Origin of the sequence: Sphingobium sp. YR768, from assembly GCF_900111125.1 — a bacterium.
Classification (GTDB): Bacteria; Pseudomonadota; Alphaproteobacteria; order Sphingomonadales; family Sphingomonadaceae; genus Sphingobium.
Genome location: NZ_FOGE01000011.1, coordinates 1 through 115343, shown reverse-complemented (window position 1 = coordinate 115343; position 115343 = coordinate 1). Strand labels below are relative to the sequence as shown.

Below are 115343 nucleotides of genomic sequence, written 5' to 3'. Positions count from 1 at the left end.
CCCGCATCGCTCTTGTGCGGCAATTCAGCCGATTGCGCCTTCAACACCACCGGATAGCCAAGGCGATCGGCGGCGGCGACGGCCTCGGCCGCGCTCTGCGCCAGTTCGAACGCAGGAAAGGCGATGCCCTGTGCGCCCATGATCGCTTTCGATCGATGTTCGGGGATAGTGCTGCCAACCTGCGACAGGCCATCGACCGCCTGGGCGTGGAGCGTGGCGACCGTTGCGTCGCGCTGACGATGCGCGGCGATGCGGGCGAGCGCGCGCAGTGTCCGTTCGGCCGTCGGAAGATAGGTCACGCTCGCCTGCCGCAGGGCGGTCAGGTCTTCGGCGAAAACACCGCCGCCTTCATCCACGCCACCGACGATGATCGGCTTGGCGGCGCCAATCTGCTTCAGTGCATCCAGCACGGCGCCGAACTTGATATGCGATGTGCCGGTGTCGGTCTGGATCAGCGTCAGCAATATGGTGCCGATCCGGTCGTCCTGCGCCAGCGCCGCGAGCGTGCGCCCATAGAGGCCCGGATCGACCAGTCCCTGCGCAGTGATGTCCATAGGATTCGTGACGGGCACGAAGTCGGGCAGCGCCGCGCGCAGGGCCGGACTGTCCGCATCGGTGAGTTTCGGCAGGTTGAGGTCGACCGTTTCGGCCAGGTCGAGCATCATCGCCTTGAACGCACCGGATTCGGCGATGACGCCGGTGCCGCCGATCCCGGCTTGTGGCGAACGAGTGAGGATTTCAACGACATCGCCCAGTTCCTCCAGCGAGTCGACCAGGATCACGCCGGCGCGCTGGACATGGACGGCCATGACCGCATGATCGCCCGCCATGGCGCCGGTATGGGTGGCCGCGCTGGCCGCGCCTGCCGCGCTGCGGCCGGGGTGCAGCAGCACCACCGACTTGCCGGCGGCACGGGCCGCACGAGCGGCCCCGAGGAAACGGGCAGGATCGCGAATATGTTCGGCGATCAGCGCAATGACGGCGGTGTCCTGCTGATCGACCAGATAGGCGAGATAATCCTCGATCCCGCTCGCCGCCTCATTGCCGGTGGAAATGTAGCAACTGAGCGGGACTTCGCGATGGATCATCGTGGTCGCCAGCACGGCGGCCATGGCGCCCGATTGCGAGACGATGCCGACGCGCTGATCGCCCTGTGCCTTCGCCTCCGGCATTTCGATGAAGGTCAGCGAGACATTGTCGCGGAAATTGACGAGGCCAAGGCAGTTCGGCCCTTCCACCACCATGCCGCTTTCACGGGCGATGCGGGCGATTTCCTGCTGATCGGCCAGACCCTGCGGCCCGTCCTCGGCAAAGCCGGCGGAGAAGATGACGGCGGCGCCGACGCCCTTGCGCGCGAGGCCCCGGATGCTGTCCAGAACGCCCATGCGCGGGATTGCGAGAACAGCGACGTCGACAGCTTCGGGCAAATCATCGACCGATGCAACACAGGGGCGACCGCCAATGTCGGCGCGCTTCGGATTGACCAGATGGATCGGCCCGTCAAAACCCTGCCGCAGCAGATTGGCCAAGACCGACGCTCCGAGCGAGCCGGGCTTGTCGGACGCGCCGACGATCGCGACCGACCGGGGCCGGAGCAGGCGATCGAGCGATGGCGCCGCTATGGTCCGCTGATCCAGGCAAAGCTCTTCCGTCACGCGCATCCCCTTCCAGTCCGTCGAATCAGTCTCCGGTTACGGTCCAGATTGTGCGCCTATGATACAATTCACGCAAGCGCTATTCGACGGCATCCCCCTCGTCAGGCGGGCCGAGCCGGCTCAGCAGATCGCGCAACAGATGCACTTCATCGGCGCTGAGACGCGCCGTCGTCCGGGCATCGGATGCCTTGACGGCTTCCAGCATCGCTTCCACCTGAACCGCGCCATGCGGCAGCAGCGCCAGAGCGTTAGTGCGCAGGTCGCGGCCGGGCCGCCGTTCCACCAACCCCTTGTCGACCAATATGTTGATCAGCTTCATCGCGCTGGACCGGTTTATGCTGAGCGCCCGGCCGAGCGCCGTCTGATCGCAGCCCGGATTGTCGCGGATCAGGATCAGCGCGGTCATCTTGGCCGGCGACAAATCATGCTCCGCCAGCGCGGCGCGCGCATCTTCATCCATGCGCAGATTGGCGCGCCGGACCTGATAGCCGACGAGCGACTGAAGGTCGGTCCCCTGTTTCATCCCCACTTTATTCCCTTGCCAATATTGTATCCCTGGCGCACAAATATATGGTACAGCCAGCAACGCGGAATTGCGATAGGCAATGACGCGCACGGCATAAATGGAGAGCGACAGATGGATCGTGATTATCGGATGCTGATCGACGGCGAGTTGGTGCCCGGCGTCAGCCAGTTCGACGTGGTGAACCCGGCGACAGCGGAACCCTTCGCATCCTGTCCCAAGGCGGATGAGGCGCTGGCCGAGCGCGCGATCGCGGCGGCGAAGAAGGCGCAGCCCGGCTGGGCCGCGACCCCGGTCGAGGAACGCGCCGCACTGACCAACAAGCTGGCCGATGCGCTGGAAGCCCGGATCGGCGAGTTCGCGAGCCTGCTGACCGCCGAGCAGGGCAAGCCGCTGGATCAGGCCGCCTATGAAATCATGGGCAGCGTCTTCACCCTGCGCGCCTTCGCCGCGATGCGGGTGGAGCCCAAGATACTGAAGGACGAAGGCGGCAACAAGGTGGTCGAACATCGCACGCCGCTGGGCGTCGTGGCGTCCATAACGCCGTGGAATTTCCCGCTGATCCTGTTGATGAACAAGCTGGGGCCGGCATTAGTGACCGGCAATACGATGGTGTCGAAGCCCGCCCCCACCACGCCGCTGACCACTTTGCTGTTCGGCGAACTGGCGAAGGACATTTTGCCGGCCGGTGTGCTGAACATCATTTGCGACCAGAATGAACTGGGGCCGCTGCTGACCGGGCACAAGGATATCGCCAAGGTCGCCTTCACCGGATCGACCGCGACCGGCAAGAAGGTGATGGCCTCCTCCGCCGGCACGGTGAAGCGGGTGACGCTGGAACTGGGCGGCAATGACGCGGCGATCGTGCTGGACGATGTCGATGCGCGGCAGGTGGCCAAGAAGGTCTATCAGGGCGCAATGACCAATGCCGGTCAGATTTGTGTGGCGGTGAAGCGTGCCTATGTACCCAGCCCCCTCTATGACGATTTCTGCGACGAGTTGGCGAAGCTGGCGAACGAAGCGATCGTCGACGATGGCGCCAAGCAAGGTACGACCATCGGCCCGGTGCAGAACAAGATGCAGTTCGACAAGGTGAGCGCACTGATCGCCGACGCCAAGACGCGCGGCACCGTGCTGGCTGGTGGCGAGCCGATGGACCGGCCCGGCTATTTCATCGCGCCGACCATCGTGCGCGACCTGCCCGAGGATGCGCCACTGGTGCAGGAAGAACAGTTCGGCCCGGTGCTGCCGGTGCTGAAATATGACGATATCGACGATGTCATCGCCCGCGCCAACGACAGCGACTATGGGCTGGCCGGCACGGTATGGGGCAAGGATGTCGAGCGCGCGACGCAGATCGCCATGAAGATCGACACCGGCACCGTCTGGGTGAACCAGCATCTGGCGATCGACGCGAACATCCCGTTCCGCGGCGTGAAGCAATCCGGGCTGGGCGGCGAACTGGGCGAAGCGGGCCTGCTGGAATATACGCAGGCGCATATCGTCAATATCGTGGCGCTCGAAGACGCCTGACGCACGACGCCTTCGGGATGCAAAAGGGCCGGTGCGGTATCATGCCGCATCGGCCCTTTTTCGTCAGCCGATATGGGTCCGGCTCTTCATCAGGGGCTGGATATGGGTGCCGAAGGCATCGACCCCTTCCAGAAAATCGTCGAAGGTCAGCAGGACGCCGCCGGTATTGGGCACCTCCGCCATCTCGTCCAGCATGCGGGCGATGCTGGCATAGCTGCCGACCAGCGTGCCCATATTGATGTTCACCGCCCCTTCGGGCGCGGCAAGCTGACGGACATTGGTGTCGCTGTTGACCTGATCCTTGGCGCCCTGTTCCGCCAGCCAGGCGATGGCATCGATATCCACGCCGTCATTATAGCTTTTCCATTTGGCCATCGCTTCCTCATCCGTTTCGGCGGCGATCACCATGACGAGGACGAACACCTGCACGTCGCGCCCCGTCTTCGCCGTGGCGGCGGCCAGCCGGTCGTTGTTGAAGGCGAAAGCGGTCGGCGTGTTGACGCCCTTGCCAAGGCAGAAGGCATAGTCCGCCCATTTGGCGGAGAAGGCGAGGCCTGCGTCAGATGACCCCGCGCAGATGATCTTCATGTCGCCGGTCGGCTGCGGCCAGACGCGGCAATCGTCCATCTTATAATATTGGCCCTTGAAGTCCGACGTGCCGCTTTCCCACAATTCGCGCAGGATCTGGGCATATTCGTCCAGCATCGTGTAGCGGTTGCGGAAATGCTCCTCGCCCGGCCACAGGCCCATCTGCGTATATTCGGGCGGCTGCCAGCCGGTGATGAGGTTGAGGCCGAAACGGCCATGGCTGATGCTGTCGATGGTGTTGCACATGCGCGCGGCGAAGGCCGGCGGGATGATCAGCGTGGGGCAGGTCGCGAAGATCTTGATCTTCTCGGTAACGGCGGCGAGGCCGGCCATCAGGGTGAAGCTTTCGAGGCCATATTCCCAGAATTCCGTTTTCCCGCCAAAGCCGCGCAGCTTGATCATCGACAGCAGAAAATCGAACCCATGTTTCTCCGCCCGCAGCGCGATCTTCTTGTTGAGGTCGAAACTGGGTTTATACTGGGGCGCATTCTCCGAAATCAGCCAGCCATTATTGTTGATGGGGATGAAGACGCCGACCTGCATGGTTTTCAGCTCCTGAGAAAATCGAGGACGATGCGGTTGAAGGTTTCGGGATCGGTGACGTTGCAGGCATGACCGCCCCAGCGCATCTCCCGAAGTTGCGCGCCGGGAATATGGGCTGCGAGGTGACGCCCGCATTTGGGCGGGACGAGCATATCGTCCGCTGCGGTTATCACCAGCGTCGGCACGGATATGTCGCCCAGCCTGTCGTCAACATCGAAAGCCGCCAATGCGGCGATCCGTTTTTCATAGACATCCGCACCGGCGAAATGGGTTAGATGCACCTCATCCTCTATCGCCAGACGTTCGGCATGATCCGAACTCCAGTCAGGCGGATAGAGAAAGAGAGGCTGGGCGCGCAGATAAGCGCGCGGCCCGCTGTCTCGCAAAAGGGCGAGGCGCGCATCAAAACACCGCAGAAAATGCGGATCTGCGCGTGACCAGCCATTGACCAATATGAGCGTCTGCACCCTGTCGGGATGACGGATGGCGAGCGACAGCGCAGCCGCCGCCCCTGCCGCATGGCCCACCAGATTCGCCTTGGCAACATCCGTAGCATCCATCACCGCCAGCATGTCGTCTGCCATATCCATGACGCTGACTTGCGGCGGTAAAGCTCGGTTACTGCGTCCGGTGCCGCGATGATCGTAGAGGAGGACGCGATGCGCCTCCGTGAAATCGAGCGACTGGTCGGTCTGATCGATATTGGCGCGCCAATAACTGCCCGATCCGCCCAGACCGGCAGAAAAGATCAAGGGCGCGCCAGTCGGCGACCCCAACTCTTCATAATAGAGGCCGTCAGCGACAGGCAAAGTCACCTCTCCCTTCATCGTCATGCTGAACTTGTTTCAGCATCCATTCCTCCCCTCGGACCTTCGCTCGATCCGGCATGATGGATCCTGAAACAAGTTCAGGATGACGGAAGAGGCGAAGCGGGATGCCGGCATCAGATATGCGCCACCGAGGCGATTTCGACCAGGCAGTCAGGCTTCACCAGATCGGCGCGGATGCAGTAGCGGGCGGGTTTGGCGCCGGGGAAATACTCCGCATAGACGCTGTTGAACGCGGCATAGTCGGCCAGATCCTTGAGGAAGATATGGTTCATCGCCACATCCTCCAGGCTGGCGCCGGCCGCTTCCAGCGTCACCTTGATCACATCGAGCACATGGCGGGTCTGGGCGGCGGCGTCCCCCACATGCAGCACCGCGCCGCCCTCCCCCAGCGCCAGCACGCCGGAGACATAGACGGTGTTGCCTGCCTTCGCCCCGGCCGAATAGGGCGCGATCGGCGTCGGAAATTGCGGCGGGTTGATCGGTTCGAACGGCATCAGGCGGCTCCTTGCGGCAACTGGCCTACGCTGCCGCAGAAATCCGCGACATTGCTGACCCAGCCAAAGAATTTCTCGACATTGTAGAGCGTTGCCTGATGGACGAAATCCGGCCCCAGATGATGGGTGGCGTCGTCCAGCATGACGCTGAAATATTCGAGGTGGAAGGCATCGCGCAGCGTGGATTCGACGCAGACATTGCTGGCGATGCCGACGAAGATCAGGGTGCGCACGCCACGCGCGCGCAGGACGCTGTCAAGCTGGCTGTTGAAGAAGGCGCTGTAGCGGGTCTTGTGAACGCGAATGTCGCCGGGCCGGGGGCTAAGTGCATCGACCAGTTCATAGTCCCAGCCGCCGCGCGCCAGAAGCTGCCCCTGCAAATCCGGCCGGGCGCGCATGGTCTTGAGCGCGTTCGACTTGTGCCAGTTGGGCGATCCGGGGCCGCCCGCCTCCACATAATCACTGTCCCAGCCATTTTGCAGATAGACTATGGGCATTCCCGCACCACGCGCCACGTCCAGCACCTGCGCGATCCGGCCGATCACGCCAGCCGCGCCGCTGATATCGAAGCCCGCCAGATCGACATAACCGCCCGGCGAGGCATAGGCATTCTGCATGTCGATGACGATGACCGCGCTGCTGGCCGGATCGACCCGGATCGGTTCCGGCCGCGCGGGCAATATCACGCTGGTCGAGCCGGTCGATGGCGGGGTGATGGCGACGGACATGGAGCGATCTCCCTGGACAGGAAGGCAACTTTCCCCAATGGCAGGGCAGATGCAAGCGCAACCATGGTGAATGGCTGGCTCATCCTCTTGCGGGCAGAAGGATCAGTCGCCCGATGCCAGGGCGATGGCGTCGATTTCGACGAGGCAGCCATGATGGAGTTCGGCAACCGGCACCACGGTCCGCGCCGGCCGCGCATCGGGCAGCATGGCGGCATAGACGGCGTTGAAGGCCGGCCAGTTTTCGACGCCGACGATATAGGCGGTCACGCGCGCGAGATGGCCGGGATCGCTGCCGGCGGCGGACAGGATGGCCAGCATGTTGCCGATCGCCAGCCTTGCCTGATCGTCGAAGCTCAGGTCCGCCCTTACCCCAACGGCAGGATCGACCGGCAACTGGCCGGATATGAAGACGAAGCCGTTGGCCTTGGTCGCCTGCGCATAATGGCCGGCGGGCTGCGGTGCATCGGGTGTCGAGATAGTTTCGACTTGCATCACCATCCTCCAAATCTTGGCCAGACGGCCTCTATCGATTGAGTCCCCCCCGACAGGACATGATAGCGATCATGCTGCGCGCCCGTCGCGCAGGCGTGATTGGGAAGGATGCGAACCCTGTCCCCAATCGCAAGATCGGGCAGCGTTCCGCTGGAGCCCGGCCGCAACGCCAATATACCATGTTCCTGATTGGCATCCGCCACGATCAGATCGCCGAAGGGGCGACCATGTTGATCGCAGACCAGACCATAGCCCTGATCCACCGCCTGCCGGGCCGTACCCCGATCGCGGGACAGCGCCATCCAGCCGGCATCGACCAATATCCAGCCCTTTTCGCGCTGATGACCGATAACGGTGGACAGAAGCGACAGGGCAATATCATCGATCGTGCACACGCCGATGCCCGCCATCACCAGGTCGAAAAAGACGAAGACCCCGGCGCGGACTTCCGTCACGCCGTCGAAGCTGGTGCCGAAATGCGCGGTCGGCGTCGATCCCACGCTGACGACCGGGCAGGGAAAGCCATTGGCCCGCAGCCAGTCCGCCGTGGACACGACCGCCAGCCTTTCTTCCTCCGCGCAGGCGCGCAAGGCTTCATCGCCGCGCGCGCCATAGCTGCCGCCGGCATGGGTCAGCACGCCGCGCAATTCCGCGCCGTCCGCCAGCGCCGACGCGATGGCAAGCTGTGCGGCGTGATCATTCGGCCGGACGCCCGATCGATGGCCGTCGCAATCCACCTCTATCAGGGCGGGGATAGCGACGCCTGCATCCCGCGATGCACGGGCCACCGCCTGCGCCTGCTCCACGGAATCCAGCACGACGGCAATGTCGATGCCTTCGGCTTTCAGCGCCAATATGGCGGGCAGCTTGTCGGGGCTGATCCCGACCGCGTAGATGATGTCGCATACTCCCGCCTGCGCGAACAACTGCGCTTCACGCAGCGTCGACACGGTGGCCGGTCCGTGCGGCGTGGTCATCAGACGATGCGCGACGTCGACCGACTTGGCGGTTTTGAGGTGCGGACGCAGGTTTACGCCCAGTCCATCCAGACGATCCCGCAGACGCGCGATATTGCGGTCCATCCGGTCGGCGTCGAGGATCAGGGCGGGGGTGGAAAGCGTAGAGAGAGTCTGTTCAGGCAAGGTCATGCTGCTCCGGCTGGAGGTCGCATAATGCGTGCCGGCAGGAAATTATCAAATCCAATCTGCCAGATAGCGCAAAGGGCGGCGCGTCCTGCGACACGCCGCCCTTTCCTTTTTCATTCGACAGTCAGGATCAGAAGCGAACCTTCGCCCCGACAGTCATGTAACGGCCGATCGTGTCATAGTGGATCGCGCCATAGGTGGTCAGCGGCGGATCGCGATCGAACAGGTTGTTGACGTTGGCGAACAGGGTGAACTTGTCGATGTTCACCTGACCACCCAGGTCGACATAGACGCGGGCCGCGATGTCGTTGTTGGCGATGTCCAGCGCATGGTTGAACTTGCCGCCGCCGACATAGCGGACGCGGGCGTCGATCGACACATCCTGATTGGTGTAGTTGATCGATCCGGTGGCGCGCCAGTGCGGCGTGCCGAAGCTGACATTGTCGCCCACGTCGCCAGCACGGTCCACGACGGTCGTGCCATCGTTGATCAGCACCTTGTCGACATAGGTGGCCAAGCCACGGAAGCGCATCGTGCCGCCCATACCGCTGCTGACCTTGCTGAGCGGCAGGGTGTAGGTCGCTTCAACGTCCACACCGCTGGTCTTGTACTCGGCCAGATTGATATAGGTGGTGTAGATGGTGGTCGGTTCACCAGCGGCGTTACGTTCGATCTGGCTGCACAGGTCGGTATTGCCGTTGGCGCAACCGCTGACCACGTCCTGCGCACCGAGCGAGGTGATCGCGTCCTTCAGCTTGATGTTATAATAGTCGACCGACAGGTTGAAGCCCGGCAGGAAGGTCGGCGTGAACACCGCGCCCAGCGTCAGCGTGCTGCCGATTTCCGGCTTCAGGTTCGCGTTGCCGCCACCATAGCGGGTGACGGAATAGGTGTGGCTCTTGCCCTCATCATCCGTTTCGGCAACCGTGGTGAAGCTGGTCGTGCTGGTAGTGAACAGTTCAGCCAGGCTGCCCGAGCGAATGTCACGCGAACGCGACGCACGGATCAGCAGGTTGTCGAAGATGCGGTCGGTCAGACCCAGCTTCCACGACCAGATGCCACCGCTGGTGCTGTAGCGGCTGTACCGGGCCGCGCCATTGACGTCGAGCTTGCTGAACGGCTGGTCGAGCAGCGGGATCGCCACTTCGCCAAAGGCTTCCTGCACGTTGAAGCCGCCGTCAAGCGGGGAGAAGTTGAAGCGGCTGAAGCCCTTGGCAGCCGAAACGGCGTCGAGGCTGTTGGTGACCTGTTCTTCCCAGCGCGCTTCGGCACCGAAGGCGACCGAAACCGGGCCGGCCCAGGTGGAGAAGGGATCACCGCGCAGGCTGGCGCCGGTGGTGTCGAGCTTGGTCGTGTAGATGACCTTGGCGACATCGCCGAACACATAGTCGATCGCGGCCTGGCTGGCGGTGCCGGTGCCCAGGATGTTGAGCGGCGAACAGCCGGAATTTGCGTTGGTCAGGGTGACACGGCAGACGATGTTGCCGCTCGAATCCGTCACCGCGTCGAGCGCGTTGCTCAGCTTCGTGCCGTTGATCTGGTTGTCATAGCTCTGCATGTTGCGGTTTTCGCCATGGCTATAATAAGCCGAATAGCGCCACTTGCCGTCCGCGAAGCTGCCGTCGACGCCGATCGCGCCTTCGATATTCTGGCGATAATAGCCGAAGGTGCGGTAGCCATAATCCTCGAACACGCGGCCGATCTTGACGGTGGTTTCTTTGGCGGCGGCCAGCTGGCTCTGGATGTCCGACGACAGATAGGGGTTGGTCGCCGACAGGGTGTAGGTGCCGCTTTCCGCATAGAAGGGATATTTCGCCCAGATGCGGCTGTAGCTGCCATCCGCCCAGAAGGTGGCGTCGCCGACTTCAAAGCTGGCGCGGGCATAGCTGTTGACGCGCTGATAGGGGTTGGTCAGCGCATATTCGTCATTGGTGGCCACGCCTTCGCCGCCGACCATGGTCGTGCCGCTGATCTGGCTGCCATAGACGAAGTCGCGCAGCGTGCCGTCCGCGTTGAACGTCTGGCCCTTGAGCGAACCCGCGTTGATGAGGCCGCCCAGGCTGGTGTTCGAAGCGTTGACGTCGCGCACCAGGATATAGTCATGGTCGCCGCTGGTCGGCGAGAAGAGGTTGGCGCTGCCGACATTCTTGCGCGAATTGCGGTCGAGAATGCCGTCATCCTTCTGATATTCGCCGCCGATCATGAAGTGACCGCGACCATCAGCGAACTTCGTGCCAAAGGTGGCGTCGAGGCTGTAACGATAGCCGTCGCCGCGCGAGGACAGGCCGTTCTGCGCGCCCAGCGTCAGGCCTTCCAGATCATCGTCGAGGATGATGTTGACCACGCCGCCAATCGCGCCCGAACCCCAGGCTGCCGATGCGCCGCCGGTGACGACTTCGACGCGCTTCACCAGACCCTGCGGCACGGTGTTGAGGTCGCTCGCGCCAGTGAAGCGACGGTTGTTGAGCAGGGTCAGCGTGCGCGTGACGCCCAGACCGCGAAGGTCCATCGCCGAGGAGGAGGAGTTGGTGTTGGCGACCGTGCTGGCCGGCGACTGGGTCGCGCGGAACTGCGGCAGGTCGTTCAGAACCTGCGCGATGCTGGGACGCGCGCCCTGACGCAGTTCGGTGTCGCCGATAACGGTGGTCGGCGTCGGCGCTTCGAAACCCTTGCGGTCGATGCGCGATCCGGTGACGACGATCGCCGGGGCCGCTTCTTCGGCGGCTTCATCGGCAGCGGCAGGCGCGGCGTCCTGTGCCATGGCGACAGACGGGGTGGCGAGCGACAGCACCAGAGCGGCGCCGGCAGTCCCCGCCATCAGCAGGCGGCGTAGTCCTTCTTCATTGTAACGCATCTTGATAGTCCCCTTATGCTCTTGCTTTGATTATGGCCGCGACCCGAGCGGCTCTTGTGTAATGTCCTGAAAGATCAGTCGGCGACGCGGCGGAAGGCGACGTCGTAGGCGCGGCCTTCGCCAAAGCGCAGGCCCGTGACGGCCCCATTCGCATCGCGTTCGAACTTGACCGTGATGCGCGAGGATTGCGGCATCGCTTCGCCAGTGAAGACGTCGGCATAGGCCGGCGTCAGCGACTGGTTGTACCAGCGCGGACCGCTGTAGATCAGCGTGTCGCCATCCTGCCGGAAGCTGAGGCAGGCGAAGGTGTCGACACCGCAGAAGCGGCCGACATAGGGCTTGGGATCGAAAGCGGTGACGGCATCGACCTTTCGATAGGCGACCTTCTCGCCCTCCCGATGTTCGAGCGTCAGGCCGGTCTTGCCGAAAGCGAAGATATCCTCGCGCTGCGCCCAGCGGCCCGGACCGACCGGCTTCAGCACTTTGCCATCGGCGCGCAGATTGCCCTTGTCGTCGCTGTCGAAGCGGACAGGGAAGCCGGTCATGCCATCGGCATAGACACCCGAAGGCAGCGCGCCCTTGGGCGTGTAGGGCTTGGCAGTGTAAGCGGGCAGGAAGATGTCGGCGACATCGCGACCCAGCGTCGGCGTATCGGCATTGCCTGTATTGCAGAGCAGCGACACGGCCAGCTTCTGCTGCGGATAGCGCGCCATCCATGCGCGATAGCCGCCGGTCGACCCCGAATGGCTGACTTCCTGCACGCCATGATGATCGAGGTTCACCAACGCCAGCGCATAAGCGATCGGCGTGCCATCATTCAGCTTGGTGGGGGTCTGCATCGTTTCGGTGAAACCGGGGCCGAATGTGTCGGCATCCAGCGCCGCCTGCCACTTCACCAGATCGCCTACCGTGGTCAGCAGGCCGCCATTGCCATAGGCATCCTCGATCACCTGATCGTTGCGATAGACGCCATCTTCAAATTCATAGGCGCCGGTGCGGCCAGCGACGACATCGGCATGATCGTCGCGCCAGCGGGTATGGGTCATGCCCAGCGGCTTGAAGATATGATCCTGGGTGAAGTCGGCGAGCGACTGGCCGCTGACGCGGGCGACGATGATCGCCAGCAGATTGAAATTGGTGTTGCTGTACAGATAATGGCTGCCGGGCGCGAAGTTCAGTTCCTTCTGGCGCGCGACGATGTTCAGCATATCCTGATTGTCGGCAGTGCGGCTGTTGCGCGGCCAACCTTCGATCGCGGCGACCGAGCCCCAGTCGCGCAGACCGCTGGTGTGGTGCAGCAGGTGGCGGATGGTGACCGGCGTGCCGTAATCGGGCATTTCCAGCACGAACTTGCGAATATCATCGTCCAGCGACAACTTACCCGCGCGCGCCAGCATAAGCGTGGCGGCAGCGGTGAACTGCTTGGAATCGGAACCGGCTTCGAAGATGGAATCGGTGCTGATCGGCACGCCCAGTTCCAGGCTGGCCATGCCATAGGCCCGGGTCGCGATCGCCTGTCCCTCGCGCGAAACGGCGACGGCGCAGCCGGGCGCATCGGGCTTGGCCCAGCGCGCGAACAGGGCATCCAGCCGGGCGAGGCTGGCCGGGTCGGCCGGAGCGGGCGCGGCGGCGCTGGCCGTACCGGCAACACAGAAGGACAGGAACGCCCCCGCAAGCGAAGGCAGCTTGATCGTCATGTCTGATTCCCCTTGCGCGCGCCTTCCGTGGGCGCGCGCTGATCTTGTCGGTCCGCTGCCTGTGGCGCGGTTGTGCTATGCCTTAACCGGAGTCGCTGTCATGAACCTGACACAAGCGGGAAAGACAGCGACTACACGCAATCAATGGCAAGCAAGCGAGTCCCGGCCTTCCCTTTTGGGTCGGAATGGGTCATGCACGGCGCAATTTCCTGCTGCCTTCGAGAGGATGCCGCGTCACGGAGTGTGTTATGCGGTTGTTGCTGGTGGAAGATGATGAGCGGCTGGCGCGCGGCATGGTCGCATCGCTGGAAGCAGCTGGTTTTGCCGTCGACATATTGACCAGCGGCGAAGAGGCATTGCGACTGGCGAGCCAGGAACCCTATTGCGCGATCGTGCTGGATCTGGGCCTGCCGGACATGGACGGGCTGGACGTGCTGAGCCAGTTGCGCGCGCGCGGCGCGGCAACGCCGATCCTGATCCTGACGGCACGCGACATGATCGACGACCGGATCAACGGGCTGGACCGGGGCGCCGTCGATTATATGGCCAAGCCCTTCGACCCGCGCGAACTGGAATCGCGTATTCGGGCGCTGGTCCGCCGCAGTCAGGGATCGCCCGATCCGGTGATGCGCATCGGCGCGCTGACCTTTGACCGGTCAAGCCGGACGGTCTATCTGGACGATGTGATACTGGACCTGCGCCGCCGCGAACTAGCCGTGCTGGAGACGTTGATGGGACGGCCCGGCAAGGTCGTGGCCAAGGAGCGCCTGTCGGCCGAAATCTTCAATTTCGACGATGCGGTGACGCCCAATGCGCTGGAAGTCTATGTCGGCCGCCTGCGCAAGAAGTTGCAGCCGTCCGGCCCGGCGATCCGCACGATCCGGGGCCTTGGCTACATGATCGAAGCGGCCTGACGATCCTTTAATGCGGCAATCCCCCCATTCCCTCCGGCTTCGCCTGACCGGCGCGGTATTGATGCCGCTGGCGGCGCTGGTGCTGCTGTTCTGCGTCATCACGGCGCTGGTCACGCATGACACCGAAGCCAATACAGTCGACCGGGTGCTGATCGGATCGGTGCGGACGCTCAGTCTGGCTTACAACAGCCCGGCGGCCGACCGGGAACGACTGGTGCCGCTGGTGATCCACCTGTTGCGACGGCGTGCGCGGCCCGTGGTCCTCTACAGCGTCTATCGCGGACAGACCCTGATCGCGGGCGACCCGGCTTTGCTGCCGCCCGGCGATTATCGCGCGACATGGGATGGCGTGCTCGACCGGCACAAGCCAACCACGTTCGTCAACGCCTATCGCGAAAACCGCATGGTGCGGGGCTATCTTGACCCTGCTGACGCCCGTCAGGTCACGCAGGCGGCCTATCTGCGCAGTGGCACGCTGCACGGGAAGCCTGCGCGGATCGCGACGGAGGTGCGCCGGGCGCAGGGCAACACGGAGCTGATCGCGATTCAGGTCGCCGACTATATGGACGATCGCGCCGCCTATGAACGCACCTTCCTGCAACAGGTGGTGCTGGCGGGGCTGGCCGCCCTGATCCTGACCGGCATGCTGTTCTGGTGGGCGATCGAATGGGGGTTGCGCCCGCTGGTGGATCTCACCCAGCAGGTCGATATGGCACGACGCGATGCGCCAGCGACGTTCCGGCTGGAAACACCAGAAACTGGGCCGGTCGAGATGCAGCCTTTCGTTGCGGCCTTCAACGGGCTGATGGCGCGGCTGGAAAGGGCGACCGACTCGCTGCGGCAGTTTACGTCCAATGCATCGCACCAGATGCGCACGCCGCTGGCCGTCGCGCGGGTGCAACTGGACGTGCTCGATCGCTATGGCCCGACGTCGCCGCAGGGCAAGGCGGCCTTGCAGGACATTCCCCATGCCATCGATTCGCTGGAGCAATTGCTGCGCCAGCTGATTGCCCTCGCCCGCAGCGAGGATCAGGTCGGCACGCAATTGCGCCCCTTCGACTTGGCGGAGGTGGCCGCCACCGTGACTGGAGAGCGGGCGGCGCAGGCGCCGGCCGACATCGACATCGGCTATGACAAGAGCGTGGAAGGCCCGGTCATGGCGGTGGGCCAGCCAACACTGGCGGCCGAGCTGATCGGCAATCTGCTCGACAATGCCATCCGCTACAATCGTCCGGGTGGCAGCGTTTCGGTGCATGTCGATCGCGATGAAGAGGGCGCCATCGTCGCGATCGACGATGATGGACCCGGCATTTCGGCGGCCGAACGGGAAAAGGTGTGGGAGCGTTTCTATCGCATCCCCAATCGCAAGGCGCCCGCCGGAACCGGACTGGGCCTGCCGATCGCCCGCGCCATCGCCGAACGGATGGGCGCGACGATCAGCCTTGAGGACGGGCGATCGGGCAAGGGCTTGTGCGCCATCGTCCGTTTCCGGTCCGACATCGCCTGACGCGCCGCCGGGCGGGCAGCTGCCTGTGTGACAGGTTCATGTCAGCCGCTGCGGCTATCCCCATGGCAAAGCCGATCCCGGCCGGAGCCAAGGGGAAATTCCATGCCGTTGCCCATTTCATTCCGCCGCAAGGCGCTGCGCAGCCTGTCTCTGGCGGGCGCTGCCCTGATGATGACCGTCGCCCTCCCGTCCCATGCGGAGGAAGAGGAAAGCGGCGGCAAGCTGACGACGGCAACCGTGCCGAGCACGCCGATCGCCGGTACCTTCCGCTTCGCGGCGGTCGGCGACCTTATCTATCTGCGCCCGATGCTGGCGACGATCGAGAAGCAATCGCCCGACATGCTGGCCATCCTGCGTGGCGCGGACGTGACCTTCGGCAATTTCGAAACGACGGCACTCGACCTCAAGACCTTCAAGGGATCGCCACAGGCGGAATCGGGCGGCACCTGGATGCTGGCCGATCCCGCCGTGCCGGGCGACGTCGCAAAGATGGGCATCGATATCGTCGGCCATGCCAACAACCACGCCACCGACTGGGGCGTCGAGGGTCTGTATGACACGCTCGACCTGCTGGACGGCGCGCATCTGGTCCATGCCGGCACCGGCCGCAGCATGACGGCGGCGCGGGCCCCCGCCTATTTTGACGGGCCGCATGGCCGTGTCGGGCTGATTTCCGCCACCACCAGCTTCACGCCGATGTCGCCAGCCTCCGACCCGCTGGGTCAGGTGCCGGGACGCGGCGGCGCGAATGCGATCCGCAGCACGGAGATCGGGCTGGTATCCGACGCCGATCTGGCGACTATCGCCCGTCTCGCCGGGACCAAGGCAGGCGCACCGGTCAAGATGAAGGGCCGCGAATATCGTGCGACGGCCAATCCGGCGACGCCGATGACGATCGAATATGATCTGAATGCCAAGGATGTGAACGCCAATCTGCTCGCCGTCCGTCAGGCGCATCAGAACGGCAATTTCACCATTTTCTCGCTGCACAATCATGAACCGGGCAATGCCTTTCAGACGCCCGCCAATTTCGCGCCGACGCTGGCGCATCAGGCGATCGATGCCGGGGCGGACGTCTATGTCGGCCATGGCCCGCATCAGCTGCGCGGCATCGAAATCTACAAGGGCAAGCCGATCTTCTATTCGCTCGGCAACTTTGCGATGATGAACAACAGCCTCGATGACCTGCCGGCCGACATGTACGACCAGTTCGGCATCACGCCGGGCAGCGTGACCGCACCCGAGCTGCTTCAGGCGCGCGGGGCGAAGGAATTTGGCGATCCCAACCTGTATGAAACGGTGATCGCGGTCAGCCAGTATAAGGATGGCAAGCTCAGCGAAATCCGCCTCTATCCCGTGGATCTGGGCGTCAACGCGACGGGCGCGGGACGCGGCGTGCCGCATCTGGCGGACGCGACGGTTGGCGCGCGTATCCTCGCCCGGTTGCAGCGCCTGTCGCAACCCTTTGGAACGCATATCGACATCGCGCGCGGGATCGGCATTATCCGCGTCAGCGGATCGAACTGATCCCCCTATCGTCATCAGCCGCGCTGCGGCCGAGGAGTATCCTGACCATGTTGCCCTCTTTCAAATCCCTGTCGTTCCTGGCGGTTGCCGGGCTGCTTTCCACGTCGGCCATGGCGATCGCCGCGGGATCGGCCCCGACCTTCGACGTCGCGCGGATCAGCAACGACATCAAGACGCTGTCGAGCGACGAATTTGAAGGTCGCGGGCCGGCCACTCGCGCCGAAACCAAGACCATCGACTATGTCGCCGGGCAGATGAAGGCGGCGGGCCTGAAGCCTGCGGGGCAGAAGGGCACATGGTTTCAGGACGTGCCGCTGCGCATGTCGAACATCAGCGGCGCGCCGACCCTGTCGATGACGATTGGCGGCACGGCCCAGCCCCTGACGCAGGGCGGTGAGGTTGCGATCCGTGCCGCCGAAACGGGCCAGTCTTCGGTCAAGTTCGCCGATCTGCCGCTGGTCTTCGTCGGCTATGGCGTGAAGGCGCCCGAGCGCGGCTGGGACGATTTCAAGGGCGTGGACCTGAAGGGCAAGATCATGGTCGTGCTGGTCAACGACCCGGACTTCGAAGGCGGCGAAGGCGATTTCGGCGGCAAGCTGATGACCTATTATGGCCGTTGGACCTATAAATATGAGGAAGCCGCGCGGCAGGGCGCGGCCGGCGTGCTGGTGGTGCATGAAAGCGAACCGGCCTCCTATGGCTGGGCGACGGTCAAGAACAGCAACACCAACACCATGTTCGACATTGTCCGCGCCGATCCGAAGTCCGCGCACACGCAGATGGAAGGTTGGGTGCAGAAGGATCTGGCCGCCAGGCTGTTCGCGGCATCGGGCATCGATTTCGACGCGGCCAAGGCGGCGGCCCGCAGGAAGGATTTCCAGCCGATCCCGCTGAAGGCGACGATGAGCGCCGACTATGCGGTAAAGTCGGAAATCATCACCTCGCACAATGTCGCCGGGCTGGTGCAGGGCAGCAAATATCCGGACGAAACCGTCATCTATTCGGCGCATTGGGACCATCTGGGCATAGGCGCGCCGGACGCGAAGGGCGACACCATCTATAATGGCGCGCGCGACAATGCTTCGGGCACCGCCGCGCTGCTGGAGCTGGCGCGCGCCTATGCCAAGGGGCCGAAACCCGAACGCAGCGTGCTGTTCCTGGCGGTGACGGCGGAAGAAAAGGGCCTGTTGGGGTCCGAATATTATGCTGACAGCCCATTGCGGCCGCTGGCGACGACGGCCGGCGTCATCAATATGGATGGGCCGCTGGGTATCGAAAAGACCACCAATTTCAGCATCTCGGGTTCGGCCAAGCTGGGCATGCTGGACCTGCTGACCGAAGAAGGCGAGAAGCTGGGCCGCCACTATACGCCTGACGCGCGGCCGGAAGCAGGCAGCTTCTACCGTTCGGACCATTTCTCCATGGCCAAGCGCGGCGTGCCCGCCATTTCCTTCAATCCGGGGCGAGAACTGGTGAATGGCGGCGCGGCGCGCGGCAAGGAACTGAGCGATATCTACACCCGCGATCGCTACCACCAGCCGGCCGACGAATATGACGCCAACTGGGACACCAGCAGCTGGCAAGGCGACATGACCCTGCTCTACAATGTCGGTCGCCGCGTCGCCGATAGCCATGTCTGGCCCAACTGGTCGGCGGACAGCGAATTCCGCGCTACCCGCGACGCGAGTGAGGCGCAGCGGAAGTAATCGTTACATCCTGATTATCCGGCGGGCGGCGTGGATATCCATGCCGCCTGCCCCCTCCTCATCCCTGTTCAGCCGCCTCTCCGGGCTGAAAGGTTGATGACAGCTTCCCTCTCTAACCGGCCCGTCATCCATGTGGCCGATGCCGCAGGGACCGCGACGCCCGTGCGCCACAGGCCGTTCGATGCGTCGGCAGCGTCCAGACCCGCCCTGCGAACGGCGAGAGGATTTATGAACGACATCTGGACCCATATCGTGGCCGATTTTTCCAATCTCGGCTCTCCATCCGCGCTGGCCGCTTTCGGTCAGGTCGTGCTGATCGACATCATGCTGGCGGCGGACAATGCCATCGTCGTCGGCGCATTGGCCGCCGGTCTGCCAGCCGCGTCGCGGCGCAAGGTGATCGCGATCGGCGTGATCGCTGCGCTGGTCCTACGGATCGCCTTTGCCCTGGTCGTCACGGAACTGATGCAGCTGGTCGGACTGGTCTTCGCCGGTGGCCTGCTGCTGGTCTGGGTCGCATGGAAGATGTGGCGGGAGCTGCGTTCGGGTGGCGAAGCCGAAGATGGTGAGGATATCGCCGGAAAGGCTGCGCCCAAGGGCTTTGCGCAAGCGGCTTGGGCCGTCGCGATTGCCGACGTGTCGATGAGCCTGGACAATGTGCTGGCGGTAGCCGGCGCAGCGCGGGAACATCCCGGCATCCTGATCGTGGGCCTGATCCTGTCGGTCGCCCTGATGGGTATTGCCGCGAATTTGCTGGCCCGCGTGATCGAACGTTATCGGGCGATCGCCTATTTCGGCCTGCTGGTGATCCTCTATGTCGCGGGCAAGATGATCTATGAAGGCGCGATCGATCCGGTGACGGGTCTGATCACGCTCTTCTGATCAGGATATAAAGAGGGCGGCTGATCCGGTTCGATCGGATCAGCCGCCCTTTTTTTGTGTCAGTCGATAGGCTGACGGGCCAGCGTCCTGAAACCCAGCGGCGCCGCGATCAGGACCAGCACCACGCGGGTCAGGTGATGGATGATGACCACGCCCGGCTCCAGCGCCAGACTGAGCGCCACCATGCTCATTTCGGCAAGGCCGCCGGGCGAATAGGCCAGCGTCAGCAGCACCGGATCAAGGCCGGTCAAGGCGCCGATACCCGCCGCCCAGGCGAAGGTGACGGCCAGCAGGATCAGCGTCGATCCCGCCGCCAGCGCCAGGGTGTGCAGCAAAGCCTTCATTGTGAGGCCGACGAAGCGGCAACCAATGGTCGCGCCAAGGCCGACTTGTGCGGCGGCCAGCGCCCAACCGGGGATGCGAAAATCGGCAAGGCCGCTCATATGTACGGCCGCGCTGACGGCCAGCGGACCGACGAGATGCCAGGCAGGCAGGCGCAGAAGCTTGCCCAGAAACAGGCCCAGCGCCACGCACCCCCCGACCCATAGCAGGAGCGACCAGTCCGCCACCACCTCGCCGGTGACGGCCGCCGTTGGCGCGATGGCGACCGGGCCATGGTCCAGCCGAATGAGGAAGGGCAGGATGAAGACAACGAAGAAGATGCGCGCGCCGTGGATAAGGCCGATGGTGCGTTCGTCCGCGCCCCGCTCTGCACCCATCACCACCATTTCGGCGATGCCGCCGGGCATGCCGGCGAAATAGGCGGTGGCGGGGTCGAACTTTGCGACCCTGCGGAAATAGGTGACGCATAGCAGCGCCGCGCTGGCCAGGAAGAAGGGCAAGGCGAGGAGCGGAATGATCCAGTCGCGCGCCTGCGGCAAGAGGTGCGGACCAAAGCTGCTGCCCAGCACAACGCCGATCACCGCCGCCATCGGGCGACGGGTGGCGGAGGATGCCTGTATCGGCAGGCCCACGACACTGGCGATGGCGCAGGCGGCCATGGAACCCAGCACCCATGGCAGGGGTGCGCCGATCTCCAGGAACAAAGCGCCCCCCGCTGCCCCGACAGCGATGGCTGCCAGGAAGCGGAGGGCGCTCTGCGTTGCCCGGTGTTTGACCGGTTGCGACCCGTCAGGCAACGAAGGGGAAGGCCAGTGCGATCATGCCGACCAGCGTCATGACGACGCAGACCGCCGCCGCCGGCAACAGCGTGAAACGCTGATGATCGGCCAAGTCGATACCGGCCAGGCTGACCAGCAGATAGGTGGACGGCACCAGCGGGCTGAGCAGATGGACCGGCTGACCCATCAGCGACGCGCGGGCAATCGCCATCGGATCGACGCCATAATGCGATCCGGCCTCCGCCAATATGGGCAGCATACCGAAATAGAAAGCGTCATTGGAGATGAAGAAGGTGAAGGGCATGGAGAGCAAGGCGGTGATCGGCGCCATATAAGGCCCGAGCGCGGGCGGGATGACGCCGACGACTTCCTTGCTCATGGCCTCCACCATGCCAGTGCCGCCGAGGATGCCAGTGAAGATGCCCGCCGCAAAGATCAGCGACACGACCGACAAGACGTTACCGGCATGGGCAGCGATCCGTTCCTTCTGTTGGGCGACGCCGGGATAGTTGACGATCATGGCGATGGCGAAGGCGATCATCATCAGCACCGAGAGGGGGAGAATACCCCAGACCAGCAGGCCGAGCAGCGCGACTACCAGCGCGGCGTTGAACAGGCGCAAATGCGGGCGGCGGGCTTCGGGATATTGCGACACGCCCAGATCGGCGATGTCGACCGCTTCACGCTGCGGCAGATGGACATGACCCAGACGACGGCGTTCCTTGATACCGAACCAGAAGGCGAGGCCGAGCAGGAAGGCAAGGCCCGCGATCATGCCGGGGATCAGCGGCAGGAACAGGGTGGCGGGGTCCAGCTTCAGCGCGCTCGCCGCGCGGGCGGTCGGGCCGCCCCAGGGGGTCAGGTTCATGATCCCGCTCGTCACCATCAAAAGGCAGACGAGGTAGATGCGCTTCATGTCGAACCGCTTGTACAGCGGCAGCAAGGCGGCACAGGTGATGATGTAGGTCGTCGACCCGTCGCCATCGAGGCTGACGATCGCGCACAGCACGACCGACCCCAGCAGGATCAGCAGCGGGTCGCCATGGACCAGCTTCACCAGTCGGCCGACGAGCGGATCGAACAGGCCCGTATCCGTCATGGTCGAGAAAAAGAGGATGGCGAACAGCAGCATGACGCCGGTCGGCGCCAGATTCTTGATGCCGTCGATCATCATGTCGCCAAGGCCCGCCGCCTGCCCGGCGATGACGCCGAACAACGAGGGAATGATGATCAGCGCGACCAGCGGCGTCATCTTTTTGGTCATGATCAGCGTCATGAAGGTGGCGACCATCAGGAAGCCGAGCAGGGCAAGGTTCATCGCTGCGTCCTTGAAGAGGCGGGAGGAAGAAGGATCAGAAGGTCACGCCGACACGCGCGCTGACGGTCTGGCCGTCGTCGCTGCCGGTATAGGTTCCGGCGCGGTTGTTGGTGCGCCAGTGGATGCCGTTCACCTGAATGCGGGTGAAGCTGTTGAGATACCAGTTCACGCCCAGCGTCGCGGCCCAGCCGTCGCCACCCAGGACGAGGTCGGTATAATCCAGATTTTCATAGCGGGCGGTCAGTTCGATCGCCCCCGATCCGCCGTTCAGGACGGGGTCGAGGACATTGGGCTGGCCGAAGCTGCCGAGACGCGGGTTATAGGGCGGCAGTTCGCCGGTCAGGAAATAGCCGGTGGACACGCTCCACGCCTTGCTTTCGAAATCGGGGCGGCCACCGGTCAGGCGCGCCACGCGACGGCCGGCCTCACCCATGACCCAGAGGCCGCCGGTATAGCCGCCCAGTTCGACGCCATAGCCGGTGGTCGACTTGCCGCCGAGCAGTTCGCCGGTCGACACGCGCACCGCGCCGTTGAAGCGGCCGCCGATGACAGTGCTGCGCGTCAGCGTGGTGGCGGCCGACGACAGGGCTTCGTCAAAGCCCCATGCGCCGACATGCAGGAGAGACTTGTCCGTCTTGATCGGATTCCAGTGCGCGCGGAAAGCGGCGGTGCGGCTGTCATTGGTCGTTTGTTCGCCATCCACCCGATCACCGGTCACGCTGACCGATGCGTGCCAGTTGGAACCGAACATGCGGCCCATCACGCCGATGCCGTAAAAGCCGCGCTGCGGAATGATCGCGGTGGAAACGACGCCGCGCTCCAGGAAGGGCGTGGAGTCCGACCCGGTGCTGCCTTCGAAGGCGCGATCGTTGAACAGGTGGCCGACGCGGACGTCATAGTCGACCTTGCTGCTGAGCCGATTGCGCCAGCCCATGAAAGCGGTGACGATGTCGACTTCATTTTCGGAAAAGTCGGTTTCGAACTGGTAGAAGAAATGCGGGCCGACGCCCCCTTCCAGACCCAGACGCAGCGCGCGCATGCCGGTGGTGGTCGTGTTGCGACCCGCATAGTCGGACCCCATGGTGGAACTGACGTCCACCAATATGCGACCGCGCGGCTTGTAGGTGAAGACGCCGTCGGCAGAGCGGAAGACGGGCAGCCCCGCGCCCCATTCGGTGGTCACGCCGGACGGATTGGCGGCCACGGCGCGCGCCTGTGCCACGTCAATATCGGCCGGGCCGGGCGGGACGATCTGTGGCGCGAAGGGGGTGACGACCAGAGGCTGGCTCGCCTGTTGCTGCGCCACCTGTTGTGCAGACTGCTGTGCAGCAACAGGCGCAGCATTTTGCGCGACAGCCTGCCCCTCGATCTTGTCGAGGCGCGCCTTGAGCGCAGCAATTTCGGCTGCCTGTGCCTTGACGAGGGCGGCCAGTTCGTCCGCGCTGGGCGTCTGGGCAAGAGCAGGCGTGGCGGCGATCAGCGCCATCGCGGCGCAACCGCCACGCAGAAGGAAGGCGTTCATTTCTGTTGGGCTCCGGAAGCAAGGGCCGCGTTCCAGTCGCGCAGGAAGCGCTGCTGTTTCAGGCGGTCGAGATTGACGAGAAGCTGGGGGCCGACGCGGATCGGTCGCGCCTGTGTGGCGGGCAGGCGGCGACCACGGGCGTCGGTGCGCACCGGCCAGAGGCTGTGCTGGGCGAGCAGGGATTGGCCCTGACGCGACAGCAGGAAATCGAGGAAAAGTTTGGCGGCGGCGGGATGCCGCGCCTCCCGCGCGATGAAGGCGATGCGCGACATGATGATGGTGTAATCCTGCGGAAAGATCACGCCGATGCGCGGGTCGCGCCGCGCCCGTTCCACCGCATAAGACCCGATGACATTATAGGCGATGCTGAGCTTTCCCTCGGCAACGCCGCGCAGCATCGGTTCGGTCGTGATCGACAATGTCGGGCGCGTCGCCGCGATTGCCTCCACCAGCGACCCCGTGTCGCCGGTGATGGCAAAGTCCTGCGTCAGATAGAGATAGCCGGTGTTCGATCGGGCCGGATCGAAAGTCGCAACCTTGCCGGTCAGCGCCCGGCGATCCTTGCGCAGCATCGCCTCCAGCGCGGCATGGCTCTGGGGCGGCCGGGGAATCGCCTTCTTGTTATAGACATAGGCGATCGGTTCGGCGGTGATGCCGAAGCCCATATTCTTCCAGACGGCCGATGCGGGCAGAGCCGGCTTTTCCGGGCTGGCATAGGCCTGAGCGAAACCGTCATTGATCAGCTTCACCTGCTGATCCATGGCCGATGACCAAACGAGATCTGCCGAAGGCTTGCGCGCCCGTGATTCCGCCACAAAGCGCCGATACATTTCGTTGGAACCAAGGTCGGCATAGCGGACGGTGACGCCCGGATAGCGACGCTGGAAGGCGAGAATGAGCGGCGCCATTTCCGACGTATCGGCATTGGCATAGACGACGACCTGCCGTTCGGTCTGTGCAGCCGCAATCAACTGATCGTAGGAGCGCGGATAGCCGGTCGGCCGTTCCGCTACGGCTGTAGCGGCCGGTATGGCCAGACTTGCCAACGCTGCCAGTATCTGAATAACCCTTCGCATCACCCTGTCCTTTGCTTTCCGTTTCTGTCGTCGGATAAGATGTGATGGTCAGTTACGAAGCCAAGCTGTCATCAACCTTTCAGCACCAGGTGCCCCATTCGGATTTTGATGATCGAAGATGACGCTGCGCTGGCGCGCAGCATTTCCGCCCTGCTTCGCGCGGGCGGCCACGCCGTGGACCATGTCGCGACGGGGGAAGATGCGCTGTCGGTCGTGGGCAGCGAACCCTATGCGCTGGTGATTCTTGACGTGGGCTTGCCTGATATCGATGGATTCGCCGTGCTGGCGGAACTGCGACGGCGCGGCGAGAAGGTGCCGGTGCTGATGCTGACCGCACGCGATGCGCTGGACGATCGGGTGCGCGGACTGGACCTGGGCGCCGACGATTATCTGCGCAAACCCTTCGATCCCGAGGAACTGGAAGCACGGGTGCGGGCGCTGGGTCGGCGGCGCGGTGGCGATCCGACACCGGAAATCAGCGTGGGATCGCTCACCATCAACCGCTCAACCGGCGCTGCCGACGTGGCCGGGCGGCCGCTCGACCTGCGCCGACGCGAACTGGCGGTGCTCGAGTCGCTGGCGACACGCGCCGGGCAAGTGGTGCCGCGCGAATTGCTGATCGGCGAAGTATTCGGGTTCGACGAGCCGGTCGGCGGCAACGCCATCGAAGTGCATGTCACACGATTGCGCGGCAAGCTGGCGCCCGATGGCCCCGGCATCCGCACGGTGCGCGGCGTGGGCTATATGCTTGATGCCGGGTAAGGCACGCGCCATTGCGCTGCGCACCCGCCTGCTGGCGGCGATGCTGGGGCCATTACTGGGCGCGGCGGCCATCATCGGCGTGGGCGGCGCAACGCTGATTTCCGACGTGGTGCGCCGGACCAACGACCGTGTTCTGGGCGGCGCGCTGGGCGCGATCGCGGAGACGGTGCAGGTGGAGCGCGGCGAAGTGACGCTGGACCTGCCGCCCGCCGCCTTTGGCATGCTGGAAAATAATGAGCGCGACAATGTCTATTACCGGATCGCCGTAGGCCGTGCATTGCTGACCGGCTATGCCGACCTGCCCGCGCCTGATCCCGACACGATGCTGGTGGATCAGCCGCGCTTCCGCTTTTCGACCTATCGCGATCAGGGCATCCGTATTGCCGAGGTGAAACGGATGCTGCCCCGGATCGAACAGCCGGTCATCGTGCAAGTGGCCGAGACGCTGGACAATCGCAAGACACTGGCGGGGCAGTTGATCGTCGCCCTGCTGCTGGGCGAAGTCGCGCTGGTCGGCGTTGCCGTGATGCTGCTGCGCCCGGCGCTGGGATGGAGCCTGCGTCCTCTGGCCCGATTACGCCGGTCGGTGGAAGCGCGCGACGCCGGCGTGCGGCCCGACTTCTCGCCCCTCGACGCCGGGCCGCTGCCCAATGAGCTGGAGCCGCTGGCAACGGCGTTCGACCATCTTCTGGCGCAACTCGATCGCGCCACCAGCGGCGTGCGTCGCTTCACGGCCGATGCTTCGCACCAGATGCGCACGCCGCTTTCGGTATTGCGCGTGCAGATCGAACTGGCGCGACGTGGATCGGTCGCCGCGCTCGATGAAATTGCAGACGCCGTGCAGCGGCTGGAACGGCTGGTGACGCAGTTGCTGGCATTGGCGCGTGCCGAGGAAGCAGGTGCCGCTCCGCCGCTGGAATCGGTCGATCTGAAGGAGGTCAGCACCGCCGTCATCGCCCGGCTGATCAATCAGGCGATCCATGCCGAAGTCGAACTCAATCTCGATTCGGAAGATGGCCATGCCTATCGGGTCCGAGCACATCGGACCTTGGTGTTTGAGATCATCGCCAATCTGATCGACAATGGCATTCGCTATAATCGTCGCGGCGGCATGGTGACCGTCACCCTGTCGCACCAGAGCGGCGCAATCCTGCTGACGGTCGGCGATGACGGCCCCGGCATCGCACGCGAACATCATGAGAAAGTGTTCGAACGCTTCTTCCGCGCGAACGCCCAGACCGGGCCGGACGGCACCGGACTGGGGCTGGCGATCGTGCAATCGGCCGCGTCCCGCATGGGCGCCAGCGTGGAGATCGCGCCGGAGGGACCGGGCACGCATATCTCCGTTCGCTTCGCGGCCGAGCAGGGTTAGAGTGCGGCGATCACCGACCGGGTGAAGGCGTCCGTGCCCTGTTGCCCGCCCACATCGGCGGTGCGTAGCGCCGGATCATCCAGCACCTTATCCACCGCCCGTTCGATTGCAGCGGCGGCTTCGATCAGCGCGACATTGTCATCCCGATGGCCACGCCAGTCGAGGAGCATGGCGGCCGACAAGATGAGCGATGTCGGATTGGCGACATTGCGGCCTGCGATATCAGGCGCTGAGCCATGCTGGGCCTGCGCGACGCAGATATCTTCACCCGCATTGATCGACCCGCCCAGCCCCAGACTGCCGCATAGTTCGGACGCCTCATCCGACAGGATATCGCCGAACATGTTGGTGGTGACGATGACATCGAACCGATCGGGCGTGCGGATGAGCAGCGCGGCGGTCGCGTCCACGATCAACTCTTCCAGTTCTACATCGGGATAATGGGTGGCGACTGCGCGCACTTCGCGCAGGAACAGGCCGTCGGACATTTTGAGGACATTGGCCTTGTGAACCGCCGCCACTTTCCGGCGGCGACCCTGTGCCAGACGGAAAGCCGCATGGGCGACGCGGCGACAGGCCTGCGCGCTGATCTTGCGCACTGACAGGGCGGTGTCGGGATCGGGCATGAATTCGGGAATGCCCGCATGCATGTTGCGGTCGGAATAAAAGCCCTCAGTGCATTCGCGCACGATGATCAGGTCCATCGGCTTGCGCAGGATGCTGAGGTCCGGGCGCGACCGGCAAGGCCGGATGTTCGCGCCCAGATTGAAGCGCACGCGCAATTCGCCCGAAGGATTGATCCCGCCCTGATCGCGCGGGGGATAGTCATAATGCGACACCGGCCCCAGGATTACGCCGTCCACTTGCGGAATTCGCGTCAGTACGCCGTCGGGACAGGTGGTCCCCTGCTCCGCCAGAGACGCGAAGCCGATCGCCATTTCCTCAAAGCTCAGGTTGAGCGAGAAGGCCTTGTCCGCCGCCTCCAGCACCTGCCTTGTCGCTGCGCTGATTTCGGGACCGATGCCGTCTCCCGGCAAAATGAGGATATGCATCCCTGCTCCTGCGATGGCTGATGGAGCCGTCGCCGTTCGCATGATGGTCGGCCGCAGGCAAGGGTCAACCGCCCGTGCTGCGCCGGATCACCAGTCGCGCCTGAAGGATATCGGGCGGCGGCGCTCGATCTTCGATCCGCGCGACCAGTGTGTCGACCAGCAAGGCTCCTGCGCCCTTGATATCCTGCATGACGGTGGTGAGCGGCGGATTGGTCAGGCTGGCGGCGGGAATATCGTCAAAGCCGACGATCGCAACGTCGCCCGGCACGGACAGGCCGGCCTCCGCCAGCGCGCGCATCGCCCCGATCGCGATCAGATCGCTGGCAGCGAAGATGGCGTCGAACGGCACGCCCCGCGCGATCAGCGTTCGGGCGGCGGCCTGTCCGGCGTCCTCGGCGGTCAGGGCATCGACCTGAAGCGCGGGATCGGGCGCCACGCCCCGCGCCATCATCGCCTGACACAGGCCGGCATAGCGATCGGCAAATTCGGGATAATGGCGATCGGCATGCCCCAGAAAGGCGATGTAATGGCGGCCAAGCCCCAGCAGATGGTCGCCTGCCAGCCGTCCCGCGCCAATGTTGTCCGACCCCACCGTCGGACCGATCGTGTCTTCACCTACCGATCCCCAGCGCACAAAATGGGTGCCATGGCCGACCAGATCGGTCAGACGCCGCTCGTACAGCGTATAATCGCCATAGCCGAGCAGGATCAGGCCGTCGGCCCGATGGCTGTCCTGATAGCGGACATGCCAGTCATCCTCCATCTTCTGGAAAGAGATCAGCAGGTCCAGCCCGCGTGCGCCGCATTGCCGCGTGATTGATCCCAGCATCGCCAGAAAGAAAGGGTTGATATTGGATTCGTCGGGCGTCGGATCTTCGAAGAACAGCAAGGCGATCGTGTTGGATCGCTGTGAGCGCAGCGAGGATGCATTTTTGTCGACCGAATAGTTAAGATCGCGGGCAATCGCCTCGATCCGCTGGCGGGTGGCCAGACTGACCGATCGCGATCCGCGCAGGGCGCGGCTGACCGTGGGCTGCGACACGCCGGCTAAATAGGCGATGTCGAAGCTGGTCGGCTTGCTGCTGGGCTGGCGTCCCATCTCTCTCCTTCTGCGCGGTGCCCGCGCCACAGCCATGGTAGGACGGCACGGAAAACAAGGCAATTACGTCCTTTCGCCCCGAACGATCCGTTGCACCGCCGCCACAGTCGGGAGGGGCCATAATTATGCGTATACGTATGCCTTATGGCCGGACCGATCGCTACAGGCGTAGAACAGCGCCATAGCGAGGACAGTGGTGCCACAGGGCCACGCCCGCACAGACAGGGTCCAGCATCGGTGAAGGGGTTCGCCGATGCCATAGGGGAGAGGATATAGTGGCCAATCAGTTCAATCGTGCCCATTTGCTGGGCGCTTCCATCTTTGCCATCGTCATGGCGGGCAGCGCCGCCCCGGCGTGCGCGCAGGATGTGCCGCAGGCCGACGCATCACCGCAAGGCGGGGCGAACGACACCATCATCGTCACCGGCTTCCGCGCCGCGCTGCAAAGCGCCGTCAACGTCAAGAAGAACGCGCAGACGATCGTGGAGTCGGTATCGGCCGAAGATATCGGCAAGCTGCCCGACGCCTCCATCGGCGAATCCATCGCTCGCCTGCCCGGCCTGACATCACAGCGCCTGTTCGGCCGCGCCAATTCGATCGCCATTCGCGGCGCCAGCGCCGACCTGTCCTCGACCACGCTCAACGGCCGGCCGCAGACATCGACCGGCGAACAGCGCAATGTCGAATTCGACCAATATCCCGCCGAAGTCGTCAGCCGCGTCGACGTCTACAAGACGCCGCAGGCCAACCTCATCCATCAGGGTCTGGTCGGCACCGTGGACATCCGCACCATCCGCCCGCTCGACTATGGCAAGCAGATGATCGCCGTGGGCGCGCGCGGCGTCTATGCGGACCTTGGCAAGGTCAATGCCGACAGCAAGGACAAAGGCTATCGCCTGACCGGCACCTATGTCGACCAGTTCGCCGGGGACCGGATCGGTGTCGCCCTGTCGGTCGCCTATAGCGATGAACCCTATCAGTCGAAGGAGTTCGAAGCCTGGGGCTATGCCGACACCAGCGACGGCCGCAAGGTGATCGGCGGGGTGAAGCCCTTCGGCGTGTCGACTCAACTCAAGCGTCTCGGCATTCAGGGCAGCGTCCAGATGCAGGCGACCGATACGTTGCTGCTGACCTTCGACGGTTTCTATGGCGACTTCAAGGACAAGCAGATCAAGCGCGGGGTCGAGGTTCCGCTGTTCTGGAGCAGCGCCACCCCCGTTGCGGGCAGCGAAACGACCGACGGCAATTTCATCAACAGCGGCACCTTCACCAATGTCGAGGCGGTGGTGAACAACCATGGCTATGAGCGTAAATCGACCATCTTCTCCGGCGGCTTCAACGCCAAATATACCGGTGACGATGGCTGGTCGGCCAGCTTCGACTTCGGCTATTCGCGCACCGACCGCAGCGAACTCTCGCTGGAATCCAATGCCGGTACCGGGCCGGGCGCGGGCAATGGCGCTACCGACACGCTGGACTTCGTCAGCGACGGCAAGGGCACGCATTTCACCAGCCATTTGCTGGACTATAGCGACCCCAATCTGATGGTGCTGACCGATCCGCTCGGCTGGGGCGGCGGCGCGCCGCTCGGCCATCAGGAAGGCTATTATAACAACCGCATCATCGACGATGAGATCAAGAGCTACCAGATCGAGTTCGGCAAGGAGATCGAGGGCAGCTTCCTGTCGAAGATCACCGTCGGCCTTGGCTATACCGACCGCACCAAGGCGAAGACGCCGGAAGAATATGTGCTGAATCTCGCCAATGGCGCGACGTCGCTGGTGCTGCCGCAGCAATATCGGCTGGCCGCCACGGACCTGAGCTTCCTAGGCCTTGGCCCGGTGCTGAGTTACGATCCGTTCAAGCTGCTGGAGGATGGCGTTTATCAGAAGATATTGAACCCCAGCAAGGATGTGCCAGCCAAAGCCTATTCTGTGACCGAACGGGTCATGTCCGCCTATCTGATGGCCAATATCAACCAGCCGGTCGGATCGTCCGAACTGACGGGCAATATCGGCGTCCTTGCCCAGAATACCGAGCAGAAGTCGCGCGGCTTCGTCAATCTGGCGGCGGCCGATCTGGTGCCCACCACGCGCGGCGCCACCTATTGGGACGTGCTGCCCAGCATGAACCTGTCGCTGCGCATGCCGAGTGATTTCGTGATCCGCCTGTCGGCCGCACGCGAAATCCAGCGCCCCCGGTTCGAGGATATGAAAGTCAGCCTCGACTATGGCTACAACACCGCCAGCGGCGTCATCACCGGCACCGGCGGCAATCCCACGCTGCGCCCCTATCGCGCCTGGGCAGCGGACCTCAATTTCGAGAAATATTTCGGCACCAAGGGCTATCTGGGCGTCCAGCTCTTCGCCAAGAAGCTGCAAAGCTATGTCTATCGCGAGACGGCGGCGTTCGATTATACGGGCCTGCCCATCCTCCTGCCGCCGGGCGTCACCGATCCGCAAGGCACGCTGACCCGCCCGGTCAATGGCAAGGGCGGCAAGCTCTATGGCTTTGAACTGGCCGGAACCGTGCCGTTCGAAGTGGTGACGCCGGCGCTGGACGGCTTCGGCCTGACCGGTGGCCTCGGCTATACCAAGACCAGCATCAAGCCGGGCGTGGGCGCATCGTCCGAAGACCTGCCCGATTATTCGCGCTGGGTCGCCAACGGCACGCTGTTCTTCGAGAAGTGGGGCTTCTCTGCGCGCGGTTCGGTCCGCTACCGCTCCTCTTTCGTCGGCCAGTTTGTGGGCTTTGGCGGCGAGCGGGAGCTGCGCCGCGCGCTCAGCGAAACCATCGTCGACGGACAAATCGGCTATGATTTCCAGAAGGGCAGCGCGCTGGAGGGGCTGTCGCTCTTCCTGCAGGGGCAGAATCTGACCGACGAACCCTTTGTTTCGGTGGATACCGGCGCGTCGATCCAGATCCGCAATTACCAGACTTATGGCCGCCGCTTCATGGCGGGCTTCAACTACCGCTTCTGATGTGTAGACTGGCCCGGCGGCCGCTGCGTCGCCGGGCCTTTTCAAAGGCTCAAGCAAAGGGGTGCCCTCCATGGGTCGAACGGCCACGACTTTTCTCGTGACGGCCGCCGGGATGGCTGCGGCCCTGACCGGCGCGGTCAGTGCGCAGGCGGATACGCTGAGTGACCTGCGCGCCCGCACGCCGGAGCAGGAAATCGTCTATTTCGTCCTGCCCGACCGCTTCGCCAATGGCGACCCGAAGAACGACCGGGGTGGTCTGAAGGACAGTCCGCTCCAGACCGGCTATGATCCGACCTCCCGCGCTTTCTATCACGGCGGCGACCTCAAGGGCCTGACAGCGAAGCTGGCCTATATTCAGGGCCTTGGCGCAACCGCCATCTGGCTGGCGCCGATCTTCAGGAACAAACCGGTACAGGGCGCCAAGGGGCAGGAAAGCGCCGGCTATCATGGCTATTGGGTGACGGACTTCACTCGCGTCGATCCGCATTTCGGCACGGACACGGATTTCAAGGCGCTGGTCGATGCGGCGCACCAACGCGGCATGAAGGTCTATATGGACATCATCGCCAACCATACGGCCGATGTGATCCAATATCGGGAAAGCCCCACCAGCGCGGCGCCCTATCGCAGCAAGGCCGACTATCCCTGGTCGCGACAAGGCGGTGCGGCTGGCAAGCCGATCAACGACGGTTTCGCCGGCGACCGGGATGGCAGTACCGCCAACTGGGCGAAACTGACCGATCCATCCTTCGCCTATACGCCCGTCATTCCGAAAGGCGAGGAGAAGGCCAAGACCCCCGCCTGGCTCAACGACCCGATCTATTATCACAATCGCGGCGACACCGACTGGAAGGGCGAGAGTGCGCAATATGGCGATTTCGTCGGGCTGGACGATCTGGCCACCGAAGACCCGCGCGTGGTTGCTGGCTTCATCGAAATCTACAAAGGCTGGATCGACCGTTTCGGCATCGATGGCTATCGCATCGACACCGCCCGCCATGTGAATGCGGAATTCTGGCGCGCCTTCATTCCCGCCATCCGCGCCCATGCGGCAGCGAAGGGCATTCCCCATTTCCACATCTTCGGCGAAGTCGCGACCGACGCCTATGATCCGGCGCTGCTGGCAAGCTGGACCCGAAACGCCGCCTTCCCTGCCGTGCTCGATTTCGCCTTCATGCGCGCCGCCGTCGACGCGGCCAGCGGCAAGACCGGGACCGAGATGCTCGCACGCCTTGGCGAGGATGATGCCCTCTACGAAGGCGGCAAGGCGGCGGCGCTGCAACTGCCGACCTTCCTCGGCAATCATGATGCCGGCCGCTTCGCTTATTTCCTGCGGCAAGCGAAGCCCGGCATGCGCGCGGACGAGGAACTGGCGCGCGCCATATTGGGTCATGCGATGCTGCTGACGCTGCGCGGCGTGCCCACGCTCTATTATGGCGACGAGCAGGGCTTTGCCGGGACCGGCAACGACCAGCAGGCGCGGCAGGACATGTTCGCGTCGAAGGTGGCCGAATATAATGCGGGCCCACTGGTCGGTACGAACGCAACTACCGCGACCGACAGTTTCAACCCCGACCACCCGCTCTATCGCGCGATCGCGACGCTGGCGAAGGTCCGCCGCGACACGCCCGCTTTGTCGCGCGGCGCCACCATATTGCGCGCCAGTTCGGACAAGCCCGGCCTCTTCGCCGTCTCCCGCATCGATCCCGATACGGGCCGCGAGGTGCTGGTCGCTTTCAATACATCGGCCGCTCCGCTGTCGGGCCATATCGCGGTCGATCCAGCCAGCGGCGGCTTCACGTCGCTGGCCGGCACCTGCCCGGCCGCGCCAGTCGCGCCGGGCAGTCTTGCCCTCTCCCTCCCCGCTTTCGGCTATGCCGTCTGCGCCGCTCACCCCTAACCGCCGGAACGCCCCTTATGACGCTTGCGACGACATCGACCGATCAACCCTGGTGGAAGGGTGCGGTGATCTATCAAATCTATCCGCGCAGCTTTCAGGACAGCAATGGCGACGGTATCGGCGATCTGAGCGGCATTACCCAGCGGCTGGATCATGTCGCAAGGCTGGGCGCAGACGCCATCTGGATTTCACCCTTCTTCACCTCCCCGATGCGCGATTTCGGTTATGACATTGCCGATTATTGCGATGTCGATCCGATCTTCGGCACGCTTGCCGATTTCGACGCGCTGGTCGCCCGCGCCCATGATCTCGGCCTGAAAGTCACGATCGATCAGGTTTACGCTCATAGTTCCGACCTGCACGACTGGTTCACCCAAAGCCGCGCCAGCCGCACCGGCGACAAGGCCGACTGGTTCGTCTGGGTCGATCCACGGGAAGACGGCACCCCGCCCAACAATTGGCAATCGGTCTTCGGCGGCCCGGCCTGGACCTGGGACGGGCGACGCGGCCAATATTATATGCACCAGTTTCTGAGCAGCCAGCCGCAGCTCAACGTGCATAATCCGGCGGTGCAGGATGCGCTGCTGGGCGCCATGCGTTTCTGGCTCGACCGGGGCGTCGATGGCTTCCGCCTCGACGCGCTCAACCATTCGATGCACGACCCGCTGCTGCGCGACAATCCGCCCGCGCCCGACACCGGCAAGCCGCGCACCCGCTCCTTTGACTATCAGATCAAGAAATATAGCCAGTCGCATCCTGGCGTGGTCGACTTCATCAAGCGCATCCGTTCGCTATGCGACGAATATGGGGCGATCTTCACCGTGGCCGAAGTCGGCGGCGATCTCTCCGAGACGGAGATGAAGGCTTACACGGCAGGCGAGACGCATCTCAACAGCGCCTATGGCTTCAACTTCCTCTATGCCGGCGCTCTGACGCCCGCGCTGGTTGCCGAAACGATTGATCGCTGGCCCGACGAGCCGGGCCTTGGCTGGCCGAGCTGGGCGTTCGAAAATCATGATGCGCCGCGTGCCTTGTCACGCTGGTGTGTGCCCGCCGATCGCCCCGCTTTTGGGCGGCTGAAGGCCATGCTGCTGGTCGCGCTACGCGGCAACGCCATCCTCTATCAGGGCGAGGAGCTGGGCATCACCCAGGTCGATATCCCATTCGAGAAGCTGCAAGACCCCGAAGCCATCGCCAACTGGCCGCTGACCCTGTCGCGCGATGGCGCACGCACCCCCCTGCCCTGGGCCGCAGACGCGGCGCAGGCGGGCTTCAGCACCGCCGAACCCTGGCTGCCGGTCGGCGACGAGAATGTCGCCCGCGCCGTCGACGCGCAGGAGGCAGACGCCGCCTCGCTCCTCAACCATACCCGCGCCATGCTGGCCCTGCGCAAGGCGCATCCGGCGCTCCGCCATGGCAGTCTGGAGATACTGGTCGCCGACGACCAGCGCCTGCTCTTCCGCCGTCAAGCCGATGGCCAGTCGCTGCTCTGCCTGTTCAACCTGTCGGGCGAACCGGCCGCATGGCCCGAAGAGATCGCCCCGACCAATAATCTACTCGTCGCCGTCAATGGCGCCGCGCCGGGCATCTTGCCGTCCTTCGGCGCGCTGATGATCGAGGAATAGAGGCGGACGATAAAGCGACAAAAGAACCGCAAAATGCGCGGAAAATTGTCGCCTTATGTCGCTTTTACCATTGCCGCACGACCCGCTGTGCCGCACATCTTTCACCGACAATCGACGGAGCCGGTCGCAGCTTGGGCAAACCCGATCTGGTAGGACAGATCCTTACTGCATCGCGGGGCAGTCCCCTGCCCCGCGAGCATGTCCACATGGCCTAATTTTTGTAAATCCTGATTGCCTGCCCGCCGCCGGGCGCCAGATCGATTTGCAGAATATCACCCTTCCTGACCGACTTCTTCTCCATGACAATCGAATGTCGCGTATCGGCTCGATAATCGGCGTCGCTTCCATCGCGATATATTTCGGCCGTGTAGGTCGCCCCCTGATCCAGGAACGACAGATTGATCTTGTGAGATCGAGGCTGTTCATCGCCAATCGCCCCGACATACCAGTCCCCCTTGTCTTTCGATTTGCGGGCGATGGTTACATAATCGCCGACCTCACCGTTCAGGACCAGGCTGTCCGCCCAATCCGTGGGCACATCCTTGATGAACTTGAATGGACCGGGATACCTAGCGTAATTTTCCGGCGTATCGGCGGCCATGACGAAGGGAGAATAGAGCACCACATAGAGAGCCAGTTGCTTCGCAATGGTCGACTGGATTGCGCTCCCTTCTGATCCGGTCAGGCTCAGGACACCGGGCGTGAAGTCCATCGGGCCGCCAAGCATCTGCGTGAATACGAGATTCGCCTCATGCTCCGGCGGATTCTTGCCGCCAATCCAGGCATTATATTCCATCCCACGGCCGCCTTCCCGCGCAACCCAATTAGGATATGTCCGCCGCAAACCGGTGTCCTTCACCGGCTCATGGCTGTCGATGCTGATCTTATATCGGGATGCAGCCTGCACGACGCGCAGATAGTGGTTCACCATCCACTGCCCCTCATGCCATTCGCGATGCCGGGAACCATCGGGATCGACCCGCTCGATCTGGCCGGCATCCGTGACATAGCCGGTCTTGACGACCTGCTCGCCATGATCGGATGCCCATTTGAAGGCGCTGTCCAGTTGCCCGTCATAATGGCTGGCGGAGCCGCCCGTTTCATGGTGCCCGATCAGCCGCACGCCCTTTGCCCTAGCATAGGCCGCCAGCGCATCGGCATCAAAGTCATCGGTGGGCTGCGAGAAATTCATCGCATTGCCATTGCCGAACCAGTTGCCATCCCACCCGACATTCCAGCCTTCGACCAGCACGCCGGAAAAGCCATTGGCAGACGCAAAATCGATATAGCGCCGAACATGGCTGGTGGTCGCACCATGTTTTGGCCCGCGTGCCCATGTCCAGTCGCCCTTGATCATGTTCCACCACACACCGACGAACTTGCCCGGCTTGATCCAGCCCGACACGTCGCCCAGCTTGTTGGGTTCGTTGAGGTTCAGGATCATGTGGTTCATGTAGAGTCCTGCCGCATCGTCCGCGATGGCGATGGTGCGCCAGGGCGTCGAGAAGCCGGCGTCGCGGGAGACTTTGGGCGCGCCCGAACCGGGGGTCAGCGCCGCGCGGAAGATATTCCCCTCTGCACGGGCAAGGTTCATACCGGCATAGTCGACCAGCGCCGCTTCATGCAGCGCGACATGGGTGCCGTCGGCCAGCCTGACCGTCATCACCGTCTGCGCGGTGCCGACCGCGTCAAGCGGCGTCCTGTTATAAAGATATTCCTCCCGGTTCCATTCAAAGGCGGGTTTCCACCAGGCAGTGCCCCCCTCTGCAAAGGCGAACTGGGTCAATTCCTCGGCGATATTGGCATGGTGGAGATTGGCCTGATCGGGCAGCGTGTAACGGAAGGCGACGCCATCGTCGAACAGGCGAAAGGTCACGTCCATCTGACGCTGAAGATCGCCCTTTTCCCGGAAGGTGACGCGCATTTCATTGTGATGGTCGCGGATAGTGGACCATTCGCCCCAGGGCTGGGTCCATGTAGTGTCATGCTGAGCGGCTTGCGTGCCTGCGACTGTCAGGTTGCGCTCGATCTTGGGCGCGTCGGTAAACATGAAACCAAGGCGGCTGTCCGTGATCAGCGGCTTGCCGTCGCGCTGCACCGCATAGCTGGGGCGCCCTTCATTATCGAGGCTCAGAGACAGGGTGATGCGGCCATTTGGAGACGAGGCCTTCGCCACCATTTCCGCATAGGCAGGACCGGAGCCGAAAATATAGGAACAGAGAAATACAGATGATATGGCAAATCGCGAAATAGCATATTTATTCTTGAAGATGGATTTCAGATTGCGCCCATCATCCTGAATGCGATGCATGTAAAATCTCCTCACCGGCATATTTTTTCGGAACTGATCATGGGAAATGATCGCCCATAATCAGCTATCAAGATGATCCGGCCTAAAAGCTTGGGGATCCGATTTCCAGCCCTGGGCCGCCATCAGACCATGATGCATTCGTATTCAGTGCGCAGCCGAGACGCTGAAGCCCCCGCCCAAAGACTCTCGCCAAATTGTATCCTTAGCGAACATTTTTCTGGATGCAGCCCATCATCGCATGTACAAGGCAATGGTCGGCCCGAGCCGATAAGAAAAAACAGGGGAGAGATGATGCCAACGTTGCGCAAACGTGTAAACATTTCCGCGTCCGTCATGGCTTTAGCGATCACGCAACAGGCCTATGCCCAGGAACATAATAGCACCGACAATGGTTTTAATGAGATCATCGTAACCGCGCAGAAGCGCGAACAGTCGCTTCAGGATGTCAGCGTTGCGGTGTCTGCCATTGGTGGCGAAACACTGGCCAATGCCGGGATCAACAATCTTCAGGACATGCAGCAGCTGGTGCCGGCCGTCACGTTCGGCAATGATTTCAACCAGGCCAAAATCTTCATTCGTGGCGTCGGCGCCAACACGTCGACCACCGGCAGCAGCACCGGCGTCGCCTTGCATGTCGATGGCGCCTATGTCGCGCGTGCGGAAGCGCAACTGACGTCGCTGTTCGACATCGAACGGGTCGAAGTGCTGCGCGGACCGCAGGGCAGCCTCTATGGCCGCAATGCCGTTGGCGGCTCCATCAACATCATCACCGCCAAGCCCACCGACACGCTGAGCGGCTATGTCCGGGCCAGCTATGGCAATTATGATGCACTGACGACTGAAGCGGCCGTGTCGGGCCCCGTGGCGAACTGGCTGCGCCTGCGCGTCGCGGCCAAGAGCGAACTGCGCGACGGCTATGGCCGCGATCCGTTCAATGGCTGGGATGTGGATAACCTCAACCGCAAGATGGTGCGCGGTCAGGCGCACATTCTCTTTTCCGAAAAAGCCGATCTACTATTGTCGGCGGAATATTTCCGTCAGAGGGATAATAGCGGCGCGGTTCATTATTATGGCGACGCCTTTCCCGGCGTTGCACGGCTGGCACCACTAGGCCCGGCCGGGATCGCCACCAATCCGCGCGATCTGGGCAGCGATGAACCGCCCTCCGTCAACAGCAAGAGCCAAAGCTATACCGCGACCTTCAACTGGGAATTGAATGATTCCTTTTCTATCAGCAACATCGCCAATTATCGCCATTTCCAGACTCAGTTGATTCAGGATCTGGATATTTCGGCCGTGGTGAACCAGTTGCCCACCGCAACGACGGTGCAGACCCGAACCATCAACGCCAAACAATGGAGCAACGAATTCCAGGTCAAATATGACAGCGACATCGTCAACGGCGTTGTCGGTCTCTATTATTTCGGAGAGCATCAGCGCCCCCGCGATCAGGTCGGCCTGACCTCTTCCTATGGCATGGCGAGCAATATCGGATTTCTGGCCACGCGCCCGACCATCATCGACGGCAGGTCGGTTGCGCCGGGATCGATCGATCTGGCCTATGCCGATTATCTGTGCGGCTTTGCCGAAGGCGTCGCGCCCAACCGCGTCTGCCTGCGTTCGCGCCTGAATACGGAAGCATGGGCTGCCTTCGGCCAGCTCAATTTCGACCTGGATAAGGCGATCGGCCTTCGCAATCTGACGCTCAAACTGGGTGGCCGCTTCAGCCATGAAAAGGTGTCGACCGCCAACATGTCGGTGGTCATGACCGCCAATGCCAATCCGGCCGCCGGTGTGGTTCTGGCTTATACCGATGCGCCCTATACGCAGGGCGGCACCTATCGGGGAAAGACGTTCAAGGACTTCACGCCGGAAATCGGCCTGAACTGGCAACCCAATGGCAACACCCTGCTCTATTATACCTATTCCGAAGGGTTCAAGGCAGGGTCCGGTGAAAATGCAGCGGGCAGTTCAACCATTGTGAAGCCCGAAAAGATGAAGAACCATGAAATCGGCGCCAAGCTGGAACTGTTCGACCGCGTGCTGACCTTCAACGTGGCGGGCTATTGGTACAAGCTGAAGGATTTGCAGATCAACAAGACGATCGGCGGCGGTCCAACCGGCTATACGACCATATTCGAAAATGCCGCCCGCACCGAAGCCAAGGGTGTGGAAATCGAATGGATGTTGCGGCCGCTGCACGCTGTTCGCCTGTCGGGCGGCCTGTCCTATACCGACAGCAAATATAACGACTTCCTCACACTCGATCCGCTCGATCCGCGCAATGTCGCTCAACCGGGGCAACCCGCTTATAATCCCGTCACCAATCCCGACCCGACGGCCTATGGCGCACCCTGCGTCGACGGCAGCGCCAATGTCGGCGGATGTCAAATCCAACTGGCGGGCAACCGCACGCGCAACTCGCCCAAATGGTCCTATAATCTCCATGGTGAAGTGGATGTGATGGAGGATAACGGTTCGGGCACGCTCACCCTGTCGGGGGACATGTCGGGCAAGAGCACGATATATTTTACCGAGTTCAACCGGCTGAGCGAGGGCGCGAAAGCCTTTACCCTGTTCGATGCAGCGCTGCGCTGGACGTCATCGAAGGACAATGTCACCGCATCCTTCTGGATCAAGAATATCGCCGACACGCTGCGCGCCAGTTCGACCTTCGCGATTTCGACGGGTCGGGTCATCGGCGCTACCTGGCTGCCGCCACGCACCTACGGCGTGTCGCTGGGTTATCGCTATTGAATGAAATATCGGGACGCTTCCAAGCAGGAGCGTCCCGATATTAGGTGCTTCACCGGTACATGCCGGGCCAGGAAGATATCTTCTATTAGCGCGGCGCCATGCGGATCGCGCCGTCGAGGCGGATGACTTCGCCATTCAGCATCGGATTGCGGACGATGCTTTCCACCAGTTGCGCATATTCGGCGGGTTTACCCAGCCGGCTGGGATGCGGCACCTGCGCGCCCAGCGCGTCCTGCACATGTTGAGGGAAACCCTCCAGCATGGGCGTCAGGAAGATACCCGGCGCGATCGTCATTACGCGAATCTTGTGCTGGGCCAGGTCGCGGGCGATCGGCAGGGTCATGCCGACGACGCCACCTTTGGACGCGCTATAGGCGGCCTGCCCGATCTGCCCGTCATAGGCCGCGACCGAGGCGGTGTTGACGATGACGCCGCGTTCGCCATCCACCTCATTCGCCGCAGCCAGTCGGGCCGAGAATTTGGAAATGACATTGAAGGTGCCGATCAGGTTGACGGTCACCGTCTTCGCAAAAGTATCGAGCGGATGCGGTGCATTTTCCTTGCCGACCGTCTTCACCGCCGGCGCGATGCCCGCACAATTGACGAGAATACGGGCGACGCCATGCGCCGCCTCTGCCGCGTCCAGCCCCGCCGCGACGCTGACATCGTCCGCAACGTTGACAGCGACATAGACACCTCCCAGCGCTTGCGCCGTTGCCTGCCCCGCCTCCTCATTCAGGTCGAAGATCGCGACCTTCGCGCCTTGCTGCGCCAGCATCGTCGCCGTCGCCTTGCCAAGGCCCGATGCGCCGCCGGTGACGATCGCGGCTGCTCCCTTAATGTCCACTTCGCTGTCTCCTTCAGACCAGTTCGATCGCCATGGCGGTCGCTTCACCGCCACCGATGCAGAGGCTCGCGACGCCGCGCTTCAGGCCGCGTGTCTCCAGCGCCGCGATCAAGGTCGCCACTATGCGTGCGCCCGATGCGCCGATCGGATGGCCCAGCGCAGTCGCGCCGCCATTGACGTTGATCTTGTCATCCGGGATGCCCAGTTCCTTCGCGGCGATCATGGCGACCACGGCAAAGGCTTCATTGACTTCGAACAGGTCGACATCGGCGACCGACCAGCCGGCCTTGTCCAACGCCTTGCGCATGGCGGGCACAGGTGCGGTGGTGAATTTAGACGGCTCATGCGCATGGCCGGCGGTCGCGACGACCTGCGCCACCATCTTGAGCCCCAGTTTCTCCGCCACGCTGGCGCGGGTCATGACCAATGCCGCCGCGCCATCCGAAATGGACGAGGCATTGGCGGCAGTGATCGTGCCATCCTTGACAAAGGCGGGTTTGAGGGAGGGTATCTTGTCCGGCTTGGCCTTGCCCGGCTGCTCGTCGGTGTCGACGACCGTGTCGCCGCCCCGGCCCTTGACCGTCACCGGCGTGATTTCGCGGGCGAAAGCGCCGCTGCCAATCGCCGCGTTGGCGCGTTCCAGCGATCGGATGGCATAGGCGTCCTGATCCTCGCGCGTGAACTGATAGTCGCGCACCGCCTCCTCAGCGAAGACGCCCATCGCCTTGCCGGGTTCATAGGCGTCTTCAAGGCCATCCATCATCATCGTGTCGATGATACGGTCATGGCCGATCCGCGCGCCGCCGCGATGCTTGGGCAGGGCATAGGGCGCGTTGGTCATGCTTTCCATGCCGCCGGCGATGACGATGTCGGCCGCGCCGGACGCCAGCGCCTCATGCGCCATGATCGCGGCCTGCATGCCGGAGCCGCACATCTTGTTGACGGTGGTCGCTTCGGTGTTGAGGCCAAGGCCGGCGCCCAAGGCCGCCTGCCGCGCGGGCGCTTGACCGAGGCCAGCGGGCAGGACGCAACCCATATAGATGCGGTCGATGGCATCGCTCGGCGCGCCGGCGCGCTCGACGGCGGCCTTTACGGCTGCGGCGCCCAGTTCGGTGGCCTTCAACGGCGACAATATGCCCTGAAACCCGCCCATCGGCGTGCGGGCATAGCTGGCGATGACGACGGGATCGTCCTGCATAGTCTCTCTCCTGAAATAGCGTCGTTAAAGGCTGCGCGCGATCACCATGCGCTGAATGTCCGACGTGCCTTCGTAAATCTGGCAGACGCGCACGTCGCGATAGATTTTGGCGACGCCATATTCCTCCAGATAGCCATAGCCACCCAGCGTCTGCATGGCGCCGGACACGATCGCTTCGGCCGCTTCGGAGGCGAACAGCTTGGCCATCGATGCTTCGGCGAGGCAGGGTAGCCCCGCATCCTTGGTCCGGGCCGCATGCAGGACGAGTTGCCGCGCCGCCTCCAGACGAGTGGCAAGGTCGGCGAGGCGGAAACCCACCGCCTGATGATCGATGATCGCCTTGCCGAAGCTCTTGCGATCCTTGGCATAGGCGACCGCGATCTCCAGCGCGGCCTGCGCCATGCCGACGCACTGGGCGGCGATGCCGATACGACCGGTTTCGAGGTTCGCGAGCGCGATCCGATAGCCCTGGCCCGGCTGGCCGATCAGCAGGTCATCCTCCACGAACATGTCATCGAATCGCAGCGCGCAGGTGTCGGACGCGCCCTGCCCCATCTTATGCTCGACCTTGTCGACGCCATAGCCTGGCCGGTCGGTTGGCACGATGAAGGCGGACAGGCCCTTCTTGCCCGCGTCCGGATCGGTCATAGCGATGATCATCACCAGCCCGGCGATCCTGCCCGAGGTTATAAATTGCTTTGCGCCGCTGATCCGCCAGCCGCCATCGACCTTGACCGCGCGGGTGCGCACGGCCGAGGCGTCGGAACCCGCATCGGCTTCGGTCAGGGCGAAGGCGCCGATGGTGCGGCCGCCGATCAGATCGACGAGGAAACGGCTTTTCTGCGCCTCACTGCCGTCCTTGAGCAGGCCGGAGACAAGGATCGAGTTCTGGATCGAAACGATGGTGGAGAGCGCGCCGTCGGCAGCGGCGATCTCCATCAGCGCCAGCGCATAGGACACGGCGTCTGCTTCCGCGCCACCATAAGCCTCCGGCGCGGTCATGCCCCACAGGCCAAGCCCTGCCATCTCTTCGAACAGCACGGGTGGATAGCCGCCCTCCGCCTCGAAGTCGGCGCTGTGCGGGCGAATCCTCTCCTGCGCGAAATCCCGCACCGTATCGCGGATAGCCACCTGAATTTCGGTCAGCATAAACCCTCAAGTCTCTCCTCTACTCACGAGTATATTGATTATCGTTCGGTTTCTGTCAATGCTGGCCGCGAAGGAGTTCCGATTGACCAAGTTAGTGGCAGCATCCCCCTTTCGAACGCGGGAGGAACGGGAAAGGGAGCGGGAGGAAAAGCGCGAGGCGGTGCTGCTGGCGGCGGTGCGCATGTTCAATGCGCGCGGCTATCATGCGACCTCGCTGGACGATGTCGCCGCCAGCCTGGGCATCAGCAAGCCGACCATCTATCATTATCTGGGCAATAAAGAGCAGGTGCTGGTCGAATGCGTCAATCGCGGACTGGCCATGCTGCGGACAGCTGCCGACGAGGCGGCGGATGCATCAGGCACTGGCTTCGACCGACTGCGGGCCTTTCTGTGCCGTTATGCGCAGATCAATATGGACGATTTCGGCCGTTGCGTCATCCTGACCAATGACGAAGTGCTGTCGATGGACAGCGCCACCCGCTTTCGCGCGCGCAAGCGGGAGATTGACGCCGTGGTGCGGGCGCTGATTGCGGAAGGCATTGCCGACGGATCGATCGCGCCGGTCGATGTGCGCTTCGCCTCCTTCGCGCTGGCTGGCGCGCTCAACTGGCCAGCCCGCTGGCATGATCCCGACGGCACCCTGACGCCGGAGCAGGTGGCCGAAAAGCTGGTCGATGTGGTGATGAACGGGATGGCGCCGCGCTAACATCCCGTAGCCAAGCGGCAGGACAGGCTGAGGAACATGTCTTTCTGAACCGGTCAGCCAGCACTTATTTCCAACAAAACCCCTTGTAGTTCGGCGCTGCTGTTACCGGCGAACAGGGTGAAACGGCCCGGTTCCACACGCCATTGCATCGCCCGGTCCCAAAAGGCGAAGGCGTCCGCGTCGAGCGGGAAGCGAAGCGTACGCCGCTCGCCCGGCGCCAGCGTGACCCGTTCGAACGCCTTGAGTTCCAGCAGAGGGCGCGGGGCGGAACTGACTTCATCCCGCAGATATATCTGCACCACTTCGTCCCCTGTCCGCTCACCGACATTGGCCACGTCCACTTCGACCGTCAGCCCCTGACCCGGCGCGATACGGGGCTGTGACAGGCGAGGCGGGGATAGCTCGAAGCGGGTGTAGCTGAGGCCGAAGCCGAAGGGGAAGAGTGGGGCACGTTCTGCTTCTATGGCGCGATGGATGGTGGCGCTTTGATGACGGTCATAGGGAGCGGGCGCGGAATCCGGAGTCCGAGGCAAACCGATGGCGAGCTTGCCGCCCGGATTGGCAAGGCCGAACAGGATATCGGCCAGCCCATGGCCCCCTTCCTGTCCCAGATACCAGCCCTCGATCAGGGCATTGGCGCCATCGGCCAATCGCGCCACGGCAAGGGGACGACCGTTAAGCAGCACGCCGACCACGGGCTTGCCGGCCGCCAGCACCGCATCGACCAGTGCATCCTGATCGCCGAACAGGCCAAGCCGGATCCGATCGCCAGACCCGTCCACAAAGATCGCTTCGCGCGTGACCTGCGGCACATCACCGATGGCCAGAATGACCAGATCGGCACTTTTGGCGAGCGCTGCCGCCTCTGCTATCAGGCGGCGATTATCCTGTGCGTCGGCAGGGCGGATCGGCGCCATATTTTCGCGCTCTCCGGGCTTCAGCGGCGCGACGATCCGGACGCCGGGGGCATATTCGACCCGGACATTCGGCCCGACCGCCGCCCGAATGCCAGCCAGCAACCCGACGGCGCGATCATTCTCCCCGGCATAGCCGCCGAACAAGGCTGGCTCGGCCACCGGACCGATCACCGCGATGGTCCGCCGGGTTCGAGGATCAAGCGGCAGTAGGCCGTCATTTTTGAGCAGCACCGCCGCCTTGCGCGCGGCAAGCCGGGCCAGCGCGACATCGTCCGGCCGGTTGATGCCCCGCCGTGCCGCGCATAGATCGCTATAGGGCCGCTCGAACAGCTCAGCCTCGAACTTGAGCGTCAGGACGCGGGCCACCGCCGCATCGACGAGCGCTTCGGCAACGCGCCCATCGCGGACCAGCTGCGGCAGCCGGGCATAGGCCTGACCGTCGGGCAGTTCGGCATCAATGCCCGCTTCGATAGCCTGCACCGCCGCATCGTCATTGTCGGCGGCGACATGATGATGGTCGACCAGATTGGTGATGCCATTATAGTCACTGAAATAGGCGCCTTTGAAGCCCATCCGTTTGCGCCCTTCCCCCTGAAGCAGAGGTATGTTGACATGGGCGGGGATACCCAGAACCTCATTATAGGATGGCATGACGATGGCCGGATCGCAGTGCCGAATGACTGTTTCGAACGGGCGCAGGAAGCTCTCGCGCAGCCCCCGTTCATGGATGTCGGCGGGCGACAGGTTGATCCCGGCCTGGGGCGAGGCGTGCAGGAAATGTTTGAGCGTGGCGAAAACCCGATCACGGCCCAGCGGGCGGGATCGCCCCTGCTGCCCGCGCACCGCCGCCAGCCCCATCTGCCCGACATGGAAGGGATCTTCGCCGAACATCTCCTCGACGCGGCCATAGCGGGGGTCACGGGCCAGATCGATCACCGGGGCCAGTGCAACGGTGGCGCCACGCAAGCGCGCTTCGCGACCGGCGACGGTGAATATCTGTTCAACCAGCGCAGGATCCCAGCTACTGCCAAGGGCGGGCGGCGACGGGAAGACGGTGGCGCCCGGCACGGCCAGCCCATGGGCTGTTTCTTCATGGAACAGGGCGGGAATGCCGAGCCGTGTTCGTTCGACAAGGAAGGTCTGGACCGCATTGATGAAGGCGATGCTGTCATCGAGCGTCCGGAAATGTTCGGTCTTGAACCGGGGCGTGCCCGCCGTATCGGATGGTCGGGCGATCTGACCGATTCCGTTCGCCAGACTGTGTGTCGCCTTGTCCGGGGAGAACGCCCCTGCCGCGTCCGTAAAGCCTGCCTTGCCGAACCAGATGCAACGCATCTGCGCGGCCTTTTCCTCCAGCGTCATCCGCGACAACAGGTCACGAACCCGATCGGCAACCGGCAGGCTGGCATCGCGATAGGGCAAGATGGCTGGCCGGGCCAGTGCAGGCACTGCCATAACCATCGATCCCGCCATCAAACTGCGCCTCGTGATGCGAAACGGCATTCTGCCTCTCCCCTATGTCTTCGCCCTGCTTCGGCAATGTGCGCGCTACCATTGCCCACGGATCGCCCCCGGCCCAAGAGGCGCGGCGCGTTATTTATCGCTGGCGGTGCGATTATGTTGGCCAGAGGGCTGCGGAGGCCGATAAGCAGATAAGCAGATAAGCAGATAAGCAGATAAGCAGATAAGCAGATAAGCAGATAAGCAGATAAGCAGATAAGCAGATAGGCAAATCGGAAAGGATCGCGACATGACCGAACGTCCCGAGACGGGCAGCCACTATCCACGCGCAGTGCTCGACCTGTTCGATGCCTATGTCCATGGCGCGATCGACCGGCGCGGTTTCCTTCAGCAATGCGCATTATATGTCGGTGGCACGGCGGCGGCGACCGCCACACTGACGGCGCTCAGCCCGGATTTCGCGCGCGGGCAGGTGATCCGCCCGGACGACGAGCGGCTGGTCCTATCCCGGATCGATATCCCCTCCCCCGCTGGCAATGGCACGGTTCGCGCTTATGTCGCCCGACCCGCCGCGAAAGCCGATGCCCGGTTGCCCGTGGTCATCGTCGCGCACGAAAATCGCGGCCTCAATCCCCATATCGAGGATATTGCGCGGCGGCTGGCGCTCGACGGTTTCATGGCCGTCGCCCCCGACGCCCTGACCACATTGGGCGGCTATCCCGGTGACGAGGACAAGGCGCGCGCCGCCTTCGCAACGCTCGACCGGGGCAAGATCGGCGAGGATTTCGTCGCCGCCACAAACCATGCCCGCGACATGGCCGGCAGCAACGGCAAGCTCGGCGCGGTCGGCTTCTGCTTCGGCGGCGGCATCGCCAACCTGCTGGCGACCCGGATAGCCGATTTGCGGGCCGCCGTGCCCTTCTATGGCAGCCCCGCCCCCCTGGCCGACGTGCCGAAGATCAAGGCAGAGCTGCTGATTCATTATGGCGGGAACGACACCCGCACCAATGCCGCCTGGCCCGATTATGAAGCTGCGCTGAAACAGGCCGACGCGCGCTATCATGCCTATATCTATGACGGCGCGGAACATGGCTTCAACAACGACACCACGCCGCGCTTCGACAAGGCGGCGGCCGATCTGGCCTGGGCGCGGACGATGGACCTGTTCCACCGTAGCCTGGCCTGATTGCGATAAATTCTGCCCCGTGCGCCATTCATAGTCGGCCATGCCGACCCAATCGCGCTGCGCGAGGATCGACCTGCGCCATTGTCGCTGATAGCGGCAGCGGCGACGATGGGTTGACGGGAGCAAGATAAGATGGCGGTCGATTCCATCGACGGCGTGGAAGCGCAGGCGGTTTCGACCCGGCACCCGTTCGCCTATCGCGATTTTCGCTATTTCTGGACGGCGCGGATTTGCGCCATGCTGGCCCATAGCGGACTGGTCGTCGCCCTGGGCTGGGCGGTCTATGACGAGGCGCGGCTGTCGATGGGCGTGCGGGAGGCCGCATTGCGGCTTGGCTTGATCGGGCTGGTGCAGTTTCTGCCGATGCTGATGCTCAGCCCCTTTACCGGGCTGGCGGCGGATCGGTACGATCGGCGCAATGTGGTGCGGCTGGCGCTGGTGGGGCAGTTGAGTTGCGCCACAATCCTGTCCCTGCTGGCCTTTGGCCCGGGCGCGGGCCTTTATACGCTCTATGCCACAGCAGCGTTGTTCGCGGCATCGCGGGCATTCTACATGCCCGCCATGAACGCCTTGCCACCTGCGCTGGTGCCACGCGCCACCCTGCCGCAGGCGATCGCGATCAGCGCGGTGGCGGGGCGTATCGGCGGCATATTGGGGCCGGTGCTGGGCGGCTTCGCCTATGCATGGGGGGCGAAATGGGCATTTGGCCTGTGCGCCACCCTGTTGCTTGCGGCATTGCTGCTGCACCTCGCCATCCGGCCGCTCCGGCAGCAGGCGCCGATGGCAGCCGCCCGACCGCTTCAGCAGATGCTGGAAGGGTTGCGCTATGTGCTGAGCAATCGGTTGCTGTTGGGCGCCATCAGCCTGGACCTGTTCGCCGTGTTGCTGGGCGGGGTTACGGCGCTGCTGCCGATCTTCGCGCGCGATGTCCTACATGTCGGGCCGGATGGACTGGGGCAGTTGCGCGCGGCGTCGTCGGTCGGGGCGCTGGCGACGGCGGTCTGGCTGTCCTGGCGCCCGCTCCGCCATGAAGTCGGGGTGAAGATGCTGGCATGCGTCGCCCTGTTCGGCGCCATGACCGTCTCCTTCGGCCTGTCACGCAGCATGTCCCTGTCGCTCGCTTGCCTGGCGCTGATGGGGGCCGTCGACATGGTTTCGGTCTATATCCGGCAATCCTTGCTCCAGATTGCGACGCCCGACGACAAGCGTGGGCGCGTCGGTGCGATTTCCAGCCTGTTCGTTGCCGGCTCCAACGAACTCGGCGAAATGGAATCGGGGCTGGTCGCATCGCTGATCGGGCCTGTAGGCGCCGTCATTACCGGCGGAATAGCGGCGGTTCTGGTCGCGGGCCTATGGGCCGGGCTATTTCCCGAACTGCGCCGGGCTCGCCGTTTCGATCAGGTGCAGCCGGGCTGAACGGGCGATAGGAGGCCCCATCCAAGGGCTTGTGAAATATCCGTGAAATAACAACGCAAAGTGGATGACCCAAAGAGGGGTGGACAGGGGCGAAGCGCATCGGAACCGGGATCGGTTTCGCAACGAACGCGCCCTCTCACATCTTCGACCAGAAAGGTTATCCATGTCCCGCACCCCATTGCTGAGCCTTGCAACCCTCGCCGCTCTGTGCGCCGCCGCCTCTGTGCAGGCGCAGGCCCCCTCGACCCACGGGGCGCACAGTGCGCAGGCCAAAACGACTGCCAAAACCGCGACCAAGACGGCACAGAAGACCCAGGCAAAGACGACTGGGGTGAAGAAGACCGGCTACAGCGCGCACCAGAAGAGCTGCCTGAGCCGCTACAAGAGCTACAATGCCAGTTCCGACACCTATCTGCTCAAGGGCAAGCGGGTTCGCTGCAAGCTGTAAGGCCATGACGACCGGCTTAGGCCAGTCTTGATCTTCCTCCATGACGGATGTCCAGATGCGCAAGATTCTCTTCGGCGCGGCCCTTATCCTCTGTTCCGCGCCGTTGCTGGCCCAGGGTGGCCCGCCTGGCGGTGGCGGTGGCATGGGCGGGCCACCCGGTGGCGAAGGTGGTCCTCCCGGTGGCGATCGCCCGTCCAAGCCGCGGGAAATGAAGCCGATCAAGCGCGCGCCGCTGGACAAGGCCGTCACGGCCATGTTCCGTGAGGCCGACGCCAATGGCGACGACATGGTGACGATCCAGGAACTGCGCGCCGTCATCCAGGCGCGACGGGACGATATCATCCGCAAGCGCTTTGCTGCCATCGACAAGGACCGCAACGGCGCGATCAGCCCGGACGAGTTTCTGGCCTGGCAGAACCAGATGGGGTCGGTCGCATCGACCGACGCTGGTGCGCGAGGCGACCGGGACGGACCGATCGCCGAAGTCATTCGGCCCCATGTCGGCGACGATCCGGAAGACGGCATTCTGGAACACCTGATCCAGCCGATCGACGTCGCCCTGATCGCCCAGACCAACAGCAATTATGATGTTGGCCTGTCGCTGGACGAATTGCTGGTCCATGAGCGCGCCCGCTTCGATGCGGCAGATCTCGACAAGGATGGCGAATTGTCGCCAGAAGAGATGCGCCGCTTGATGCCGCGCGGCAATCGCCCCGGTGGCGGCCCGCCACCCATGGGCGGCGACGGTCAACCACCGCGCTAAAGAAACCGGTACCATCATGATCCTGCCGTGCCTTGCCGGCTCGCGCCGCCGCGCGGGTCTCCTCCTGATGCTGTCCGGATGTAGTCCGTTCGCGCTGTCTCCGGCGCTGGCAGCGACGAGTGCTGCTACGACGCCGACTGCGGACGATATCGTCGTCACTGGTCAAGCGCCGCCGGGCGCGGTCATTGGCGATATCCCGGCGGAAAATCAGCTCAACCGCGCCGATATTGACGCCTATGGCGTCGGCACGATCAGCGAATTACTGGACGAGATCGCCTCCCAGACCCAGAGCAATCAGGGGCGCAGCGATGACGGCCCGGTCGTGCTGGTCAACGGCAAGCGCATTTCGGGCGTCAACGAAGTCAACGACCTGCCGACCGAAGCCATATTGCGGCTCGACATCCTGCCCGAGGAGGTCGCGCTGAAATATGGCTATGACGCCCAGCGCAAGGTGGTGAACATCATCCTGCACCGTCGCTTCCGGTCGCAGGTCGCCAACCTGTTCGGCGGCTTCGATACGGCAGGACAGGGTGAGAATGCCGCGGGCGACTTTGGCTACACCCGCATCCGGGACAATGACCGGGTCAACATCACCGCGCGGGCCAAAACGACCGCATCTCTGCTGGAAAGCGAACGCGACGTGGTGTCGACCGACACGTCCAGCGACCCGACCGGACAGGTGGACGATGTCGGCCGCTATCGCACCCTGTCGCCGTCCACGCGCACCTACATGCTCAACGCCAATGTCGCGCATCAACTGGCCGACAAGGTGAACATGTCGTGGAACGGGCGGGTCAATTATTCGACCAGCGCGGCGCTCAATGGCCTGCCGACGGGCAGCCTGACGACGACGACCGACGGTAGCAGCGAGACGATCGATCGCATCCTGTCTACCGATCCGTTGCGGCAGGACAGCCATACCCTGTCGCTGAGTAGCGGCGTCAGCCTGAACGCTGAATTGTCGAAGACATGGCGCCTTTCCCTGATCGGCAGCTACAGCCATTCGGATGTCCAGACCGACAGCGATACCGGCTATGATCTGACGGCGCTTCAGGCCGCGCTGGATGCGGGCGAGGATGTCGATGCCAATGGCGTCCTGCCTTCCAGCCTGCTCGGCCGGATGCAGACCCGGCGGTCCAGCGCCCTGTCCGACAGCGGCAGCGCCAGTCTGCTGATCAACGGCAAATTGCTGAGACTGCCCGCCGGTAATATGGGGGTCAGCCTGCGTTTCAGCGGCGACACCAGTTCGCTGCGCTCGACCAGCGAAGAAGACAGCATCACCACGACACGGAACGCCCGCCGCACGACCGGCGGCGCGCAGATCAGCATCGACCTGCCGATCGCCAGTCGGCGCAATGGCTTCCTGTCGCCGCTGGGGACATTGACGGCGAATGCCAATGCCTCCGTCACTCACTATTCCGATTATGGCGCGCTGGCGACGCTGGGCTATGGGCTGAACTGGACACCGGGTACCGGCATCACCTTCATTGCGGCGATCAATAATGACCGGTCGGCGCCCACATTGTCAGATCGCAATGATCCCACGATCACCACCAGCAATGTGCGCATCTATGACTATGTCACCGGGGATACCGCCACAGTGACGCAGGTCAGCGGCGGCAATCCTGACCTGAAGGCGGACAATCGCCATCAGCTCAAGCTGGGTGCGACCGTCAAACCCTGGTCGAAGCTGAATCTGAGCCTGTCGGCCAATTATGTCAGCAGCCGGACACGCAATGCGATCGTCAGCCTGTCGGGCACATCGGCCGCATTGGAAGAGGCCTTTCCCGATCGCTACGAACGGGATGATGAGGGTAATCTGGTCCGCATAAACACCCAGCCGGTCAATGTCGCGCGCGAGGATGTGGACCAGTTCCGTTGGGGTATTAATTTCACCACCGTCCTGCGCGCGCCCAAGCGGTCCGCGCCGTCGGCAGGCTTCGTCCCGCCGAATTGGGCGAAGCGGGCACAGCCAGCAGCAACCACACAGGATGAACCCGCACCAGAAGGCGGCGAACAGGAGCATGGTCCGCGGGACGAGGCGGATATTCTGGTCACCGGCCAGCGCGGCGACGACGCGACGCCGATGGGCCCGCCGGGTGGCTTTGGCGGGCCGGACGGATTTGGCGGACCACCACCGGGGCCTCCGCCAGACGGGATGGGGCCACCACCGGGTGGTGGCCCTCCCGGTGACATGGGCGGTGGCCCGGGTGGCATGGGTCCACCGCCGGGCGGCCCCGGCGGACCGAGCGGTGGCGGCAGCGACAATGGCGCGCGGCTGCAATTCTCACTCTACCATAGCGTGATCCTGCGCGACGCGATTCTGTTGCGGGAAGAAACATCGTGGATCGACCTGCTGGATGGCGGCACGTTGGGCGGTACGGCCCAATCGCGCCATAGCGTTCAGTTCAGCAGCGGCGTCATCGACAATGGCGTCGGCCTGCGGCTCGACAGCAACTGGAAGAGCAGCGCCGTCGTTACGGCCGATCAGAACGGCGCAGGCAGCGACCTGCATTTCGGATCGCTGCTGACATTCGACCTTCGGCTTTTCGCCAACCTGTCCAACCGGATCCACAATCAGAATTGGACGCGGGGCATGCGGGTCAGCCTGTCGGTCAAGAATATCCTCAATACCCGGCAGAAGGTGGCCGATGGGACCAGGGCAACGCCGACGGCCTATCAGGGCGCCTATCTGGACCCGGACGGGCGGACGGTGATGCTGTCGATCCGGAAATTGCTGTAGCTGGCCGGGCGGCGACTGTCGCCCGGTGCGCCCCTAATTCAGCCTGCTATGCCAGTTCCAGCGCTGCGGGCTCCATTCGGGTCGGGATCGTCGCAGCGACATGATCGCGGATCATCTGGACGAAACGGGCATGCAGCCTGGTCGGCAACCAGTTGGCGCGTGTCGTCACGGCAATGACGGGCACCGGACTGATCGGGCCAAAATCGATGGCCGCCATGCCCTGCCCTTCATGCTGCAATTCATAGGAGGTCATCAGCGTCAGCCGATCGCTGCCAAGGAGCAACGGCCGGATCACCGCCAGCGCAGAAGTGGAAATGGGCGAACGAACACCCGGATCACCATCGAACAGCCGATCGAAACAGGCCCGGCGGCTGGACCCCGGCGCACCGACCAGCCAGTCGAAACGGGCGAGATCGTCGCGGGTGACGGTGGACTGCCGCAGCAACGGATGCCCTTCCCGCGCCACGATCGAATAGGGCGTGCGCGCGAGCGGCAGCGTGTCCAGATCGTCGGCATTTTCCTGCGGCAACAGGCCGACGACGAAGTCGACATCGCCCGCCCGCAAGCTCTTGACCATTTCCACCGCGCTTTCATTGCGCACGACGACCTGGGCCTGCGGCGCGGCGCGAATGAAATCTTCGAGCATCGATGCCAGCAGGACGCTACCCCCCAGCGGCATGGCGCCGACGATCAGGGGTGCGGTCGTGCCGCCATGGGCTTCCGCCAGTTCCTGAACGCCCCAGTCGATTTCCTGTATGCATAGCTTGAGCCGCCGCCCAAGCTGGATGCCATCGGGCGTCGGAATGGTGCCGGCGGCCGTGCGGTAAAAGAGCGGCTTGCGCACATTGCTTTCCAAATCGCGGGCAGCGCGCTGGAGCGTGGCGGGCGAAAGACCCAGTGCCTGCGCCGCAAGCGGGAAGGAACCCTGTTCGACGATGGCGATCAGCGCCCGGACCTGCGACCGCAGCAACCGCGCAGCGACCGTCTTCGCGCCGACCATTCCCCCTTCCACCCCGAACAGCGCCAGAGCTTGTTCGAACTGGGTGATGAAGCGCGATACGCGCCGGTAGAAAAGCTCGCCATTATCGTTGAGATAGGAGCCGCTTGCCCGTCGTTCCACCAGACGTGCATCGACCAATTGCTCCAGCTTGCTGAGCGATTGCGTGACGGCCGGCTGCGATAAGTTACAGTCTTCGGACGCACGCCTGACGCTCTTGAGTCGTCCCACCGATTCGAACAGCCTGAGCTGACGGAAACTGATCGCTTCTATATCCTGCGACACGCTTTTCTCCGTATTTTTATCCTCGTCCCGGCATCATCGATAGCATGATATTTATAGCTATTGAAAGTCCGAAGCATGGAATAGGCCCGCCATCGACTGATTGAAAACAGGTCGCGGCTCTTTGGTAACCCGTCGCAGTGCGTTGACTAATATACCGGCCAGGCGCTTCACCATGGGCGTCAAAAATGAGCGGGAGAGTCCCTGTGTCAAAGGTTCATCTGAAGATCGCCGTTGCGGAGCATCCGCATACTTCTGCCATCCGGGACGGGTCGATCCCGATCGAAGGCGTCGATGCGGAGATCGTCACCGTCAAGCCGCAGATCGGCGCGTTTCGCCGGATGGTGCGCGATCTGGAATTCGACGTCTGCGAGATTGCGCCGACGACCTACATAATCGCCCGCGCCTATGGAAAGAAGTTTAAGGCGCTGCCAATCTTCGTCGTCCGCCGCTTCCACCATTCGGGCCTGCTGGTTCGTCCCGATGCGAGCATCGTCACGCCCAAGGATCTGGAAGGCAAGAAGGCCGGCGTGCGCGCCTATTCGGTGACGACGGGGGTATGGACCCGACAGGTGCTGATCGACGAATATGGCGTCGACAACAGCAAGATAAACTGGTTCGTCGATGACGAAGAGCATGTGCAGGAATTGCAGCTTCCCGCCAATGTCAGCCATGTCACGGCGGGTGACAGCCTGGCCGACATGATGGCGCGCGGCGACATCGTCGCGGGCTTCGACGCGGCGGCGGGCATCGGCCGCACCGGCGCGCCGACCGGCGGCTGGCAGGAGGTCGAGGCCAATTATCCCGACCTGTTCCCCAATGCCGAGGCACTGGAAGCGGATTATTATGCCCGCACCGGCGTCTATCCGATGCATGGCACGATCGTCGTCAAGGACAGCGTGCTGGAAGAACACCCATGGGTCGCCCGCTCCATCTACGACGCCTTTACCAAGGCCAAGGACGAGTGGGTCGCCAGGCTCAACAGCGGCGAAGCCACCGGCGCAGGCGCGGACAAATATCGCAAGCTCCAGACGATCGTCGGCCCCGATCCGCTGCCCTATGGGATCGAGGCGAACCGCGCGACCATCGAGGCGCTGGAAAAGACCGCCTTCGACCAGGGGCTGACCCCGCGCCGCATGAGCATGGACGAATTGTTCGTCGATCCCGAACAGGTGCCCGCGCTGACAGCCTGATCCAGTTACCGGGCGGACGCAGAGATGCCGTTCGCCCGGACCAACTCTTATCCCGACATGCCCGGATTCAATGCCGCTACTACCCGGTCCGGGCCTAGACCAGACACGACAAAAGCCGCCCAGCGGACGGAGAGATCATGATTATCGATTGCCACGGCCATTTTACCACCGTGCCCCAGTCCTTCCGCGACTGGCGCGCCAGACAGGTGGATTCCGCCAACGACCCGGTCAACGCCCCCAAAGTTTCGGATTGCATCGTCACTGACGACGATATTCGCGAAGGCGTGGGCAATGGGCAGTTGAAGCTCCAGCAGGAGCGCGGCAGCGACCTCACCCTCTTCTCGCCGATCGCCGGCCTGATGAGCCATCATCTGGGCAATGAGCGCACCAGCCTGGAATGGGCGACGATCAGCAATGACCTGGTCCGCCGGGTGTGCGACATTTATCCCGACAATTTCGTGCCGGTGGGCATGCTGCCGCAATCGCCGCTGGCGCCGCCCAAAAATTCGATCCCCGAACTTCGCCGCATGGTCAACGAACTGGGCTTCGTCGGCGTCAATGTGAACCCCGATCCGACCGGTGGCTACTGGACCGGCAAACCCTTCACCGACAAGTCATGGTATCCGCTGTTCGAGGCGATCTGCGAACTGGATGTGCCGGCGATGGTGCATGTCGCGGCCAGTTGTAACCCGAATTTCCATGGCACCGGCGCGCATTACATCAACGCCGATACGTCCGTCTTCATGCAAATTCTCCAGTCGGACCTGTTCACCGATTTCCCGACGCTGCGCCTGATCATCCCGCATGGCGGCGGCGCGGTGCCCTATCATTGGGGTCGCTATCGCGGCATGAGCCTGGAGATCGCCAAGCGTCCGCTCGAAGGGCTGCTCGACAATATCTTCTTCGACACCTGCGTCTATCATCACCCCGGCGTCGAACTGCTGACCAAGGTGGTGCCGACCAGCAATGTCCTGTTCGGGTCGGAAATGATCGGCGCAGTGCGCGGTAAAGACCCGAACACCGGCCATTATTTCGACGATACCAAGCGCTATGTCGACCAGTGCGACGCGCTGAGCGACGCCGATCGTCAGGCTATTTTCGAAGGCAATGCCCGCCGCGTCTATCCGCGCCTCGACGCGCATCTCAAGGCGAAGGGTCTCTGAGCATGCGCGTCATCGACATTCACCCGCACATCATTTCCGACGATGCGACCCGCTATCCGCCCGCGCCGCTGTTCGGCAAGCGATCCGACTGGTCGCAGGAGCGCCCCTGCACCGTCGATTCCCTGATCGACGCGATGGACGAAGCCGGGGTCGACAAGGCGGCGGTGGTTCATTCCTCCACCACCTATGGCTTCGACAACAGCTATGTAGTGGATGGCTGCAACCAGTTTCCCGACCGGTTGATCGCGGTCGGATCGGTCGACGTCGCCGCCCACGATGCAGTGCCGGTGATCCGGGGCTGGGTGGATAAAGGGCTCAAGGGCCTGCGCATCTTCACCGGGGGTTCGACCAAGGATTTCGATCCGACCGAACTGGAAAACCCGGCCGCCTATCCGGCCTGGGAGATGTTGGGCGAATTGGGCGTGCCAATGTGCATCCAGACCGGCCCGATCGGCCTGCCGCAGGTGACGGACCTTGCCAGACGCTTTCCCAAGGTCAACATCATCCTTGATCATCTGGGTCGCCCCGATGTGCTGGATGGTCCGCCCTATGCCCATGCCGACAGCCTGTTCGCGCTGGCCGACATTCCCAACATCTACCTCAAGCTGACGCCGCGCATCTTTGGCGACGTGAAGAAGGAGAAGGCGTCGGCCGACACCTTCTTCCCCAAGGTCGCTGCTGCTTTTGGCGCAAATCGCATGGCCTGGGGTTCGAACTTCCCGACATCGCCCGGCACGCTCGCCGATATCCTCGCGACCGCAAAGGCCGGTCTCGCTTCGCTGAGCGAGGCAGACGAGCAATGGATCTTCGGCAAGACAGCCCAGACACTCTATCCCGCACTGGCGGACTGACGGCGCTTTGCCGTCCTGAAAACTAGCGAATGCCCATAAGGAGAGGGTCCATGGCATCATCCCCATTATCGAAGGAAACCGCCGTACCGGCGGCGCGCGTGCCGGAACTCTCTCCCGCCGGGCGCTGGCTGATATTGTTCCTGTTGGCGACCGGCGTTCTGATCGCCTTCGTCGACAGGACCAGCATCTCATCCGCGCTGGCGGACCCACCCTTCATCCGGCATTTCGGCCTGTCCGATCTGGACCGTGGCTGGCTGAACTCCGCCTTTTTCTGGTCCTATGGGCTGGTACAGATTCCGATGGGCTGGCTGGTTGATCGCTACGGCGTGAAGGTGCCATACACGATCTGTTTCGTGCTCTGGTGCCTGGCGACGGCGGCCATCGGTCTGGTCGATGCTTTCGCGACCCTGCTGACCATGCGCCTACTGATCGGCGCGGCTGAGGCAATCGTCATGCCAGCCAGCTATCGCTGGATCAAAAACAACTTCAGCGAACGGCAGAATGGAACGGCGGTCGGCATCTTCGCCATGGGCAACAAGTTCGGCCCGGCAATCGGCGCGCCGGTCGCGGCCTGGCTGATCGTCAATTATGACTGGCGGATGATGTTCATCCTGACCGGCGTGGCGGGCTTCATCTGGCTGATCCCCTGGATTCTGACGGTGCGGAACGACTGGCCTACGGTCGAGGAACGGGAAAGCGCGAAGAAGAAGGCATCGGCCGTGACCATGGGCGCGATCCTGAGAAGTCCGCTGGTCTGGGGCGCGATGATCGTCAATTTCTGCTACGGCTATTTCACCTTCTACTGCATGACCTGGATGCCCGCCTATCTGGTCGAGGAACGCGACCTGTCGCTGAAGGAATCCGGCCTCTACACCTTTTTCAGCTTTGCCGGCATCGCCATCGTTGCGGTGATCGCAGGCTGGGGCGCCGACAAGTTGATCGAGCGCGGCGGCGATCCCGTTTTCGTCCGCAAGGCTTTCGTTATCGCCGGCTTCATCGGCGCCTGCACCGTGCTGTTGGGCGCCTATGCCCCCAGCCTGTCGATGGCGCTGTTCTGGAACGTCTTCTCGCTCTCCTTCCTGGGCCTGGCGACCGCGAACAATCTGGCGCTTTGCCGTCTGACCCTGATCCCCAAGCCGGCGATCGGACTGGTGACGGGCGTGCAGCAGGTGGCGACGTCGCTTGCGGGGGGCGTTGCGGCCAGCCTGTCGGGATGGCTGCTGCACGTCAGCGGCGGATATGACCTGCCGATGCTGGTGATCTTTGTCTTCCTGATCATCGGGGCAGCCGCGACCTGGATTTTGCTCCGCCCGCAATGGGCACCGAAAATATCGGAATAAGCTATCGCGCCGGACCTGCTTTGGATTGGTCCGGCTTCCGCGCAGCACATAGTCTGCGCGCCCATAGACAGAGGATTTTTATGGCAAAGATCATATTTGGGATGGCGGTGCCGCACAGCGGGATGCTGGGGCAGAAGCCGGAGGACTGGCTCAATAACGGCGACCGGGATCGGAAGAATCCGGAACTCTGGTTCCAGAACCGCACCTGGACCTATCCGGAACTGGAGGCCCATCGCGGCGCGGCGTTCGAGCCCTATCTGACCATCGAAGAACGTACCGAGCGCGCCACCAAATGCCGCGCGGCGCTGGATGAGATGGCGCAGGCGTACAAGGCGGCGAATGTCGATGTCGCCATCATCCTGGGCAAGGACCAGAAGGAAATCTGGCCCGACCAGTCGCCGTCCATCACCATCTATACCGGGCAGGACGTGCATAACGGCCCGCCCCAGCGTGCGGTCTATGCCCCCGACCATCATGTCGTGCATCAGGCCTATCCCGACCTTGCCACCTATCTCATCAAGACCTTCCAGAAGGAAGGCTTCGACCTCAACGACCTTCAGGCCTGGCCCGAAAATGTCTGGATGGAGAAGAATCAGGGGCGCAAGGCCGACTATCCGGTCGTGCCGCACGCCTATAGCTTCGTCTATCACCAGATCATGGGCGATGACGTGCCACCCCATGTGCCGGTGCTGTTCAACCTCTTCTACCCGCCGACCCAGCCGTCCATGGCCCGCTGCATCGAGTTCGGTCGCGTGCTGCGCGACGCGATCGAGGCATGGCCGGAAGATGTCCGTGTCGCGGTGATCGCGAGTGGCGGCCTGTCGCATTTCGTCAATGACGAGGCATTCGACCGCGACGTCATGGGGAAGCTGGCCGCCTATGATTATGAGGGCCTCGCCGCGATCCCGGACGGCTATTATCAGTCCGGCACATCGGAAGTGAAGATCTACTCGATCGTCATGATGGCGCTCCAGCATACTGGCGCGGAGATGACTCTGGTCGACTATGTGCCCTGCTGGCGCACGGCCGCCGGCACCGGCGAGGGCATGGGCTTCATGTACTGGAACGCGCCCGAATAAGCGGCACGCTTCCTTCTTTCCCTATTCAGACAAGAACGGACGATCCTCATGACCGACATGCGCCTCAACGGCGTCATCCGCGCTTTCGAAGCCGGAAAGCCCGCCTTCACCTGCTTTGCCAAGGTGGACAAGCTCACCGCGCAGGAAATGACCGACGCCCCCTATGACGGCGTGGTCTTCGAAATGGAGCATAATCCCTATGATGTTTCGGCGCTGGGCGACGCGCTGCAATATATGCTCAACCGCAAGAAGATTGCCGAAACGGGTTCTGTCGCCCCGTCGGTGACGCCGCTGGCCCGCATCCCGGCCAATGGCGGTGAGATGAACCAGTTTCAGGCCAAGCAGGTTCTGGATCGCGGCGTCTATGGCGTCATCACGCCCCATGTCTCGACGGTCGAACATGCGTGGAACGCGGTGGCTTCCTGCCGCTATGCCAAGCCGACCGGCGCAGCCTATTATGAGCCCAAGGGCATTCGCGGCGATGGTCCGGCCACCGCCGCGCGTTATTGGGGCCTGAGCCAGCCGGACTATTATGCCAAGGCGGACGTCTGGCCGCTGGTGCCGCATGGCGAAATCCTGGTCGGCATGATGTGCGAAAGCCCCGAGGCGATCGAAAATCTGGACGATATCCTGTCCAATGTGCCGGGTATCGGGCTGGTGCTGATTGGCGAGGGCGATCTCAGTCAGGCGCTGGGTTATCCGCGCCAATATGAACATCCCGAGGTCGTCAGCGCGATGAACCGGATCGTCGAGGTCTGCAAGAAGCATGATGTCGTCGTCGGCAATCCGCACACCAACGCCAAAAATGTCGAGCGCCTGATCAGCGAAGGCTATCGTTTCCTGATGTCCGCCCCATCGCGCAGCTATGGCGTGGTCGGTCAGGGCCGCGAACTGGCTGGCTACTGACATGAATGGCGCCGAAAGCCTCGTCAACACGCTGGTCGATCAGGGCGTCGACATTTGCTTCGCCAATCCCGGCACGTCGGAAATGCATTTTCTGGCGGCGCTGGAAAATCCCCGGATGAAGAGCGTGCTGTGCCTGTTCGAAGGCATCGCCACCGGCGCGGCCGACGGATGGTATCGAATGAAGGATAGCCCCGCCTCCACCCTGCTCCATCTGGGGCCGGGGCTGGCGAACGGGCTTGCCAATATCCACAATGCCAAGCGCGCCTCGTCCGGCATGGTCAACATCATCGGCGAGCATTCGGTGTCGCACCTGCGCTACGACCCGCCGCTCCAGTCGGACATCGAGGGACTCGCGCGGCCGCTCAGCCATTGGGTGCGCCGGGCCGACAGTGCATCGACCATCGCCTGGGACGCGGCGCAGGCCGTGGCAACAGCGTCCGAACATCCCGGCAAGATCGCGACCCTGATCCTGCCGGGCGATACGAGCTGGCAGCAGGCGCAGGGCGCTGTAACGCTGCCCCGGATCGTGAATACGCGCCCGGCGCCTGCCGCCGCCCGGATCGACCATATCGCGCAGGTCCTCAAGTCTGGCGAACCCACGCTGATCATTCTGGGTAACAAGGCGACGCGCGGGAAGGCGCTGGAGCTGGCGGGCAAGGTGGCTGCTGCCACTGGCGCTCGCCTCGGCTCGCAATTCTTCACCGCCCGGATAGAGCGTGGCGCGGGTCGTACCCCGATCGAGCGCATCCCCTATGCCGTGCCGCAGGCGATGGCCTTCCTTGCCGGCTTCAACCATATCATCACGGTCGAAACGCGCGAGCCTGTCGCCTTCTTCGCCTATCCCGACAAGCCCAGCCTGATGAAGCGCGAAGGCACGATCGTCCAACCGCTGGTCGAGGAGCATGAGGATAGCGAAGCGGCCTTCGAGATGCTGCTCGACGCGCTGGGCGCCGCTCAGGTCGCGCCGATCGTGCAGCAACGGATCGAAACGCCTGCCCCGAGCGGCGCGCTCAACCCGCTCAGCATCGCCCATGCTCTGGCGGTGGCGTTGCCGGAAAACTGCATCCTGGTCGATGAATCGCTGACCACCGGCCGGGAATCCATGGGCCACACCATGGGCGCGGTGCCCCATGACCTGATCAACAATATGGGTGGATCGATCGGCTATGGCACACCTGTTGCCACCGGCGCGGCGCTGGCCTGTCCCGATCGGCGGGTCTTCTGCATGGTGGGCGATGGCAGCGCCATGTACACGATCCAGTCGCTGTGGACCCAGGCCCGCGAGGGGCTGAACATCACCACCGTCATCTTCGCCAATCGCACCTACGCCATCCTGAAGGCAGAATATGCCAATATGGGCGCAGGCACGCCGGGCGCCCAAGCGATGGCAATGATCGACATCGACCGTCCGACCATCGACTGGGTCGCCATGGCCAAGAGTATGGGCGTGCCGGCGCTGGCCGTGGAAACGGCCGAGGACTTCACCAGAGCGATGCAGAATTCCGCACGTGAGTCGGGGCCGTCGCTGATCGAAGTCAGACTGTAACTACAATCAATTTGCACAAGGGGTAGAGGATATGGCGACCACCGCCGATGACGTGCTGACTCTGCGTACCAACCTGGCCTTGTCGCCGATGACCAGGGCCATTCATGACGGTCGGGTAACGTCCGACATCGTGAAGCTCGACTGTTGCGGGCCGGACCCGGCGCAGAACGGGTTCAAGGACATGATCCGCCGCAATATGTATGACGCTGGCGAACTGGCGATCGTCACCTATTTGCAGGCGAAATGCTATGACAAGCCCTATGTGCTGCTGCCCGCGCCCGTTTCCGGCCGGTTCCAGCATCATTGCGCCGGCTTCAACCGCGACCTGGGCCATATCGACCCCAAGGATATCGAGGGCAAGCAGGTCGGCGTACGCACCTATGCCCAGACCACGGGGCTGTGGATACGCGGCATCCTGCAACATGAATATGGCGTCGATCTGAACAAGGTCTCATGGATGACCGTGGGCGAAGGACATCTGGAGGAATATAGCGACCCCGACAATTGCCTCCGGCTGCCCAGGGGATCGAATATCGGCCAGATGATGCTGGACGGCGAACTCGCCGCCACGCTTCAGGGCGTCGACCTGCCCAAAGATCCGCGCGTCGAACGACTGGTGCCCAATCCCTTCAACGCCGCCAAGGACTGGTTCGCGCGCGAAGGCGTCGTCCCGATCAACCATATCTTCGTCGTCCATCAGGATATCTCGAAGAACCGGCCGGACGTGGTGCGCGAAATCTATCGCATGGTCGAGGAAAGCCGCAACCTGACCGAAGGTGGCCTGCCCGATCCCTTCCCGCCGATGGGCGTCGAGGCCAATCGCAAGGGTCTGCAACTCGCGATCGAATGGGCCTTCGAGCAGAAGATCATTCCGCGCAAACTTTCCGTCGACGAACTGTTCGACGAAACCACTGGGGCGCTCGGATAACAAAGCCGAAACAAGACGGCGGAAATCGATAGGCTTCCGCCGCCTTTCTTATAAGTCAGAAAACCGCTTCCATTATAACAAAGATAAGCAATTCCGGAAAAAGGGATTGAACATAACAGCGCACCATGGGGAGGACACATCATGCGCCGCTGCAACTTTCCAATAACCGCCTTACGGGGCGGGCTATCTGTCATGGCCGTTGCCCTGACCCTGCCCGCCCTGGCCCAGACCACTGAACCGCCCGCGGCCACGGACGGTGTCTCCGAAATCATCGTCACCGCCCAGAAGCGCGCCGAAAATGCGCAGAATGTGGCGGTCGCGATCACGGCGCTGAGCACGGCAGACATTGCCGCTTCCGGCGTCACCAGCACGGAGGATCTGCGTGCAGCGGTCCCCTCGCTCAACGTCACCACGGCGGCGGGCGGTTTCGGCCTGCCGCGCATCCGCGGCGTCGGCGCCACCGGCCAGGGCGCGGGCATCGAAAATCCCGTCGCGGTCTATGTCGATGGTGTCTATTATGGCTCCGCCATCGGTGCGCTCCAGTCCCTGTTCGACGTGCAGCAGGTCGCAGTGCTGAAGGGGCCGCAGGGCACATTATTCGGTCGCAACGCGACGGGCGGTTTGATCCAGATCACCACGCGCAAGCCCAGCTACGACTATACCGCGTCGGCCCGTTTCGGTTATGGCAATTATGACACCGTCAGCGCGGCCGCATTCGTGTCCGGGGGCCTTGCCCCCAGCCTCGCCTTCAGTCTGGCCGGACAATATGAAAATCGCGACGACGGCTATGGCAAGAATGTCTATACCGGCAATGATATCCAGACCGACCGCACCTACTCGCTGCGCGGAAAATTGCTCTGGGAGCCGGGCGATACGACATCGATCGTCCTGTCGGGCGATTATTTTGGGCGGCGGGCGGCTGATCCGGCCTTCGTCACCTTCAGCCGCAACGGCGCGGGGCAAGATGTGCCTGCCGTCATCAAATCGCTGGGCGGCGATCCGCAGCGCGACATTTACTCCGATTTCGACCCTACGCTGCGCGGCAGCCAGAAGGGTGTCAGCCTGACCATCGATCAGGAACTGGGCAGCGTGAACCTGCGCAGCATCACCGCCTATCGCAAGACGCATCTGCGGACCTATTTCGATCCCGACGGCACGGTGCAGCCGCGCCTGCGGATCGACAATAATAATCGCGACAAGCAGTTCACGCAGGAAATCGACCTGATTTCCGACAATGACGGACCGTTCAACTGGGTCGTCGGCGGATTCTATATGAAGAGCAGCGCGGGCCAATATCCCGGCCGCACCACAGGCCTCACCACCTTTGGCGACAATGGCTATTCCGACGATTTCACCGATATCGAGCTGGAATCGATCGCCGGTTTCGCCGACGGCACCTACAAGCTGGGCGAAAATACCAAGATCACGGCGGGCCTGCGCTATACCTACGATCAGCGGGATATCGATGCCCAGCGCGTCGCCTATAATGGCGCGACCGGTGTGACGACGACGACCGACTATGATCAGGCGGAACGGACGTTCAAGAAGCTGACCTGGCGCCTATCGGTCGACCATCGTTTCTCGCCCGAAGTCATGGCCTATGCCAGTTACAATCGCGGCTTCCGCAGCGGCACCTTCGTTCCGCAGATTGCGACGCCCTTCAACGTGCTGGAGCCCGAAGTCGTCGATGCCTATGAAGTGGGCCTGAAGACCGATCTGTTCGACCGCAAGGTTCGGCTGAACGTCGCCGGCTATTATTATGACCAGTCGGCGGTGCAGGTGATCCAGGTCATCGCTGGCGTCAACAATGTCTATAATGCGCGCAAGGGCGCCCGCATCTATGGCATCGATGCCGACCTGACATGGCAGGTGAGCGACAATCTGCGCCTGTTCGGCGGTTTCAACTGGACCGACGCGCGGTACAAGTCCTTTACCGACGCGATCATCTCCATCCCCTATCCGGTCGCGGCGGGCTTCAGCCCCTCCTCCTACACCTATGTCGACAGCAAGACGGGCGCGACCCTCGCCAATACAAGTTGCCTCGGCACATTCGGCGCGCCGTCGGCGCAGCTTGGCGGCAATTGCCTGCTGCGGGGCGACGCTTCGGGCAACCGGCTGCAAAATACGCCCGAGTTCACCGTCAGCCTGGGCGGCAGCCTGGACATTCCGACCAGCGCCGGCACCTTCACCCTGGCGGGCAATTATTATTATAATGACGGCTTCGTCGCGACCGCCGACGAGCGGGTGAAGCAGCCCAGTTACAATACGGTCGACGCGTCGGTGACGTGGAAGGAACCGGGCGACAAATTCTATGTTCGCCTGTGGGGCAAGAACCTGACCGACGCCTTCTATCGCAGCCAGATCAGCGCCACCAACAGCGGTGACAATGGCTATGCCGGCGCCCCGCGCACCTATGGCGTGACGCTCGGCTTCGATTACTGACTACGACGCCTGGACACGTCGCAGCACCCCCGCCGGTTCACCCCGGCGGGGGTTTCCTTGTTCAGGGCAAGGCGCAAATCCGTTCGCGCGCCGTCTGATATTCGCGCTTCAGCCGAGCGATCAGGTCCGCCGCCGGGACGATGGCGTCCACTGCGCCGATCCCCTGCCCGCATCCCCATATGTCGCGCCAAGCCTTCTTGCTGTCGGTCATGCTGGCGAAATCCATCTTCGATGGATCGGACGAAGCGAGATTGTCGGGGTCCAGCCCCGCACGGACGATCGATCCACGCAGATAATTGCCGTGCACGCCGGTAAACAGGTTCGAATAGACGATGTCGCTGGCGCTGCTGTCGACTAGCATCTGCTTATAGGCCGGATCGGCATTGGCTTCCTGCGTCGCGATGAAGGCCGACCCGATATAGGCCAGATCGGCGCCCATCGCCTGCGCCGACAGGATCGCTGCGCCATTGGCGATCGATCCGGACAGAGCCAGCGGACCATCGAACCAGCTACGAATTTCCTGCACCAGAGCAAAGGGTGACAAGGTGCCGGCATGACCGCCTGCGCCGGCCGCAACGGCAATCAGCCCGTCCGCGCCCTTTTCCACCGCTTTCCTGGCGAATCTGTCGTTGATCACATCATGCAGGACGATGCCGCCATAGCTGTGGATCGCCGCATTGACTTCCGCCTGGGCGCCAAGCGATGTGATGATGATCGGCACGCGATATTTGCAGCACAGCTCCAGATCTTCCTGCAACCGGGGGTTGGATCTGTGAACGATCAGGTTGACGGCAAACGGGGCATCTCGGTCCGTCAATTCCGTCGTCAGCCGTTGCAGCCATTGTTCGAACACCCCCGATGGGCGGGCGTTGAGCGAAGGAAAGGCGCCGATCACGCCAGCCCGGCATTGCGCCATCACCAGATCGGGCTGCGAAATGATGAACATCGGGGATGCGATGGCAGGAAGCGCAAGCCGATCTTTGAAACGATCCAGCAGGGTCATGGAATATCAGGCTCCTTTACCATTATTCTTATGCGCCGGTCAGGGACGCGAATCCCCGGCGGTTGCAAGGTGCATAATGATCTTCCCGCCCGTCTCCTAGCGCCTGAACGGTAGAAATCAGGCAGATTGGCAGCGGGCGGCCTGCGTGTTTGCCATGCCGTAGCGTCGATGCCGGAAAGAAATGTTTCGCCCGGCCATAATGATCAGAACCAGAAGCGAATGCCCATGACCAGATTGGCGACGGATGCCCTGTCCCCTGCCGCCCGCGCATAACGGGCCGTATCGCCGAAGCTGCGTTCCCAATTGATGCCGACATAGGGGGCGAATTCGCGCGCGAATTCGTAGCGCAGACGCAGGCCTATTTCGGTATTGGAGAGGCCACTGCCGATCCCGATGTCGGAGACATCCTGCGCGGCGATATTCACTTCCACCGCCGGTTGCAGGATCAGACGCTGGGTCAAACGCTGATCATAGCTGCCCTCCAGCCGCAGATGGGCGTCGCCCTTGTCGGACAGGAAAGCCTGCGCCTCCACCTCGAACCAGTAAGGCGCGAGGCCTTCGATGCCGATGGTCGCGTAGCTGCGCTGGGGCTGCGGACGGAAATCCTGGCGAACCCCGGCGACGATATTCCACCACGGGTCGATGGCCCGGCTGTAGAGCGCCTGAACTTCGGCGCTTTCAAGGCGGCCACCGACATCGCCCTCCCCTTCGGACTTGATGGCCAGACGATGGATATCGCCGCCGATCCAACCCTCGCCTTCCCAATGATAGCCTTCACCGCCCTTTTGCGCGCGATATTCCAGACGATCGATCATGAGTTGGGAAAAGGTCATGCCGCCGCTTTCCCTGACCATCGCAGCGCGGGCGCGCGCCATGACAGCCGGATCATAAAGAGAATCCGCCGCATGATCGGCGGGAACGGGCGGCGCTACGCCCTGCGATATCGCCTCGGTTGCCGGCGATCCATGGCCAGCATGGGCATTCGTCGGCTGATCTTGCGCCGCCTCATCCTGTGCTGACGGCATCTGATGCCCGCCATGGTCCATCTGGCTGTGGTCCATGGTCTGCGCCTGCGCAGAGACGGTGCCGCTGGCCAGCAGCAGGGGAAGGATCAGGCGCTTCATGCAGCCTCCTCCTCATGACGGACGGTAACGACACGCATCATGCCAGCATGCATGTGCATCAGCATGTGGCAATGAAAGGCCCAGTCGCCGATCGCATCGGCCGTCAGGTCAAAGCTGACTTTCCCGCCGGGCAGGACATTCACCGTATGCTTGCGCGGATGATGGGCTGCATCCTCACCAGTGACGAGCTGGAAGAAATGACCGTGAATATGGATGGGATGCGGCATCATCGTGTCGTTGATCAGGTTTACCCGCACCCGTTCCATGTGCCGGAAGGGGATGCGTTCCGCGCCGTCGGACAGCTTCACACCGTCGAAGGACCACATATAGCGTTCCATATTGGCGGTCAGATGGATGTCGAGCGTGCGGGTGGGCGTGCGCGTGTCGCTATTCGGTTCCAGCGCGCGCAGGTCGGCATAGGTAAGGACGCGATGATCGACATCCTCCAGACCGGTCGGGCGATCGGCCGTGCGATCGGCGGGCATGGCGGAAAGGGTCGCAACGCCCGGCCCCATCGGGACATTGGGTGCGACCGAGGGATCGAGCATCTTCATGCTATGGCCGGACATGCTGTCATTGGCAGGCTGGCTGAGATCGATCACGCCCGCTTGCCCCATGTCCATCCCCGACATGTCCATGCCCATATCCTTCATGGTCAGTAGCGGGCGCTGACGCAGATCGGGAATGGGTGCGACCATGCCGATCTGTGGCGCGAGCGTCGCGCGGACCTGCCCCGACCGGTCGATCGCTTCGGCGATCAGGCCATAGGGTTTGGCCTCGGTCGGCTGGACGATCACGTCATAGGTTTCGGCGATGCCGATCTGGAATTCGTCTGTTTCGACCGGCTGGACATGCTGGCCGTCGCACTGGACCACGGTCATGGGAAGTCCGGGTAAGCGGACATTGAAATTGGTCATGGCCGAAGCGTTGATGATGCGCAGCTGGACCCGCTCACCGGGCACAAACAGGCCAGTCCAGTTTTCCGCCGTGCCATGGCCATTCACCAGAAAGCTGTAGGTCGCGCCGGTCACGTCCGAAATATCGGTGGGATCCATACGCATCGCGCCCCATTCCATCCGATCCTTGAGCGACTGATCCTTGCCTTTGAGTAGGCTGGCCAGCGTCTGGCGCTGCATATTATAGTAACCGCCCATCTGCTTGAGCCGCTTGAGCAGGACATGCGGATGGACTGACGACCAGTCGGCCAGCACGATCACATGTTCGCGATCAGACTGGACCGGATCGGCACCGGCGGGATCGATGACGATCGGACCATAATGGCCCATCGCTTCCTGCATGCCCGAATGACTGTGATACCAATAGGTGCCGGACTGGCGGATCGGGAAGTCATAGGTGAAGGTTTCGCCGGGACGGATGCCGGGAAAGCTGACACCGGGAACGCCGTCCATCTGGAAGGGCAGTATCAGGCCGTGCCAGTGGATCGACGTATCCTCCTTCAGCCGGTTGGTGACGGCGATGCGGACCTGCTGCCCTTCCTTCAGGCGGATCAACGGGGCGGGGATGGTGCCATTGATAGTGATGGCGTGGGCCGACCGACCGCCAGTGCCGAAATGGCTTTCACCGACCGTCAACGCGATGCTGTCGCCGGACAAGACGCTGGGAGCAGACAAGAGGCCAGTGGTACCGCTGCGCGCCCAGGCAGGGAAGGCACCAGCCAGAGTTATGGCAGCGGCGCTCCTGATCAGGGTGCGGCGATCGAGAGATGAGGAAAGCATGCCCCTTCATACGCGGATGGGGACTCAATCCCTCAAAATTTCCGCCAGTCTGGCGCGCGCGCGATAGAGTCGGGTTTCGACTGCTTTTTCCGTAATGCCCAGCACCTGCGCCGCCTCCGCCTGACTCATCTGTTCGATCGTGCGGAGCAGCAGCACATTTCTCAGATTGGCGGGCAGCGATGCGATGGCGACATTGATCCGGGCGAGGGCGTGCTGCGATTGCAGCGCCTCTTCCGGCGTTTCAGCCCTATCGGCGATATGGAGCGCATCGTCGATCGGCCGGGCGAAGGTGAAGAAACCGCGGACGGCACGACGGCGTGCCCAATCGCGGCATTTGTTGAGGGCGATGCGGGCAATCCAGACACGGAATGATCGCGTGCCATCATAGCGGGCAAGGGCGGCGAAGGCCGAAACGAAACTTTCCTGCGTAATGTCCAGTGCGACATCCCCGTCGCCGACATGACCGCGCGCAAGCCTCCACACTGCATCCCGGTGCCGCCGCATCAGCGCGGCATAAGCCGATTGCTGCCCGGCCAGCGCGTGAGCGACCAGCACGCGATCGTCGGGGTTCGGATCGTTCACCTTATCGGGTGGACGGGACGGGCTGGGTCAGCGCCTTGACGATGGCAGCATCGAACTGCGCCGCCTGATCAGGACGCAGCACTGCGCGCATCGCGAAAATATGTTGCAGCGTGTCCTTTTGCAGCTGGCCCATCACATGGTGCGATCGATCGACCGCTTCCGCCACCTTGGGACCATAGCCATGTTCGGCGGCGATCGCGTCGGCCAGCCTTTGATTGTCTGCTCGCATTTCCGCCTCCAGCGTCGCGCGCCGGGTGGCAAAGGCGGTTTCCAGGGCGTGGATGCGCTGTTCCTGCGCCGCGTCCAGGGTCAGCCGTTGATGGAGCAGTGCATGCACTTCGCTTTCGACGCGCGGTTCGGGCGCGAACCAGAGCCGTGTCACCAGCACCGCCGCCAGCGATGCGGCAAAGGCGACCAGTGCGACGAGCAGATAGCGGCGGGCGTTCATTGGCCAAGCAGGCGAGAGGGCGCATAGTCCGACATGCCGATCGGCATGGCCTGCGCCGGGGCGGCAGGCAGGATGCTGCCGGTCCAGCCGATGCCGATCGCCACGATGCCCGCCAGCATCAGGCTGCGGCGCGCGGTCATCCGTTCACGCCGATCGGCCATGCCGGTCAGCACAGCATCATCCATGCCCGCCAGCCGCGCATCGGTGGGCGTTGCCCGCACGGCGTCCAGCATCTGATCCAGATCGGTCATCGCGTCATTCTCCATTCCTGACCGAGCATACGCATGGCACGCTTCCATCCCTCAATCTGGCAGGGTAAAAAATATGCGCATGACGCGAGGGGGCGGGCAAGCCCGTGCGTAACTGTCTGCAACTATCCTTGCAGGAGATTGCCATGAACCGTCTGTTCCTGACCGCCGCCGCCGTCGCCATGTTGCTGCCCGGCGTGGCGAGCGCACACAGCAAATTGCTGTCGTCCACGCCGGCCGCCGATGCTACCGTGGCCAAGCCGACAAAAATGACGCTGACCTTTTCCGAAACCTTTCAGGCGGCCTTGAGCGGCGCGGACCTGACCATGACCGGGATGCCGGGCATGGCCAACCATGAACCCATGCCGATCAAGGGGTTCAAGACCATGGTCGAGGGCAAGACCATGATCCTGACTTTCCCCCGCGCCTTGCCCGCCGGCACCTATGACCTGAAATGGCATGTCGTTGGTGCCGACCAGCACAAGGTGGAGGGCGGCTACAGCTTCAAGGTCCGATAAGTCATCAGACCTGACGCAGGGCGCGGGACGGTCGGACGGACAGCAACGGCACCGATCCGGCCAGACCGATGCCCAGCGTCAGCAGCGCCCCGCCCGCCAGCGTCGCCAGCACCACGGGCCAGTCGGGCGCCCAGCCAAAATCGAAGACCTGGACGATCACGAACCAGGCCGCCGCGCTGCCCAGCGCCAGCGCCACCAGCGCCAGGATTGCGGCGAGCAACCCATATTCGAGCGCCTGCCCGCCCAGCAACTGCGCACGGGTGGCGCCCAGCGTCTTCAATATCACGCTGTCATAGCTGCGGGCCTGCCGCGAAGCGGCGATGGCGCCGACCAGCACGGCGATGCCGGCAAGAATCGCCACCGAAGCCGCGACAAGGATGGCGCGCGACATCTGGGTAAGGATGGTGCCGACCTGATCGATCACTTCGCCGACCGCGATCACCGACACGCCGGGGAAGGCGGCCAACAAGGCGCGGGTCATGGCGCTGTTGTGCTTCGTGTCCATCGTGATCGTCGCGGCTACACTATGGGGGGCGGATTGCAGCGTGGCGGGTGAGAAGACCAGCACATAGTTGAAGCCCATCGTGTCCCAGTTGACCTTGCGCAGGGAGGCGATGCGCGCTTCGATTTCGCGGCCGAGGATCGAGACGGTGAGCGTATCGCCGACCCCTATATTGAGCGTCTTGGCGGCTTCGGCGTCGAGCGAGACGAGCGGCGGCCCCTTATAGTCCTTCGCCCACCATTTTCCCGCGACCAGATCGCTGCCTTCGGGCAAGGTCGCGCTATAGGTCACGCCCCGCTCGCCGCGCAGGAACCATGCGCCTTCGGGCAATTGCTTGAGATCGGCCACGCGCTGCTTGCCAAAGGCCGTGATCGTGCCGCGCAGAACGGGCACGATATTGAGCTGCGCTTCGGGCGCCTGCTGCGCGACGATCTGGCGGAAACGCGCCTGTTGTGGCGCGGGGATGTCCAGCACGATCTGGGCCGGTGCCTTTTGCGGCACGACGCTGCGAATTTCCGCGTTCAGGCTGGTTTCGATTCCTGCGAGCGTGACGAACAAGGTGAGGGCGAGGCCAAGCGCCACGATCAGCGCAGCCGTCTGCGCGCCGGGGCGATGGAGATTGGCCATGGCAAGACGCAGCAGCGGGCGACGCGGCCGGGGCAGACGACGCGCGACATGGCTGACGGCCAGACCGAGGCCCAGCAGGAGCAAGAGGACAGCCGCTACTGCGCCCAGCACGGCCGCAGAGAAGAGCGGCTCGCGCGCGGTGCCCAGTGCCAACGCGACCAGCAGTGCGCCAGCCAATCCCATCGCACCAAGACTATGACGATCAAGGCCCGACCGGCTTTCCACCGCTCCCCGGAAAATGGCTGCTGCGGGCTGGGTCCGCGCTTTGGCCAAAGGCGGGAAGGTGAAGAGAAAGGCAATCAACAATCCATAGACGGCGCTGGTGATCAGCGGCGCTGAGTGGAGGCGGAAACCGGGACTGACCGGCAGTACATCGCCGGCCATTGCCACCACCAGAGGCGGCAATGCCGCGCCGACGACCAGCCCCACGCCAATGCCAAGCAGCGCAACCACCCCAATTTGCAACCGGTAGATATGAGCGATGTCGGCGGAGGTGGCGCCCAGCACCTTCAGGGTCGCGATACTGCCTCGTTTGGCCGCGAGATAGGAGGCGACGCCATTGCTGACGCCGATGCCAGCGATCACCAGCGCGGCGAGGCCGATCAGCGACAGAAATTGCCCCATCCGCTCGATGAAGCGATCGGCACCGGGCGCCGCGCGATCGCGATCCTTGAAGGTCCAGCCTTCGCTCGCGCGCGCCTTCTCCCAATCTTCGCGAACCGTCGTCGCGTTATAGCGGGGGTTCAGGCGGATGCGATATTTGCTGTTGTAGAGGCTGCCGGGCTGGATCAGCCCGGTGCGGCGCAGCCCCTCCATCGACACAATTGCGACCGGGCCGAGGGTGAAGCCCTCACCCAGTCGGTCCGGTTCATCGGCGATGATCGCGGCGATGGTGAAATCCGCCTGCCCATAACGCAGCCGCTCTCCGCGCCGGATATCCAGCCGCTCGGCCAATGCCTCACCGATCAAAATATGGTCGGCATCCATGGGCTGATAGCGACTGCCCTGCAATGTCAGCGTACCATAAAGAGGATAGGCGGCGTCGACGCCCTTGAGTTCGGTAAGGACTGCCGGAGGCGCATCCCCCCTCCCCCGCCCGACACGCTGCGCCATGGCGCGCATCCGGATCGTTTCGCTGAGCGTGCCGAGCTGTCGGAAAGCCTGCTTGTCGCCAAAGCCCGCCTCACGCTGGGTCATGGCGATCTCGATATCGCCCCCTAATATGACCCTGCCCCGGTCGCGCAATTCCTGCGTGATCGCCGCCGTCAGGCTGCCGATCGCCGCCAGCGTTGCAACGCCAAGGAACAGGCAAAGGAAAAGCAACCGCAGCCCCCGGAACCCCAGATGCAGGTCCCGCCGGGCGATGCGCCAATAGCCGCGCCAGCCAAGGCCATTCATGCCGCGCGATCCGCGACGATCTGACCATCGCGCATTTCGACGATGCGCCCGCACCGTTCCGCCAAGACGGGATCATGAGTGATGATGACCAGCGTCGCGCCCGCCGCCTTTTGCCGGTCGAACAGCAAATCCATGATCGCCGCGCCCGTGGTGGCATCAAGATTGCCGGTCGGCTCGTCGGCGAAGAGCAGGGTCGGGCGCGGTGCGACGGCGCGGGCGATGGCGACGCGCTGCTGCTCCCCTCCCGATAATTGGGCAGGATAATGATCGAGCCGGTGGCCGAGGCCGACGGCGCGCAATTCTTCGGCGGCCAACGCGAAAGCATCAGCATGGCCGGAAAGTTCGAGCGGGACGGCGACATTTTCCAGTGCCGTCATGGTCGGCAACAGGTGGAAGCTTTGCAGCACGATGCCGATCCGGCCCCGACGGGCGCGGGCCAGTTCATCCTCGCCGAGCGTCCCGAAATCGACGCCGCCGACATCGACATGGCCGCCACTGGCGCGTTCGAGGCCGGAGAGGACCGCCATCAGCGAACTTTTGCCCGATCCCGAAGCGCCCAATATGGCGACGCTTTCGCCGCGCAGGATGGACAGGTCCACGCCCTTCAGGATCGCCACCGGCGCATCGCGCGTGCCAAGCGAGAGAGTGACATTGTGCGCGCGGATCGCGATAGTGGCGGGATTGATGGGCAAATGCATGAAAAAGGAGCGCTCCTTGGCGGGCAGAATATTGCAATATGGGGCGATGATGCTGTTTGTCTATCTGGCGAGCAGCTGTTCCGACAAGGCGCCGCCCCCTCCCCCACCGGCCGAGACGGCGCAGGCAGCGAATGCGGTCGCGCCCTCTGCCCCCAAGATGGCCGATGCGAAGCTGGTCGTGGCCTTTGGCGACAGCCTCTATGCCGGCTATAATCTGGATCAGGAAAAGGGACTGGCGCCGGTGCTGGAACAGGCGCTGAACAGGCGCGGTATGAAGGTGCGGGTAGTCAATGCGGGGGTATCGGGTGACACGACGGCGGCCGGTCTGGCGCGGCTCGCCTTCACGCTGGACGGCTTGCCGCGCAAACCGGACCTGATGCTGGTGGGACTGGGTGGCAATGACATGCTGCGCGGCCTCAGCCCCATGGAGACCCGAGCCAATCTGGGTGCGATCCTGACCGAAACGCAACGGCGGGGCATCAAGATACTGCTGACCGGGATGTTGGCGTCACCCAATATGGGGCCGGACTATGCGGCGGCGTTCAACCCCATCTATCCGGAATTGGCGAAGCGCTATGATGCGACGCTCTACCCCTTCATGCTGGACGGCGTGATCGGCAAGCGATCGTTGCAACTGCCCGATGGCATCCATCCCAATGACAAGGGTGTGACGGTAATCGTCGGCAAGCTGGCGCCCGTGGTAGCGGGAGTTTTGAAGCCATGAGCATCGGGGTCGGGCTGATCGGCTATGGCATGGCCGGCCAGGTTTTCCATGCGCCGCTGATCCGGGCGACGGCAGCGCTGGACCTGAAGGCAATCGTCACCAGCCGGTCGGCGGAGGTGGCAGCGCTCGATCCCGCCATCGCCTGTGTCGAGCAAGTGGAGGATCTGCTGGCCGATCCGGCGATCGATCTGATCGTCATTGCGACACCGAGTGCGACACATGCAGCGCTGGCCGCCGATGCGCTGCGATCGGGCAAACATGTGGTGGTGGACAAGCCCTTTGCCCTGTCGCTGGCGGAAGCGCGCGATCTGGCAGCGTTGGCGCAGAGTGTGGACCGGCGACTGGCGGTATTTCACAATCGCCGTTTCGACAGCGATTTCCTCAGCATCAAGACGGCGATCGAGACTGGCGCGGTCGGTCGCGTCACCCATTTCGAAAGCCATTTCGATCGGTTCCGGCCGGAAGTCCGCGATCGCTGGCGGGAGGATGGATCGGCCGGATCGGGCGTGTGGTTCGATCTGGGGCCACATTTGGTGGATCAGGCGCTGGCCCTGTTCGGATCGCCCGACGCCGTCAGCGCGGATATCACAGCGCTGCGGGCCGGATCGGGCGCGGACGATTGGGCTCATGTCATCTTGCGGTACGCCGACAAGCGGATCGTGCTGCATGCCAGCCTGAACGCGCCGGGCGGAGAGCAAGGTGGCGCGCCGCGCTTCACGGTTCATGGGACCGAAGGCACCCTCATCAAGCGCCAACTCGATCCGCAAGAGGCGCAATTGATCGCCGGGCTGCGACCGGGCGACATGGGTTGGGGCGTGGATGACGATCCGATCGAACATCGCGATGGCGACGGACGCATGACGCGGCATCCGGCAGAAACCGGATGCCAGGAACGTTTTTATGCTGGAGTAGCCGAAGCCTTGCTGACCGGAGGCCCCCAGCCCGTTCCCACGCAGGATGCCGTCGCGGTCCAGCAAGTGATCGAAGCGGCATGGCTGTCCGCCCGCGAAGCCCGCGTCGTGACGCTGCCTCTGGATTGAGGTTGTTTTCCAAGACAGAATAGCCCTGTTACAAGGAGAGGATAAGCCATGTCCAAATCGACACGCCTGTTAGTGCTGGCTCTTGCCCTATATTCAACCCCCAGCCTGGCTGCCCCTGATGCGCCGGAAGTGACGATAGGCGACGGCGCATTGCGCGGTGTGGCGGCGGAAGGGGTCGTCGCTTTCAAGGGAATTCCTTTTGCAGCGCCGCCGGTCGGCGATCTGCGCTGGCGCGCGCCGCAACCCGTGGCGCATTGGCAGGGGGTACGCGATGCAAGCCGCTACGGACATGATTGCATGCAACTCCCCTTCCCCAGCGATGCGGCGCCGCTCGGTACGCCACCAGCCGAGGATTGCCTGTTCGTCAATGTCTGGAAACCTGAAGCGGCCAAGGGCAAATTGCCGGTCATGGTCTGGATCTATGGTGGTGGGTTCGTAAACGGCGGCTCCTCCCCGCCGACCTATGCAGGCGATGCGCTGGCCCGGCAGGGCATCATGGTGGTCAGCTTCAACTATCGGCTGGGCCGCTTCGGCACCTTCGCTCATCCGGCCCTGACGAAGGCGGACGCCGACAAAGGTCTGCTCGCCAATTATGGCTATATGGACCAGATCGCGGCCCTGCGCTGGGTACAAGCCAATATCACGGCTTTCGGCGGTGACCCCGCCAATGTCACCATCATCGGCGAAAGCGCCGGCGGCATGTCCGTGCATGCGCTGCTGACGTCCCCCATGGCGCAAGGGCTGTTCAGCAAGGCGGTGATCCAGTCGGGCGGACCGATGCCGATGGGCGACGCCACGTTGGCGGGGGCTGAGGCGCTGGGCGCTGCCTTTGGCGCGAAGAAGGGCGTGGCGGCCGATAGTCCCGACGCGCTCGCCAAATTGCGCGCCCTCCCGGCAAACGATATTGTCGACGGATTGAACCTGGCCGCCTTGTTTAGCGGCGCACCGCGCGACCATAGCAGCCCCATTGCGGATGGCCGCATCGCGGTCGACAGCCTGGGCGCCTATCAGGCAGGACATTTCGCGAAGGTGCCGGTGATGGTTGGTGCGACTAGCGACGATATTGGCGGGCCGTCCGGTCCGATGGTCGCGGGCGCCCGGACGATGGCAGACCAGTTCGTCGCGCAGGGCGTACCGACCTATTATTACCGCTTTTCCTATGTCGCCGCATCAGCGCGAACAGCCGAGACGAAGGGCGCCGGGCATGCCAGCGAGATCCCCTATTTCTTCGACACGGTGGGAATAAAATATGGCGCGGCGACCACTGCTGCCGATCGCTCCATTGGGCGGATTTCCAGCGGATATCTGGTAAATTTCGTCAAGAACGGCAATCCCAACGGCACCGGCCTGCCCGTCTGGCAGCGCCATGACGCGGCGGGTCAGCCGATGCTGGATATCGGCCCTGATGACAGCGCGGCGTCAGGCCCCGACAATTGGGCAAGCGGCGCGTCGAAAACACGGCAATAGAGCAAGCATGGCGGCGTTTGCGCGCATCCTTGCGCTCATGACGTCGCCCTGTTGCAGTTCCGATCATAAAATAGAGTTGGAATGCAAAATGGGCAGGATAGCCAAACCTGCCTCCCTGACGCTCGCACATTGCAGATTTGAATGAAGTCTGCAATAGTCCACGACATTAAGCTTCAAGCCAATGTCCGGGGGACAAAATGAACGCAGTGGTTGACCAGATCGGCGATCTGGCCGAGGCCGGCGAAAAGATGGTAGAACGCCTGCGTCGCAAGGCTTTTCTGCCCGATAGCCGCAAGGAACTGAACGTGCGCTTTGGCATTGCCGAGGCCGCGCAACTGTTGGGCTGCTCCACGAATCGTATCCGCATGGCGGAAGATGATGGCCGCCTGCCCCCTGCCCCGCCGACTGAAAATGGCCGTCGCCCCGGCTATACGGTCGATGAGATGCTCAACATGCGGCAGGTTCTGGGCGCCACACCTGAGCGTGCGCCGCTGGACGTACCGGCAATTATTGCGGTCCAAAATTTCAAGGGCGGTGTTGGCAAGTCTACCGTTACGACACATCTAGCCCATTATTTCGCGGTGCAGGGCTATCGCGTACTGGTCGTCGATTGCGACAGTCAGGCGACGACAACGACATTGTTCGGCTTCAACCCGCATTTCAACATCCAGCGGGAAGAGACGCTTTATCCCTACCTGTCGATCGATCCGACCCAGGTCGACCTGCTCTATGCCGTCAAAAGCACGGCCTGGCCCAATGTCGATCTCATCCCGTCCAATCTGGAACTGTTCGACGTCGAATATGAACTGGCAGCGGCCGGCAGCGACGGCGGGTCCGTGCTCGCAGCCCGTTTCCGCAAGCTCAAGCAAGGGCTGATGGATCTGGCCCGCGGCTATGACATCGTGCTGCTCGATCCACCGCCAGCGCTCGGCACGATCAGTCTGGCGGTGATGCAGGCAGCCAATGCGCTGTTGGTGCCACTGGCGGCAACGACGCCCGATTTCTGTTCCACGGTGCAGTTCCTGTCGATGATGGATCAGGTGATCGGTCAGTTGCAGGGCGCAGGCATTGCCGTCGACTATAGTTTCGTACGGCTGATCTGCTCGAAGTTCGATTCCAACGATCCCAGCCATGCGATGGTTCGGGCGATCATGGAGCAGAGCTTCGGCCCGGCGCTGATGCCGGTTCCGATCCTGGATTCAGCGGAAATCAGCCATGCCGCCCTGCGCATGATGACCGTCTACGAACTGGAAAAGCCGATCGGCACCCCCCGCACGCACAAACGTTGCCGGGCCAATCTGGACCAGGCCATGGGCCAGATCGAGGCTTTGGTCCGGCAAGGATGGGGCCGGGTCGCGCCCGCGCGCGAAGAGGATATCGTCAATGTCGGGTGATATCCGTCACCTGAGAGTGCAAATCCCGCCTTCCAACATGTTCACTTTATGTTCTATTGTTTCAGGACGGTTTTATGGCGCGTAAGCAATCCGACTATCTGGCTGCTCTGCTGTCTGATGAAGCGGCAGCCCCGCCGCCGCCTGTCCAGGAACCGGTAGAGGAAACTACTCTCCCCACGCCTGCTCCTGTCACACCGCGCGTGGAGCGGGAGCGCGCACGCGGGACAACCTTGCTCGGCCGAGAGTCTGCACTTGCACGTCTGGCCTCAGGAGAGGTGCGTCAAGTCACGCAACTCCTGCTGGACCCTGCCCGCGTGCGGATATGGCCCGGCAATGCGCGTCTCTATGCGCATCTGTCCGAGGAGAATTGCCGCGAACTTATCGATTCCATCGTCGCGGAAGGCGGGCAGAAGGTACCTGCCGTCGTGCGCCGGGTCGAGGGCGATCCCGACCATGATTATGAAGTTATTGCGGGCACCCGGCGCCATTGGTCGATCAGTTGGCTGCGCCGGCACAGCTATCCCGACGTTCATTTCGTTGCACAAGTTGCGGTTCTCGATGACGAGGCTGCCTTTCGGCTGGCCGATCTGGAAAATCGCGCGCGCAAGGATGTCTCCGACCTAGAGCGTGCACGCAATTACGCCCAGGCGCTCAAGGACCATTATGGCAGTCATTTGACCCGGATGGCCGAACGCCTGAAACTGTCCAAGGGTTGGCTGAGCAAGATGATAAAGGTCGCCGGAATTCCGGACGCGGTTATCAGCGCCTTTGCTTCGCCCTCCGATGTCCAGCTCAAGCCTGCCTATTCGCTGGCCCAGGCGCTGGACGAACCGAAAGCCGCTATGGCGATCCGCGCCGCCGCCGCGGGCCTCGCAAGCGAGCAGGCCATGCTGCGACAAAATGGTGGCACGCCATTGGCAGCTACCGATGTCCTCAAGCGACTGCTGGATGCCCCCCGCGCCACAACCGCCACACCCAAGGCCGAACCTTATGTCTGGAGCGGCCCGCTTGGGCGCCCCGTTCTCTCCGTTCAGTCGGTGAGCCGTCAGGGCATCACATTGCGTCTTCATGCCGGCTCCGGCGCGGACACCGAAGCGCTGATCGATGCCCTGCGCGATACGCTCGCCCATCTGGAGCAGCAGGGTCTGGGTCTTCAGAGATGACAGACACGCGGCGGACCAGAATGAACCGGCCCATATCTACAGGGCTGTTTCCCCGGGGAAACGATCCCGGCGGCCATCCGCAGGTAAGCGAAACGCTTAGCTTCCTCTTCTTTGACACCTGCATGCGGATGGCCGTTTCCCCGGGGAAACGGCCTTCTCTCGTGAAGCCATGTCACCGCCCCCCTTCCTCTGCTTGGGTCAAGAACACACCCTGCAAGGTCGGGTTATCTCGCTTTACCATTGGATCATTTTTCTCATGACCCGCGCGCCCACCCCCGCGATCAACGATCAGTTCGAGCTCTTCCTGCCCTATATCGCGGACATGCCCTTGCGCGACCAGCGCGAGATGATGGAACGCCCTTTCTTCTCGCTCGCCAAGTCGAAGCGCGTGAAGCCGATCGATTACACCTCCCCCGATGGCAAGGCCTGGGTTCATGTATCGGCCAATCCCGATTATGGCATGGCGACGATCTGGGACGCGGACATCTTGATCTACTGCGCTTCAGTTCTGGCCGACATGGCACGTCGAGGCCTGAATGACATTCCGCGCAAGCTGCACCTCATGCCCTATGACTTGCTGCGTGCCATTCATCGCCCGACCACCGGCCGCGCCTATGAGCTATTGGGTCAATCGCTTGATCGACTGGTCGCCACGACAATCAAGACCAATATCCGGGCCGAGAATCGGCGCGAGGCCACTTTCTCTTGGCTCGATGGCTGGACACAATTAGTCGACGAGCGCACCGAGCGGTCACGCGGCATGACAATCGAACTTTCCAACTGGTTTTATGAAGGCGTGTTGATGCAGGGCGGCGTCCTCTCCATCGATCGCGCCTATTTCGATCTGACGGGCGGACGCGAACGTTGGCTCTACAAAGTCGCCCGCAAACATGCCGGTGGGGCAGGGGAGGCCGGTTTTGCCATCTCCATGCCGACACTTTTCGAGAAATCGGGGGCGGAAGGGGCCTATCGCCGTTTCAAATTCGAGATCGCCAAGATCGCCGATCGCGACCCACTGCCCGGCTATAGTCTCGAACTGGAACAGCCTGACGGCAAGCGCGAGCCTTCGCTGCGAATGCGCCGCCGCAAAACGGCGGTAGCGCTTCCTTCGACCGTACAGCGGGACAAGGAGGCGGCAACCGTCATTGCGAGCACGACGCAGCCTTCTCCGAAAGCTGCCGATGAAACGGTCGAGATTGACGCGAGCGCTCTCATTCGCCGCAGCGTCGTCAGCCTGTCGTCCCGCGCCAGCGCCGGCGAGTTGACGGATGCAACATTGGCGACATTGCGCGCCGAATGTCCGGGCTGGGACTATCAGACCCTCCACCAGGAATTTCGTTCCTGGATCGGCAGCGATGTGGAACGGACGCCGGTCAATTATCAGAAAGCGTTTATCGGCTTCGTCCGCCGCTTTCATGAAAAGAACCGGCACACTCTGTAAACCAGCCGGGGCAGGGGAGGGTCTTGCCCTCCTCATCAGTATCCCGTTCCCGATGTGTCGGGTTTTCCAGATACAGCATGACGGTTCGATTACGGCTCAAATATCATTCGGCAAAGCTGGGTCGGAATTGAACATGCTTGGACAGGCTATGGTGCGAAGTGATTCAAATTTCCACGCCTTCCGCACCTTATATCCGGCTCTTCGATCTATCAGGAACGGGCTTCGCACCTTTAGGAACATATGCCCGATCCTTCAGGAACAGATGGCTCGACATTTCAGGAACGATAGCCCGTCATTTCGGGAACCGGCCGGCTATCCGAATCGCCGGATTCAGGCGATTCGGACAATGTTCCGGTTCGCTTAACTCTTTAACCTAGTTAGAAACCTTATAACGGTAGTGAGCCAATTCTTCTTTTTGGAGAGTGGATAAGTACCAGAGCCGCAGCCTCACCTATGGCTTTGAGAAAGCTCTGAATTGCTCGACCAGCTTCGTCGCTCCTTGGTGCGATACACCCAGCAAGCGGGATACAGCGATCCTGCTCAAACCCGGATAGGCCAGTTCCAGCCTGATCAGCAGCGGCAGTTTGCTCCGGCGCGTTACGTTAAGATCAGTAGGCAACCGATCCATCTGCGCTTCGAGACGATTGAGATCCGCCAGCCCCTCTCTTGCGCATTTAAGGATACGGTCCTGAAGAACGGCCGCAAACTCTTCTACATCCTCTGGCGGCAACCTTGGCATGTCGGTAAAGGATGGAAGCAGCCGAAGGGCCAGCCCCGAGCGTTGCAAGGCGAGTGGCATATGACAGGCTGCCAGCCAGGCCATATCCGGACGGGCGGATGCAATACGCCATTGGCGCCCGTCTGACGTCGTCATCAGCGGTCCTTCTACCGGCGAGACTGTCACGGACTGGCGAACCTGGGCCAAGCGCTCTGCGATGGTCAGGAGGGACGGAGCGGCATAAGACGCACCAAGAACCTCCTGCGCGACCCGCCAGAGTGGACCGAAACGGACAAGGTCCTCTTGCGCCCACAACGTGGCCTCTTCCCTATCATCCAACAAGTCCCGTGACAGGTTCAACGTGGCCCGCGACAGGGAATCCTGTCCATCTTCAGCGGCCGAGAGTGCAAAGTGAAACAAGGCTGCGACCGAGAGCGGGTCATTCAACCCTTCACTATGGCGCGGTGGAGCTGTCCGCCCCGCTATCCAGTTTTGAAGGTCCCGCACCTCGATCGGTACACCTGCAGCATTGGCTAGCGTTGCTGCGCCGCGGAGACGTGCCCTTGCGAGCCAGATGTCCGCGACGGGGCTGGATTGAAGCCTGCCATCAAGCCTGCCAAGCAGGAGCAGGGCGTGATCTGAATTATAAGAATAACCGCTCATATCTGCGGTCTAGCGCATATTTCGTTGTAACCAAATAAGGGGTTTGGTTACAACTGCTGATACAGAAAATTTTCGGATGACGCGCCGGGCAAATTTCCGTCGACACGTGCGATTTTAATAGCAGATAATCGGCACGACCTCCATCATATCTCCGCACATTTCCACGAAAATGCTCCCTCGTTCTATGTTTATCGAATACACAGAATCAGATGGTTGCCTTTTTGGTTGGTTTCCCCGGAGAAACACCGATTTTGCGCAACGTTGGGTTATGAAAGACGGCTTGTTCCTGTCTTGCGAGACCGTCAGGTCAGGTTTCAGTCACTCCGGAGCGACCTAGCAGACATACGCATCAGTAAAGGCGCGGAAGATGGCTAAGCGCTGGTGACGTCAGCATAGCCGAATATGATTTGCTGTTCGCAAGGTTAACGCCCGGGAGCGACAGTCTGTCCTACAGGATCGATTTCTCCCATCCAGCGCCCGGCTCTTTCGATTGTCGGCAAAAGACGCAATGCAAAAGGAGATGGGCGATCATGGTAAAAGCGACATAGGGCGACAATTCCCCGTCCATATTGCGGTGCTATTGTCGCTTTATCGCGAAAGCCGGGATAGTCGGAATTTGTGCGTCGCCTGCCGGCGCATTGTCTGCGCGCATTATCTGCCAGAATATCAGTTCTCCATTGAGCATCGGGCCTGGAAGCAGACCTCTGCGTCAGAAGGGAGGCAGGCTGATGGTTAAGATGCGGTTGCTATCATGGGGGAGCAGTCAGTTCCGACACCGGATCAAATGACGAGACGCCAGCCCTTCATCAAGGCTCAGCGCTTTGATATCGATATCTTCTCGCGATCATCGCAAAGTGCCCCTTATGACATTTTACCCGCAGGCAAAGTGTCACTCGCGACAAAAATACAGTCCACGATTCGCAGGGGATTCCCTTTGGTCTCGTCTTGTGCTTGATTCCTACCTGTTATGTTTCAAGCATCCATCCAGCCACGTTCCCCGCGCAGCGGCGATCTTTCGGCGCTGCTTGATCGCCTTGCGCATGCAAGTTCGCGTCCTCGATATGCTTACATGCTGCTGACTCTGATCGCCGAAGTAGCGCGAGCCGATGGCAGCGCGGGGCCTTTGGTGGCGCAGGAGGGCGCTCTGCTGACATTGCGGGACTGGTTATGCGACGCGCTGACGCCCATGGGCGGTCGCGATCCACGACGACTGGCATTGACCGAGCGGGTGCGGCTTGAACTGGAAGGGCAGGGGCAGTCGCCGACCGATGCGGCGGTCGAGGAAGAAGTGAAGCTGAGGGTGCGCGTATCCGGCAAGGCCAATCTGAGCCGGGCCGTGTCGGAGCTGGTCGCCGCGGATCTCCTGCGGCGCCATTATCAGGGTTTCCGCGTCGATCACCATAATCGCGGCGCGCAGCGACAGGCCGTCTATACTTTGACAGGCCTCGCCCGAGCCCTGTTGATCCGTGCGCCCGCTCCGCCGTCGTCCGGCAAAGCGCGACAGGGTGAATTGGGCTTTTGACGGACAGGTGGGGTCATAGTGGCCTTGCCAGCCTACGGCCGACCAAATTCGCAGGCTTCCCCTAGGAGCGATCAGGACTGTGTCAGTGACCGCGCCGGGCCAGATCACCAGGCTGGCTGCGTTGCATAGAAACGTTTCCAGAAAGCGATCCTGACGGCCGATGCCACCGGGATAGGCGCAAAATGATCGCCCAATTCCATGACCTGTGGCAGTTGCGGATCATAGCTCGGCCAATTGGGCAAGCCCGGTCCATTGGGATCGCCGGTCTTGATGATATTGGCCCAGTAGGAGGACATGGTTTCCGCAATGCGGCGATCATCCTGCGTCCAGGGCAGGTCGATCGCATCGAGACTGTTGAACGCATAGACGATTTCCGAGCCGTGGAATGCGCCGCGCAGGTCATGCTGCGGCCCCGGCATCGCATGCGTCCAGAAATAGGTATGCAGGGGATGCTGGTTACCCTTGCGCCAGAGTGTTCCCCATAGCCAGGTCGAGATGCGGCTATTGTCTCGCGCTGCAGCGTTATTCTGCAAGGCGGCTTCGTCATCCGTCCGGGCGGGATAGAGTTTGAGGAATTCTCCGGCGAGAGGCCCGAATTTTCGCTGTGCGGACGCCTTGAACAGGGCGACGGTGACGCTGGTCTGCGGCATGCCGGCACGGGGCGTGGTGGTGCTGGCACGTAATGTGGCAAAGGCGGTTTCCGGGACGGCGCCGGTTTCGTCCTTGTTGTTGCCCGCGACATAGGCGATCGGTTGCTGCACGCCCGCCTGATAACTGTCCCAATAGGATTGCGGGATGACCCAGCCATCCACGACCGGGCGGAACAGGGGTGGTTTGCCGTCGCTTCCGGTTTCGACATCCGCGTCGATCGTGGCGCTGCCTTCGATCAGTTTCTCCCACGGCATGGCGCGCAGTTCTTCCAGGCTGCTGGCCCCATGTTGCTGCGCATAGCGCTGCCCGGCCTGCTCCGCTGTCTTCAATGGACGCCAGGATACGGACAGATAGCGCAGCTCGGTGTCGCGCGGATAGCGAGCATGACTTTGCGCTATGCCGGCCCGGAACAGCCCCTTGGCCAGCGGGGACAGGGTCAGGAAACCGACCGAACCGGCGCCTGCGGACTGTCCGCCGATCGTCACCTTGCCCGGATCGCCGCCGAAGGCCGCAATGTTGCGCTTTACCCATTGCAGCGCGGCAATGTCATCGAGCAGCCCATAATTGCCCGAGGCTTCATGTCCCGATTCACGGCTGAGTTCGGGCGTAGCGAGAAAACCCAGCACGCCGACGCGATAGTTGAAAGTGACGACGACGACACCTTTGCGGGCCAGCGCCTCTCCATCGAACTGCGGGCTGGCGCCGGTGCCGCCGATGAAGCCACCACCATAGATCCAGACATAGACGGGACGCTTTTCGGTGTCGTCCGGCTTGGCGTTGGTCCAGATATTGAGTGTCAGGCAATCCTCGCTCTGGGCAAGGCCCTTGGCCATTTCGCCGCCCGGTTGAGGGCAGGCCGGACCGAACTGATCCGCATTGCGCACGCCGTTCCAGGCAAGCGGTGCTGCGGGCGCGCGCCAGCGCAACTGTCCTACCGGGGGAGCGGCGTAGGGAATGCCCCTGAACACTGAAATAGACGGATCGCGGCCGACCGCGCCGGTCAGCAAACCGCTTTCCACCTTGATCGGACCGGGCGCCGACGCAGGTTTTTGACTATAGCCGACAAGATCGCCAACGGCGAGGACATGGCCGCGCATAGCCTGTTTGAGCATCTCGAAACTGGGCGACCCGGGAAATGTCAGCGGCGTATTGAGGGCGAAGATCTGAACATGATAGTCATGGCGGGCCGTGTCATGGGCATGCGGTCCCGCATAGGGGGCGTCAACGCCGTGGACATTGGGGCCATAGGCACTGCCGACAGGTGGCGTGGTCATCCCGGCAGGCAGGGACAGGATGTGGGCGGGAATGTTGTAGAGTGCCAGTTGGATGCTGGTGCCCGCTTGCGGGTCCGCCGCGTTCAACTGCCCCTGCATGACGACGGCATAGGCCTTCGTGCCCTTGGGACCGCTAGTCCAGTTCAGGCCCGGGAAGCGATTGTCGCCATATTGGGTGTTGGCGACAGGAATGTCGCTGTCGGTAGCGAAGGAGGGGCTCGTCACCTGCAATAGCGGGACCGAGCCGACGGCGGCGATCAGCAATTGCTGGTCATGACCGATGCTGGTGGGCATTGGCTGGGCGCAGGCCGTACCGATAGTGATAGCTGCCAGACTGGCCAGCGCGACGTGCGAATAGGGGGATGTCATGCGATATTCCTTCATGGCGCATCTGGCGCGAAGCGGCCCGGCTTGGCCAGCCAGCCGTCAATATGGTCATAGGTCGTTTTGAGCGTGTCCCCATAGGCACCAGATACTGGCTCGCACTTGATGCAGGGGGTGTACATATGGGTTGCGCCTTCCACGAAGGCGATCGACTTGTCGGCGCTGGCCGCCAGCCTGTAGATTTCCTCGGCCGCCAGATATTCCCAATGGCCGGTCATGCCCATGACCAGCAATGGCGCGCCAATGCCCTGCACATTGCCGGGCGGGCTGGCATAGGTCGATGTCCATTCCACCCCATGGACACCTGTCGCATCATAGCCGAAGTCGGGGCCGGTGCGGATCGCATAAGTGTTGAGATAATTGCGGACGGTGGTCTTGAGCGCACCCCGGGTCAGGGACGGGGTCATGCTGCGGATATTTTCAGGCACGCGGACCGTCGGTACAACAGTCTGCGTGATCCGTCCGCCGGCGTGCAGCAATGGCCATGCCTGCTGGCTGTGCGCCAGTAAGCTGATGTCCTGCGAAAACAGCTTGTTATTGCTGCCCAACAGGATCGCGCCGGGTACGACGAAAGGCGCGTCATCGGCAAATGGGCCTTTGCCGGCCTGGATATCCGCCAGCATCGATTGGGCGCGGGCGAGCAGGGCATTGTTGCGACGCCCTTCGGCCTGAAGAAAGGTCGTGATGAAGGTGGCTGAATAGTGCGAGCCGGTCGGGACGAAGCCGTTCGCGGGATTATACATGTCGAGCGCGGGATTGATCGACATACCGTTGCCTTCGTCTTGCACTGCAGGATCGATGCTGAAAAGCGTCATCGCGGCGAGGCCCCAGTTGGAATCGATCAGCATCAGGCCGTCGGCAGGAGGCAGGCCTGCCAGACTATCGGGACATTTCCATATCTTGTCCGCCGACTGGCAGGACTTGACGCCGCGTTCGGCGATCATCTGATAGGCGCTCATGATCGTGCCGCCGCCGCTATGGCCCAGCAGTATGACATGATCGATGCCGGGCTGCTTGCGTAGCCAGGCGACCCCAGCCTTGATTTCCAGCAGAACCTGATCGAGCACGCCATCGTTCGATGCGCCCGATTTGCTGGTGGAATTATTGGCGCACAGGACGCGATAGCCGCGCTTTGCCAATTCAGTGCAGCCCGAAAAGCTGAGATAATCGGCCGACGAATGCATGATGAGGATCGCGGTCCCGGCCTTTGATCCGGGTGCGACAGGCTCATAATAGGCGCCCGGCACGCCGGGGCCCAGATGGACGAAAGCGGGGCGAATGCCGGGCACTTCCTGCCCCCATGCCGACTGGCCCCCGGTGAGGGCCAGCGCGGTCAGCAGGGCAAGGGCGGCTGCCTTGATCGGGCGCATCGTTCGATCAGCCCTTGATACGGAAGCCGATCATGAAGGCGCGCCCGGTCGGGTCATCCGAAAATTCATAGGAAGCCCCGGCCGATGTCGTGCCGCTATAATAGCCGCTGAGCGGCGGCTTGGCATCGAACAGGTTGGTCACGCTGAAATAGAGGGCGCTGTCCGCGACCTTCCAGCCCGAACCGGTGTTGAGCGTTACGGTCAGGTTGGTGGTCGCGAAATCCCTCACATATTCCTGGCCATCGGCGAACACATGGGCGGCGACGCCGCTGCGGCAGAACTTGTTGCGATAGCGTTCGAACAGGTCGATCGAGACGCTGTCGCTGGGCTTGAAATTGACGAATCCGGCCAGCGTCACGCTGGGGCTGGGCATCAGGCCGTTGAGGCCCCATCCTGCACCGCCCTGATCGATGGTGGGAATGCCAGGCTGCTGATAATAGATATGCGGCTGATAATTGACCATCAGGCGCAAGTTGAGCGGATGCCCGCCGACATGGGTGGCATAATCGGCTTCGCCATCGATGCCCCAGGTCTTCACCTTCGCGATATTATAGGGCTGGATATAATAGGCTGTCGCATTGCCTGCTGCATCGCGCTGGATCAGCGAGCAGTAGATGGACGATCCGCCGCTGTCGACACAGCCCTTCTGTACGGCTGCGTTGAACCCCTGAATCACCGAAATCGCATTGCTGACGACGGTATGATAATAGTCGGCGGTCAGCGTCAATCCGGGGATGAAGTCGGGTTTCAGCACGATGCCGGCGGTGTAGGTGCGGCCCACTTCGGCCGTCAGGTTCGTATTGCCCATGTTGATCGAGGGCAGATAGGCGGTGACATTGGGAGTCTTGGTCGTGTCGGTATAATTGCCGTAGACCGTCGTGACCGGTTGATAGAGGTCATAGAGGGTAGGCGCGCGGATGTCGCGGGAGGCTGTGCCGCGCAGCTTGATCTGGTCGTTCACTTCCCAGACGCCGCCGACCTTCCAGGTCGTATAATGCCCGCTGGTGCTATAGTCGGTATAGCGGGCCGCGCCGTTCAGCGTCAGTGCCTTGGCGAAAGCCATGTCGCTGAGCAGCGGAATTTCGACCTCGATCGCGGCTTCCTTCACGCTCTGCGACACGGTGTCGCTATAGGGGAAAGTCGTGGGATAGAGGACGGTCGCACTGGTGCAGTTGTAGCGCAGACCTGTGCAGTCGGCGAGATCGGTGGGCAGAACGCTGCTGGCGGCATTGAAGCGTTGCTTGCGCCACTCCCCCGACAGGGCGACATTGACCGGGCCGGCCCAGGTGGCGAACACCGGCCCGCTGATCGAGATATCGGCCGAATCCTGAATCGTATGGGTCGTGAAGACTGCCTTGCCCAGCACATAGTCCAGAGCGGCGGTGCTGGCGGAATTGGCGCCGAAGATGTTGAGCGGTACGCAATCGCCATAGGCGGATGGGTTGGTCAGGGATGCCTGACAGACGATATTGCCGTTGCCGTCATAGACGGCGTCCAACGCGGCTGCGAGACGTTGATTATTGGGCATATTGTCGACAGTGGTCTGAAGCCGCGAATAGCCATGGGTGTAGGTGGCGTTCCACTTGAAGTCCGCCAACGATCCTTCGATGCCGACATTGCCATAATATTGATTGGTCTTCGACGATGCCTCGATACGCGGCGCGCCGCTCAATATTTCGTTCATCGTGAAGGTGCTGGCGCCCGACAGGGCTGCCTGGGCTTCCTGCGACAGGAAGGCGTTGCTGCTGCTGAAGGTCAGGCCGGTCAGCTGGTTCCAGCCGGTGTAGCTCTTGTTCTTCTTGATGTTCGCCGCGCCCTGCACATAGACATGAATGTCGTCGGTCAGGTCATAGTCGAAGCGGGCGAAAGCCTGCGTGCCGCGCGACGGCGAAGACATGGACGAATTCTGATAGGCGCCGTCGCCACCGATCTGGCAGCAGGAGGAACCGGATGCAGCGCCCGCCACGAAGGGCACGATCGCACCCGATGCGTCGAACTGCCTGCCGCGCTGGGCGCCGTTCGTGATGTAGCCACCAAAGCTGTATGTGGCGAGACGGACGTCGGTCGCCAGATAATAAGGGTTGGCGGCGGTCCCGGCGCCCTGCATGGCCGCCAGATTGTTCCAGCTGCGGTCATAGGCGCGGTTGAGGATGCCGTCATATTCGCGATGCTGGACGCTGGCTTCGAAATGGCCGCGTTCCCCAACCTTGAAGCCGAAGGCGGCGCCGATGTCGCGTGTCGCGGCATCACCGCGCTGCGATATGCCGGCCTCTGCATGGGCACGGAAACCATCGAAATTGCGGTTGAGGACATAGTTGACCACGCCCGACACCGCGTCAGAGCCATAGACGGCCGAGACGCCGCCGGTGACGACGTCGACGCGGCTGATCAGCTCCTGTGGGATCAGATCGACGTCGACGGTCGAATTATAGAGCGTCGGCGGAATGCGGTGACCGTCGAACAAGACCAGCGTGCGATAGGAACCCAGATTGCGCAGGTTGAGGACGTTGGCGGCGCCGTTGCCGCCCTGTACGCCGGTCGCGTTGGAGCCGGGATTGCTGAACTGGTTACGCGAACCGGAAAAGACCGGCAGGTTGTTGAGTGCGTCCGAAATGGTGCCGGCCGGGGCTGCCGCAGCAAGGGATTCCGTGGATACGGTGGTCAGCGGTGTCGGGCTGGCCGATCCGTTGCGGATGATGCGCGATCCGGTGACGACGATGTCAGCGGGACTGACGCCGTTGGCAGCGTTGTCTTTCGCGGCCGAAATATCGTCCGAGTTAGCGGCTGTCTCTTGCGCCATGGCCATGTCGGATAGGCCCAACAGGCTCACCCCGGCGAGCAATGTGCAAAGATAGAAGTTCGTTTTCATGAAAGCCCTCTCCCTGAAATCGCCCCGCTGCTGACCGCCAAAATGGCCGACGTAGCGGAATTCGATGCGGGGGAGATGGCACGCCCGGATGATCGAAAAGATATCACTTCCGGCGCGGATGAAATAAGTTTTCAATCCGGGAGAGAATTATTCTTTGTTTTTCAGTGGGATGATGGTCGAGAAAATCTAAGTTTGCCAGATCATTTCTGCTTCGTAAAAGCGGAACGACGATTCACCACCTATTCTCGTCAGATCAGATCGCAAAGATATCGGCGGATGGAATCGCTGTCTTTCGGACGACGATTCCATCCGCCGAGCCCTTATTTCATCGTCGGGATGACGAAGCTCTGATCGATCACGGCACCGCCGGTCGGCCAGCGCTGCGTGATCTTCTTGGTGCGGGTGTAGAAGCGCACGCCATCCTCGCCATATTGATCGAGGTCGCCGAAGCCCGAGCGCTTCCAGCCGCCGAAGCTGTGATAGGCGACCGGCACCGGGATCGGCACATTGATACCGACCATGCCGACTTCGACATCGGCGGCGAAGCGGCGGGCATAATCGCCATTGCGGGTGAAGATGGCGACGCCGTTGCCATATTGATGCTTGGACGGATAGCTGAGGGCTTCTTCGAAGGTTTCGGCGCGCAGGATCTGGAGCACCGGACCGAAAATCTCGTCCTGATAGCTTTTCATCTGTGGCGTTACCCGATCGATCAGGGTCGGGGCGAGATAGAAACCGTCCTCATAGCCCTGGAGCGAGAAGCCGCGCCCGTCGACCACGATTTCCGCGCCTTCATCGGCCGCCATCTGGATGTAGGATTCGACGCGCGCCTTGTGCACGCCGGTGACGAGCGGGCCATATTGGGCGTCGGGATCGGTCGGGATGCCGGGGCGCAGGGTTTCGATCGCGGCGATCAGCTTGGCACGGAAGGCTTCCGCCGTCGCTTCTCCCACGGGGGTTACGACAGGCAGGGCCATGCAACGCTCACCGGCCGATCCGTAAGCAGCACCCACGATGTCGGCGACGGCCTGATCCATGTCCGCATCGGGCAGGATGATGCCGTGATTCTTGGCGCCGCCCATGCACTGGGCGCGCTTGCCGTTCTGCGCGGCGCGGGCATAGACATAGTTGGCGATGTCGGACGAACCGACGAAGCTGACCGCCTTGATCGCCGGATGGTCAAGGATCGAGTCGACCATTTCCTTGTCGCCATGGACGACATTGAGGATGCCGGCCGGCAAGCCCGCTTCCATCGCCAGTTCAGCGAGGCGCACCGGGACCGAGGGATCGCGCTCGGAGGGCTTCAGGATGAAGGCATTGCCGCAGGCGATCGCCATCGATGCCATCCACAGCGGGATCATCGCCGGGAAGTTGAACGGGGTGATGCCCGCCGCGATGCCGAGCGGCTGGCGCACCGAATAAACATCGATGCCCGGGCCGGCGCCTTCGGTATAATCGCCCTTCAGCAGATGCGGGATGCCGCAGGCGAATTCCACGACTTCCAGGCCGCGCTGGATATCGCCCTTCGCGTCGGCGATCACCTTGCCATGTTCGGATGAGAGCATATAGGCGAGATCGTCCATATTCGCCTCGATCAGCTCCTTGAAGCGGAACAGGACGCGGGCGCGGCGCTGAGGGTTGGTGGCGGCCCAGGCGGGCTGAGCCTCCAGCGCGGAATCGATCGCCTGCTGGAGCAGGGCGGGTGTGCCGAGTTCGACCTGCGCCTGCACCGCGCCGGTCGAGGGATCGAGCACGTCGGACAGTCGCGCGCCGGGCAGGGGGGCCGTCTTGCCGTGGATGAAATGGGTGATGGATCGCATGATGATCGGTGCTCCTCTCCGGTTCTTTCCGTGACCATCGCTATAGACCTGTGCGTTTGGCAGCGGTACAGGAAGGTCAACACATTGGTTGTGCAGATATGCCTAGGCTGAACTCCGACGATCTGCGCCTGTTCCTGGCGGTCATGCGCGAAGGCAATATGCTGGCGGCGGCGCGTCGCGTCGGCATCGATCATAGCACGGTTGCGCGACGGATCACCGCGCTGGAGGTAGTGTTGAGCGCGCGCCTGTTCGACCGATCGCCACGCGGGGTGACGCCGACGCCGGCGGCTTTTGCACTGACGCCGCATGCCGAGAAGGTGGAGAGCGAATTGGTGGCGGCGGCCGCCAGTGTCGCCGGGCGCGACCGCGAAGTGGAAGGGGTGGTGCGACTGGCGACACCGGAAGCCTTTGCCGCCTATCTGGTGGCGCCGCATGTTGTGCGACTTCGGGCGCAGCATCCCCGGCTGATGCTGGAATTGGCATCGGAAAGCCGGGCGGCGAGTCTTTCCAAGCGCGAGGCGGATATTGCGGTGATGCTGAAGCCACCACCCAAAGGGCGACTGGTTGCTCGCAAGCTGGCCGATTATCGGATCGGCCTTTATGCGTCGAAAGATTATGTCGCGCGGCATGGCGCGCCGGTAGAGCGCGCCGACCTCAGCCGGCATGCCTTCGTATCCTATATCGAGGAGCTTGCGGGCTTTCCCGAAATGATAGCGCTCGACCAGATCGTGGCGGGGGCGACGATCGGCTTTCGCGCCAGTTCCAGCGCGGCGCAGCATGAAGCCGTTGCCGCTGGCGTGGGACTGGGCGTGCTGCATGTCTTTGCAGCGGAGGCGGACGAGCGACTGGTGCGATTGTTGCCGGGGCGAGCGGAAGTGTGGCGCAGCTATTGGCTGGTCATGCACGCCGATCTGCAACGGTTGCCGCGCGTCCGGGCAATCGTCGATTTTCTGGACGAGGTGGCGCAGGACATGCGCGAGCGGTTGTAAAGAAAGCCGCCGCATGGTGGATGCGGCGGCGTTTTTGATGTCTATCCGGCGATCAGGCCAGTTCTTCGGGCCAGTAGAGGCGCATCGGATTGTCGATCAGGAGCTTGCGCTGAAGGGCCTCAGTCGGCGCAATGCGCGCGATCATGTCGACCAGATGGCCGTCGTCAGGGATATTGTCCTGCATGTTCGGATGCGGCCAGTCGGTACCCCACAGGACGCGGTCCTGATAGTCGGATACCAGCGGCGCGACCGCATCGGCAAAGGCGTTCCATGGATCGCCTGTCGGGTCGAGACGGTCGGGGCAGGTCGCCTTGAACCAGATGTCGTCGCGGCTTTCGAGGAAGGCGCGGAAGGCCTTCATGTCGGCGCCGTCCGGCCCCTGGGTCACATCGGGGCGGCCCATATGGTCGATCACCAGCGGGACGGGGATGGCATCCATGAAGGGACGGAGTTCCTCCAATATGTCGGCTTCGAAATAGATGACGACATGCCAACCGGCGGGCAAACGCCTGGCGACTTCCAGGAACTTGTCCTTGGGCGCGTCGTCAACCAGCCGCTTGAGGAAATTGAAGCGGATGCCGCGCATCCCGCCTTCATGCAGGGCGGCAAGATCGGCGTCCGAAATCGCCGGGTCGACGACGGCGACGCCACGCGCCTTGCCATTCGACTTGGTAATTGCGTCCAGCGTGGCGGCATTGTCGGTGCCGTGGCAACTGGCCTGTACGATGACGTTGCGGGCAAAGCCCAGATGATCGCGCAGGGCGAACAGCTTGTCCGGGCCGGCATCCTCCGGCAGATATTTCGCCTTCGCGCTGAACGGGAAATCCGCCATCGGGCCGAAGACATGGCAATGGGCATCGATCGCGCCTGCTGGCGGCGTGTAAAGCGGCTTCGACGGATTGCCGTGCCATGAAGTGATGCGATTGCTCATGCAAAAACCTCTCCGTCCATCAATTTCCGCGCGGTGCGCAGCATGGCCGCGCTTGTGACCGTGCCGCTTTCGTCCAGTTCCATGACACAGGTGGTCTCGCCGGTCGGATGTTCGACCGACAGCGTCTTGCGATTACCGTTCGGGATCGACGCCACCTCGGCGGCGGGCGATCCTTCGATCAGGCAGGCGGTCGCGACGCTGACCGCGCCCAGCACGCCGATCGAGGCATGGGCCCGATGCGGGATGAAACAGCGTACCGTGACCGCGCCGCCATCACGGGGCGGGGCCACCAGCATCATTTTGGGCACGGACTTGTCCTTGACGTCGCCCAGGTTCATCCGTTCACCGACGGCAAGGCGGATCTTCTCGATCCGGGCTTTCAATGCGGTGTCGTTATCGAGCGTCTCGCGATCTTCATAGCCGGTGACGCCGACATCCTGCGCCTTCATCACGACGCAGGGCATGCCATTGTCGATCAGGGTGACGCGCACGTCCTCCACCTCGTCAAAGGCATTGCCGGTGGGGAGCAGCGCGCCGCAGGAGGAGCCGGCGGTATCACGAAATTCCAGCGGAATGGGGGCGGCGCTGCCGGGAACGCCGTCGATCTTTGCGTCGCCATCATAGCGGACCTTGCCGCCGGGCGTCTGCACCGTGGCAATGGCGATCTGGCCGGTATTTTCCATGAAGATGGCGACGCGGGTTTCGCCGTCCTGCGCCGCGACAAGACCGCGCTCGATCGCGAAGGGACCGATGCCGGCAAGGATGTTGCCGCAATTCTGGGCGTCGCTAACGATCGCCTGATCGACGAAGACCTGCAGGAAGAGATAGTCGATATCGACGCCCTCCCGCTCCGACTTCTTCACGACACCCACCTTGCTGGTGAGTGGATCGGCGCCACCCATGCCGTCAATCTGGCGCGGGTCGGGCGAGCCCATGACGCGCAGCAGGAAGGCATCGCGGGCGGCGGTGTCGGTGGGCAGATCCTCCGCCAGGAAATAGCCGCCCTTCGACGTGCCGCCGCGCATCCACATGACGCGGGATTGGGTATGTGCTGTCACTTGAAACCTCCGTTCGCTTCGAGCGAAGTCGAGAAGCGGTCAGGGCAACTCAATCGTTTCTCGACTACGCTCGAAACGAACGGCTGACGGTTTAAATATACTTCAGGCCCATTTCTTCCAGACGCGGGCGCATATTGTAGATGTCGAGGCCGAGTTCGCCAGCGGCGAGACGGACGCGCTTGGCTTCCTCGGCGGCTTCGCGGGCCTGCGCCTTTTCCAGTACCGACGCGGCGTCTGCGCGCGGCACGATGCATACGCCGTCATCGTCGGCGATCACGACATCGCCCGGATTGACCAGCGCATTGGCGCAGATGACGGGGATGTTGACGCTGCCCAGCGTATTCTTGACCGTGCCCTGCGCATGGACGGCCTTCGACCAGACGGGGAAGTTCATATGCGTCAGATCACGCACATCGCGCACGCCCGCGTCGATGATCAGGCCACGGCAGCCACGCGCCTGCGCCGAGGTGGCGAGCAGATCGCCGAAATAGCCGTCGGTGCAGGGGCTGGTCGGGGCGAGGAGGAGGATATCGCCTTCCTGCAACTGCTCGATCGCGACATGGACCATCCAGTTGTCGCCCGGCGCGGCGGAAATGGTGACGGCGCTGCCGGCGATGCGGGCGCCGCTGTATATCGGGCGCATATAGGGGGCGAGCAGCCCGGTGCGGCCCTGTGCTTCGTGCACGGTGGCGACACCGGCTTTGGCGAGGCCGTCAATGACGGAGAGGTCCGCGCGCTGAATATTCTGGACGACGACGTTGGACATGGACCGGTTCCTTCTCCCAAGATGGACAGCGACATGGACAGTTGCACCGCGATGCTCAAATCCGAACTGGCGCAATGCCATTAAATTTTGATAATCATCAAATATGGAACCCGATCAGTTCAATATCCGACACCTCGCCGCGATGGCGGCCGTGGTCGATCAGGGCAGCGTCAGTCTGGCTGCCCGCGCGGTCAACCTGACCCAACCGGCGGTAACGCAGGGCATCGCCAAGCTGGAGGCGCAACTGGGTGTGCGGCTGTTCGACCGGCAGCCCGGCGGTATGGCCGCGCTGGAGGCGGCGCAGCGGTTGAAGCCGCGGATCGATGTGGCGCTGCGGCTGATCGGCAGCAATCGCGTGACGGCGGCGCAAGTGCGGGCCTTCGTGGCGCTGGCGCGGGCAGGCAGCTATGCGGCGGCGGCGGCAATGACGGGCGTGGCGGAGCCGTCGCTGCACCGCGCGGTCGGCGATCTGGGGCTGGCGGTCGGCAGCCGATTGGTCGACCGGCGGGGTAGGGGGGTGATGCTGACCAAGCCGGGCATGGCGCTGGCGCAGCGATTGCGGCTGGCGCTGGCGGAATTGCGGCAGGGGTTGGCCGATCTGGCTGATCTGAAGGGGGAGGAGGGCGGCCGCATTTTGGTGGGGGCGATGCCGCTGTCGCGGGCGCGCCTGCTGCCCGACGCGATCATGCGGTTCCGGGCCGATTTCCCGCAGGTCGATATCAGTGTTGCGGAAGGTGCGCATGCCGAGCTGGTGGGACCGCTGCGGGACGGCGAAATCGACATGATGATCGGTGCGCTGCGCGATCCGGCCATGGCGCTGGATTTGGAGCAGCGGGCCTTGTTCGAGGATCGGCCGACCATATTGGCGCGGCACGGTCATCCCTTGGCGATAGGTTGGGATGCTGATGCACTGCGCCGTTTTCCGTGGATATTGCCGCCGGAGGGAACGCCGCTGCGCCAATTGTGGAAGGCCATGTTTGCGGAACTGGGCGGTGATGTGCCCGCCGTCCCGATCGAGTGCGGGTCGGTGATGACGATTCGGCAATTGCTGGTCGGCGGGGATTATCTGACGCTACTCTCTTATGACCAGTTGGCACTGGAGCTGGAGGCGGGGCTGCTGGCGGATATCGGCCCTGCGCCCGGTGCAATCAGTCGGACTATCGGCCTGACAACGCGCGCCGACTGGCGACCGACCCGTTTGCAACAGCAGTTCATGGCAGCGGTCGAAGCCTCTGTCCGGGAGATGACTTCGTAAATTCTTATGAGGGTAGGGCGGATTCGATTGGCCGTTGCCGATCCTATGGATCATTCAGTGGCGCCATGGAGCAGGAAATTGGTCTGATTGGATTTGGCGAGGCAGGGTCCACCTTTGCATTGGCGGGGGATTGGGCCGGGTCTGCCCATGTGTTCGATGCAAAGACGGAGGATGCCGTCGCGCGGGACGCTATGCTGGCCCGTTATGGCGAAGCTGGGGTTACCGCCGCCGACAATCTGGCCGACGCGCTGGATGGCCTATCGCTGATAGTGTCGCTGGTGACGGCGGATCAGGCTCTGGCTGTTGCGCAGGCCGCCGCCGGACTGATCGTGCCGGGCGCGCTCTATTGCGACCTCAACAGTGTTGCGCCGCAGACCAAGCGGGCGGCAGCGCGGGCCATCGAGGCGGCGGGCGGCCATTATGTCGATGTGGCGGTGATGGCACCGGTCGATCCCGCACGGCTGAATGTGCCGCTGCTGCTGAGTGGCGAGAAAGCCGGGGAGGTTGAGGCGCGGTTGCAGGCATTGGGCTTTGCCAAGACCCGCGTGGTGGGTGAGGCCGTCGGCAGGGCTTCCTCGATCAAGATGATCCGGTCGGTCATGGTCAAGGGGATAGAGGCGCTGACAGCCGAATGCGTGCTGGCCGCCAGCGAGGCGGATGTGCTGGATGAGGTGATGGCGTCTCTGGATGCGAGCGAGCGGCCGCGCCCCTGGGACGTGCGGGCGGACTATAATCTCGACCGGATGCTGGTGCACGGGCTGCGCCGTGCGGCCGAGATGGAGGAAGTGGTCAAGACGCTGGAAGGGCTGGGCACGGGCGCGGCGATGACCCGCGGCACGGTGGAACGGCAGCGAGCGATCGGTGCGCTGGGCGTGAAGGCGCCGCCCGACGGGCTGGGCGCGAAGATCGGTGCGATTACGCAGGATTGAATGAATTTTTGGCGCGGGCGTCATGCGCCGTCGCCTGAGACCCCGGCCTGGGCCGGGGTGACGCAATAAGGTTGGAGATAAAAGCGGATGAGCCTGATTATCGATTGCCACGGTCATTATACCGTATTGCCCAAGGGGCATGACGCCTGGCGCGAGGAGCAGAAGGCGGCGTTCAAGGCGGGCACAGCATGCCCGCCCTATCCCGAGATCAGCGACGCTCAAATTCGCGAGACGATCGAGGCGAACCAGTTGCGCCTCATCAAGGAGCGCGGCGCCGACCTCACCATCTTCTCCCCGCGCGCATCCGCGATGGCGCCGCATGTCGGCGATGCCGACGTCGCGAAGGAATGGGCGATCCGCTGTAACGATCTGATCGCGCGGGTCGTGGCGATGTTCCCCGAAACCTTCGTCGGTGTGTGTATGCTGCCCCAGTCGCCCAAGGCGGACATGGCCAATTCGATAGCGGAGCTGGAGCGCTGCGTCACCGAACTGGGCTTTATCGGCTGCAACCTCAATCCCGATCCGGGCGGCGGGCATTTCACCCATCCGCCGCTGACCGACAAATATTGGTATCCCTTCTACGAGAAGATGGTCGAGCTGGACGTACCGGCGATGATCCATGTGTCGGGCAGTTGCAATCCGGCGATGCACGCGACCGGCGGCTATTATATCGCGGCCGACACGATTGCCTTCATGCAGTTGCTGGAAGGCGACCTGTTCAAGGATTTCCCAACGCTGCGCTTCATCATCCCGCATGGCGGCGGCGCGGTGCCCTATCATTGGGGGCGCTATCGTGGCCTCGCTGACATGCTCAAGAAGCCCGACCTGTCGACCCATCTGATGAACAATATCTTCTTCGACACCTGCGTCTATCACCAGCCGGGCGTCGACCTGCTGGCCGACGTGATCGAGAACAAGAACATCCTGTTCGGATCGGAAATGGTCGGCGCGGTGCGCGGCATTGATCCCACCACCGGCTTCTATTTCGACGACACCAAACGCTATGTCGATGCGTTGGAGATCAGTGACGAAGAGCGCGCTGCGATCTTCGCGGGCAATGCCCGCCGTGTCTTCCCGCGCCTCGACGCCAAATTGAAGGAGAGGGGACTATGATAACAGAAGATCCCAAGCATCAGGATATCCACGAATATCTGGCCGAGATGGAGGATATTCCCGGCACGCGCGTGTTCACCGCCGCGCGGGCGCGGGTAGGCTATCATATCAACCAGTTCGCCATGAGCCTGATGAACGCGGAGAATCGCGCGAAGTTCAAGGCGGACGAGCGCGCCTATATGGACGAGTGGCCGCTGACCGAGGACCAGAAGCAGGCGCTGCTGGCACGCGACTATAATCGCTGCCTGGACCTGGGCGGCAATGTCTATTTTCTGTCGAAGCTGTTTTCGACCGATGGCATTCCGTTCGCGGAAGCGGTCAGCACCATGACCGACATGAAATTCCCAGAATATCGCGAGATGATGATGCAGGGTGGCCGCTCGCCAGAGGGTGTGCGGTCGATCAAGGCCAATGAAGCGGCCGCTGCCGCGAAGAAAGAGGATCGCTGAGATGGCGCGTATTACCGCTGGCGTGGCGTCGAGCCATGTGCCGCTGCTGGGCGTAGCGTCCGATTTCGGCAAGGATCGCGACGATTATTTCGGCCCGATCTTCGCCGGATACGACTGGACCCGCGCATGGGAAGAGGCCGAAAAGCCCGACGTCGTCATATTGGTCTATAACGACCATGCCTCTGCCTTCGACATGAAGATCATCCCGACCTTCGCGATCGGCTGTGGCGAGCGTTACAAGTCGGCCGACGAGGGCTGGGGCCCGCGCGCAGTGCCGGACGTGGAGGGGCATCCTGACCTCGCCTGGCACATGGCGCAGAGCCTGGTCCTGGATGAGTTCGACATGACCATCATCAACGAGATGGATGTCGACCATGGCCTGACCGTGCCGCTTTCCATGATGTTCGGCAAGCCCGACGTCTGGCCGTGCAAGGTCGTGCCGCTGGCGGTTAATGTCGTCACCTATCCGCCGCCGTCGGGCAATCGCTGCTGGGCGCTGGGCGAGGCGATCCGCAAGGCAGTCGAGAGTTTCCCCGAAGATCTGAACGTCCAGATCTGGGGCACGGGCGGCATGAGCCACCAGTTGCAGGGGCCGCGTGCGGGCCTGATCAACAAGGAATGGGACAATATGTTCCTGGACGGGCTGATCGGCGACAGCGACCATCTGCGCCGTATCCCGCACATCGAATATCTGCGCGAAACCGGCAGCGAAGGCATCGAAATGGTGATGTGGCTGGTAATGCGCGGCGCGCTGGGCAAGAGCACCCGCATGTTGCATCGCCATTATCATGTGCCCTGCTCCAACACTGCGATCGGCCATATGGTGCTGCGCCCCGACAATGGCGAAGGGCTGGACATGACCGGCAGCGACGTGACGGCGATCGCGGCGGAATAATTCATCGAGGCGAGCCTTGGCGCGTGCCTCACCCCACCCCAAACCCCTCCCCTAAAGAGGAGGGGCTTTTATAGTACGGAGTTTGGTCCATGCGTATTGCCCTGGCCGGTGCCGGCGCCTTTGGCGAAAAGCATCTTGATGGCCTCAAGAATATCGACGGCGTGACCGTCACCTCGATCATCGGTCGCGAACTGGAAGCGACGAAGAAGGTCGCGGAGAAATATGGCATCGGCCATGTCACCACCGACCTCAACGAAACGCTGGCGCGCGACGACGTGGATGCGGTGATCCTGTGTACACCGACCCAGATGCATGCCGCGCAGGCGATCGCCTGTATGGACGCGGGCAAGCATGTAGAGGTCGAGATTCCGCTGGCCGACAGCTGGAAGGACGCACAGGCGGTGCTCGCCAAGCAGCAGGAAACGGGCCTGACCTGCATGGTCGGCCATACCCGCCGCTTCAACCCGTCGCATCAGTTCGTCCACAATCGCATCAAGGCGGGCGAATTCAATGTTCAGCAGATGGATGTGCAGACCTATTTTTTCCGTCGCAAGAATATCAATGCGAAGGGTGAAGCGCGGTCCTGGACCGATCATCTGCTGTGGCATCATGCCGCGCACACGGTCGACCTGTTCGCTTATCAGGCGGGCAAGATCGTGTCGGCGCATGCCATGCAGGGGCCGATCCATCCGGAACTGGGCATAGCCATGGACATGTCGATCCAGTTGAAGAGTGAGACGGATGCGATCTGCACCCTGTCGCTGTCGTTCAACAATAATGGCCCGCTCGGCACCTTCTTCCGCTATATCGGCGATACCGACACCTATATCGCGCGTTACGACGATCTGGTGAACGGCAAGGAAGAACCGGTGGATCTGGCCGGCGTCGCCGTCTCCAACAATGGTATCGAATTGCAGGACCGCGAATTCATCAGCGCGATCCGCGAAGGCCGCGATCCTAATTCGAGCGTCGCCAAGGTGTTCGATTGCTATCGCGTGCTGGGCGAGCTGGAAACGCAGCTCGGCTAAGCCAGCCATCCCTTCGGGATCGCAGGGAAGGGCGTGGCCGCAACAGCGGGCCGCGCCCTTTCTTTATCAGGCAAGTATGGGATGGGTGAAGCGCAGATCGTCGAGCAGGTCTTCGATCAGCGCCACGTCGCGGATGCTGCCGGTCGGCGCCGCGGCCCAATTGCAATGAGGATGGGTAGTCCGGCTATAGAGGCGGATCGGGCCAATCGCCTTGCGCCAATGATGCTTGCTCTTGCCATGGTCGCGCAGCAATCGCGCCACCAGCAGGTCGATCATCCCTTCACTCGTCATTGCCGTCCTTTGCAGACCAATGACCCGGCAGGTCAAGATAGGCCTCCAGTTCGCGCCAATGTCGTTCCCAGCCGGGGCCGCGTCGTTCGGGCGGGACATGGCATTCGACAATATGGCGGGCGCGGGTGACGATATTGTCCTGCGGGGTGCGTAGCCGGTCGAGGATATGGCGGATTTCATCGCTCATGGCTGGCACCGCTCGCGTGCGGCGCGATAGGCGCGGGGGGGTTGTCCGACATGGCGGGCAAAGAAGCGCGAGAAATAAGCCGGATCTTCAAAGCCCACGGCATAGGCGATGTCCGCCACCGACATTTGTGAATAGAGCAGGAGGCGGCGGGCCTCCAGCAGGCTGCGATCATCCAGCATCTGTGCGGGGGAACTGCCCGCGACACGCGCGCAGGCCTGGCGCAAGGCGGTAAGGCTGGTGCCGAGCGCCTTGGCGTGGACCGACACCGGCTCGCGCTGGCGGAAGCGCTGTTCGATTCGTTCGCGCAAGCGGGCGACCAATGCGGTCTGGCGCGCGGTTCCGGGTTGCGTCGCATCAGTCAGCGTCGTGTGGCGCAGCGCCAGTACCATCAGCGATAGCAGCGCGGATTCGATTGCGGCGCGTTGACCGGGGCCGGCCCAGCCCAATTCTCTGGCCATGCGATCGATAATCTCTTCAGCTGTGTCGCCCTCTTCGTGCGGCAGGGCGACGGCATGGGGGCGTGCGAACAGGGGCGCGAGGTCGATGTCGCGGCCGATCAGATGCCGCAGATAGGAATCGGCAATGGTGGTGACATGCCCGCGCGATTCGCTGTGCCAGCTGAAGCCATGGACGATGCCGGCCGGGATCAGCAGCAGGCATGGGGCGTCGAAACTGACCTGCGCCGCCTCCGCCTGCATCGCGCCGCCGCCCTGCGCGATCAGGATGATATGGTTGAGATCGCGATGGACATGCGGGCGGATCGTCCATTCGCTGGGACGGGATCGGTCGTCCAGGCTTTCGACATGGACGAAGCCTTCCGCGACGCTGCGTTGCGGCTCTCCGTATAGATAGAAGCTGGGGACGGACGCCGTCGACATGGGACGGGAATAGGGCAGACCGCTGAAAGCGGCAACAGGGATAGCGAGCCGGGCAATGTTGCTTCGTCCATATATTGGCCGTCTGGCGGGGGCAGCTTGTACCGCCCCCGCCCTGCACGATCAGTAATGGACCCGGACGCTGGCGAAGAGCGTGCGGCCCGGTTCGGGGAAGCCGTCGGTCAGCGTGTAATAATCGTCGAGCAGATTGCGGCCGCCCACGCCGATGTCGATCTGCGGCGTCAGGGCATAATCGACGCGCAGGCCCGCATTCACATAGGCGCCGGTGCGATAATAGACCTGCGCAGCGGAAGCCGGCGTTGCGGTGAACAGCGTCCATCTGTTCGAGGCGAGGTCGACATTAGGGACTATGTGCAGCCCCTCGATTGGCGCCCAGTCCAGATAGGCGAAGCCCTTGTGTGTCGGCACGCCAGTCGGGCGGAAGGCGGGGTTGGCGGCATAATCGAGATCGCGTTTGATCCCGGTATAGTTGAAGCCGACATCCAGCCCCGGCAGGATGGTGGCGGCGACCGACAGTTCCACACCATAATATTCGCCTTTGCCGACATTGCGGCTCTGCGTCAGGTTGGTGAGGACGCAGCCTGCGGTCGGGACGGCTGGCGGCGTGGTCGATGCGGTGCAGGGATAGGCCGGGGTCGCTACGCCAAAGATGGCGTTGCGTACCCAGCTGTAGAAGAGCGCGCCTTCGACCCGGACCGGGCCGCTGCTCCAGCTTCCGCCGATTTCCGCATTGGTTGCCCGTTCCGCCTTCAGATCGGGATTGGGAATGGCGGTGTTGAAGCGCTGGCTGAAGCGTTCGAAGATGGTCGGGAAGCGTGCGCGGGAGGAAAGGCTTGCGTGTAGCGCCACCGCGTCGCTCGCCTGCCAGTCGAAGCGACCCTGCAAATTCCAGGTGTCGGAGTCGCGGCGCGGGTAGTTGTAGAGGACGGACGCGCCGGACGTGCCGAGCGGGGCGCCATATTCCTGCGCCTTGATCAGGTTACGCCAGTCGAAGCTGCCGCCCAGAGTGAAGGTCAGGTCAGGGCTGAGCCGCAATTCATTTTCCAGCGCGGCGGAGAAGGTTTCCTCGGTCTGGGTCTGGCGCGGCTCGGTGGTCGCGACCCCGGCGGTGGAGAAGCTGGTCTGGAATTCGACATGCTTGTCATGGCGATAATGGAAGGCGAGGCGCAGCGTATCCATCTCCGTCACATCGAAATCAAGCTGGGCCGATCCACCCCAGGCGCGATCTTCATAGGGGGAATCGAAGGCATAGGGGCGGCTCTGCGTGGTCTGGGTGCGGTCGTTGAAGGACCGCAATATGGAATCGAACTGGTTATAATAAGCGCGGGTCTTGAGCGTCGCACGATCGCCCAGCGCCGTGGTCGACAGGAAGTAGAGGCTGGTGATGTTCCATTGCGGCCAGTCCCAGAAACGCGCCGTCGTCACCGTGTCGCTGATGTGGAGCGGTGCGCCCTTCGACCCTTCCTGATAGGTGTAGCTGAGCGCATATTCATCCGTGGCGTTGGGCGCGAAGCCGACCTTGGCATTGACGCGCCAGTCTTCGGTGCGGGAGAAATCGCGGGCACCGCCATTTTCCAGCGTCGGCACTTTCGCCGTGAAATCGTTGGGCAGATCCCAATGGTCGGTAAAGCTGCGGGCGTAGCTGGCCTGCGCATACCAATTAACCTGTTTCGTCCCGACCATGGCAGAGGTGGAGTAACCGGCATAATCGGTATCATTGTCGAAATTGACCGTGCCGCGCACGTCGATGTCCAGTTCCTTGGTGGGCTTGCGCGTCACGAGATTGATCGCACCGCCCATGGCGCCGGGGCCGTCGAGTATGGAGGCATAGCCCTTCGCCACCTGCACCTCGGCGATGTCGGTGGTGAGGAAGCGGCCATAGTCCAGCCGGTTGTCCGCCGGCAGATAGACGCGGATGCCGTCGATCGAGAGAGGAACCTGAAACCGGTCGAAACCGCGCACGAAGACCAGCCGTTCGTTGCGCGTGCCGCCACTGTTGCCGGCCGAAACGCCGGGCATCAGATTGACGGCATCGTCCAGTGCGGTGCGGCTGAAGGTATAGATGGCGTCCGAAGACAGGCTGTTGCTGTCGATTTCGATTCCCTGCGCGCGGGGCGCTGTGACGATGATCTGGCCCAGCGAAAAACGGTCCGACGCGTCGGGTGCTGGCGCAGCATCCGTCTGCGCCATGGCTGGGGTCGCAAGGATGCTGCCTGCCAGCAGCAGGGCGGCTGAAGTGAAACGCATGAAATCCCCCTATCTTGGTCGTTCGACTCGCTATATCTGGCTGTATATAGATCACCGTCTTCGGGGAAAGAGATCATGCGTTTGAACAGCCTGCTGCCATTGCCTCTCTTGGTCGTCCTGGGCGGCGCTACGCCTGTATTGGCGCAGACGCCCATGGGGCAGGAGGCGGCGACCTGTTCTGCGCCAGCCGAATTGCCCGCAGAATTGCAATCCTGGCGCAGCCCGGTGCCTCTGAAAGCGGGCGTCGATCGCAAGACCGCCGCCAAGGCGATGTTGACGGCCGGGCAGGCGGTGACGCTGGCGCTCAGCCCTACGCCCAAAATTGCCTATCCCGTGCGTCCGGCCAAACCGGGCGGATCGGTCAGCTATGGCGGCCTTGCCAGCTTGACCGTGGCGCAGGCCGGCACATGGCGGGTGGCGCTGGGATCGGGCGCATGGGTGGATGTGGTGAAGGATGGCGAGGCCGCTACCTCCATCGCCCATGGTCACGGCCCCGATTGCAGCGGCGTGCGCAAGATGGTGGATTATAGTCTGGAGCCCGGCACCTATACTATACAGGTTGCCGCCAATGGTTCGGACAGCTTGACTTTGCTGGTGACGCGCCTGCCGTGACGCGCGCCTTTCTGGCGGTCGCGGCGCTGCTGCTGATCGCGGCTGGCGCGCCCTGGCGCTGGGACTTGCCCGCCGGAGTCGCGCCGCCGCCGGTCCCGGCCGATAATCGCATGAGCAGCGCCAAGGTCGAGCTTGGCCGCCGGCTCTTCTACGATGCCGATCTCTCTGCGGACGGCACCATGGCTTGCGCGGCCTGTCATGAGCAGAAGCGCGCCTTTGCCGGCGGGAACGCCACCCGGCCGGGCGTGCATGGCGATCCGGGCCGACGCAATGTCCCCGGCCTGGCCAATGTCGGCTGGTTCAGCCGTCTGACCGCCGCCGATCCGGATGTGACGACGCTGGAGGCGCAGGCGCTGGTGCCGTTACTGGGCGAGCGCCCGGTGGAGATGGGCATGAAAGGGCTGGAGGCGGAACTTGCCCGGCGGCTAAGCGCGGACGCCTGTTACCGGCGCATGTTCGCGCGCGCCTTTCCGGACCGAGGGGGGCGGATCGACCTGCACAATGTGACGGCGGCACTGGGGGCATTCGAGCGAACGATGATCGCGCTCGATAGTCCCTATGATCGGTATGGGCGGGGGGACCAGACGGCTTTGTCAGCGGCCGCGCAAAGGGGCGCTCGGGTCTTTGCGCAGGCCGGATGTACCAGCTGTCATGCGGGGCGCCTGTTGACCGATATGGACTATCACCGGTTGGAAGCTGTAGCGGCGCGCGATCCGGGCCTTGTGGAACGGACCGGTCTGTCTGGTGACGCCGGTCGTTTCCGCACGCCATCCCTGCGCAATGTCGCGTTGACCGGACCATGGTGGCATGACGGGAGTGAGCGGACGCTGGAGGGCGCCATCCGTCGCCATGGCAAAGCGATCCCCGAACAGGATATGCCTGCGATCATCGCCTTTCTGCAAAGCCTGAGCGATACGCATTTCACGACCGATCCACGCTTTTCGATGCCGGATCGGGCGTGCGGGCGGCGGTTGTAATATTGCCTGTGTCAGGCGTCTGATTCCCGCTTGACCGGGCGATGGCGGCCAGTAACCCATGACATATGAAAAAGCCCTTCCGCACCGCCGTCTGTCTGAGCGCTGCCGCGCTCGCCCTGCTTTCGCCCGTCCTTCCGCTCGCCGCGCAGGATAGCGCGGCGGGGCCGACCGACACGATGATGAACGAGCAGGTGAAGGCCTATGACTGGGTTCGCCCGCAGGCTGACTATGTGCGCAAGGTGGTGATGATCCCGATGCGTGACGGGAAGAAACTCTACACCGTCATCGTCTATCGCAAGGGTGTTGCCGACGCGCCGATCCTGCTCAGCCGGACGCCCTATAATGCGGACAAGGCGACCAGCCGGAATCGCAGCCAGAAGATCGAAGAAATCCTGCCCGTGATGGACGCCGCGTTCGTGAATGACGGCTATATTCGCGTCTATCAGGATGTGCGCGGCCTCGACGGGTCGGAGGGCGACTATGTCATGAACCGTCCGCTGCATGGCCCCCTCAACCCGACCAAGGTCGATCATGCCACCGACGCCTATGACACGATCGACTGGCTGGTGAAGAATGTGAAGGAAAGCAACGGGAAGGTCGGCATCACCGGCTCTTCCTATCTGGGCTTTACATCGCTGATGGCGCTGATTGATCCGCATCCGGCGCTTAAAGCCGCCGTCCCGCAAAGTCCGATGGTCGATGGCTGGATGGGCGACGACTGGTTCCATAACGGCGCCTTCCGCACATTCGGCTTCGACTATGATCTGGGCCAGACGGTGAAGAAGGGCGGCGGGTCCGTGCCCAAGGGTACGGGCGACGAATATGAAGCCTATCTGGCGGCCGGATCGGCCGGCGATTATGCCCGCGCCTATGGCCTGACGGACCTGCCGGTCGTGCGCAAGGTGCTGGAGCATCCGAGCTATGACGCCTGGTGGCAGGGGCAGGCGGTCGACAAGCTGCTGGCCGCGCGCAAGCTGACCGTGCCGACCATGCTGGTGGTGGGGCAATGGGACCAGGAGGATAGCTATGGTGCGCCCGCCGTCTATCAGGCGCTGGAGAAGCAGGACGCCAATAATGATCTGCTGAGCCTGGTGATCGGCCCCTGGCGCCATAGCCAGGTCAATTATGAGGCGCGCGAGCTGGGGCCGCTCAAATGGGAGGGCGACACCGGGCTGCAATTCCGCACCCATTATATGAAGCCGTTCCTGGACTGCCATCTGAAGACGGTGGCGCCCAAATGCGATACGCCGCCCGTGCTGACCTACGCCAGCGGCGCCAACCGGTGGGAAGTGTCGAAGCAATGGCCGGCGGGCGATTATACGCCGCTCTATCTGGGGCAGAATTTCGGCCTGTCCTGGAACAAGCCGCAGGCGGGCAGCGACTCCTATGTCTCCGATCCGGCCAAGCCGGTGCCGATGCTGCCCCGACCGATCCATATGCAGGGGGAGGAATGGCGCACCTGGCTGGTCCATGACCAGCGCTTCGTCGACGGGCGGCCGGACGTGCTGAGCTATGCGACGGGCGCGCTCGACAAGCCGGTGCATATCAAGGGCGCGCCCAAGGTGGACTTGCGCGCCGCCACGACCGGGCGGGACAGCGATTTCGTGGTCAAGCTGATCGATGTCTATCCGCAGGAAAATTCGGCCGATCCGACCATGGCGGGCTATCAGCTGGGCATCGGGATCGAGATTTTCCGGGGGCGTTATGTAAACGGTTTTGCGACGCCCGCGCCGTTGGAGCCGGGCAAGACCTATGCCTTCCAATGGACGCTGCCCAATGTCGACCATGTCTTCCTGCCCGGCCACAAGATCATGGTGCAGGTCCAGTCCAGCCTCTTCCCGCTCTATGATCGCAACCCGCAAAGCTGGGTGCCCTCGATCATGGAGGCGAAGTCCGGCGATTATCAGAAGGCGACCGAGACGATCCATTGGGGCGGCGATGCGGCCAGCGCGGTGTGGCTGCCGGTCGCGCCGCAATGACGATGCTTGCCTGATCATCGGGCGTTGATCGGTTTCATTTCAACGGCGGGACAGGCGTTGTTCATGCAGGATGAACAACTTTGTGCGAAACGGCGTTACCCCAACCATCCGCCTTTTGTCCCTTGGCGGGGGAGGGACGGTGTAGAGGGCGGCCTGGCTGCCCGATGACAGGAATAGGCTTTTGTTGTTCAACAGGATGATGCGTTTCACTTTGTGTGCGGCGGTGCTGCTGGTGTCGGCACCATCCTATGCTGCCGATCCTGCGCCGTTCGAACTGACCGGCCCGGCGCTGCGGGTGAATGTGACGCGCGGTGGCCAGAGCCTGCCCATCGCGCAGGTTCCCAGCCTGTCCGAAGGGGATAAGCTGACGGTCGAAGCGGATCTGCAAGGGGACCAAGGGGCTCGCTTCATTCTCGTGTCGGCCTTCCTGCGCGGGGCGACCAATCCGCCGCCCAAGGACTGGATCAGCTTTGCCGAAACCTGGCGGAAGAAGCCCAAGGACAAGCTGCTGACCCTGACCGTGCCCAAGGGCGCGCGACAGATGGTGGCATTTCTGGTGCCCGATACTGGCGGTGCCGAAGGCACATTGGCCGATTCTGTACGGGGCAAGCCGGGCGAATTCGTGCGTGCGACGCAGGACCTCAATCAGGCCTCGCTCGACCGGTCTCGTCTGGACGCCTTCATGGGCGCGATCCGCGCGCAGGATAACAGCCATCCCGAATATCTTCGCACGCTCGCGCCCGTTCTGGCGCGCAGCCTGTCGATGAAGCTGAATGAGGAATGCCTGTCCAAGGTGATCGAGATGCAGGCCTCCTGTCTGCTCGACAACCGGGATACGCTGGTGCTGTCAGATGTGCACACCAGTTCCATGGCGGAGACGCTGACGGGCGCGCCGACCGATCTCGCCCTGCAACTCAGCGCCACGCGGGAGGCGGGCTATGGCTATTACAGCGCCTATATTGCCGTGGTGCGTGACGTGGCGAAGATATTCGGCGCCTTCAGCAATCCCGAATTCGGTTATCTGCCGACCCTGAGCGTGCGCAAGGGGGATGGAATCGGGCTGCTGCTGAACAGCGCGCCTTCCTTCCAGAAGCCCAAGTCGGTGATGGTCGTCGCCATGCCCGCGATCGAGGCCAATAGCCCGCCGCGCCTGCGGAGCGGGGCCAGCGGACCGATCTGCGCGGCGCGGCCGGATGCTGTGCTGCCGGTGGAAGGGGCGCCGCTCATCTATTCCACCAGTTACGCCCGATCAATGACGCTGGCGCTGAAATCGGCGTCGGGCGAAACGGTGGAACTACCGGTGGAGGCGCGTGCGGACCGGGGCGGCTATGTGCTGGCCCGTGATGCAGTGTTGCCCGCGACATTCAAGGGAACGGCGCAGGGCCATCTTTATGGCCAATGGGGTTTCGACCGCTTCGAAGGCCCGGACTTCACGTTGCAAATGCCCGACGAAAAGGGCTGGGTGGTAGACGGTGAAACACCCGCTTTGGTGATCGGGCGCGATAATGATCTGGCATTGAAGGGCGGTGCACCGGCCTGCGTCGAAAGTGTCACCGTGCGACAGGGGAATGCGACCCAGCAGGTCAAATGGAAGGTGGAGGGGCCGGACCGGCTGGCACTGACCTTGCCTCTGGCCGACCGCAGGCCGGGTCCGCTCGCTGTCGAGGTCAAATATCAGGGCGTCGCGCAACCGGCCAGCATATCGCTGCGCAGCTATGCGCAGGCGAGCAGGCTGGATGGATTGCAATTACATGCCGGGGACCGCACGGCGTTGCTGTCGGGGCAGCGGCTGGATCAGGTGGAAAGCGTCGATGTCGCGGGCCTGTTGCTGCGCCCGGATGGCTTGACCCGTGACGGGTCGGTGGATCGGCTGCGTCTGATCGCATCGGATGGCGGGGCAACGCTGGATCAGGGGCGTGACGTCACGGCCCGGGTCAAGCTGCGCGATGGGCGGATAGTCAGTCTGGGCATGACTGTAACGGCGGCGCGGCCGCAGGTCGGCTTGCTCAGTAAGAGCATCACACCGGGCACGCCGCCTGCCAATGGCAAGGCGCTGACGTTGACGGGGGATGCGTTGTTGCCCGACGACGGCAGGCTCGTCTTCTCCGTTCGCGCCAATGACGGCACGACATTCACGGCAGGGGATCTGATCGAGGTCGCGCCGGCTGACGATAGCGCGGCGATCCGGTTGACTACATCCAATGGCATGCGGCTTGAAGGTCCGCAGGTGATGGTTGCGACACTGGACCCCAAAGCCATGGCGCCATCGCTGTTCGGGCCATTGCGCTTTCGCTTGCGGCATGGTGACGAAGCGAGTGACTGGCAACCGCTGGTGACACTGGCGCGCCTGCCGCAGATTGAGGCTGTTTCCTGCGAGGCAAAAGCGGATGGCTGCACCATCAAAGGGCGCGATCTGTTCCTGATCGACGCTGTGGGTGGCACGCCGACGCTGGATCAGGCAGCGCCTGTGGCGCAGGGCTATACCGGTTCGACGCTCAAGGCCCCCGTGCCGCAGGACGGCAAACTCTATCTGCGGTTGCGCGATGCGCCCGACAGCGTCGTGACCCTTCCTGCCGCATGATGGAGGCGGGAGCCGACGGATCGTCCATTGGTGATCGTGCATCAGCATCGCGTATTCGCCATAAAATAAGCCAATATCTGGCTATGCCTTCCATCCATGATGATCGATCGTCCAAATAAATGGCTGTTCCGGCCATGGGCGTCGCGGATGCCGCACGGCATCCTCCCCTCCAATTCCGCATAGGTTGGAGAGGATGATCATGAAAACCCAGGTCGCCATCGTCGGCGCAGGCCCCGCCGGACTGATGCTCGGCCATCTGCTGCGCGCAGAAGGCATTGATACGGTTATCGTTGAACGGGCATCGCCGGACTATGTGCTGGGCCGCATCAGGGCCGGCGTGCTGGAACGCACGACGACTGACCTGATGGATCGTCTGGGCTTGGGCGCGCGCATGCATGCGGAGGGATTGCCGCATGACGGTTTCCATCTGGCAGATGGCGAACGCCTGATCCGCATCGACATTGCCGCGCTGACCGGTCGGCAGGTCATGGTCTATGGTCAGACCGAGGTGACGCGCGACCTGATGGATGCGGCGCCGGAACGCGGGCTGGAAATCATCTATGAAGCGGCCGATGTGGCGCTGCACGATGTGGACAGCGATGCGCCCTATCTCACCTATAACAAGGATGGCACGAGTCATCGCATCGATGCCGCTTTCCTCTGCGGTTGCGACGGTTTCCATGGGCCGTCGCGCAAGGCAATCCCGGCATCGGTCGCTTGCAGCTATGAGAAAGTCTATCCCTTCGGCTGGCTCGGCATTTTGGCGGACGTGGCGCCCTGCAATCATGAACTGATCTACGCCAATCACGAGCGCGGCTTTGCGCTGGCGTCCATGCGGTCTGAAACGCGCAGCCGCTATTATATTCAGGTGCCTCTGGACGAGAGGATCGAAGAGTGGCCCGATGACCGGCTTTGGGATGAACTGGCGACCCGGTTGGGGCCGGAAGCGGCCGCGCATATGACCCGCGGCCCGGCGCTGGAAAAATCGATCGCCCCGCTGCGCAGCTTCGTGTTCGAACCGATGCGCCATGGCCGGTTGATGCTGGCGGGCGACAGCGCCCATATCGTGCCGCCGACAGGCGCCAAGGGTCTGAATCTGGCGATGTCGGACGTGCATTATCTGTCTCAGTCGTTGATCGCATTCTTCAAAAGTCATGACAGCGACGCGGTGGCCGGCTATTCGGACAAGGCGCTGGCCCGTGTCTGGAAATCCGAACGCTTCTCATGGCAGTTGACGAAGCTGATGCACCGCTTCCCCGACAGCGATGCGTTCGATCGCCGGATGCAGGTTGCCGACCTTGACTATATCGCTTCCTCGGTCGCGGCGCAGACGACGATCGCGGAAAATTATGTAGGATTGCCCCTGTAGAGATGACCAGTCTTCCCACTCGCTCCATCGGTCCCTTCACCGTTTCGGCCATCGGCCTGGGTTGTATGAACCTCTCCCACGCTTACCTGCCGCGTCCTGATGCGGCGGAGGCGGAGCGACTCCTGCGGCATGCGCTCGACGTCGGCGTCACTTTCTTCGATACCGCCGCCCTTTACGGCTTCGGCGCTAATGAGGAACTGCTGGGCCGGACGCTTATGGACCGGCGAGGAGAATTTACCCTGGCGAGCAAATGCGTGCTGGGGGAGGTTGATGGCAAGCGTGGCTTGGATGGCTCGCCTGCCGCGATCACCAAGACATTGGAAGATTCGCTGCGTCGCCTGAAGGTCGACCATATCGACCTCTATTATCTCCACCGGCTCGACCCCAATGTGCCGATCGAGGAGTCTGTCGGTGCATTGGTTCGCGGTGTCGAAGCCGGCAAGATTGGTGCGATCGGCCTGTCGGAAATGTCGGCGGCGACGCTGCGCCGTGCGCATGCGGTGCATCCGATCGCGGCGATGCAGACCGAATATTCGCCCTGGACCCGCAATCCCGAAGTGGCGGTGCTGGACGCCTGCGCCGAACTGGGCGTGGGCTTCGTCGCCTTTTCGCCGGTTGGGCGTGGGCTGCTGGCGGGCAATCCCCATGTTGCCAATCTGCCGCAGGGCGATATTCGCGCCTTCATGCCGCGTTTCAAGGCGCCGCATCTGGAAGCGAATCTGGCACTGGCCGGTCGGCTGGCTATGCTGGCGAATGAAGCCGGCTGTACGGCGGCGCAGCTCTGTCTTGGCTGGTTGTTGGCGAAGGGCGATCATGTCGTGCCGATTCCGGGGACGACCAGCATGGCCCATCTGGACGAAGATCTGGCTACCCTGTCGCGCGAATGGCCAGCGGACCTGATTGCAGAGGTTGATGCGCTCTTCTCTTTCGATGCGCCGTCGGGGCCGCGTTATCCGCGCGAGGCACAGTCGCAGGTTGATACCGAAACATGGGAAGGCGAGCCGCTGGCCTGAATCGGAATCGGTGATTCTCGCGTCGTTTCAAAGGCTTGATTCGGCGGTTCGGCGGTAAAGAGGTAGAGTTTGTGGGGCGTGGAGGGATTTCATCTTTCCACGCCTTTGCTTTTCCATGGACACAGAACTGCTGAAAAATCACCGTTTCTCAATGTCTTGCCGAAGGATTTCCCTCTCCCTTTCACGAAAGTTTCAAAAAGGTTGTTGACGGAATCGGCGGCTCTATCTAGAGGGCTTTTCACCGGACGGGGCGCTGCCAGCAGGGAGCGCCTGGGACGGTCGCCAACATAGACGGGATGCCGCTCCCCTGGAAGTAGTT

General features: G+C 62.8%; 92 protein-coding genes (1 of these 92 running past the window's edge). 49 read left to right on the top strand and 43 right to left on the bottom strand.

Going from position 1 to position 115343, the window contains the following annotated elements; all coding sequences use genetic code 11:
- Nucleotides 1–1655, bottom strand: partial view of an acetate--CoA ligase family protein gene (locus BMX92_RS13965; protein WP_093017582.1) — the 5' portion only. The gene continues 478 nt to the left of window position 1, outside the view; only the first 1655 of its 2133 coding nucleotides appear in the window; it begins with the start codon at nt 1653–1655; the stop codon falls past the left edge of the window.
- A gap of 79 nt (nt 1656–1734) precedes the next feature.
- Complete coding sequence (locus BMX92_RS13960; protein WP_093017474.1) at nt 1735–2178, bottom strand: MarR family winged helix-turn-helix transcriptional regulator; 444 nt, start codon at nt 2176–2178, stop codon at nt 1735–1737.
- Nucleotides 2179–2292: 114 nt separating this feature from the next.
- Between BMX92_RS13960 and BMX92_RS13955 the strand changes: the two genes are divergently transcribed.
- Nucleotides 2293–3711 (top strand): aldehyde dehydrogenase family protein, encoded by a 1419-nt coding sequence (locus BMX92_RS13955; RefSeq protein WP_093017472.1) that lies wholly within the window; start codon nt 2293–2295, stop codon nt 3709–3711.
- Between the two features lie 63 nt (nt 3712–3774).
- Here BMX92_RS13955 and rutA read toward each other — a convergent pair whose 3' ends face one another.
- From rutA to BMX92_RS13915, 8 genes are all read right to left on the bottom strand, one after another.
- A complete protein-coding gene (rutA, locus tag BMX92_RS13950; RefSeq protein WP_093017470.1) occupies nt 3775–4842 on the bottom strand; it encodes a pyrimidine utilization protein A in 1068 nt (355 codons plus the stop codon).
- Nucleotides 4843–4847: 5 nt separating this feature from the next.
- On the bottom strand, nt 4848–5675 hold the full coding sequence (gene rutD, locus BMX92_RS13945) for a pyrimidine utilization protein D (protein WP_256213432.1): 828 nt from the start codon (nt 5673–5675) through the stop codon (nt 4848–4850).
- A gap of 110 nt (nt 5676–5785) precedes the next feature.
- On the bottom strand, nt 5786–6166 hold the full coding sequence (gene rutC, locus BMX92_RS13940) for a pyrimidine utilization protein C (RefSeq protein ID WP_093017468.1): 381 nt from the start codon (nt 6164–6166) through the stop codon (nt 5786–5788).
- The gene (gene rutB, locus BMX92_RS13935) at nt 6166–6894 is read right to left on the bottom strand and encodes a pyrimidine utilization protein B (RefSeq protein WP_093017466.1); all 729 of its coding nucleotides are present in this window, start codon (nt 6892–6894) and stop codon (nt 6166–6168) included. The genes rutC and rutB overlap by 1 nt, the downstream gene beginning before the upstream one ends.
- A gap of 102 nt (nt 6895–6996) precedes the next feature.
- Nucleotides 6997–7386, bottom strand: coding sequence for a RidA family protein (locus BMX92_RS13930; protein ID WP_371262343.1), 390 nt, complete (start codon nt 7384–7386; stop codon nt 6997–6999).
- Complete coding sequence (locus tag BMX92_RS13925) at nt 7386–8534, bottom strand: DSD1 family PLP-dependent enzyme (protein ID WP_177185046.1); 1149 nt, start codon at nt 8532–8534, stop codon at nt 7386–7388. The genes BMX92_RS13930 and BMX92_RS13925 overlap by 1 nt, the downstream gene beginning before the upstream one ends.
- Nucleotides 8535–8661: 127 nt before the next feature.
- On the bottom strand, nt 8662–11385 hold the full coding sequence (locus BMX92_RS13920) for a TonB-dependent receptor domain-containing protein (RefSeq protein ID WP_093017460.1): 2724 nt from the start codon (nt 11383–11385) through the stop codon (nt 8662–8664).
- 74 nt (nt 11386–11459) lie between these two features.
- On the bottom strand, nt 11460–13082 hold the full coding sequence (locus BMX92_RS13915; protein WP_093017458.1) for a serine hydrolase domain-containing protein: 1623 nt from the start codon (nt 13080–13082) through the stop codon (nt 11460–11462).
- A gap of 248 nt (nt 13083–13330) precedes the next feature.
- On the opposite strand from BMX92_RS13915, the gene BMX92_RS13910 reads away from it, so the two are divergent.
- From BMX92_RS13910 to BMX92_RS13890, 5 genes are all read left to right on the top strand, one after another.
- Entirely contained in the window at nt 13331–13996 is a 666-nt protein-coding gene (locus BMX92_RS13910) for a response regulator (protein WP_093017456.1), read from the top strand.
- A 10-nt stretch (nt 13997–14006) separates the two neighbouring features.
- Complete coding sequence (locus BMX92_RS13905; RefSeq protein ID WP_093017454.1) at nt 14007–15503, top strand: sensor histidine kinase; 1497 nt, start codon at nt 14007–14009, stop codon at nt 15501–15503.
- A 102-nt stretch (nt 15504–15605) separates the two neighbouring features.
- Nucleotides 15606–17030, top strand: coding sequence for a CapA family protein (locus BMX92_RS13900; RefSeq protein ID WP_093017452.1), 1425 nt, complete (start codon nt 15606–15608; stop codon nt 17028–17030).
- A 47-nt stretch (nt 17031–17077) separates the two neighbouring features.
- On the top strand, nt 17078–18736 hold the full coding sequence (locus BMX92_RS13895; protein WP_093017450.1) for a M28 family metallopeptidase: 1659 nt from the start codon (nt 17078–17080) through the stop codon (nt 18734–18736).
- A gap of 228 nt (nt 18737–18964) precedes the next feature.
- Nucleotides 18965–19618 carry a YjbE family putative metal transport protein gene (locus tag BMX92_RS13890; protein WP_093017448.1) on the top strand — a complete coding sequence of 218 codons (654 nt, stop codon included), beginning with the start codon at nt 18965–18967 and terminating at the stop codon, nt 19616–19618.
- 59 nt (nt 19619–19677) lie between these two features.
- Here the strand turns inward: BMX92_RS13890 and BMX92_RS13885 are convergent, their stop codons facing one another.
- Genes BMX92_RS13885 through BMX92_RS13870 form a run of 4 tightly spaced genes read right to left on the bottom strand, consistent with a single transcriptional unit; the run spans nt 19678 to nt 24655 of the window.
- A complete protein-coding gene (locus BMX92_RS13885) occupies nt 19678–20757 on the bottom strand; it encodes an AbrB family transcriptional regulator (protein ID WP_093017446.1) in 1080 nt (359 codons plus the stop codon).
- Nucleotides 20750–22057 (bottom strand): CitMHS family transporter, encoded by a 1308-nt coding sequence (locus BMX92_RS13880; RefSeq protein WP_093017444.1) that lies wholly within the window; start codon nt 22055–22057, stop codon nt 20750–20752. The genes BMX92_RS13885 and BMX92_RS13880 overlap by 8 nt, the downstream gene beginning before the upstream one ends.
- A gap of 34 nt (nt 22058–22091) precedes the next feature.
- The gene (locus BMX92_RS13875; RefSeq protein ID WP_093017442.1) at nt 22092–23579 is read right to left on the bottom strand and encodes an OprO/OprP family phosphate-selective porin; all 1488 of its coding nucleotides are present in this window, start codon (nt 23577–23579) and stop codon (nt 22092–22094) included.
- Complete coding sequence (locus BMX92_RS13870; protein ID WP_093017440.1) at nt 23576–24655, bottom strand: ABC transporter substrate-binding protein; 1080 nt, start codon at nt 24653–24655, stop codon at nt 23576–23578. The genes BMX92_RS13875 and BMX92_RS13870 overlap by 4 nt, the downstream gene beginning before the upstream one ends.
- Before the next feature lie 108 nt (nt 24656–24763).
- Between BMX92_RS13870 and BMX92_RS13865 the strand changes: the two genes are divergently transcribed.
- Nucleotides 24764–25417 carry a response regulator gene (locus BMX92_RS13865; RefSeq protein WP_093017438.1) on the top strand — a complete coding sequence of 218 codons (654 nt, stop codon included), beginning with the start codon at nt 24764–24766 and terminating at the stop codon, nt 25415–25417.
- Entirely contained in the window at nt 25407–26789 is a 1383-nt protein-coding gene (locus BMX92_RS13860) for a sensor histidine kinase (RefSeq protein WP_093017436.1), read from the top strand. Before BMX92_RS13865 ends, BMX92_RS13860 begins: the two co-directional genes overlap by 11 nt.
- On the opposite strand, the gene BMX92_RS13855 is transcribed toward BMX92_RS13860, so the two are convergent.
- Nucleotides 26786–27841, bottom strand: a complete 1056-nt coding sequence (locus BMX92_RS13855; RefSeq protein ID WP_093017434.1) for an isocitrate/isopropylmalate dehydrogenase family protein — start codon at nt 27839–27841, stop codon at nt 26786–26788. The genes BMX92_RS13860 and BMX92_RS13855 overlap by 4 nt on opposite strands.
- A gap of 64 nt (nt 27842–27905) precedes the next feature.
- Nucleotides 27906–28940: a LacI family DNA-binding transcriptional regulator gene (locus tag BMX92_RS13850; protein ID WP_093017432.1), complete on the bottom strand. Its 1035-nt coding sequence runs from the start codon at nt 28938–28940 to the stop codon at nt 27906–27908.
- A 332-nt stretch (nt 28941–29272) separates the two neighbouring features.
- On the opposite strand from BMX92_RS13850, the gene BMX92_RS13845 reads away from it, so the two are divergent.
- The 3 genes from BMX92_RS13845 (at nt 29273) to BMX92_RS13835 (ending at nt 35446) form a co-directional block, all read left to right on the top strand.
- Complete coding sequence (locus BMX92_RS13845) at nt 29273–31921, top strand: TonB-dependent receptor (protein ID WP_093017578.1); 2649 nt, start codon at nt 29273–29275, stop codon at nt 31919–31921.
- 70 nt (nt 31922–31991) lie between these two features.
- A complete protein-coding gene (locus BMX92_RS13840) occupies nt 31992–33821 on the top strand; it encodes an alpha-amylase family glycosyl hydrolase (protein ID WP_177185045.1) in 1830 nt (609 codons plus the stop codon).
- A gap of 17 nt (nt 33822–33838) precedes the next feature.
- Complete coding sequence (locus BMX92_RS13835) at nt 33839–35446, top strand: alpha-glucosidase (RefSeq protein WP_093017430.1); 1608 nt, start codon at nt 33839–33841, stop codon at nt 35444–35446.
- Nucleotides 35447–35657: 211 nt separating this feature from the next.
- Here BMX92_RS13835 and BMX92_RS13830 read toward each other — a convergent pair whose 3' ends face one another.
- A complete protein-coding gene (locus BMX92_RS13830; RefSeq protein WP_093017428.1) occupies nt 35658–37757 on the bottom strand; it encodes a glycoside hydrolase family 97 protein in 2100 nt (699 codons plus the stop codon).
- Between the two features lie 333 nt (nt 37758–38090).
- Between BMX92_RS13830 and BMX92_RS13825 the strand changes: the two genes are divergently transcribed.
- A complete protein-coding gene (locus BMX92_RS13825; RefSeq protein ID WP_093017426.1) occupies nt 38091–40514 on the top strand; it encodes a TonB-dependent receptor in 2424 nt (807 codons plus the stop codon).
- A gap of 85 nt (nt 40515–40599) precedes the next feature.
- Here BMX92_RS13825 and BMX92_RS13820 read toward each other — a convergent pair whose 3' ends face one another.
- The 3 genes from BMX92_RS13820 to BMX92_RS13810 are packed head-to-tail and all read right to left on the bottom strand — an operon-like array spanning nt 40600 to nt 43708.
- Complete coding sequence (locus BMX92_RS13820; RefSeq protein ID WP_093017424.1) at nt 40600–41361, bottom strand: SDR family NAD(P)-dependent oxidoreductase; 762 nt, start codon at nt 41359–41361, stop codon at nt 40600–40602.
- 13 nt (nt 41362–41374) lie between these two features.
- A complete protein-coding gene (locus BMX92_RS13815; protein WP_093017422.1) occupies nt 41375–42559 on the bottom strand; it encodes an acetyl-CoA C-acyltransferase in 1185 nt (394 codons plus the stop codon).
- 24 nt (nt 42560–42583) lie between these two features.
- Nucleotides 42584–43708, bottom strand: coding sequence for an acyl-CoA dehydrogenase family protein (locus BMX92_RS13810; protein WP_093017420.1), 1125 nt, complete (start codon nt 43706–43708; stop codon nt 42584–42586).
- 82 nt (nt 43709–43790) lie between these two features.
- On the opposite strand from BMX92_RS13810, the gene BMX92_RS13805 reads away from it, so the two are divergent.
- Complete coding sequence (locus BMX92_RS13805; protein WP_256213431.1) at nt 43791–44414, top strand: TetR/AcrR family transcriptional regulator; 624 nt, start codon at nt 43791–43793, stop codon at nt 44412–44414.
- 53 nt (nt 44415–44467) lie between these two features.
- Here the strand turns inward: BMX92_RS13805 and BMX92_RS13800 are convergent, their stop codons facing one another.
- The gene (locus BMX92_RS13800) at nt 44468–46786 is read right to left on the bottom strand and encodes a glycoside hydrolase family 3 N-terminal domain-containing protein (protein WP_256213430.1); all 2319 of its coding nucleotides are present in this window, start codon (nt 46784–46786) and stop codon (nt 44468–44470) included.
- Nucleotides 46787–47081: 295 nt separating this feature from the next.
- On the opposite strand from BMX92_RS13800, the gene BMX92_RS13795 reads away from it, so the two are divergent.
- From BMX92_RS13795 to BMX92_RS13775, 5 genes are all read left to right on the top strand, one after another.
- Nucleotides 47082–47978, top strand: a complete 897-nt coding sequence (locus BMX92_RS13795; protein WP_093017413.1) for a dienelactone hydrolase family protein — start codon at nt 47082–47084, stop codon at nt 47976–47978.
- Between the two features lie 132 nt (nt 47979–48110).
- Nucleotides 48111–49394, top strand: coding sequence for an MFS transporter (locus BMX92_RS13790; protein ID WP_093017411.1), 1284 nt, complete (start codon nt 48111–48113; stop codon nt 49392–49394).
- Nucleotides 49395–49557: 163 nt separating this feature from the next.
- Nucleotides 49558–49842 carry a BA14K family protein gene (locus tag BMX92_RS13785; protein ID WP_093017409.1) on the top strand — a complete coding sequence of 95 codons (285 nt, stop codon included), beginning with the start codon at nt 49558–49560 and terminating at the stop codon, nt 49840–49842.
- A gap of 55 nt (nt 49843–49897) precedes the next feature.
- On the top strand, nt 49898–50605 hold the full coding sequence (locus BMX92_RS13780) for an EF-hand domain-containing protein (protein ID WP_093017574.1): 708 nt from the start codon (nt 49898–49900) through the stop codon (nt 50603–50605).
- 16 nt (nt 50606–50621) lie between these two features.
- On the top strand, nt 50622–53348 hold the full coding sequence (locus BMX92_RS13775; RefSeq protein ID WP_143066792.1) for a TonB-dependent receptor: 2727 nt from the start codon (nt 50622–50624) through the stop codon (nt 53346–53348).
- A gap of 46 nt (nt 53349–53394) precedes the next feature.
- Here the strand turns inward: BMX92_RS13775 and BMX92_RS13770 are convergent, their stop codons facing one another.
- Nucleotides 53395–54630 carry a LysR family transcriptional regulator gene (locus BMX92_RS13770; protein WP_093017407.1) on the bottom strand — a complete coding sequence of 412 codons (1236 nt, stop codon included), beginning with the start codon at nt 54628–54630 and terminating at the stop codon, nt 53395–53397.
- A 203-nt stretch (nt 54631–54833) separates the two neighbouring features.
- Here BMX92_RS13770 and BMX92_RS13765 point away from each other — a divergent pair, with 203 nt between their 5' ends.
- The 9 genes from BMX92_RS13765 (at nt 54834) to BMX92_RS13725 (ending at nt 66075) form a co-directional block, all read left to right on the top strand.
- Entirely contained in the window at nt 54834–55820 is a 987-nt protein-coding gene (locus tag BMX92_RS13765) for a PhnD/SsuA/transferrin family substrate-binding protein (RefSeq protein WP_256213429.1), read from the top strand.
- Nucleotides 55821–55957: 137 nt separating this feature from the next.
- Nucleotides 55958–56983, top strand: coding sequence for an amidohydrolase family protein (locus tag BMX92_RS13760; protein ID WP_093017403.1), 1026 nt, complete (start codon nt 55958–55960; stop codon nt 56981–56983).
- 2 nt (nt 56984–56985) lie between these two features.
- Entirely contained in the window at nt 56986–57834 is an 849-nt protein-coding gene (locus BMX92_RS13755) for an amidohydrolase family protein (protein WP_093017401.1), read from the top strand.
- Nucleotides 57835–57884: 50 nt separating this feature from the next.
- Entirely contained in the window at nt 57885–59174 is a 1290-nt protein-coding gene (locus BMX92_RS13750; protein ID WP_093017399.1) for an MFS transporter, read from the top strand.
- 80 nt (nt 59175–59254) lie between these two features.
- Entirely contained in the window at nt 59255–60253 is a 999-nt protein-coding gene (locus BMX92_RS13745) for a DODA-type extradiol aromatic ring-opening family dioxygenase (RefSeq protein ID WP_093017397.1), read from the top strand.
- A 48-nt stretch (nt 60254–60301) separates the two neighbouring features.
- Nucleotides 60302–61159, top strand: coding sequence for an HpcH/HpaI aldolase family protein (locus tag BMX92_RS13740; RefSeq protein ID WP_093017395.1), 858 nt, complete (start codon nt 60302–60304; stop codon nt 61157–61159).
- Nucleotide 61160: 1 nt separating this feature from the next.
- Nucleotides 61161–62705: an acetolactate synthase large subunit gene (locus BMX92_RS13735; RefSeq protein WP_093017571.1), complete on the top strand. Its 1545-nt coding sequence runs from the start codon at nt 61161–61163 to the stop codon at nt 62703–62705.
- A 31-nt stretch (nt 62706–62736) separates the two neighbouring features.
- Complete coding sequence (locus BMX92_RS13730) at nt 62737–63633, top strand: phosphate ABC transporter substrate-binding protein (protein ID WP_093017393.1); 897 nt, start codon at nt 62737–62739, stop codon at nt 63631–63633.
- A gap of 192 nt (nt 63634–63825) precedes the next feature.
- Nucleotides 63826–66075 carry a TonB-dependent receptor gene (locus BMX92_RS13725; RefSeq protein ID WP_177185044.1) on the top strand — a complete coding sequence of 750 codons (2250 nt, stop codon included), beginning with the start codon at nt 63826–63828 and terminating at the stop codon, nt 66073–66075.
- A gap of 61 nt (nt 66076–66136) precedes the next feature.
- Here the strand turns inward: BMX92_RS13725 and BMX92_RS13720 are convergent, their stop codons facing one another.
- From BMX92_RS13720 to BMX92_RS13695, 6 genes are all read right to left on the bottom strand, one after another.
- On the bottom strand, nt 66137–67078 hold the full coding sequence (locus BMX92_RS13720; protein WP_093017389.1) for an NAD(P)H-dependent flavin oxidoreductase: 942 nt from the start codon (nt 67076–67078) through the stop codon (nt 66137–66139).
- Nucleotides 67079–67281: 203 nt separating this feature from the next.
- Nucleotides 67282–68202 carry a copper resistance protein B gene (locus BMX92_RS13715; protein ID WP_093017387.1) on the bottom strand — a complete coding sequence of 307 codons (921 nt, stop codon included), beginning with the start codon at nt 68200–68202 and terminating at the stop codon, nt 67282–67284.
- Nucleotides 68199–69938 (bottom strand): copper resistance system multicopper oxidase, encoded by a 1740-nt coding sequence (locus tag BMX92_RS13710; RefSeq protein WP_093017385.1) that lies wholly within the window; start codon nt 69936–69938, stop codon nt 68199–68201. Before BMX92_RS13710 ends, BMX92_RS13715 begins: the two co-directional genes overlap by 4 nt.
- Before the next feature lie 24 nt (nt 69939–69962).
- Nucleotides 69963–70520: an RNA polymerase sigma factor gene (locus BMX92_RS13705; RefSeq protein WP_256213428.1), complete on the bottom strand. Its 558-nt coding sequence runs from the start codon at nt 70518–70520 to the stop codon at nt 69963–69965.
- Between the two features lies 1 nt (nt 70521).
- Nucleotides 70522–70968: a periplasmic heavy metal sensor gene (locus BMX92_RS13700; protein ID WP_093017383.1), complete on the bottom strand. Its 447-nt coding sequence runs from the start codon at nt 70966–70968 to the stop codon at nt 70522–70524.
- Entirely contained in the window at nt 70965–71219 is a 255-nt protein-coding gene (locus BMX92_RS13695) for a hypothetical protein (protein WP_093017567.1), read from the bottom strand. Before BMX92_RS13695 ends, BMX92_RS13700 begins: the two co-directional genes overlap by 4 nt.
- Nucleotides 71220–71362: 143 nt before the next feature.
- Here BMX92_RS13695 and copC point away from each other — a divergent pair, with 143 nt between their 5' ends.
- Nucleotides 71363–71734 (top strand): copper homeostasis periplasmic binding protein CopC, encoded by a 372-nt coding sequence (gene copC / locus BMX92_RS13690; RefSeq protein WP_093017381.1) that lies wholly within the window; start codon nt 71363–71365, stop codon nt 71732–71734.
- A 4-nt stretch (nt 71735–71738) separates the two neighbouring features.
- Here the strand turns inward: copC and BMX92_RS13685 are convergent, their stop codons facing one another.
- Nucleotides 71739–74261, bottom strand: a complete 2523-nt coding sequence (locus BMX92_RS13685; protein ID WP_093017379.1) for an ABC transporter permease — start codon at nt 74259–74261, stop codon at nt 71739–71741.
- Nucleotides 74258–74959, bottom strand: a complete 702-nt coding sequence (locus BMX92_RS13680; RefSeq protein ID WP_093017377.1) for an ABC transporter ATP-binding protein — start codon at nt 74957–74959, stop codon at nt 74258–74260. Before BMX92_RS13680 ends, BMX92_RS13685 begins: the two co-directional genes overlap by 4 nt.
- On the opposite strand from BMX92_RS13680, the gene BMX92_RS13675 reads away from it, so the two are divergent.
- The 6 genes from BMX92_RS13675 to BMX92_RS13650 all read left to right on the top strand — a co-directional run bounded on the left by BMX92_RS13675 (nt 74958) and on the right by BMX92_RS13650 (nt 82188).
- Nucleotides 74958–75683 (top strand): arylesterase, encoded by a 726-nt coding sequence (locus BMX92_RS13675; RefSeq protein ID WP_093017375.1) that lies wholly within the window; start codon nt 74958–74960, stop codon nt 75681–75683. The two genes, BMX92_RS13680 and BMX92_RS13675, sit on opposite strands and share 2 nt — an antisense overlap.
- A complete protein-coding gene (locus tag BMX92_RS13670; RefSeq protein ID WP_093017373.1) occupies nt 75680–76723 on the top strand; it encodes an oxidoreductase in 1044 nt (347 codons plus the stop codon). Before BMX92_RS13675 ends, BMX92_RS13670 begins: the two co-directional genes overlap by 4 nt.
- Before the next feature lie 48 nt (nt 76724–76771).
- Nucleotides 76772–78190: a carboxylesterase/lipase family protein gene (locus BMX92_RS13665; protein WP_093017371.1), complete on the top strand. Its 1419-nt coding sequence runs from the start codon at nt 76772–76774 to the stop codon at nt 78188–78190.
- Nucleotides 78191–78387: 197 nt separating this feature from the next.
- On the top strand, nt 78388–79584 hold the full coding sequence (locus BMX92_RS13660; protein ID WP_093017369.1) for an AAA family ATPase: 1197 nt from the start codon (nt 78388–78390) through the stop codon (nt 79582–79584).
- 74 nt (nt 79585–79658) lie between these two features.
- Nucleotides 79659–80747, top strand: coding sequence for a ParB/RepB/Spo0J family partition protein (locus BMX92_RS13655; RefSeq protein WP_093017367.1), 1089 nt, complete (start codon nt 79659–79661; stop codon nt 80745–80747).
- A gap of 256 nt (nt 80748–81003) precedes the next feature.
- The gene (locus BMX92_RS13650) at nt 81004–82188 is read left to right on the top strand and encodes a replication initiator protein A (RefSeq protein WP_093017365.1); all 1185 of its coding nucleotides are present in this window, start codon (nt 81004–81006) and stop codon (nt 82186–82188) included.
- Nucleotides 82189–82639: 451 nt separating this feature from the next.
- On the opposite strand, the gene BMX92_RS13645 is transcribed toward BMX92_RS13650, so the two are convergent.
- A complete protein-coding gene (locus tag BMX92_RS13645) occupies nt 82640–83569 on the bottom strand; it encodes a hypothetical protein (RefSeq protein ID WP_093017363.1) in 930 nt (309 codons plus the stop codon).
- Between the two features lie 967 nt (nt 83570–84536).
- Between BMX92_RS13645 and BMX92_RS13640 the strand changes: the two genes are divergently transcribed.
- On the top strand, nt 84537–85091 hold the full coding sequence (locus BMX92_RS13640) for a hypothetical protein (RefSeq protein ID WP_093017361.1): 555 nt from the start codon (nt 84537–84539) through the stop codon (nt 85089–85091).
- A gap of 104 nt (nt 85092–85195) precedes the next feature.
- Here the strand turns inward: BMX92_RS13640 and BMX92_RS13635 are convergent, their stop codons facing one another.
- From BMX92_RS13635 to BMX92_RS13625, 3 genes are read right to left on the bottom strand one after another with little or no spacing between them, the layout of a single operon-like run.
- Nucleotides 85196–87385, bottom strand: a complete 2190-nt coding sequence (locus BMX92_RS13635) for a carboxylesterase family protein (RefSeq protein ID WP_093017565.1) — start codon at nt 87383–87385, stop codon at nt 85196–85198.
- A gap of 11 nt (nt 87386–87396) precedes the next feature.
- The gene (locus BMX92_RS13630; RefSeq protein ID WP_218145787.1) at nt 87397–88770 is read right to left on the bottom strand and encodes an alpha/beta hydrolase family protein; all 1374 of its coding nucleotides are present in this window, start codon (nt 88768–88770) and stop codon (nt 87397–87399) included.
- Nucleotides 88771–88777: 7 nt separating this feature from the next.
- Nucleotides 88778–91639: a TonB-dependent receptor plug domain-containing protein gene (locus BMX92_RS13625; protein ID WP_143066791.1), complete on the bottom strand. Its 2862-nt coding sequence runs from the start codon at nt 91637–91639 to the stop codon at nt 88778–88780.
- 42 nt (nt 91640–91681) lie between these two features.
- Here BMX92_RS13625 and BMX92_RS26960 point away from each other — a divergent pair, with 42 nt between their 5' ends.
- On the top strand, nt 91682–91990 hold the full coding sequence (locus tag BMX92_RS26960) for a hypothetical protein (RefSeq protein WP_143066790.1): 309 nt from the start codon (nt 91682–91684) through the stop codon (nt 91988–91990).
- On the opposite strand, the gene BMX92_RS13620 is transcribed toward BMX92_RS26960, so the two are convergent.
- Nucleotides 91960–93459 carry a CoA-acylating methylmalonate-semialdehyde dehydrogenase gene (locus tag BMX92_RS13620; protein WP_093017357.1) on the bottom strand — a complete coding sequence of 500 codons (1500 nt, stop codon included), beginning with the start codon at nt 93457–93459 and terminating at the stop codon, nt 91960–91962. The two genes, BMX92_RS26960 and BMX92_RS13620, sit on opposite strands and share 31 nt — an antisense overlap.
- A 98-nt stretch (nt 93460–93557) precedes the next feature.
- Here BMX92_RS13620 and BMX92_RS13615 point away from each other — a divergent pair, with 98 nt between their 5' ends.
- The gene (locus tag BMX92_RS13615; protein WP_093017355.1) at nt 93558–94448 is read left to right on the top strand and encodes a LysR family transcriptional regulator; all 891 of its coding nucleotides are present in this window, start codon (nt 93558–93560) and stop codon (nt 94446–94448) included.
- 52 nt (nt 94449–94500) lie between these two features.
- Here BMX92_RS13615 and BMX92_RS13610 read toward each other — a convergent pair whose 3' ends face one another.
- From BMX92_RS13610 to ligK, 3 genes are all read right to left on the bottom strand, one after another.
- Nucleotides 94501–95379, bottom strand: a complete 879-nt coding sequence (locus BMX92_RS13610) for an amidohydrolase family protein (protein ID WP_093017353.1) — start codon at nt 95377–95379, stop codon at nt 94501–94503.
- Nucleotides 95376–96410 (bottom strand): 4-oxalomesaconate tautomerase, encoded by a 1035-nt coding sequence (locus BMX92_RS13605; RefSeq protein WP_093017351.1) that lies wholly within the window; start codon nt 96408–96410, stop codon nt 95376–95378. Before BMX92_RS13605 ends, BMX92_RS13610 begins: the two co-directional genes overlap by 4 nt.
- A 118-nt stretch (nt 96411–96528) precedes the next feature.
- Nucleotides 96529–97203, bottom strand: coding sequence for a 4-carboxy-4-hydroxy-2-oxoadipate aldolase/oxaloacetate decarboxylase (gene ligK / locus BMX92_RS13600; protein ID WP_093017349.1), 675 nt, complete (start codon nt 97201–97203; stop codon nt 96529–96531).
- A gap of 103 nt (nt 97204–97306) precedes the next feature.
- Between ligK and BMX92_RS13595 the strand changes: the two genes are divergently transcribed.
- The 6 genes from BMX92_RS13595 (at nt 97307) to BMX92_RS13570 (ending at nt 102872) form a co-directional block, all read left to right on the top strand.
- Complete coding sequence (locus BMX92_RS13595) at nt 97307–98458, top strand: LysR substrate-binding domain-containing protein (RefSeq protein ID WP_093017347.1); 1152 nt, start codon at nt 97307–97309, stop codon at nt 98456–98458.
- A gap of 65 nt (nt 98459–98523) precedes the next feature.
- Nucleotides 98524–99387 (top strand): NAD(P)-dependent oxidoreductase, encoded by an 864-nt coding sequence (locus BMX92_RS13590; RefSeq protein ID WP_093017345.1) that lies wholly within the window; start codon nt 98524–98526, stop codon nt 99385–99387.
- Between the two features lie 87 nt (nt 99388–99474).
- Nucleotides 99475–100500, top strand: coding sequence for an amidohydrolase family protein (locus BMX92_RS13585; RefSeq protein ID WP_093017343.1), 1026 nt, complete (start codon nt 99475–99477; stop codon nt 100498–100500).
- Nucleotides 100497–100949, top strand: coding sequence for a protocatechuate 4,5-dioxygenase subunit alpha (gene ligA / locus BMX92_RS13580; RefSeq protein WP_093017341.1), 453 nt, complete (start codon nt 100497–100499; stop codon nt 100947–100949). The genes BMX92_RS13585 and ligA overlap by 4 nt, the downstream gene beginning before the upstream one ends.
- Nucleotide 100950: 1 nt before the next feature.
- Nucleotides 100951–101844, top strand: coding sequence for a class III extradiol dioxygenase subunit beta (locus tag BMX92_RS13575; RefSeq protein WP_093017339.1), 894 nt, complete (start codon nt 100951–100953; stop codon nt 101842–101844).
- Nucleotides 101845–101933: 89 nt separating this feature from the next.
- Nucleotides 101934–102872: a Gfo/Idh/MocA family oxidoreductase gene (locus BMX92_RS13570; RefSeq protein ID WP_093017337.1), complete on the top strand. Its 939-nt coding sequence runs from the start codon at nt 101934–101936 to the stop codon at nt 102870–102872.
- Between the two features lie 66 nt (nt 102873–102938).
- Here the strand turns inward: BMX92_RS13570 and BMX92_RS13565 are convergent, their stop codons facing one another.
- The 4 genes from BMX92_RS13565 to BMX92_RS13550 form a co-directional block, all read right to left on the bottom strand.
- Entirely contained in the window at nt 102939–103163 is a 225-nt protein-coding gene (locus BMX92_RS13565; protein ID WP_093017334.1) for a hypothetical protein, read from the bottom strand.
- A complete protein-coding gene (locus BMX92_RS13560) occupies nt 103153–103350 on the bottom strand; it encodes a hypothetical protein (RefSeq protein WP_093017332.1) in 198 nt (65 codons plus the stop codon). The genes BMX92_RS13565 and BMX92_RS13560 overlap by 11 nt, the downstream gene beginning before the upstream one ends.
- Nucleotides 103347–104228 carry a helix-turn-helix domain-containing protein gene (locus BMX92_RS13555; RefSeq protein WP_093017330.1) on the bottom strand — a complete coding sequence of 294 codons (882 nt, stop codon included), beginning with the start codon at nt 104226–104228 and terminating at the stop codon, nt 103347–103349. The genes BMX92_RS13560 and BMX92_RS13555 overlap by 4 nt, the downstream gene beginning before the upstream one ends.
- A gap of 120 nt (nt 104229–104348) precedes the next feature.
- Nucleotides 104349–106493, bottom strand: a complete 2145-nt coding sequence (locus BMX92_RS13550) for a TonB-dependent receptor plug domain-containing protein (RefSeq protein WP_093017328.1) — start codon at nt 106491–106493, stop codon at nt 104349–104351.
- Between the two features lie 75 nt (nt 106494–106568).
- Here BMX92_RS13550 and BMX92_RS13545 point away from each other — a divergent pair, with 75 nt between their 5' ends.
- From BMX92_RS13545 to BMX92_RS13520, 6 genes are all read left to right on the top strand, one after another.
- Nucleotides 106569–107105 carry a hypothetical protein gene (locus tag BMX92_RS13545; protein WP_256213426.1) on the top strand — a complete coding sequence of 179 codons (537 nt, stop codon included), beginning with the start codon at nt 106569–106571 and terminating at the stop codon, nt 107103–107105.
- A complete protein-coding gene (locus BMX92_RS13540) occupies nt 107102–108082 on the top strand; it encodes a cytochrome-c peroxidase (protein WP_218145786.1) in 981 nt (326 codons plus the stop codon). Before BMX92_RS13545 ends, BMX92_RS13540 begins: the two co-directional genes overlap by 4 nt.
- 65 nt (nt 108083–108147) lie before the next feature.
- Nucleotides 108148–110061: a CocE/NonD family hydrolase gene (locus BMX92_RS13535; protein WP_093017326.1), complete on the top strand. Its 1914-nt coding sequence runs from the start codon at nt 108148–108150 to the stop codon at nt 110059–110061.
- A 196-nt stretch (nt 110062–110257) separates the two neighbouring features.
- A complete protein-coding gene (locus BMX92_RS13530) occupies nt 110258–112642 on the top strand; it encodes a hypothetical protein (RefSeq protein WP_093017324.1) in 2385 nt (794 codons plus the stop codon).
- A 199-nt stretch (nt 112643–112841) separates the two neighbouring features.
- On the top strand, nt 112842–114011 hold the full coding sequence (gene pobA / locus BMX92_RS13525; RefSeq protein WP_093017557.1) for a 4-hydroxybenzoate 3-monooxygenase: 1170 nt from the start codon (nt 112842–112844) through the stop codon (nt 114009–114011).
- A 2-nt stretch (nt 114012–114013) separates the two neighbouring features.
- Nucleotides 114014–115024 (top strand): aldo/keto reductase, encoded by a 1011-nt coding sequence (locus BMX92_RS13520; RefSeq protein ID WP_093017322.1) that lies wholly within the window; start codon nt 114014–114016, stop codon nt 115022–115024.
- A gap of 89 nt (nt 115025–115113) precedes the next feature.
- Here the strand turns inward: BMX92_RS13520 and BMX92_RS27715 are convergent.
- The coding region (locus BMX92_RS27715; RefSeq protein WP_218145785.1) for a hypothetical protein at nt 115114–115343 on the bottom strand (230 nt) is incomplete at its 5' end.

Excerpts from the sequence above, each read along its gene's own strand:
- BMX92_RS13960 (WP_093017474.1), bottom strand. The coding sequence starts at position 2,178 with ATGAAACAGGGGACCGACCTTCAGTCGCTCGTCGGCTATCAGGTCCGG.
- BMX92_RS13955 (WP_093017472.1), top strand. The coding sequence starts at position 2,293 with ATGGATCGTGATTATCGGATGCTGATCGACGGCGAGTTGGTGCCCGGC.
- rutA (WP_093017470.1), bottom strand. The coding sequence starts at position 4,842 with ATGCAGGTCGGCGTCTTCATCCCCATCAACAATAATGGCTGGCTGATT.
- rutD (WP_256213432.1), bottom strand. The coding sequence starts at position 5,675 with ATGACGATGAAGGGAGAGGTGACTTTGCCTGTCGCTGACGGCCTCTAT.
- rutC (WP_093017468.1), bottom strand. The coding sequence starts at position 6,166 with ATGCCGTTCGAACCGATCAACCCGCCGCAATTTCCGACGCCGATCGCG.
- rutB (WP_093017466.1), bottom strand. The coding sequence starts at position 6,894 with ATGTCCGTCGCCATCACCCCGCCATCGACCGGCTCGACCAGCGTGATA.
- BMX92_RS13930 (WP_371262343.1), bottom strand. The coding sequence starts at position 7,386 with ATGCAAGTCGAAACTATCTCGACACCCGATGCACCGCAGCCCGCCGGC.
- BMX92_RS13925 (WP_177185046.1), bottom strand. The coding sequence starts at position 8,534 with ATGACCTTGCCTGAACAGACTCTCTCTACGCTTTCCACCCCCGCCCTG.
- BMX92_RS13920 (WP_093017460.1), bottom strand. The coding sequence starts at position 11,385 with ATGCGTTACAATGAAGAAGGACTACGCCGCCTGCTGATGGCGGGGACT.
- BMX92_RS13915 (WP_093017458.1), bottom strand. The coding sequence starts at position 13,082 with ATGACGATCAAGCTGCCTTCGCTTGCGGGGGCGTTCCTGTCCTTCTGT.
- BMX92_RS13910 (WP_093017456.1), top strand. The coding sequence starts at position 13,331 with ATGCGGTTGTTGCTGGTGGAAGATGATGAGCGGCTGGCGCGCGGCATG.
- BMX92_RS13905 (WP_093017454.1), top strand. The coding sequence starts at position 14,007 with ATGCGGCAATCCCCCCATTCCCTCCGGCTTCGCCTGACCGGCGCGGTA.
- BMX92_RS13900 (WP_093017452.1), top strand. The coding sequence starts at position 15,606 with ATGCCGTTGCCCATTTCATTCCGCCGCAAGGCGCTGCGCAGCCTGTCT.
- BMX92_RS13895 (WP_093017450.1), top strand. The coding sequence starts at position 17,078 with ATGTTGCCCTCTTTCAAATCCCTGTCGTTCCTGGCGGTTGCCGGGCTG.
- BMX92_RS13890 (WP_093017448.1), top strand. The coding sequence starts at position 18,965 with ATGAACGACATCTGGACCCATATCGTGGCCGATTTTTCCAATCTCGGC.
- BMX92_RS13880 (WP_093017444.1), bottom strand. The coding sequence starts at position 22,057 with ATGAACCTTGCCCTGCTCGGCTTCCTGATGGTCGCCACCTTCATGACG.
- BMX92_RS13875 (WP_093017442.1), bottom strand. The coding sequence starts at position 23,579 with ATGAACGCCTTCCTTCTGCGTGGCGGTTGCGCCGCGATGGCGCTGATC.
- BMX92_RS13870 (WP_093017440.1), bottom strand. The coding sequence starts at position 24,655 with ATGCGAAGGGTTATTCAGATACTGGCAGCGTTGGCAAGTCTGGCCATA.
- BMX92_RS13865 (WP_093017438.1), top strand. The coding sequence starts at position 24,764 with ATGATCGAAGATGACGCTGCGCTGGCGCGCAGCATTTCCGCCCTGCTT.
- BMX92_RS13860 (WP_093017436.1), top strand. The coding sequence starts at position 25,407 with ATGCCGGGTAAGGCACGCGCCATTGCGCTGCGCACCCGCCTGCTGGCG.
- BMX92_RS13855 (WP_093017434.1), bottom strand. The coding sequence starts at position 27,841 with ATGCATATCCTCATTTTGCCGGGAGACGGCATCGGTCCCGAAATCAGC.
- BMX92_RS13850 (WP_093017432.1), bottom strand. The coding sequence starts at position 28,940 with ATGGGACGCCAGCCCAGCAGCAAGCCGACCAGCTTCGACATCGCCTAT.
- BMX92_RS13845 (WP_093017578.1), top strand. The coding sequence starts at position 29,273 with ATGGCGGGCAGCGCCGCCCCGGCGTGCGCGCAGGATGTGCCGCAGGCC.
- BMX92_RS13840 (WP_177185045.1), top strand. The coding sequence starts at position 31,992 with ATGGGTCGAACGGCCACGACTTTTCTCGTGACGGCCGCCGGGATGGCT.
- BMX92_RS13835 (WP_093017430.1), top strand. The coding sequence starts at position 33,839 with ATGACGCTTGCGACGACATCGACCGATCAACCCTGGTGGAAGGGTGCG.
- BMX92_RS13830 (WP_093017428.1), bottom strand. The coding sequence starts at position 37,757 with ATGCATCGCATTCAGGATGATGGGCGCAATCTGAAATCCATCTTCAAG.
- BMX92_RS13825 (WP_093017426.1), top strand. The coding sequence starts at position 38,091 with ATGGCTTTAGCGATCACGCAACAGGCCTATGCCCAGGAACATAATAGC.
- BMX92_RS13815 (WP_093017422.1), bottom strand. The coding sequence starts at position 42,559 with ATGCAGGACGATCCCGTCGTCATCGCCAGCTATGCCCGCACGCCGATG.
- BMX92_RS13810 (WP_093017420.1), bottom strand. The coding sequence starts at position 43,708 with ATGCTGACCGAAATTCAGGTGGCTATCCGCGATACGGTGCGGGATTTC.
- BMX92_RS13800 (WP_256213430.1), bottom strand. The coding sequence starts at position 46,786 with ATGGCAGTGCCTGCACTGGCCCGGCCAGCCATCTTGCCCTATCGCGAT.
- BMX92_RS13795 (WP_093017413.1), top strand. The coding sequence starts at position 47,082 with ATGACCGAACGTCCCGAGACGGGCAGCCACTATCCACGCGCAGTGCTC.
- BMX92_RS13790 (WP_093017411.1), top strand. The coding sequence starts at position 48,111 with ATGGCGGTCGATTCCATCGACGGCGTGGAAGCGCAGGCGGTTTCGACC.
- BMX92_RS13785 (WP_093017409.1), top strand. The coding sequence starts at position 49,558 with ATGTCCCGCACCCCATTGCTGAGCCTTGCAACCCTCGCCGCTCTGTGC.
- BMX92_RS13780 (WP_093017574.1), top strand. The coding sequence starts at position 49,898 with ATGCGCAAGATTCTCTTCGGCGCGGCCCTTATCCTCTGTTCCGCGCCG.
- BMX92_RS13775 (WP_143066792.1), top strand. The coding sequence starts at position 50,622 with ATGATCCTGCCGTGCCTTGCCGGCTCGCGCCGCCGCGCGGGTCTCCTC.
- BMX92_RS13760 (WP_093017403.1), top strand. The coding sequence starts at position 55,958 with ATGATTATCGATTGCCACGGCCATTTTACCACCGTGCCCCAGTCCTTC.
- BMX92_RS13755 (WP_093017401.1), top strand. The coding sequence starts at position 56,986 with ATGCGCGTCATCGACATTCACCCGCACATCATTTCCGACGATGCGACC.
- BMX92_RS13750 (WP_093017399.1), top strand. The coding sequence starts at position 57,885 with ATGGCATCATCCCCATTATCGAAGGAAACCGCCGTACCGGCGGCGCGC.
- BMX92_RS13745 (WP_093017397.1), top strand. The coding sequence starts at position 59,255 with ATGGCAAAGATCATATTTGGGATGGCGGTGCCGCACAGCGGGATGCTG.
- BMX92_RS13740 (WP_093017395.1), top strand. The coding sequence starts at position 60,302 with ATGACCGACATGCGCCTCAACGGCGTCATCCGCGCTTTCGAAGCCGGA.
- BMX92_RS13735 (WP_093017571.1), top strand. The coding sequence starts at position 61,161 with ATGAATGGCGCCGAAAGCCTCGTCAACACGCTGGTCGATCAGGGCGTC.
- BMX92_RS13730 (WP_093017393.1), top strand. The coding sequence starts at position 62,737 with ATGGCGACCACCGCCGATGACGTGCTGACTCTGCGTACCAACCTGGCC.
- BMX92_RS13725 (WP_177185044.1), top strand. The coding sequence starts at position 63,826 with ATGGCCGTTGCCCTGACCCTGCCCGCCCTGGCCCAGACCACTGAACCG.
- BMX92_RS13720 (WP_093017389.1), bottom strand. The coding sequence starts at position 67,078 with ATGACCCTGCTGGATCGTTTCAAAGATCGGCTTGCGCTTCCTGCCATC.
- BMX92_RS13715 (WP_093017387.1), bottom strand. The coding sequence starts at position 68,202 with ATGAAGCGCCTGATCCTTCCCCTGCTGCTGGCCAGCGGCACCGTCTCT.
- BMX92_RS13710 (WP_093017385.1), bottom strand. The coding sequence starts at position 69,938 with ATGCTTTCCTCATCTCTCGATCGCCGCACCCTGATCAGGAGCGCCGCT.
- BMX92_RS13700 (WP_093017383.1), bottom strand. The coding sequence starts at position 70,968 with ATGAACGCCCGCCGCTATCTGCTCGTCGCACTGGTCGCCTTTGCCGCA.
- BMX92_RS13695 (WP_093017567.1), bottom strand. The coding sequence starts at position 71,219 with ATGACCGATCTGGATCAGATGCTGGACGCCGTGCGGGCAACGCCCACC.
- copC (WP_093017381.1), top strand. The coding sequence starts at position 71,363 with ATGAACCGTCTGTTCCTGACCGCCGCCGCCGTCGCCATGTTGCTGCCC.
- BMX92_RS13685 (WP_093017379.1), bottom strand. The coding sequence starts at position 74,261 with ATGAATGGCCTTGGCTGGCGCGGCTATTGGCGCATCGCCCGGCGGGAC.
- BMX92_RS13675 (WP_093017375.1), top strand. The coding sequence starts at position 74,958 with ATGAAAAAGGAGCGCTCCTTGGCGGGCAGAATATTGCAATATGGGGCG.
- BMX92_RS13680 (WP_093017377.1), bottom strand. The coding sequence starts at position 74,959 with ATGCATTTGCCCATCAATCCCGCCACTATCGCGATCCGCGCGCACAAT.
- BMX92_RS13670 (WP_093017373.1), top strand. The coding sequence starts at position 75,680 with ATGAGCATCGGGGTCGGGCTGATCGGCTATGGCATGGCCGGCCAGGTT.
- BMX92_RS13665 (WP_093017371.1), top strand. The coding sequence starts at position 76,772 with ATGTCCAAATCGACACGCCTGTTAGTGCTGGCTCTTGCCCTATATTCA.
- BMX92_RS13660 (WP_093017369.1), top strand. The coding sequence starts at position 78,388 with ATGAACGCAGTGGTTGACCAGATCGGCGATCTGGCCGAGGCCGGCGAA.
- BMX92_RS13655 (WP_093017367.1), top strand. The coding sequence starts at position 79,659 with ATGGCGCGTAAGCAATCCGACTATCTGGCTGCTCTGCTGTCTGATGAA.
- BMX92_RS13650 (WP_093017365.1), top strand. The coding sequence starts at position 81,004 with ATGACCCGCGCGCCCACCCCCGCGATCAACGATCAGTTCGAGCTCTTC.
- BMX92_RS13645 (WP_093017363.1), bottom strand. The coding sequence starts at position 83,569 with ATGAGCGGTTATTCTTATAATTCAGATCACGCCCTGCTCCTGCTTGGC.
- BMX92_RS13640 (WP_093017361.1), top strand. The coding sequence starts at position 84,537 with ATGTTTCAAGCATCCATCCAGCCACGTTCCCCGCGCAGCGGCGATCTT.
- BMX92_RS13635 (WP_093017565.1), bottom strand. The coding sequence starts at position 87,385 with ATGACATCCCCCTATTCGCACGTCGCGCTGGCCAGTCTGGCAGCTATC.
- BMX92_RS13630 (WP_218145787.1), bottom strand. The coding sequence starts at position 88,770 with ATGCGCCCGATCAAGGCAGCCGCCCTTGCCCTGCTGACCGCGCTGGCC.
- BMX92_RS13625 (WP_143066791.1), bottom strand. The coding sequence starts at position 91,639 with ATGAAAACGAACTTCTATCTTTGCACATTGCTCGCCGGGGTGAGCCTG.
- BMX92_RS26960 (WP_143066790.1), top strand. The coding sequence starts at position 91,682 with ATGGCCGACGTAGCGGAATTCGATGCGGGGGAGATGGCACGCCCGGAT.
- BMX92_RS13620 (WP_093017357.1), bottom strand. The coding sequence starts at position 93,459 with ATGCGATCCATCACCCATTTCATCCACGGCAAGACGGCCCCCCTGCCC.
- BMX92_RS13615 (WP_093017355.1), top strand. The coding sequence starts at position 93,558 with ATGCCTAGGCTGAACTCCGACGATCTGCGCCTGTTCCTGGCGGTCATG.
- BMX92_RS13610 (WP_093017353.1), bottom strand. The coding sequence starts at position 95,379 with ATGAGCAATCGCATCACTTCATGGCACGGCAATCCGTCGAAGCCGCTT.
- BMX92_RS13605 (WP_093017351.1), bottom strand. The coding sequence starts at position 96,410 with ATGTGGATGCGCGGCGGCACGTCGAAGGGCGGCTATTTCCTGGCGGAG.
- ligK (WP_093017349.1), bottom strand. The coding sequence starts at position 97,203 with ATGTCCAACGTCGTCGTCCAGAATATTCAGCGCGCGGACCTCTCCGTC.
- BMX92_RS13595 (WP_093017347.1), top strand. The coding sequence starts at position 97,307 with ATGGAACCCGATCAGTTCAATATCCGACACCTCGCCGCGATGGCGGCC.
- BMX92_RS13590 (WP_093017345.1), top strand. The coding sequence starts at position 98,524 with ATGGAGCAGGAAATTGGTCTGATTGGATTTGGCGAGGCAGGGTCCACC.
- BMX92_RS13585 (WP_093017343.1), top strand. The coding sequence starts at position 99,475 with ATGAGCCTGATTATCGATTGCCACGGTCATTATACCGTATTGCCCAAG.
- ligA (WP_093017341.1), top strand. The coding sequence starts at position 100,497 with ATGATAACAGAAGATCCCAAGCATCAGGATATCCACGAATATCTGGCC.
- BMX92_RS13575 (WP_093017339.1), top strand. The coding sequence starts at position 100,951 with ATGGCGCGTATTACCGCTGGCGTGGCGTCGAGCCATGTGCCGCTGCTG.
- BMX92_RS13570 (WP_093017337.1), top strand. The coding sequence starts at position 101,934 with ATGCGTATTGCCCTGGCCGGTGCCGGCGCCTTTGGCGAAAAGCATCTT.
- BMX92_RS13565 (WP_093017334.1), bottom strand. The coding sequence starts at position 103,163 with ATGACGAGTGAAGGGATGATCGACCTGCTGGTGGCGCGATTGCTGCGC.
- BMX92_RS13560 (WP_093017332.1), bottom strand. The coding sequence starts at position 103,350 with ATGAGCGATGAAATCCGCCATATCCTCGACCGGCTACGCACCCCGCAG.
- BMX92_RS13555 (WP_093017330.1), bottom strand. The coding sequence starts at position 104,228 with ATGTCGACGGCGTCCGTCCCCAGCTTCTATCTATACGGAGAGCCGCAA.
- BMX92_RS13550 (WP_093017328.1), bottom strand. The coding sequence starts at position 106,493 with ATGCGTTTCACTTCAGCCGCCCTGCTGCTGGCAGGCAGCATCCTTGCG.
- BMX92_RS13545 (WP_256213426.1), top strand. The coding sequence starts at position 106,569 with ATGCGTTTGAACAGCCTGCTGCCATTGCCTCTCTTGGTCGTCCTGGGC.
- BMX92_RS13535 (WP_093017326.1), top strand. The coding sequence starts at position 108,148 with ATGAAAAAGCCCTTCCGCACCGCCGTCTGTCTGAGCGCTGCCGCGCTC.
- BMX92_RS13530 (WP_093017324.1), top strand. The coding sequence starts at position 110,258 with ATGATGCGTTTCACTTTGTGTGCGGCGGTGCTGCTGGTGTCGGCACCA.
- pobA (WP_093017557.1), top strand. The coding sequence starts at position 112,842 with ATGAAAACCCAGGTCGCCATCGTCGGCGCAGGCCCCGCCGGACTGATG.
- BMX92_RS13520 (WP_093017322.1), top strand. The coding sequence starts at position 114,014 with ATGACCAGTCTTCCCACTCGCTCCATCGGTCCCTTCACCGTTTCGGCC.